Annotated in this window: 117 protein-coding genes and 2 tRNA genes (1 of these 119 running past the window's edge); 57 read left to right on the plus strand and 62 right to left on the minus strand. The window is 61.7% G+C overall.

Annotated features, from left to right (window positions below):
- Positions 1 to 398 (minus strand): TFIIB-type zinc ribbon-containing protein (locus NKF25_RS09270; RefSeq protein ID WP_303647137.1); only part of this gene is annotated, 398 nt, incomplete at its 3' end.
- A 266-nt stretch (positions 399 to 664) separates the two neighbouring features.
- Here NKF25_RS09270 and gatC point away from each other — a divergent pair.
- From gatC to NKF25_RS09290, 4 genes are all read left to right on the plus strand, one after another.
- Positions 665 to 943, plus strand: coding sequence for an Asp-tRNA(Asn)/Glu-tRNA(Gln) amidotransferase subunit GatC (gene gatC / locus NKF25_RS09275; protein WP_066143567.1), 279 nt, complete (start codon positions 665 to 667; stop codon positions 941 to 943).
- Positions 940 to 2205 (plus strand): Asp-tRNA(Asn)/Glu-tRNA(Gln) amidotransferase subunit GatA, encoded by a 1266-nt coding sequence (gene gatA, locus NKF25_RS09280; protein WP_253226404.1) that lies wholly within the window; start codon positions 940 to 942, stop codon positions 2203 to 2205. The genes gatC and gatA overlap by 4 nt, the downstream gene beginning before the upstream one ends.
- Before the next feature lie 217 nt (positions 2206 to 2422).
- Positions 2423 to 2740 (plus strand): cupin domain-containing protein, encoded by a 318-nt coding sequence (locus tag NKF25_RS09285; RefSeq protein ID WP_253226405.1) that lies wholly within the window; start codon positions 2423 to 2425, stop codon positions 2738 to 2740.
- An 86-nt stretch (positions 2741 to 2826) separates the two neighbouring features.
- Positions 2827 to 3492 carry a bacterio-opsin activator domain-containing protein gene (locus NKF25_RS09290; protein ID WP_253226406.1) on the plus strand — a complete coding sequence of 222 codons (666 nt, stop codon included), beginning with the start codon at positions 2827 to 2829 and terminating at the stop codon, positions 3490 to 3492.
- Positions 3493 to 3498: 6 nt separating this feature from the next.
- Here NKF25_RS09290 and NKF25_RS09295 read toward each other — a convergent pair whose 3' ends face one another.
- Positions 3499 to 3849 (minus strand): MarR family transcriptional regulator, encoded by a 351-nt coding sequence (locus tag NKF25_RS09295; protein ID WP_253226407.1) that lies wholly within the window; start codon positions 3847 to 3849, stop codon positions 3499 to 3501.
- A 25-nt stretch (positions 3850 to 3874) separates the two neighbouring features.
- On the minus strand, positions 3875 to 4576 hold the full coding sequence (locus tag NKF25_RS09300) for an NRDE family protein (protein ID WP_253226408.1): 702 nt from the start codon (positions 4574 to 4576) through the stop codon (positions 3875 to 3877).
- Positions 4577 to 4667: 91 nt separating this feature from the next.
- On the opposite strand from NKF25_RS09300, the gene NKF25_RS09305 reads away from it, so the two are divergent.
- Entirely contained in the window at positions 4668 to 5279 is a 612-nt protein-coding gene (locus NKF25_RS09305; RefSeq protein WP_253226409.1) for a CHRD domain-containing protein, read from the plus strand.
- A 9-nt stretch (positions 5280 to 5288) separates the two neighbouring features.
- Here NKF25_RS09305 and menE read toward each other — a convergent pair whose 3' ends face one another.
- The 7 genes from menE to cyoE all read right to left on the minus strand — a co-directional run bounded on the left by menE (position 5289) and on the right by cyoE (position 13149).
- Complete coding sequence (gene menE / locus NKF25_RS09310) at positions 5289 to 6782, minus strand: o-succinylbenzoate--CoA ligase (RefSeq protein ID WP_253226791.1); 1494 nt, start codon at positions 6780 to 6782, stop codon at positions 5289 to 5291.
- A 101-nt stretch (positions 6783 to 6883) separates the two neighbouring features.
- Positions 6884 to 7906, minus strand: a complete 1023-nt coding sequence (locus tag NKF25_RS09315; protein ID WP_253226410.1) for an o-succinylbenzoate synthase — start codon at positions 7904 to 7906, stop codon at positions 6884 to 6886.
- Positions 7903 to 8844: a 1,4-dihydroxy-2-naphthoate polyprenyltransferase gene (locus NKF25_RS09320; protein ID WP_253226411.1), complete on the minus strand. Its 942-nt coding sequence runs from the start codon at positions 8842 to 8844 to the stop codon at positions 7903 to 7905. The genes NKF25_RS09315 and NKF25_RS09320 overlap by 4 nt, the downstream gene beginning before the upstream one ends.
- A 302-nt stretch (positions 8845 to 9146) precedes the next feature.
- Positions 9147 to 9908 carry an ABC transporter permease gene (locus tag NKF25_RS09325; protein WP_253226412.1) on the minus strand — a complete coding sequence of 254 codons (762 nt, stop codon included), beginning with the start codon at positions 9906 to 9908 and terminating at the stop codon, positions 9147 to 9149.
- The gene (locus NKF25_RS09330) at positions 9905 to 10843 is read right to left on the minus strand and encodes an ABC transporter ATP-binding protein (RefSeq protein ID WP_253226413.1); all 939 of its coding nucleotides are present in this window, start codon (positions 10841 to 10843) and stop codon (positions 9905 to 9907) included. Before NKF25_RS09330 ends, NKF25_RS09325 begins: the two co-directional genes overlap by 4 nt.
- Before the next feature lie 240 nt (positions 10844 to 11083).
- Positions 11084 to 11767: a hypothetical protein gene (locus NKF25_RS09335; protein ID WP_253226414.1), complete on the minus strand. Its 684-nt coding sequence runs from the start codon at positions 11765 to 11767 to the stop codon at positions 11084 to 11086.
- On the minus strand, positions 11764 to 13149 hold the full coding sequence (cyoE, locus tag NKF25_RS09340; protein WP_253226792.1) for a heme o synthase: 1386 nt from the start codon (positions 13147 to 13149) through the stop codon (positions 11764 to 11766). Before cyoE ends, NKF25_RS09335 begins: the two co-directional genes overlap by 4 nt.
- Positions 13150 to 13257: 108 nt before the next feature.
- Here cyoE and coxB point away from each other — a divergent pair, with 108 nt between their 5' ends.
- The 3 genes from coxB (at position 13258) to NKF25_RS09355 (ending at position 15522) form a co-directional block, all read left to right on the plus strand.
- On the plus strand, positions 13258 to 14094 hold the full coding sequence (gene coxB, locus NKF25_RS09345) for a cytochrome c oxidase subunit II (protein WP_253226415.1): 837 nt from the start codon (positions 13258 to 13260) through the stop codon (positions 14092 to 14094).
- Positions 14095 to 14222: 128 nt separating this feature from the next.
- Complete coding sequence (locus NKF25_RS09350) at positions 14223 to 15080, plus strand: heme-copper oxidase subunit III (protein WP_253226416.1); 858 nt, start codon at positions 14223 to 14225, stop codon at positions 15078 to 15080.
- A 160-nt stretch (positions 15081 to 15240) separates the two neighbouring features.
- Positions 15241 to 15522: a DNA-directed RNA polymerase subunit L gene (locus tag NKF25_RS09355; protein WP_253226417.1), complete on the plus strand. Its 282-nt coding sequence runs from the start codon at positions 15241 to 15243 to the stop codon at positions 15520 to 15522.
- 57 nt (positions 15523 to 15579) lie between these two features.
- Here the strand turns inward: NKF25_RS09355 and hisF are convergent, their stop codons facing one another.
- Entirely contained in the window at positions 15580 to 16395 is an 816-nt protein-coding gene (gene hisF, locus NKF25_RS09360; RefSeq protein ID WP_253226418.1) for an imidazole glycerol phosphate synthase subunit HisF, read from the minus strand.
- 169 nt (positions 16396 to 16564) lie between these two features.
- Here hisF and NKF25_RS09365 point away from each other — a divergent pair, with 169 nt between their 5' ends.
- On the plus strand, positions 16565 to 17602 hold the full coding sequence (locus NKF25_RS09365) for a TRC40/GET3/ArsA family transport-energizing ATPase (RefSeq protein ID WP_253226419.1): 1038 nt from the start codon (positions 16565 to 16567) through the stop codon (positions 17600 to 17602).
- Positions 17603 to 18238: 636 nt separating this feature from the next.
- Here the strand turns inward: NKF25_RS09365 and NKF25_RS09370 are convergent.
- Genes NKF25_RS09370 through NKF25_RS09380 form a run of 3 tightly spaced genes read right to left on the minus strand, consistent with a single transcriptional unit; the run spans position 18239 to position 20834 of the window.
- Positions 18239 to 19090, minus strand: coding sequence for an SDR family oxidoreductase (locus NKF25_RS09370; RefSeq protein ID WP_253226420.1), 852 nt, complete (start codon positions 19088 to 19090; stop codon positions 18239 to 18241).
- A 24-nt stretch (positions 19091 to 19114) separates the two neighbouring features.
- Positions 19115 to 19930, minus strand: a complete 816-nt coding sequence (locus NKF25_RS09375; RefSeq protein WP_253226793.1) for an endonuclease V — start codon at positions 19928 to 19930, stop codon at positions 19115 to 19117.
- A 4-nt stretch (positions 19931 to 19934) separates the two neighbouring features.
- Positions 19935 to 20834, minus strand: a complete 900-nt coding sequence (locus tag NKF25_RS09380; RefSeq protein WP_253226421.1) for a rhomboid family intramembrane serine protease — start codon at positions 20832 to 20834, stop codon at positions 19935 to 19937.
- A gap of 305 nt (positions 20835 to 21139) precedes the next feature.
- Here NKF25_RS09380 and NKF25_RS09385 point away from each other — a divergent pair, with 305 nt between their 5' ends.
- Genes NKF25_RS09385 through NKF25_RS09395 form a run of 3 tightly spaced genes read left to right on the plus strand, consistent with a single transcriptional unit; the run spans position 21140 to position 23756 of the window.
- The gene (locus NKF25_RS09385; protein WP_066143621.1) at positions 21140 to 21577 is read left to right on the plus strand and encodes a DUF5788 family protein; all 438 of its coding nucleotides are present in this window, start codon (positions 21140 to 21142) and stop codon (positions 21575 to 21577) included.
- Positions 21574 to 23319 carry a DNA polymerase/3'-5' exonuclease PolX gene (gene polX / locus NKF25_RS09390; RefSeq protein WP_253226422.1) on the plus strand — a complete coding sequence of 582 codons (1746 nt, stop codon included), beginning with the start codon at positions 21574 to 21576 and terminating at the stop codon, positions 23317 to 23319. Before NKF25_RS09385 ends, polX begins: the two co-directional genes overlap by 4 nt.
- Positions 23316 to 23756 (plus strand): Mut7-C RNAse domain-containing protein, encoded by a 441-nt coding sequence (locus NKF25_RS09395; RefSeq protein WP_253226794.1) that lies wholly within the window; start codon positions 23316 to 23318, stop codon positions 23754 to 23756. The genes polX and NKF25_RS09395 overlap by 4 nt, the downstream gene beginning before the upstream one ends.
- Here the strand turns inward: NKF25_RS09395 and NKF25_RS09400 are convergent.
- Positions 23753 to 24577 (minus strand): hypothetical protein, encoded by an 825-nt coding sequence (locus NKF25_RS09400; RefSeq protein WP_253226423.1) that lies wholly within the window; start codon positions 24575 to 24577, stop codon positions 23753 to 23755. The two genes, NKF25_RS09395 and NKF25_RS09400, sit on opposite strands and share 4 nt — an antisense overlap.
- 528 nt (positions 24578 to 25105) lie before the next feature.
- Between NKF25_RS09400 and NKF25_RS09405 the strand changes: the two genes are divergently transcribed.
- The 3 genes from NKF25_RS09405 to NKF25_RS09415 all read left to right on the plus strand — a co-directional run bounded on the left by NKF25_RS09405 (position 25106) and on the right by NKF25_RS09415 (position 27079).
- A complete protein-coding gene (locus NKF25_RS09405; RefSeq protein WP_253226424.1) occupies positions 25106 to 25396 on the plus strand; it encodes a DUF5789 family protein in 291 nt (96 codons plus the stop codon).
- A complete protein-coding gene (locus tag NKF25_RS24455) occupies positions 25393 to 26079 on the plus strand; it encodes a CPBP family glutamic-type intramembrane protease (RefSeq protein ID WP_253226425.1) in 687 nt (228 codons plus the stop codon). The genes NKF25_RS09405 and NKF25_RS24455 overlap by 4 nt, the downstream gene beginning before the upstream one ends.
- A 76-nt stretch (positions 26080 to 26155) precedes the next feature.
- Positions 26156 to 27079, plus strand: coding sequence for a DMT family transporter (locus NKF25_RS09415; RefSeq protein WP_253226426.1), 924 nt, complete (start codon positions 26156 to 26158; stop codon positions 27077 to 27079).
- Positions 27080 to 27121: 42 nt separating this feature from the next.
- Here the strand turns inward: NKF25_RS09415 and queC are convergent, their stop codons facing one another.
- The 3 genes from queC to NKF25_RS09430 are packed head-to-tail and all read right to left on the minus strand — an operon-like array spanning position 27122 to position 29098.
- Positions 27122 to 27850, minus strand: a complete 729-nt coding sequence (queC, locus tag NKF25_RS09420) for a 7-cyano-7-deazaguanine synthase QueC (protein ID WP_253226427.1) — start codon at positions 27848 to 27850, stop codon at positions 27122 to 27124.
- Positions 27851 to 27875: 25 nt separating this feature from the next.
- Entirely contained in the window at positions 27876 to 28658 is a 783-nt protein-coding gene (locus NKF25_RS09425; RefSeq protein WP_253226428.1) for a 7-carboxy-7-deazaguanine synthase QueE, read from the minus strand.
- A 2-nt stretch (positions 28659 to 28660) separates the two neighbouring features.
- Positions 28661 to 29098: a 6-pyruvoyl tetrahydropterin synthase family protein gene (locus NKF25_RS09430; RefSeq protein WP_253226429.1), complete on the minus strand. Its 438-nt coding sequence runs from the start codon at positions 29096 to 29098 to the stop codon at positions 28661 to 28663.
- 161 nt (positions 29099 to 29259) lie between these two features.
- Between NKF25_RS09430 and NKF25_RS09435 the strand changes: the two genes are divergently transcribed.
- A complete protein-coding gene (locus tag NKF25_RS09435) occupies positions 29260 to 29493 on the plus strand; it encodes a hypothetical protein (RefSeq protein ID WP_253226430.1) in 234 nt (77 codons plus the stop codon).
- A 757-nt stretch (positions 29494 to 30250) separates the two neighbouring features.
- Here NKF25_RS09435 and NKF25_RS09440 read toward each other — a convergent pair.
- The 5 genes from NKF25_RS09440 to NKF25_RS09460 form a co-directional block, all read right to left on the minus strand.
- Positions 30251 to 30598 carry a hypothetical protein gene (locus tag NKF25_RS09440; protein WP_253226431.1) on the minus strand — a complete coding sequence of 116 codons (348 nt, stop codon included), beginning with the start codon at positions 30596 to 30598 and terminating at the stop codon, positions 30251 to 30253.
- Between the two features lie 323 nt (positions 30599 to 30921).
- Complete coding sequence (locus tag NKF25_RS09445; RefSeq protein WP_253226432.1) at positions 30922 to 31182, minus strand: hypothetical protein; 261 nt, start codon at positions 31180 to 31182, stop codon at positions 30922 to 30924.
- A 513-nt stretch (positions 31183 to 31695) separates the two neighbouring features.
- Positions 31696 to 31770: transfer RNA gene (locus NKF25_RS09450), tRNA-Glu, on the minus strand.
- A gap of 133 nt (positions 31771 to 31903) precedes the next feature.
- On the minus strand, positions 31904 to 33091 hold the full coding sequence (locus NKF25_RS09455) for a hypothetical protein (RefSeq protein WP_253226433.1): 1188 nt from the start codon (positions 33089 to 33091) through the stop codon (positions 31904 to 31906).
- A 50-nt stretch (positions 33092 to 33141) separates the two neighbouring features.
- Entirely contained in the window at positions 33142 to 34293 is a 1152-nt protein-coding gene (locus NKF25_RS09460) for an amidohydrolase family protein (protein WP_253226434.1), read from the minus strand.
- Positions 34294 to 34404: 111 nt separating this feature from the next.
- Between NKF25_RS09460 and NKF25_RS09465 the strand changes: the two genes are divergently transcribed.
- Positions 34405 to 35142, plus strand: a complete 738-nt coding sequence (locus NKF25_RS09465) for an SDR family oxidoreductase (protein WP_253226435.1) — start codon at positions 34405 to 34407, stop codon at positions 35140 to 35142.
- On the opposite strand, the gene NKF25_RS09470 is transcribed toward NKF25_RS09465, so the two are convergent.
- From NKF25_RS09470 to NKF25_RS09485, 4 genes are all read right to left on the minus strand, one after another.
- Complete coding sequence (locus tag NKF25_RS09470; protein WP_253226436.1) at positions 35143 to 36126, minus strand: FAD-binding oxidoreductase; 984 nt, start codon at positions 36124 to 36126, stop codon at positions 35143 to 35145.
- Positions 36127 to 36270: 144 nt separating this feature from the next.
- Positions 36271 to 39291 carry an FAD-binding and (Fe-S)-binding domain-containing protein gene (locus tag NKF25_RS09475; protein WP_253226437.1) on the minus strand — a complete coding sequence of 1007 codons (3021 nt, stop codon included), beginning with the start codon at positions 39289 to 39291 and terminating at the stop codon, positions 36271 to 36273.
- 1023 nt (positions 39292 to 40314) lie between these two features.
- Positions 40315 to 41493, minus strand: a complete 1179-nt coding sequence (locus tag NKF25_RS09480) for a Xaa-Pro peptidase family protein (RefSeq protein WP_253226438.1) — start codon at positions 41491 to 41493, stop codon at positions 40315 to 40317.
- A 333-nt stretch (positions 41494 to 41826) separates the two neighbouring features.
- Positions 41827 to 41900 (minus strand) — tRNA-Tyr (locus tag NKF25_RS09485).
- A gap of 128 nt (positions 41901 to 42028) precedes the next feature.
- Between NKF25_RS09485 and NKF25_RS09490 the strand changes: the two genes are divergently transcribed.
- From NKF25_RS09490 to ftsZ, 3 genes are all read left to right on the plus strand, one after another.
- Positions 42029 to 42562 (plus strand): zinc ribbon domain-containing protein, encoded by a 534-nt coding sequence (locus NKF25_RS09490; protein ID WP_253226439.1) that lies wholly within the window; start codon positions 42029 to 42031, stop codon positions 42560 to 42562.
- Between the two features lie 182 nt (positions 42563 to 42744).
- Positions 42745 to 42924 carry a ribbon-helix-helix domain-containing protein gene (locus NKF25_RS09495; protein ID WP_066143663.1) on the plus strand — a complete coding sequence of 60 codons (180 nt, stop codon included), beginning with the start codon at positions 42745 to 42747 and terminating at the stop codon, positions 42922 to 42924.
- Positions 42925 to 42927: 3 nt separating this feature from the next.
- Complete coding sequence (gene ftsZ / locus NKF25_RS09500) at positions 42928 to 44115, plus strand: cell division protein FtsZ (RefSeq protein WP_253226440.1); 1188 nt, start codon at positions 42928 to 42930, stop codon at positions 44113 to 44115.
- A 36-nt stretch (positions 44116 to 44151) separates the two neighbouring features.
- On the opposite strand, the gene NKF25_RS09505 is transcribed toward ftsZ, so the two are convergent.
- The gene (locus NKF25_RS09505; protein ID WP_253226441.1) at positions 44152 to 45333 is read right to left on the minus strand and encodes a PQQ-binding-like beta-propeller repeat protein; all 1182 of its coding nucleotides are present in this window, start codon (positions 45331 to 45333) and stop codon (positions 44152 to 44154) included.
- A 263-nt stretch (positions 45334 to 45596) separates the two neighbouring features.
- Positions 45597 to 46565, minus strand: a complete 969-nt coding sequence (locus NKF25_RS09510; RefSeq protein ID WP_253226442.1) for a TIGR00269 family protein — start codon at positions 46563 to 46565, stop codon at positions 45597 to 45599.
- Between the two features lie 381 nt (positions 46566 to 46946).
- Here NKF25_RS09510 and NKF25_RS09515 point away from each other — a divergent pair, with 381 nt between their 5' ends.
- The 5 genes from NKF25_RS09515 to NKF25_RS09535 all read left to right on the plus strand — a co-directional run bounded on the left by NKF25_RS09515 (position 46947) and on the right by NKF25_RS09535 (position 50825).
- Complete coding sequence (locus NKF25_RS09515; protein WP_253226443.1) at positions 46947 to 47735, plus strand: hypothetical protein; 789 nt, start codon at positions 46947 to 46949, stop codon at positions 47733 to 47735.
- A gap of 215 nt (positions 47736 to 47950) precedes the next feature.
- Positions 47951 to 48529, plus strand: a complete 579-nt coding sequence (locus tag NKF25_RS09520; RefSeq protein ID WP_253226444.1) for a hypothetical protein — start codon at positions 47951 to 47953, stop codon at positions 48527 to 48529.
- A 26-nt stretch (positions 48530 to 48555) separates the two neighbouring features.
- Positions 48556 to 49242: a Rieske (2Fe-2S) protein gene (locus NKF25_RS09525; RefSeq protein WP_253226445.1), complete on the plus strand. Its 687-nt coding sequence runs from the start codon at positions 48556 to 48558 to the stop codon at positions 49240 to 49242.
- A gap of 86 nt (positions 49243 to 49328) precedes the next feature.
- Positions 49329 to 50636: a cytochrome bc complex cytochrome b subunit gene (locus NKF25_RS09530; protein WP_253226446.1), complete on the plus strand. Its 1308-nt coding sequence runs from the start codon at positions 49329 to 49331 to the stop codon at positions 50634 to 50636.
- 3 nt (positions 50637 to 50639) lie between these two features.
- The gene (locus NKF25_RS09535) at positions 50640 to 50825 is read left to right on the plus strand and encodes a hypothetical protein (RefSeq protein WP_253226447.1); all 186 of its coding nucleotides are present in this window, start codon (positions 50640 to 50642) and stop codon (positions 50823 to 50825) included.
- Between the two features lie 4 nt (positions 50826 to 50829).
- Here NKF25_RS09535 and NKF25_RS09540 read toward each other — a convergent pair whose 3' ends face one another.
- A complete protein-coding gene (locus NKF25_RS09540) occupies positions 50830 to 51123 on the minus strand; it encodes a hypothetical protein (protein WP_253226448.1) in 294 nt (97 codons plus the stop codon).
- Between the two features lie 95 nt (positions 51124 to 51218).
- Here NKF25_RS09540 and NKF25_RS09545 point away from each other — a divergent pair, with 95 nt between their 5' ends.
- From NKF25_RS09545 to NKF25_RS09555, 3 genes are all read left to right on the plus strand, one after another.
- Positions 51219 to 51473: a glutaredoxin family protein gene (locus tag NKF25_RS09545; RefSeq protein ID WP_253226449.1), complete on the plus strand. Its 255-nt coding sequence runs from the start codon at positions 51219 to 51221 to the stop codon at positions 51471 to 51473.
- A gap of 125 nt (positions 51474 to 51598) precedes the next feature.
- Complete coding sequence (locus NKF25_RS09550; RefSeq protein ID WP_253226450.1) at positions 51599 to 52231, plus strand: plastocyanin/azurin family copper-binding protein; 633 nt, start codon at positions 51599 to 51601, stop codon at positions 52229 to 52231.
- A 152-nt stretch (positions 52232 to 52383) separates the two neighbouring features.
- Complete coding sequence (locus NKF25_RS09555; protein ID WP_253226451.1) at positions 52384 to 54486, plus strand: PQQ-binding-like beta-propeller repeat protein; 2103 nt, start codon at positions 52384 to 52386, stop codon at positions 54484 to 54486.
- Positions 54487 to 54494: 8 nt separating this feature from the next.
- On the opposite strand, the gene NKF25_RS09560 is transcribed toward NKF25_RS09555, so the two are convergent.
- A complete protein-coding gene (locus NKF25_RS09560; RefSeq protein WP_253226452.1) occupies positions 54495 to 55640 on the minus strand; it encodes a rhodanese-like domain-containing protein in 1146 nt (381 codons plus the stop codon).
- 147 nt (positions 55641 to 55787) lie between these two features.
- On the opposite strand from NKF25_RS09560, the gene NKF25_RS09565 reads away from it, so the two are divergent.
- The gene (locus tag NKF25_RS09565; protein WP_253226453.1) at positions 55788 to 56435 is read left to right on the plus strand and encodes a hypothetical protein; all 648 of its coding nucleotides are present in this window, start codon (positions 55788 to 55790) and stop codon (positions 56433 to 56435) included.
- Between the two features lie 132 nt (positions 56436 to 56567).
- Here the strand turns inward: NKF25_RS09565 and NKF25_RS09570 are convergent, their stop codons facing one another.
- A complete protein-coding gene (locus NKF25_RS09570) occupies positions 56568 to 57659 on the minus strand; it encodes an aminopeptidase (protein ID WP_253226454.1) in 1092 nt (363 codons plus the stop codon).
- A gap of 51 nt (positions 57660 to 57710) precedes the next feature.
- On the minus strand, positions 57711 to 58502 hold the full coding sequence (locus NKF25_RS09575) for a class I SAM-dependent methyltransferase (RefSeq protein ID WP_253226455.1): 792 nt from the start codon (positions 58500 to 58502) through the stop codon (positions 57711 to 57713).
- 192 nt (positions 58503 to 58694) lie between these two features.
- Here NKF25_RS09575 and NKF25_RS09580 point away from each other — a divergent pair, with 192 nt between their 5' ends.
- Together NKF25_RS09580 and NKF25_RS09585 are read left to right on the plus strand one after the other, a co-directional pair.
- Complete coding sequence (locus NKF25_RS09580) at positions 58695 to 59321, plus strand: AzlC family ABC transporter permease (protein ID WP_253226456.1); 627 nt, start codon at positions 58695 to 58697, stop codon at positions 59319 to 59321.
- Positions 59322 to 59666 (plus strand): AzlD domain-containing protein, encoded by a 345-nt coding sequence (locus NKF25_RS09585; RefSeq protein WP_253226457.1) that lies wholly within the window; start codon positions 59322 to 59324, stop codon positions 59664 to 59666.
- A gap of 737 nt (positions 59667 to 60403) precedes the next feature.
- Here the strand turns inward: NKF25_RS09585 and NKF25_RS09590 are convergent.
- Complete coding sequence (locus tag NKF25_RS09590; RefSeq protein ID WP_066143715.1) at positions 60404 to 61273, minus strand: deoxyribonuclease IV; 870 nt, start codon at positions 61271 to 61273, stop codon at positions 60404 to 60406.
- 198 nt (positions 61274 to 61471) lie between these two features.
- Between NKF25_RS09590 and NKF25_RS09595 the strand changes: the two genes are divergently transcribed.
- Positions 61472 to 61921 carry a redoxin domain-containing protein gene (locus NKF25_RS09595; RefSeq protein ID WP_253226458.1) on the plus strand — a complete coding sequence of 150 codons (450 nt, stop codon included), beginning with the start codon at positions 61472 to 61474 and terminating at the stop codon, positions 61919 to 61921.
- 345 nt (positions 61922 to 62266) lie between these two features.
- Here the strand turns inward: NKF25_RS09595 and NKF25_RS09600 are convergent, their stop codons facing one another.
- On the minus strand, positions 62267 to 63076 hold the full coding sequence (locus NKF25_RS09600; RefSeq protein ID WP_253226459.1) for a biotin/lipoate A/B protein ligase family protein: 810 nt from the start codon (positions 63074 to 63076) through the stop codon (positions 62267 to 62269).
- An 81-nt stretch (positions 63077 to 63157) separates the two neighbouring features.
- Positions 63158 to 63532 carry a hypothetical protein gene (locus tag NKF25_RS09605; protein WP_253226460.1) on the minus strand — a complete coding sequence of 125 codons (375 nt, stop codon included), beginning with the start codon at positions 63530 to 63532 and terminating at the stop codon, positions 63158 to 63160.
- 220 nt (positions 63533 to 63752) lie between these two features.
- Between NKF25_RS09605 and NKF25_RS09610 the strand changes: the two genes are divergently transcribed.
- Positions 63753 to 65039 carry a TIGR00341 family protein gene (locus NKF25_RS09610; protein WP_253226461.1) on the plus strand — a complete coding sequence of 429 codons (1287 nt, stop codon included), beginning with the start codon at positions 63753 to 63755 and terminating at the stop codon, positions 65037 to 65039.
- A 69-nt stretch (positions 65040 to 65108) separates the two neighbouring features.
- Entirely contained in the window at positions 65109 to 65519 is a 411-nt protein-coding gene (locus NKF25_RS09615) for a VOC family protein (RefSeq protein ID WP_253226462.1), read from the plus strand.
- Positions 65520 to 65523: 4 nt separating this feature from the next.
- Here the strand turns inward: NKF25_RS09615 and NKF25_RS09620 are convergent, their stop codons facing one another.
- The gene (locus tag NKF25_RS09620; protein ID WP_253226463.1) at positions 65524 to 65874 is read right to left on the minus strand and encodes a DsrE family protein; all 351 of its coding nucleotides are present in this window, start codon (positions 65872 to 65874) and stop codon (positions 65524 to 65526) included.
- A 122-nt stretch (positions 65875 to 65996) separates the two neighbouring features.
- Here NKF25_RS09620 and NKF25_RS09625 point away from each other — a divergent pair, with 122 nt between their 5' ends.
- Positions 65997 to 66332 carry a cupin domain-containing protein gene (locus tag NKF25_RS09625; RefSeq protein WP_253226464.1) on the plus strand — a complete coding sequence of 112 codons (336 nt, stop codon included), beginning with the start codon at positions 65997 to 65999 and terminating at the stop codon, positions 66330 to 66332.
- Between the two features lie 28 nt (positions 66333 to 66360).
- Here the strand turns inward: NKF25_RS09625 and NKF25_RS09630 are convergent, their stop codons facing one another.
- Both NKF25_RS09630 and NKF25_RS09635 read right to left on the minus strand, forming a co-directional pair.
- The gene (locus NKF25_RS09630; protein ID WP_253226465.1) at positions 66361 to 67500 is read right to left on the minus strand and encodes an aminotransferase class I/II-fold pyridoxal phosphate-dependent enzyme; all 1140 of its coding nucleotides are present in this window, start codon (positions 67498 to 67500) and stop codon (positions 66361 to 66363) included.
- Entirely contained in the window at positions 67497 to 67985 is a 489-nt protein-coding gene (locus tag NKF25_RS09635; protein WP_253226466.1) for an Lrp/AsnC family transcriptional regulator, read from the minus strand. Before NKF25_RS09635 ends, NKF25_RS09630 begins: the two co-directional genes overlap by 4 nt.
- Positions 67986 to 68115: 130 nt before the next feature.
- Here NKF25_RS09635 and NKF25_RS09640 point away from each other — a divergent pair, with 130 nt between their 5' ends.
- Positions 68116 to 68595, plus strand: coding sequence for a GNAT family N-acetyltransferase (locus NKF25_RS09640; RefSeq protein ID WP_253226467.1), 480 nt, complete (start codon positions 68116 to 68118; stop codon positions 68593 to 68595).
- Positions 68596 to 68684: 89 nt separating this feature from the next.
- Positions 68685 to 69914 carry an ABC transporter substrate-binding protein gene (locus NKF25_RS09645; RefSeq protein WP_253226468.1) on the plus strand — a complete coding sequence of 410 codons (1230 nt, stop codon included), beginning with the start codon at positions 68685 to 68687 and terminating at the stop codon, positions 69912 to 69914.
- Here NKF25_RS09645 and NKF25_RS09650 read toward each other — a convergent pair whose 3' ends face one another.
- The gene (locus NKF25_RS09650; RefSeq protein WP_253226469.1) at positions 69915 to 70715 is read right to left on the minus strand and encodes an ATP-grasp domain-containing protein; all 801 of its coding nucleotides are present in this window, start codon (positions 70713 to 70715) and stop codon (positions 69915 to 69917) included.
- Between the two features lie 312 nt (positions 70716 to 71027).
- On the opposite strand from NKF25_RS09650, the gene NKF25_RS09655 reads away from it, so the two are divergent.
- Together NKF25_RS09655 and NKF25_RS09660 are read left to right on the plus strand one after the other, a co-directional pair.
- Positions 71028 to 72497: a sodium-dependent transporter gene (locus NKF25_RS09655; protein WP_253226470.1), complete on the plus strand. Its 1470-nt coding sequence runs from the start codon at positions 71028 to 71030 to the stop codon at positions 72495 to 72497.
- Position 72498: 1 nt separating this feature from the next.
- On the plus strand, positions 72499 to 72816 hold the full coding sequence (locus NKF25_RS09660) for a hypothetical protein (RefSeq protein WP_253226471.1): 318 nt from the start codon (positions 72499 to 72501) through the stop codon (positions 72814 to 72816).
- 36 nt (positions 72817 to 72852) lie between these two features.
- On the opposite strand, the gene NKF25_RS09665 is transcribed toward NKF25_RS09660, so the two are convergent.
- Positions 72853 to 74058 (minus strand): cytochrome P450, encoded by a 1206-nt coding sequence (locus tag NKF25_RS09665; protein WP_253226472.1) that lies wholly within the window; start codon positions 74056 to 74058, stop codon positions 72853 to 72855.
- A gap of 196 nt (positions 74059 to 74254) precedes the next feature.
- Here NKF25_RS09665 and NKF25_RS09670 point away from each other — a divergent pair, with 196 nt between their 5' ends.
- On the plus strand, positions 74255 to 75958 hold the full coding sequence (locus NKF25_RS09670; protein WP_253226473.1) for an MFS transporter: 1704 nt from the start codon (positions 74255 to 74257) through the stop codon (positions 75956 to 75958).
- A 104-nt stretch (positions 75959 to 76062) separates the two neighbouring features.
- Here NKF25_RS09670 and NKF25_RS09675 read toward each other — a convergent pair whose 3' ends face one another.
- The gene (locus NKF25_RS09675; RefSeq protein ID WP_253226474.1) at positions 76063 to 76722 is read right to left on the minus strand and encodes a DUF308 domain-containing protein; all 660 of its coding nucleotides are present in this window, start codon (positions 76720 to 76722) and stop codon (positions 76063 to 76065) included.
- A 91-nt stretch (positions 76723 to 76813) separates the two neighbouring features.
- Positions 76814 to 77080 carry a DUF202 domain-containing protein gene (locus NKF25_RS09680; RefSeq protein WP_253226475.1) on the minus strand — a complete coding sequence of 89 codons (267 nt, stop codon included), beginning with the start codon at positions 77078 to 77080 and terminating at the stop codon, positions 76814 to 76816.
- Positions 77081 to 77224: 144 nt separating this feature from the next.
- Here NKF25_RS09680 and NKF25_RS09685 point away from each other — a divergent pair, with 144 nt between their 5' ends.
- The gene (locus NKF25_RS09685) at positions 77225 to 77638 is read left to right on the plus strand and encodes a DUF5518 domain-containing protein (protein WP_253226476.1); all 414 of its coding nucleotides are present in this window, start codon (positions 77225 to 77227) and stop codon (positions 77636 to 77638) included.
- Positions 77639 to 77811: 173 nt separating this feature from the next.
- Here the strand turns inward: NKF25_RS09685 and NKF25_RS09690 are convergent, their stop codons facing one another.
- From NKF25_RS09690 to NKF25_RS09705, 4 genes are read right to left on the minus strand one after another with little or no spacing between them, the layout of a single operon-like run.
- Positions 77812 to 78939 carry an ABC transporter ATP-binding protein gene (locus tag NKF25_RS09690; RefSeq protein WP_253226477.1) on the minus strand — a complete coding sequence of 376 codons (1128 nt, stop codon included), beginning with the start codon at positions 78937 to 78939 and terminating at the stop codon, positions 77812 to 77814.
- Positions 78940 to 78945: 6 nt separating this feature from the next.
- Entirely contained in the window at positions 78946 to 79818 is an 873-nt protein-coding gene (locus tag NKF25_RS09695) for a carbohydrate ABC transporter permease (protein WP_253226478.1), read from the minus strand.
- A complete protein-coding gene (locus NKF25_RS09700; protein ID WP_253226479.1) occupies positions 79815 to 80714 on the minus strand; it encodes a sugar ABC transporter permease in 900 nt (299 codons plus the stop codon). Before NKF25_RS09700 ends, NKF25_RS09695 begins: the two co-directional genes overlap by 4 nt.
- 19 nt (positions 80715 to 80733) lie before the next feature.
- On the minus strand, positions 80734 to 82065 hold the full coding sequence (locus NKF25_RS09705) for an extracellular solute-binding protein (protein ID WP_253226480.1): 1332 nt from the start codon (positions 82063 to 82065) through the stop codon (positions 80734 to 80736).
- Positions 82066 to 82484: 419 nt separating this feature from the next.
- Between NKF25_RS09705 and NKF25_RS09710 the strand changes: the two genes are divergently transcribed.
- On the plus strand, positions 82485 to 83402 hold the full coding sequence (locus NKF25_RS09710; protein WP_253226481.1) for a serine/threonine-protein kinase RIO2: 918 nt from the start codon (positions 82485 to 82487) through the stop codon (positions 83400 to 83402).
- Here the strand turns inward: NKF25_RS09710 and NKF25_RS09715 are convergent.
- The 3 genes from NKF25_RS09715 to NKF25_RS09725 form a co-directional block, all read right to left on the minus strand.
- Entirely contained in the window at positions 83385 to 83537 is a 153-nt protein-coding gene (locus NKF25_RS09715) for a DUF1328 domain-containing protein (RefSeq protein ID WP_082837798.1), read from the minus strand. The two genes, NKF25_RS09710 and NKF25_RS09715, sit on opposite strands and share 18 nt — an antisense overlap.
- 351 nt (positions 83538 to 83888) lie before the next feature.
- The gene (locus tag NKF25_RS09720; RefSeq protein ID WP_253226482.1) at positions 83889 to 85988 is read right to left on the minus strand and encodes a hypothetical protein; all 2100 of its coding nucleotides are present in this window, start codon (positions 85986 to 85988) and stop codon (positions 83889 to 83891) included.
- A gap of 20 nt (positions 85989 to 86008) precedes the next feature.
- Positions 86009 to 86710: a hypothetical protein gene (locus NKF25_RS09725; protein WP_253226483.1), complete on the minus strand. Its 702-nt coding sequence runs from the start codon at positions 86708 to 86710 to the stop codon at positions 86009 to 86011.
- 209 nt (positions 86711 to 86919) lie between these two features.
- Here NKF25_RS09725 and NKF25_RS09730 point away from each other — a divergent pair, with 209 nt between their 5' ends.
- The 4 genes from NKF25_RS09730 to NKF25_RS09745 all read left to right on the plus strand — a co-directional run bounded on the left by NKF25_RS09730 (position 86920) and on the right by NKF25_RS09745 (position 90718).
- Positions 86920 to 87510: a 50S ribosomal protein L15e gene (locus tag NKF25_RS09730; protein WP_066143802.1), complete on the plus strand. Its 591-nt coding sequence runs from the start codon at positions 86920 to 86922 to the stop codon at positions 87508 to 87510.
- A gap of 143 nt (positions 87511 to 87653) precedes the next feature.
- A complete protein-coding gene (locus tag NKF25_RS09735; RefSeq protein ID WP_253226484.1) occupies positions 87654 to 88292 on the plus strand; it encodes a TMEM175 family protein in 639 nt (212 codons plus the stop codon).
- A gap of 212 nt (positions 88293 to 88504) precedes the next feature.
- Positions 88505 to 89398, plus strand: a complete 894-nt coding sequence (locus NKF25_RS09740; protein ID WP_253226485.1) for an SAM-dependent methyltransferase — start codon at positions 88505 to 88507, stop codon at positions 89396 to 89398.
- Positions 89399 to 89503: 105 nt separating this feature from the next.
- The gene (locus NKF25_RS09745; RefSeq protein WP_253226486.1) at positions 89504 to 90718 is read left to right on the plus strand and encodes an alpha/beta fold hydrolase; all 1215 of its coding nucleotides are present in this window, start codon (positions 89504 to 89506) and stop codon (positions 90716 to 90718) included.
- 35 nt (positions 90719 to 90753) lie between these two features.
- Here the strand turns inward: NKF25_RS09745 and NKF25_RS09750 are convergent, their stop codons facing one another.
- Both NKF25_RS09750 and NKF25_RS09755 read right to left on the minus strand, forming a co-directional pair.
- A complete protein-coding gene (locus tag NKF25_RS09750) occupies positions 90754 to 91650 on the minus strand; it encodes an ABC transporter ATP-binding protein (protein WP_253226487.1) in 897 nt (298 codons plus the stop codon).
- Positions 91650 to 92510, minus strand: a complete 861-nt coding sequence (locus NKF25_RS09755) for an ABC transporter permease (protein WP_253226488.1) — start codon at positions 92508 to 92510, stop codon at positions 91650 to 91652. The genes NKF25_RS09750 and NKF25_RS09755 overlap by 1 nt, the downstream gene beginning before the upstream one ends.
- A 172-nt stretch (positions 92511 to 92682) precedes the next feature.
- Here NKF25_RS09755 and NKF25_RS09760 point away from each other — a divergent pair, with 172 nt between their 5' ends.
- Both NKF25_RS09760 and NKF25_RS09765 read left to right on the plus strand, forming a co-directional pair.
- A complete protein-coding gene (locus NKF25_RS09760; RefSeq protein ID WP_253226489.1) occupies positions 92683 to 93312 on the plus strand; it encodes a helix-turn-helix domain-containing protein in 630 nt (209 codons plus the stop codon).
- A 92-nt stretch (positions 93313 to 93404) separates the two neighbouring features.
- On the plus strand, positions 93405 to 94433 hold the full coding sequence (locus NKF25_RS09765) for a hypothetical protein (protein ID WP_253226490.1): 1029 nt from the start codon (positions 93405 to 93407) through the stop codon (positions 94431 to 94433).
- A 40-nt stretch (positions 94434 to 94473) separates the two neighbouring features.
- Here the strand turns inward: NKF25_RS09765 and NKF25_RS09770 are convergent, their stop codons facing one another.
- Together NKF25_RS09770 and NKF25_RS09775 are read right to left on the minus strand one after the other, a co-directional pair.
- Complete coding sequence (locus NKF25_RS09770) at positions 94474 to 95490, minus strand: NADP-dependent oxidoreductase (protein ID WP_253226491.1); 1017 nt, start codon at positions 95488 to 95490, stop codon at positions 94474 to 94476.
- A 152-nt stretch (positions 95491 to 95642) separates the two neighbouring features.
- The gene (locus NKF25_RS09775) at positions 95643 to 96455 is read right to left on the minus strand and encodes a CPBP family intramembrane glutamic endopeptidase (RefSeq protein WP_253226492.1); all 813 of its coding nucleotides are present in this window, start codon (positions 96453 to 96455) and stop codon (positions 95643 to 95645) included.
- Between the two features lie 168 nt (positions 96456 to 96623).
- Between NKF25_RS09775 and moeB the strand changes: the two genes are divergently transcribed.
- The 4 genes from moeB (at position 96624) to NKF25_RS09795 (ending at position 99610) form a co-directional block, all read left to right on the plus strand.
- Positions 96624 to 97442 (plus strand): molybdopterin-synthase adenylyltransferase MoeB, encoded by an 819-nt coding sequence (moeB, locus tag NKF25_RS09780; protein WP_253226493.1) that lies wholly within the window; start codon positions 96624 to 96626, stop codon positions 97440 to 97442.
- A gap of 109 nt (positions 97443 to 97551) precedes the next feature.
- Positions 97552 to 98121: a DoxX family protein gene (locus tag NKF25_RS09785; RefSeq protein ID WP_253226494.1), complete on the plus strand. Its 570-nt coding sequence runs from the start codon at positions 97552 to 97554 to the stop codon at positions 98119 to 98121.
- Positions 98122 to 98188: 67 nt separating this feature from the next.
- Positions 98189 to 98371 (plus strand): hypothetical protein, encoded by a 183-nt coding sequence (locus NKF25_RS09790; RefSeq protein ID WP_253226495.1) that lies wholly within the window; start codon positions 98189 to 98191, stop codon positions 98369 to 98371.
- A gap of 75 nt (positions 98372 to 98446) precedes the next feature.
- Positions 98447 to 99610, plus strand: coding sequence for a VIT1/CCC1 family protein (locus tag NKF25_RS09795; RefSeq protein WP_253226496.1), 1164 nt, complete (start codon positions 98447 to 98449; stop codon positions 99608 to 99610).
- On the opposite strand, the gene NKF25_RS09800 is transcribed toward NKF25_RS09795, so the two are convergent.
- From NKF25_RS09800 to NKF25_RS09810, 3 genes are read right to left on the minus strand one after another with little or no spacing between them, the layout of a single operon-like run.
- Positions 99585 to 100781, minus strand: coding sequence for an NAD(P)/FAD-dependent oxidoreductase (locus NKF25_RS09800; RefSeq protein ID WP_253226497.1), 1197 nt, complete (start codon positions 100779 to 100781; stop codon positions 99585 to 99587). The genes NKF25_RS09795 and NKF25_RS09800 overlap by 26 nt on opposite strands.
- A 33-nt stretch (positions 100782 to 100814) precedes the next feature.
- On the minus strand, positions 100815 to 101327 hold the full coding sequence (locus NKF25_RS09805) for a winged helix-turn-helix transcriptional regulator (RefSeq protein ID WP_253226498.1): 513 nt from the start codon (positions 101325 to 101327) through the stop codon (positions 100815 to 100817).
- Entirely contained in the window at positions 101320 to 101652 is a 333-nt protein-coding gene (locus NKF25_RS09810; protein WP_253226499.1) for a hypothetical protein, read from the minus strand. Before NKF25_RS09810 ends, NKF25_RS09805 begins: the two co-directional genes overlap by 8 nt.
- Before the next feature lie 109 nt (positions 101653 to 101761).
- Between NKF25_RS09810 and NKF25_RS09815 the strand changes: the two genes are divergently transcribed.
- Positions 101762 to 102397, plus strand: a complete 636-nt coding sequence (locus tag NKF25_RS09815; RefSeq protein ID WP_253226500.1) for a DsbA family oxidoreductase — start codon at positions 101762 to 101764, stop codon at positions 102395 to 102397.
- A 64-nt stretch (positions 102398 to 102461) separates the two neighbouring features.
- Complete coding sequence (locus NKF25_RS09820) at positions 102462 to 103181, plus strand: hypothetical protein (RefSeq protein WP_253226501.1); 720 nt, start codon at positions 102462 to 102464, stop codon at positions 103179 to 103181.
- Between the two features lie 25 nt (positions 103182 to 103206).
- Here the strand turns inward: NKF25_RS09820 and NKF25_RS09825 are convergent, their stop codons facing one another.
- On the minus strand, positions 103207 to 103737 hold the full coding sequence (locus tag NKF25_RS09825) for a 2'-5' RNA ligase family protein (RefSeq protein ID WP_253226502.1): 531 nt from the start codon (positions 103735 to 103737) through the stop codon (positions 103207 to 103209).
- Positions 103738 to 103924: 187 nt separating this feature from the next.
- Complete coding sequence (locus NKF25_RS09830; RefSeq protein ID WP_253226503.1) at positions 103925 to 105781, minus strand: glycoside hydrolase family 15 protein; 1857 nt, start codon at positions 105779 to 105781, stop codon at positions 103925 to 103927.
- Between the two features lie 134 nt (positions 105782 to 105915).
- Between NKF25_RS09830 and NKF25_RS09835 the strand changes: the two genes are divergently transcribed.
- Positions 105916 to 106440: a DUF6735 family protein gene (locus NKF25_RS09835; RefSeq protein WP_253226504.1), complete on the plus strand. Its 525-nt coding sequence runs from the start codon at positions 105916 to 105918 to the stop codon at positions 106438 to 106440.
- A gap of 41 nt (positions 106441 to 106481) precedes the next feature.
- Positions 106482 to 107216 carry an endonuclease NucS gene (gene nucS, locus NKF25_RS09840; RefSeq protein ID WP_253226795.1) on the plus strand — a complete coding sequence of 245 codons (735 nt, stop codon included), beginning with the start codon at positions 106482 to 106484 and terminating at the stop codon, positions 107214 to 107216.
- 3 nt (positions 107217 to 107219) lie between these two features.
- Here the strand turns inward: nucS and mutS are convergent, their stop codons facing one another.
- From mutS to NKF25_RS09855, 3 genes are all read right to left on the minus strand, one after another.
- Positions 107220 to 109832 carry a DNA mismatch repair protein MutS gene (mutS, locus tag NKF25_RS09845; RefSeq protein ID WP_253226505.1) on the minus strand — a complete coding sequence of 871 codons (2613 nt, stop codon included), beginning with the start codon at positions 109830 to 109832 and terminating at the stop codon, positions 107220 to 107222.
- Between the two features lie 57 nt (positions 109833 to 109889).
- Positions 109890 to 110231, minus strand: a complete 342-nt coding sequence (locus tag NKF25_RS09850; RefSeq protein ID WP_253226506.1) for an antibiotic biosynthesis monooxygenase — start codon at positions 110229 to 110231, stop codon at positions 109890 to 109892.
- A 71-nt stretch (positions 110232 to 110302) separates the two neighbouring features.
- Positions 110303 to 110884: a TetR/AcrR family transcriptional regulator gene (locus NKF25_RS09855; protein ID WP_253226507.1), complete on the minus strand. Its 582-nt coding sequence runs from the start codon at positions 110882 to 110884 to the stop codon at positions 110303 to 110305.
- Between the two features lie 119 nt (positions 110885 to 111003).
- Here NKF25_RS09855 and NKF25_RS09860 point away from each other — a divergent pair, with 119 nt between their 5' ends.
- Positions 111004 to 111335 carry the 5' portion of a guanosine monophosphate reductase gene (locus NKF25_RS09860; protein WP_253226508.1) on the plus strand. It continues 739 nt past the right edge of the window, so the window shows 332 of its 1071 coding nt (coding positions 1–332); the start codon lies at positions 111004 to 111006; its stop codon lies off the right edge, out of view.

The raw sequence follows: 111335 nt of genomic DNA on the forward strand, positions 1-111335 counted from the left end.
TCCTTGCTGTCGCGGGTGCGGAAGCGCTCGTTCCACTTGCGGAGGCGCTGCATCTTCTCGCGCTGGCGGGAACCGAGCGAGTTGCCGTAGGCGTCCCGGTCGCGCCAGTCGATGTTGGTCGAGAGTCCCTTGTCGTGCATCATGTTCGTCGTCGGTGCGCCGACGCGGGATTTCTGCTCGCGCTCGCTCGCGTCGAAGGCGCGCCACTCCGGCCCGCGGTCCACGGCGTCTTCCTCGACGACGAGACCGCAATCGTCACACACCCGCTCACCGCGCTCCTCGTCGGTGACGAGCGGGCCACCACACTCGGGACATCGTTGTTGCTCGTCGGCTCGCGTTTTGGTTTGCTCACCGGTGGTTTCGGTTTCGTCGGTCGGTCGGGTACGTGTATCAGTCATGGCGTACTATCAGGAGAGGGAGAGGGTCGATGGTGCACTACGAGAGTGAGAGAATCGATAGACATATCTTATAGGACCTACACCGTCTTAACTCCAGTGGCAAAAACACCCATTTTCCCGGTGCGTAAACTGGTGTTTTATCGGATATGGCACGGGAAGAATGCAGTATTCGATTTTCTCGCACGACTCCGCTGATGGCCTTCTTTATCAGCCATTCGGCAGTGAGTATCGAAACCCTTACCGCTCGTCCGAGGGTTCATGAACACATGAGCGACACGCCTCCCGGACCGGACGAGGTTCGGTACGTCGCACGGTTGGCCCGCGTCGGGGTTTCCGACGAGGAAGCCGAGCGATTTGCCGAACAGTTCGCGGATATTCTGGGTTACTTCGAAACGCTGGACGAGGTACCCGAGGTCGAACGCGAGGACGACCTCGTCAACGTCATGCGCGAGGACGAGGTACGGACCAGCCTCGACCAGGCCGATGCGCTGGAAAACGCACCGGAGACCGAAGACGGCTACTTCAAAGGACCCAACGTCTCATGAGCGATATATTCATCACCGAGGAAACTATCGACGGTGCGGACGACGGCCCGCTCGCCGGAAAAACCGTCGCCGTCAAGGACAACATAAGTACGAAAGGAATCCGGACGACCTGCGGGTCGGCCATGCTGGAGGAGTACGTCCCGCCCTACGACGCGACCGTCGTCACGCGGTTGAAGGACGCCGGGGCTACCATCGTCGGCAAGGCCAACATGGACGAGTTCGGGATGGGAACCACGACCGAAACGTCGGCCTTCGGCCCGACGGAAAACCCGGTCGCGGAGGGTCACGTCGCAGGTGGTTCCTCCGGTGGAAGCGCGGCCGCCGTCGCGGCCGGTGAGGCCGACCTCTCGCTCGGGACGGACACGGGTGGCTCGATCCGTTGTCCCGCCGCGTTCTGTGGCGTGGTCGGCATCAAACCCACCTACGGACTCGTCTCGCGGTACGGACTCGTCGCCTACGCGAATAGCTTGGAGCAGGTCGGTCCAATCGCACCGACGGTCGAGGAGGCCGCTTCCCTGCTCGACGTCATCGCCGGGCCGGACGACCACGACGCGACGACCCGCGAGGAAGGCGCGGACGCCGACTACGCGAGCGCCGCGGACGGCGACGTGGACGGCCTCGACATCGGCGTCCCGACCGAACTCGTGGAGGGTGCGGACGAGGGCGTCGTTTCCCGCTTCTGGGACGCCATGGACGAACTCGAATCGCAGGGCGCGACGGTCCACGAAGTGTCCCTCCCGTCGATCGAACACGCCGTCGAAGCCTACTACGTCATCGCCATGTCCGAAGCCTCCTCGAACCTCGCCCGGTACGACGGGGTTCGGTACGGCGAGTCCGGCGGCTACGACGGCAACTGGAACGAAACCTTCGCCGAGACGCGCGAGGAGTCGTTCGGCGACGAGGTGAAACGACGCATCCTGCTCGGCACCTACGCCCTCTCGGCCGGGTATCACGACAAGTACTACAAGAAGGCACAGGACGCCCGCTCGTGGCTCAAGGGTGATTTCGACGACGCCTTCGAGGACGTGGACGTGCTCGCCAGTCCGACGATGCCGACGCCGCCGTTCGAACTCGGCGAGAGTCTGGACGACCCGCTCCAGATGTACCTCGCGGACGCGAACACCGTCCCCGTCAACCTCGCCAACCTTCCCGCGATCTCCGTCCCGGCGGGCGAAACCGACGGGCTTCCCGTCGGCGTACAGTTCATCGGGCCGAAGTTCGGCGAGAAGCGCGTCGTCCGGGTCGGAAGCGCGCTGGAGTAAACGAACCGTTTCGGGTTTTTTCGGGGGACAGTCACGCCGGTTCGGAAGACGATAATCGAGGAGAGATTTCGTTTATAAATCGGTTGATACGTGTCCAGTTTTACCGGGCCATCAGTTGTACCGCTATCGAACCACACTGTTTGACGGTAGAATAAAACGGATGATAAACTAGGAATCATATTATATTATAAACGACATATTATTCGATGCGATTCCGATGATAGTCAAAGCAGAAGACGCGGATACGAACGAATTTCAGGGCGTGCAGTTCGACGTGCTCGCGGTCGGCGACGAATCGATGGTGACGAAGATGCACTTCGAAGAGGGCAACGACGTTCCGCCGCACAGCCACGAAAGCGAACAGAGCGGATACGTGATGTCGGGGACGTATCGGCTCCACATCGGAGACGACGAGGAAACGATAGAGAGCGGAGACAGTTATTCGATACCGGGTGGCGTCGAGCACAGCTACGAGATAATCGATTCCGGGGAAATCATCGACGTCTTCTCGCCACCGCGAGAGAAGTATCTGTGAGGATGTAACGACAGTAGTCGAGGGTGGAACGGACGACGTGAAACCTCTGCCAACGCTTATTTCTTTCCGGCAGTTCGATTGTCCGTATGGTAGGTACCGTCGTCGAAGTCGAGATTCCAGCCGACGAATTTGCGCTCTGGGAAACGTTGATGGAGCACGAAAACATCGAATTCGAGATCGAGCGCGTCGTTGCACACGAGAGCAAAAGGGTGATGCCGTTCGTCTGGGCGAGCGGCGGGGAGGGAGACATGGAATCGATCTTGGAGGAGGACACGAGCGTCGAGAACCTGCAGTTGCTCGCGGACCTGGACGAAGAACAGTTGTACCAGATGGAGTGGACCGACCGCATCCAGACGCTCATTCACATCCTCGTGGACGAGGAGGCAACCGTCCTCTCCGCGTCCGGGAACAGCAACCACTGGCATCTCCGTATTCTCTTTCCGGACCGGGACGCGTTGTCGGACACCTACGACTACTGCCGTGAAAACGACCTCACGCTCGACATTCGGAACATCTACGAGTTAGAACAGGGTCGGAAGGGACGGTTCGGCCTCACCGACGAACAACAGGACACGCTCACGCTCGCGTTCGAACGTGGCTACTACGACATTCCACGGGAGGCGTCGGCCGAAAACCTCGCCGGCGACCTCGACGTGTCACACCAAGCCATCTCCGAGCGACTGCGGCGTGGTCACCGCAGCCTCGTGAAAAACACGCTCATAATCGGACGAAACGCCGACGAACCGCAGTAGAATCGATTATTCCTCGTACGCGAGGTTCATGATCCACTGCGAGAAGGCGTCACTCTCGGGATCGATCTCTTCCTCCCCGATGAACGGCGAGAGCATGTCGCCCGCCATCAACAGCGAGAAATCGAGGTCCTTCGCGGCGGGCGTGATGAAGTAGGTGTTGTGCCCTTCGTAGACGGTCTCCTGTCGCTGAACGAACCCCTGTCGCTCCAACGACTCCACGATTCGACTACCCTTGCGCGACGAGACATCGAGGTTTTTCCAGAAGTCGCTCTGATGGATGCCGCCCGTCTCGCGGACGAGTTCGAGGCCGTTGTACTCGTCCTCGGTGAGGTCCTCCTCGGACGTTGCCGTGCTCATGTTCAATACAGGGAGGGGCGGGCGTTTAAATGTGACCTTCCACGTTATCGTAGGGGGTTTCACAAGGGGGGCCGTCGGCGAACTCGTAACTCCCGGTACCGTCCTCGAACACGGTCACGATGGACGACGAGCGGGTTCCGTATCCGTCGCCGTGGACACAGACGCCGATGTCGTGATTTCGGAGGATGTCCTTCGCCGATGCTCGCCATTCGGGGAGCGACGGCGGGTCGTCCACGGTCACGTCGACGTGCGGCAGAATCCGTTCGGATTTCGAGGCGTTCGCGTCGAAGCCACGGTTGACGACGACGTGGACGCCGGGATCGAATCGCGTCGTTTCGAGCGTGCCGTCCCACTCCAGGAGGGTCGCCTCGTTAGCGTCCGCGAGCAGGAGGTTGAATCCGGCGTATCGGTGTTCGTCGAGTTCACCGGTGACGAACTCGCGGGCGGATGCGGCCGACTCGTGGGCCAGCGCGTCGCGTACCAGCAGGCCACGGGAGCGCTCGCCCTCCAGTTCGACCCAGCGGTTCGTCACGCCGACGAACAACCCCGAATCGTTGTACCCGATCCACGTGCCGCCCGCCTCCTCGTCCTGCGGGGCGACGACCGTCGGATCCCGGTCGAGCACCCTTGGCAGGCGGGAAGGCCGACCGAACGCTTCGTCACGGTTCGCGGCCGCGACGACGGGTGCGTCCTCGAAAACCTGCCACGCGACGATGAGTGTACACACGTGGAGAGGTTAGTCTCGATTCGATAAAAGGCTTCGTCGGCCCCGCCGTTTATGCGAATCCTCGTCGTGACTACCCTGGGGAGTTTCGAACATGACACACAGACGCGATGTACTGAAGACCGGCGCGACGCTGGGGGTCGGGATGGGAGCGCTCGGAACCGGCGTCGGGTCCGCACAGATGAGCGGCAGTCCGTCGTTCAGCACGGGCGAGATAACGGGCGAAAATCAACCGAAGAACGTCAAAACGGACGCCAACGGGGTAGCAATGTTCACCCAGGCCGGGGAGAACGTCCGGTACGTCCTGCTCGTCTCCAAACTGGAGGACGTCACGGAAGCACACATCCACATGGGCCGGAAGGGACAGAGCGGGGCCGTCGTCGTCTGGCTGTATCCGAGTCCGAAAGCGACCAACGGACAGCAGTTCTCCGGCGAGTTCAACGGCGTGCTCGCGTCGGGAACGTTCGATTCGAGCGACCTCGTTGGGCCACTGAAGAACGAACCGCTAACACAGCTAGCGAGCGTCATCGAGACCGGGGAGGCGTACGTCAACGTCCACACGAAGCAGTATCCCGAGGGGGAAATTCGGGGTCAGATTTCGCCAGTTTCGAACGCCGAAGCGAAATTCAAGGAAAACCTCGACGTGAGCACGGGCAACGGGTTGGGAATCCAGCGCTCCGTGAGTCTGCAGATACAACAATCGTAAAATCGCCGATCACCGGAACCGCTCGCGAACCGCCTCGCGGTCGATGGTTCCGGAGGTCGTCCTGGGGAGTTCGACGGCGGTGTCGAGAAGCCGCGGGTGTTTGTACCCGGCGAGGCGACCATCGCAGAACTCGCGCACCGAGTCCAGCGTCACGGACGTCTCGGCGGCGGGCACGACCAGCGCCGCGATTCGCTCGCCCCACTCGTCATCCTCGACGCCGACGACCGCGACTTCCGACACGTCGGGGTGGTCGCGGAGTACGTCCACGACTTCGCCGGGATGGACGTTCTCGCCGCCGGTGACGATGCGGTCGGCGCGGCGGTTCAACACCCAGAGACGGCCACCCTCGTCGCGGTAGCCGACATCACCCGTCCGAAGGCCGTGCTCGCCGAACGCCTCGTCAGTCGCGTCGGGATTGCCGTAGTAGCCAGCCATCACGGTCGGTCCGGAGACGACGAGTTCGCCGGGTTCCCCGGTCGGTGCGAGCGTCCCGTCGTCGCGGACGACGGAGACGTCCGTGAACACGAGTGGTCGACCGACCGTTCCGAGGTGTGAAACCGCTTCGTCGGGGGTCGCGGTGGCGATCTGTGAGGCGGTTTCGGTCATGCCGTAGGTCGGACAGACCGGCACGTCGCGCTCCGAACACTCCGCGATGAGGTCGTCGCGGGCGGGTGCCCCGCCGAGGAGGACGAAACGAAGCGAGTCCGAGAGGTTTCCCTCGTCCAGCAACCGCCGGAGCATCGTCGGAACGAGCGAAACCCCGGTCGCCCTGTACGTCCGGAGGAACGAACGGGTGTCCTCGGTGTCGAAGCCTTCCTGCACGACGACCGTCGTTCCGTACAGCGCGGAGCGCAGGAGCGGTGCGAGGCCGCCCATGTGGTACGTCGAGAGACAGAGGTGCCAGCGGTCGCCCGGGAGGACGCCGAGGCGGAACGCCGAGGCGGTCGCGCTGGCGTACAGGTTACCCATCGTGAGCGTGACGGCTTTCGGGTTGCCGGTGGTCCCCGACGTGAACAGGAGGACCTGCGGGTCCGCACGCGACCACTCCGCACGTTCGAACTCCGCCCCCTCACACGCCGAAAGCGTGGTGTCCGTCGATACATCGACGGACACCACGGGGACGTTTCGAGTGGTTTCACCATCCATCCCCTCCGCAGCGATTTCGTGAGCCACCGTTTCGGTGTCGGCCTCGCAGACGAGGACTGATAGATCCGTCACCGCGACCTGTCGGCGGAGTTCCGGGGTGGCCAGACGGACGTTCAGTCCGACGAGCACACAGCCCAACCGCATCGCGGCGTGGACGAGCAGCACGCCCTCCATCCGGGTCTCCATCAGCATGCCGAGGTGATCCCCTTTCCCGAGTCCCAATCCGGCCAGCTTTTCGGCAATCCGCTCGACCGCCGAATCGAGTTCCGCGTACGTCCACTCGGTGCCGTCCGCCGCTTCGACGATGGCGGTTCGGTCGGGCGACACGTCCGCCCGATGCGAGAGCCAATCGTTCATCGGCGGTTCGTTCATCGGTCGCTCGTTTACTCCCCGTTCGTTCATCCCTCGCTCGTTCGCTTCTCGCTTGTTCATTCCTCGGTCGTTTACTCCTCGTTCGTTCATGACTCACCCCACGTATCCGCCACGCCGTTTCCGGGTTCCTGCGGAACGCTGACCGACCCGTCCACGAGTCGCGTCCGGTCGGGACCCAGATCCCGACCCAGCAGCGTCCCGGTCGCCACCCCGCAGGCGAGACGGTCGGGAATCGCGGCCGCCGCGTGAATCGCCGCCGTCCGGGCGACGACGCCGTCGATGGTGGTCGTGACGACCGGCGTGACGCCCTCCTCTCGGGCGCGTTTCGCTACCTCCACGACCCGGTCCGGCCCGCCGATCACCATCGGTTTGCAGATCAACACGTCGGCGGCACCCGTGTCGAGGACCGCCTCGGCCGACATTTCTGCGATGGACTCGTCCACGGCGACGCCGACCGACCGGCCGCGCAGGTTGGCGAGACCGTCGATGTCGTCGGCCGGAAGCGGTTGTTCGACGTAGGCGATTCGAAGCGAGTCGAACTTGTGAAACGCTTCGCGTGCCTCCGCGCGTGACCACCCGCCGTTCGCATCGACGCGGAGTTCGACGTCCGATCCGACCGCATCCCGAACCGCCCGGAGGCGGGACACGTCGTCCGTAAGCGAACGTGCGCCGACTTTCACCTTCACGGACTCGAACCCGGAATCGACCGCGTCCGTCACCGCCGCCACGGTCTCGGTACGCGAACAGTCGCCGACGGTGGCGTTGGCCGGAACCGACTCGACGTGGTCCGGCCCGCCGAGAAACCGATACAGCGGTTGGTCCTCCCGCTTCGCCCGCAGGTCCGCCAGCGCGAGCGCGAAGCCGTGTCTGGCCGCCGGTGTCGATTCGAGGGACGACAGTGCGCTTTCGGGGTCATCGACGTGCGCGATGGCCGCGCGACACGCCGGAAGGGATTCGGTCCACCCCGGAAGGGGCGTCGCCTCGCCGATGCCGACGTAGTCGCCGTCATCGATGCGGATGAGGATGCCTTTTCGGTGCTCGATGGGGCCGTGTGCCGTGTCGAGCGGCGACTCCAGCGGAAGCGAGAACTCGTGCGTTTCGACGATCATACCGTCATACCGATGGCGAAACAGACCGCGTGGGCGGCCAGCAGTTTTCCGGTCTGTTCGAGCGCGGGATTGAGTGCCTCGCCCGACGTCTTCGTGAGCATCGTCCGGGTGATCATCGCGGCGTACGGAACCGTGATGAGCGGCAGGAGGACGGCGAGACCGAACGCCGACGTGGTCGCGAAGTAGATGGGGACGAGGTAGGAAAGGGCGAGCATACCGATGAACTCGCCGCGACTCGCACGGTAGCCGATGAGCACCGCCAGCGTCTTTTTGCCCGCTTTCCTGTCGTTCTCCAAATCACGGACGTTGTTGACGACGAGGATGTTCGTCGAGATGGCCGCGACCGGGAGGCTCGCCAGGAACGCGGTCATCGTGACGGTTCCCCCCGGAATTCCGAGCGGGAACGGCGTGGCGACGAGGCTCGCGGCCTGCACGTAGAACGTCCCCATCACGGCGATGACGCCGAAGAAGACGAAGACGAACAGGTCGCCCAGTCCGTGTGAGCCGAGCGGAAACGGCCCGCCAGCGTAGGCGATGCCGCTGATGACGCTCGCGAGGCCGATGACGAGGATCGGTAATCCCCCGACATAGACGAGGTAGACCCCGACGACGATGGCGAGCAGGAAGGTGCCGTACATCGCCCGTTTGACCTCGTTCGGCGCGATGAGCCCCGACTGTGTCACGCGGGTGAATCCCGTCCGTTCGTCGGTATCGACGCCCTTCACGGCGTCGTAGTAGTCGTTGGCGAAGTTCGTCCCGATCTGGATCAGCGCCGCGCCGATGAAAGCCGCGAGCGCCGGAAGCGGCGCGAACTGCTTCTCGTGAAGCGCGAGCCCGATGCCCACGATGACGGGCGCGGCGGCCGCCGGAAGGGTGTGTGGCCGCGCCGCCATCAGCCACGCCTGCTTCCGAGAGACGTCTGTGGCCGTATCGTTCATTATCGAGATAGTTCCGGCGAGAGGTGTATAGCATCTACGGTTTCACAGGACCCTTACCGGATTTTCTCTCCGGAGAAACGGATTCGACGGCGTGACTGGGGGATTTCGTTTAAGTGCTTCTCGTCACAAGATGGAGATATGGACGGAAGACGGCTCGTTCTGCAGGAGTAGATCGACTCGTTTCGAGTGACGACGCTCGTCACGAATTGGGGTTGATTGTAGTTCTCGTGTGATGTTTCGCGCCGATGAGAGGCTTCGAAAGCCCCTGTCCGGTCACGACGAACGTGGGGCGAGAGCGCCGATCAGTCCGTCTCCGGAATCGCGTAGGACCCGGCGAGGAAGAACAACACGGCGAGGGCGGCGAGGACGACCAAGTCACCGCCGACGGCCCCGTGGGAGTACGTCAGGGTTCGGACGCCGCGTGCGAAGTAGGTCAGCGGCGAGATGTTCATGATGGGACGGAACCACGACGGCAGGAGGTCCGGCGTGACGAACGTGTCCGAGAGGAACAACAACGGCAGGGCGATGGCGTTGCTGGCGGCGATGACGCCGTCCGAGGACCCGGCGTAACTCCCCAGCAGCGAACCGAGACCGCAGAACAGCGCGACCGCCAGCGCGATGAAGACCGCGACGGCGGGCAACGTGGCGAGGGAGACGCCCGTGCTCGTCACGAGGGTCATTAGCACGAGGATGATGACGCCCGCGAGGCCGATGATGACGACGTTGACGAGGGTGTGTGCGAGCAGCCATTCGGCTCTGGTGAGCGGCGTGGTCGCCAACTTCTCGAAGCGGTTCGACTCGCGGTGCCGGGAGACCGAACTCCCGACGCGCGAGAGGGGCGTGAACAGCACGACGACGGCGAGGTAGCCCGGCAGGTAGTACGCCGGGGGTTTCGAGAACAGGCCGCCCGAGCCACCCGAACCCGGATTCGTCTGCACCAGCACCGCGAAGATGAGGATGAGGATGACCGGGAAGAAGAACGTGAAGAACACGGCGGTGCGACGGCGGAGGAACGACCGCCACGCCGCACCGGCCTCCGACCGGACGCGACCGAACGACGTCATTGGTCACCTCCGACGATGGCGGCCTCACCGGCACGACGCGTGGTTTCCGGCCCGAGCGGTGCGCCTGTCAGTCTGAGGTACACGTCCTCCAAGTCCGGTTCGGTCCACGTCAGGGCCTCGTACTCGACACCGCGGCTGTTCAAGTCCGTGACGACCTCCCCGATGTCGGCGGGGGTGACACCGTCGAACACCAGTCCGGATTCGGTCTCCTCGACGGTGTATCCCATCTCGACGGAGGACCGCGGGGTCGCGGTTTCCACGACGAGTCGGCTCTCGCCGCCGTACTCGCCGATGAGCGAGTCGGGCGTTCCGACGGCGACGATTTCGCCGTCCGCGAGGAGTCCGACCCGGTCGGCCAGTTGTTCCGCTTCGGCCATGTAGTGGGTCGTCAGAAAGACCGTCGTTCCGCCGTCCGCGAGGTCCTCGACGAGTCCCCAGAGCGCGCGGCGTCCGGCCGGGTCGATTCCGGTCGTTGGCTCGTCCAGAAAGAGGATGTCGGGGTCGTTGACCAGCGTCGCGGCCACACAGACCCGGCGTTGCTGTCCCCCGGAGAGGTTCTCGTACCACGTGTCACCCGTGTCGGTGAGACCGACGTCGGCGAGGGCATCGTCGGGGTCACGGGCACCGTCGTACAGGCCCGCGTAGTACGCGACGAGTTCGCGGGCCGAAAGCCGGGCCGGAGGGTCGAACGACTGCGGAAGCAGTCCCACCCGTGACTTGTCCACGTTACCGGGTGGTGCACCGAGGATGGAAACGCTCCCGCCGTCGGGAGTCATCGTCCCGGTCAATGACCGGATGAGTGTTGTCTTGCCCGCCCCGTTCGGCCCGATGAGCGCGAACACTTCGCCCGCGCCGACCGAGAGGGAGACACCGTTCAGTGCGACGGTGTCGCCGTATTCCTTCCGAACGTTCTCGGCGACGAGTGCGTCGGACATGCCCGGAACTTCTCGCCGTTGCTAAGTAAGGAGTTCGATTCGACCACCAAGCGGTCCGTCGACCGACATCACATCGAAAGCGGAACTGACTGAGCCAAGATAGTTTTGCCCGAATAATTATTCAGCATCGTCCACGTTCAGCCCATCGATCCGACCGATACCCGCTCCATCGACCACCCCAGTTCTCTCTCCATCGCCCGCCGCAGTCGCTCGATTCGTTTTTCGACGGCGGGTGGGATGCTATGAACTTTGTCGTCCCCACCGAATCGTCGGCCGCCAGTACAGCAACAGGACGGTGACGACGAACACGACCGTCGAGATGTCGTAGGAACCGGACGAAACCGTCGCGGCGAGTCCCGATCCCGCGCCAGCGACCCCCGTGATGAGCGACGCGACGATGGGCCACGAACAACTCACGCAGGAGAACAGACCGAGGAGCCCAGAAACCGCGGACCCCGCCGCGTCGAGGACGGTGGCGTAGACGAGATACGCGAGCGAGAGGTAGCCGATCAGTTTGAACGGCAGAATCTCGACGCGAAACACGCTGTTGTGATACAGCAGTGCGGGTCCCCATCCCGGCGGGAGCCACGAGATTCGAAACCCGTTCGCCAGCGAACCGGGGAGCGCACCGGTGCGGCCGAACAGGCCGCCGAAGTACGCGACGACGACGAAATACCCGATACCGATGGCGAGCGCGACCCACCGGTCGCGCTCGTTCGTTCGAACCGGGTTCGTCTTCCACACCGCGTACAGCCCGACGTTTATCCAGATGAAGGGGTAGAGCAGGTAACGGAAGCCATAGCCGTGGGACAGTCCCTTGACGGCGAGAAAGGCCAGCAGCGCGAACAACTCCGCGTTCAGCACGACCGCTCCCAACAGCAGCGATTCGTGGGACGGCCGATAGCGTGTGAATGCGGTGCTCATAGTACGAGTGAATCGACGACGATGGCGAGCAACAGCGCCCCGAGGTAGGCGTTCGACGCGTGGAACGAGCGGAACGCCGCCTTGTCGTCGCGTTCGCGGTGGAGTTGAACGACCGCGACCAGGAAGACCACCCCGAACACGATGGTCGTGAGCGCGTACAACCAACCGAGGGTCGTCACCGTGGCGAGGACCCCCGACGCGAGCAGCGTCGCACCCAACCACAGCAGGATGTGTTTTCGGGTTTCGGCCTCGCCGCGAACCACGGGCATCATCGGGAATCCACCGCGCGCATAGTCGTCCTTGTACGCCAGCGCGAGGTTGTAGAAGTGGGCGGGCGTCCACAGGAAGATGACGCCGGCCAGCACCAGCGCAGGCAGACCGACATCGTCGGAGACGGCGGCCCAGCCGATGAGCGCCGGAAGTGACCCGGCTAACCCGCCGATGACGGTGTTCTGCACCGTGTTCGGCTTCAGGATGAGCGTGTAGATCACGCTGTAGAACACGATGGCGAACAGGCCGAAGATGGCGACGAGCAGGTTCACCGAGAGGAAGACGGCCAGTGACGCGGCGGCCAGTAGGAAGCCGAAGGCGATGGCGTTCCGAAGCGGAATCTGTGCCGTCGCGGCGGGACGGTCAGCGGTGCGGTTCATCCGCTTGTCCACGTCGCGTTCGAGGACGTGGTTGAACGTCCCGCTCGCGCCGATGGAGAGGACACCACCGGTGAGCGTGGCGACGATGGTACTCACCTGCAACGTATCGGATCCGGCCGCGAGCGCCATCCCCGCCGAGGCGACGAGACAGAGCAACCACATCAAACGCGGTTTCATCAGGCGGAAGTAGGCGTACGCGGTCGCCGTGATGCCGACGAGGTCGCCGGTTTCGGTCGGTTCGTCGATGGGTTCCGGGTCGGTGAACGTCATACCGACCGCCCCGTCCGACTCTTCGGGTTCGAGCGTCCACGCGAGCGCGAGGACGACACCGGTGAAGATCGCCATGCCGACGACGAGGTGGATGTCGGCGAACGAGGTCGTCGTCGCGGAGGTGGCCGCATACGCGCCGAGGACGACCTGTATCGGGTAGAGTATCGCGGCGAATCCGATTCCCGCTTTCACGCGCGGTCTGGAGTTACGACGGAACGCCAGCACGGTCGTGGCGAACAACAGCAGGCCGACGACGAGCGCGACCACGCGATGGGTCCACGCGATGATGAGTTTCGGATCGTGGAACGGAACGATCCAATGGCCGTTGCAGGCGGGCCACGTCGGGCACGCGGAGACGGCGTTGACGAGCGAGGTCGTCGCACCGACGACGACCAGGAGATAGACGCCGACAACGGTCGCTGTCAGTGCACGTTCGAACCGTCCGGATGAGGAATCCTGCAATGGCACCGTTGTCTGACGAATTGTATCCCCGCGTACTTAGACCATCCGACTTTCGACGGCAGTGAAGTCAGCACATATTTATGGATCACTTCCGAAGGCTAGGCCAATATGGATTCCAAGCGGATGGGACTCATCGCGGCCCTCGGCGCGATGTTCCTCGCGGTCGCTGTCGACCCTGTAGCGGCCTACAATTCGACGACAGACTCCCTGATTCGGACGCTCAACAGCCAGTTGTTGTACGCGGCGATCCCCATCTCGATCCTCGTCGAGGGGATTCTCTTCTACACCGTCTGGAAGTTCCGCAACAACGACGACCCGAAACCGACGAAGGAGAACCGACGGCTCGAAATCACGTGGACGGTCGCAACCGCAATCGTCCTCCTCTTCGTCGGTGTCGCATCCTACGGTGTCATGGCGAACCAGTACGTCACGGTGACGCCGAAGGACACGATGAACAAGGAACCGAACGCGGTCACCGTCGACGTCATCGGTCAGCGTTACTTCTGGACCTACAACTACCCCGAGCACAACATCACGGGGTCGACGGACCTCTACATCCCGAAGGACAGACCGGTGTACTTCAACGTCACGTCGACCGACTGGATACACTCGTTCCACGTTCCCAAACTCGGATTGAAACAGGACGCGATACCGGGCGAGAACAACACCATCAAGACGAAAGTCACGAAGGAAGGCACGTATCAGGTGTACTGTGCTGAGTACTGTGGCTCCGGTCACTCGGTCATGCTGAGCAAGGTGCACGTCGTCTCGAACGCCAAGTACGAAAAGTGGCTGAAACAGCAGGAGAAGAAGAACTCCGGCGGAAGTTCGAGCGGCAACGGCGGGAACAACAGTTCGAGCAGCGGCGGTAACAACAGTACTGCGGGTGGCAACAACAGTTCGAGCGGTAACAGTACTGCAGGCGGCAACAACTCGTCGGCGTAATACCGATTTTTTCCGTTTCGATGATGATTCCGTAGTGATGACTCAGGCATACTGAAACCATCGCCGACAGTTCGTCCGACGAGCGCCTTTGGGTGCATTTTTAGTAGTCGGGCCGCAACCGTCTCTGTATGACGGTAACGGACGATTCGACAGAGGAGCACGGCCATCACCTCCCGGCCGTCGAAGACTGGCCGAAAGGCTTCGGCGAGGCGTCGTGGTGGCCGATCATCACGGTACTCGGCGCATCAGGGTTCTACGTCGGTGCCGCACTGTACATTCTGGGACACGGCGGGGACACCATGGTCGGGCCGAACGTCGGCCCCATCGTGTTCATCTGTGCCGCCGCGGTCTTCCTCAGCGGACTGTACGGGTGGGTGTATCACGCCTTCGTCAAGCACTTCTGGAGCAAGGAGTCATCCGGCTCGCCGAAGCTACGCTTCGGGATGATAATGTTCCTCTGCACCGAAATCGCGACGTTCGGTGCCGGGTTCGTCTACTACTTCTTCATCCGGGTCGGGACGTGGCCCCCGTCGATCGGAGAGGTTCCCGACGTCGTCAGTTCGATCGTGTTCATCAACACGATACTGCTACTGGCCAGCAGTGTCACGATTCACTGGGCGCACATCCAACTCAGAAAGAACAACAGGAGTGGATTCATCGCCGGTCTCGCAACGACGCTCGTGCTGGGTGTCATATTCCTTGGCGGGCAGGTGTACGAGTACTACGACTTCATCATCGAAAAGGGATTCACCTTCACCGGTGGCGTGTTCAACAGCGCGTTCTTCGGTCTGACCGGACTGCACGGGCTGCACGTGACGATGGGTGCGGTGCTCCTGGGCATCGTGTTGGTTCGTTCGCTGTACGGGCAGTACTCCGCGGATCGTCACGTCTCCGTGACGACCGTCTCGATGTACTGGCACTTCGTGGACGCGGTGTGGATCTTCCTCGTCGTCGTGATCTACTTCGGTTCGCAGATCGACTTCTGACCGCGAACTCGTTTTCCCGTTTTCCCCGCTCCCGAGCGCTCGCTGTCGAGCAGGTGCTCTCCAAGCGCCAGTTCGAACGCTCCCACCTCGATGCGGCGATCCGTGAACACGGAAACACGCGTTCGCAAGATTGAAACGCGAGAATGGAGAATTCAGTGGTATGGAACTGCGGGTTATCGAGAAGAGCGATACGGAACTCCGGATCGAAATCGGGGGCGAGGACCACACCTTCATGAACGTGTTGAAGGGTGCACTCCTCGAAACCGAGGGCGTCGCGGCGGCGACCTACGACCTGAACCCCGAGCAGTCGGGTGGACAGACTGACCCCCTCCTCACCGTCAAAACCGAGGACGGGGTCGATCCCATCGACGCCTTGGAGGCGGGTGCACAGAACGTCAAAGACAAAACGGGCGCGTTCCACGAAGCGTTCACGAGCGCCTGAGTTTTCGGGTTCGTATTTCGTTTCGGTCTTCGTGATGCACGACGAGTGACCGGAAAGTCACATCCGAACCGGCACGTCACGGTCCGCGAGGTACTCCTTTACCTCCCGAATCGAGTACTCGCCGAAGTGGAAGATGGACGCCGCGAGCGCCGCATCCGCGTTCGCGTCGGTGAACACCTCGTACGCGTCCTCCGGGCCGCCACACCCCGACGAAGCGATGACGGGCGTCGAAACCGAATCGCAGACGGCCTTCGTCAGCGGCACGTCGTAGCCGTCCTTCGTCCCGTCCGCGTCGATGGAGTTGACGAACAACTCGCCCGCGCCGCGCGACTCGGCTTCCTTCGCCCATTCGACCACGTCGATACCGGTCCCCTCGCGGCCGCCCTTGACCGTGCACTCGAACCAGCAGGACTCGCCGTCCACCTGTTCGTAGTGTTCACCCTCCTCGTCGAACCGCCTGCGGGCGTCGACGCTGATGACGATACACTGACTGCCGAACGCCGTCGCCCCCTCCGTCACGAGTTCCGGGCGCTCCAGCGCGGCGGTGTTGATGGACACCTTGTCCGCTCCGGCGCGCAGCGTCTCCTTGATGTCCTCGCGGGTTCGGATGCCGCCGCCGACGGTCAGCGGGATGAACACCTCGTCGGCGACAGAGGAGACCACGTTCAACATCGTCTCGCGGCCGTCCGCGCTGGCCGTGATGTCGAGGAAGACGAACTCGTCCGCGCCCGCCTCGTTGTACTGGCGCGCCATCTCGACGGGGTCGCCCGTGTACTGTAAGTCCTCGAAGTTGACGCCGGTGTACACCGCCGGGTTCCCGTCGTCGTCCAAGTCCACGTCGATACACGGGATGATCCGCTTGGTGAGAGTCATTGGGAGTGGGTTGGGAACCGGACGGCAAAAGGAGACGGGTTACGGGAAAGGTTGCGAATAGGGTGGTGAGAAAACAGAGTGTCGAGTGGAGTGGATTCCAACTACATTCGCTTCGCCTTCGTGATGCGGACAACAGAAGGTACGTAAACTTCGGCCCGATAGCACCGGTATGGCCGAAATCGACGTGGAACCCGTCGAGCAAATCGACGAGGACGTCGTCCCCGCGGGGATCGATGCACCTGAGTACGTGCTGTACGGCGGCAAAGGCGGCGTCGGAAAGACGACGATGGCCGCCGCGACGGCGCTGGCGAGCGCGCGCGATGGGACGCGAACGCTCGTCGTCTCGACCGACCCGGCACACTCCCTGTCGGACACGTTCGAGTACGACATTCCGGCGGAAGCGACGCGCATTCGGGAGGATATTCCCCTCTACGCGGCGAAGATCGATCCGGACGCCGCGCTGGAGGAACAGGCCGGAATGATGGGCGAAGGGAGTCCGCTCGGCGGCATGCTCGGCGACGAGGAGGATGGCCCGATGGCGTCGCTCCTCGGCGGGGCGATGCCCGGCGCGGACGAGGCCGCCGCGATGCAGAAGCTAATCGAGTTTCTGGACGACGAGCGGTTCGACCGCGTCGTCGTGGACACCGCGCCGACGGGCCACACCCTCCGGTTGCTGGAACTGCCCGAACTGATGGACACGATGGTGGGCCGGATGATGAGCCTGCGCCAGCGATTGAGCGGGATGATGGACGGCGTGAAGGACGTGTTCGGCGGCGGTGCGGACCCCGAGGAAGGAATGGAGAATCTCGACGTGCTCAAGGAACGAATTCAGGAACTCCGGACGACGCTGCGGGACCCGTCGCGGACCGACTTCCGCGTCGTCATGATTCCCGAGGAGATGAGCGTCTTCGAATCCAAGCGCCTGCTCGCGCGACTGGAGGAGTTCGGAATCCCGGTCGGAACCGTCGTCGTCAACCGCGTGATGGAGAACCTCACGGACGTGACCGATTCGGTCGATTCGGATCGGTTCGCCACCCCGAACCTCGACGACTGTGAGTTCTGCCAACAGCGCTGGGAGGTCCAACAGGGCGCGCTTCGGGAAGCACAGGACGTGTTCCGCGGGCACACCATCAAACGCGTCCCGCTGTTCGCCGACGAGGTTCGCGGCGAGGAGATGTTGCGCGTCGTCGCCGCCTGTTTGGACTGATTCGACGGGAACGCCAACATTTTACTGAGAACATAACTACCGCGACGACGACGTAGAAAGCCCCCGCTTGCTACGAGGTGTCTGTATTTTGAGACTGCAAGTACCGAGCCGCATGAATTACCGCATCCGCCCCGCAACCGCCCACACGCCTCCCCAGCCGATTCGCTCCGACGCTCCTTCCGTCGCGCGCCGTGCGGTTGAACCGTATCGTGCAGCCTATCCAACCGAGTGGCGCGCGGGCCAGCAGGCCCGAGGATAGCGGTCATCCGAGGGTCTGATTGGCTATCGCGCAAGGGATGACTGAGCGACTAAAAGGAGCGAAGGAATCGGCTGGGGAGGATTGTGGTGCGGGGCGGTGCGGTGGTGTGGGTGGGTTGAAAGGGGCCGCCCGCTCGCGTGTATCGTGGGCGTCTCGGCGACCTCTCTTGGTGAAGACGAGCGAAGCGAGTCGAACCAAGATGTCGGTCGAGCGGCCGCGAGCGGGCGGGGGCTTTCGAGGCGGTCTACGTCCCAGCAACTGCACTCGTAAAACAATCGAAAACAGCACAACGAAGCGAGCGGGGACTTTCGAGGTAATTATCTCCGGAACTGCAATCACAAAAGAATCAAACACGCCCACTCGTCGCGCTTCCCGAATCAGTCGAAGAACTTCTTGACCCAGTCATTGGTCGAGAGGTCGGAGAACGTCCCGTACAGTTTGTCGAGCCACGCGGCGGGAAGGATGCGCGCGTACTCGGTTATCCGCGCCATCGTCCCGACCTGATAGCGGGCGTTCGGGTGCTGAACGTTCGCCGCGTCGAGGATGGTGTCGGCGACTTCCTTGGGGTGGACCGCGCCGGGCATGCCGCCGTCGATGGCCTGCCGGTCGCCGTACATCTTGTAGAAACTTTCGTATCCACCGGAGCGCTCGACGCCTTCGACCTCGTCGCTCGCGCGGTCGTAGAACTCGGTGTCGACCGGGCCGGGTTCGACCAACACGACGTCCACGTCGTACTCGGAGACTTCGCCGCGAAGGGAGTCCGAGATACCTTCCAGCGCGAACTTCGACCCGCTGTAGATTCCCATGCCGGGCACCGCCACGCGGCCGACCGCGCTGGAGACGTTGATGATGGTCCCTTTTCCGCGCTCGCGCATGTGCTCCAATGCGGCGCGGGCCAGTCGAAGCGGCCCGTAGACGTTCACGTCGAACTGCGCGTGAACCTGTTCGATCGGCACGTCCTCGACGGGACCGGGCTGAGCGTAGCCCGCGTTGTTGACGAGGCAGTCGAGGTGGCCGTGCTCGTCGATGATCCTCCCGATGACGCGCTCCACATCCTCGTCCTCGGTGACGTCGAGCGTCGAAATGGTACAGCCCTTCTCCCCGAGCGTCTCGATATCGGCGGGGTTTCGAGCGGTCGCATACACTTCCCAGCCGTCCGCGAGAAACGAGAGCGCAGCCTCCCGACCGATTCCCGACGAACAGCCAGTTATCAGCACAGTCTCAGCCATGGGGTTTCCTTCGGACGGGGGTGGCTAAGTATCAACGGTTTCCTTCACGTCATCAGCGTAGGCATCCGCCCGCCGCGTCGGTTCGGGAAGTTTGTAACCCGCACAGAGCTGCCAGACCAAATCCGCGGTCGTCTCGGCGCTCACGCGATGGCCCGAACTAACGTACAACGGGTTGATGTGGCGCTTCTCGGGGTTCGGATACTGACGCGACTGGAGCGCGTACCCGATGACCGTTCCGTCGGGCGCGCTGACCCGCGAGTTCGCAACGACCGGCACGCGCTCGCCTGCGTCCATGTGCCCCTGCGGCGGGTCGCGCAACTCGCCACAGAGCAGGTTCTTGGCGACGCCGACGGTCGGCAGGTCCAGCATCACGCCGATGTGCGTGGCGATTCCGGCCTGCCGGAAGTGAATCCGTCCGCTTCCGTCCACCACGGCGAGGTCGGGCGAGACGGTCAACTTCTCGAAGGCGCGCAAAATTGCGGTTCCCTCCCGGAACGACAGCAGTCCGGGGATGTACGGAATCTCCGTCTCGACGGCGGCGTGGACGCGCTCCACGACCTCCCCGTCCCGCGACGCGACGAGCGCGCTCACGGCGAGGTCGTCGATGAAGGCTTGGTCCACGCCGACGACGATGGGGGAGTCATTGGTTGCGGGCGTCTCGTCACCGGTCGGCAAGTGCGTCTGCTCCTCGTCGGTCGCTTCCGCACGAACGCTCTCCGCGTCGAAGTCGAACGCGTCCTCGAAAATAGCCGTCTCCGCCACCTCGTACTGGAGCGCTTCCATCTCCTCGCGCGAGAGCGACGCGTCCGGAACGAATTCGGGGTGGGCGAGGTCGGTCATTTCATCAGAACCGGCGGCGGCCTCCGCCACCCATCCCGCCACGTCCACCGCCCCCGCCGATATCGAGTTCGGAGGGACCACCCGTACCGCGATTTTTCAACCAAGCGCCGTACAGCAGGCCGATTCCCAGCCCGGTCAGGTGGGCCAGTTGGGCGACGCCGTTCGCGCCTGGTCCGGCGGAGACGCTCACGAATCCGGAGTAGATGGCGAAGCCGATGGTCGCCACCCAGAGCGGCACCGGGAGGATGAAGTAGATGTAAATCTTCATGTTCGGGTTCAGAACCGTGAGGACCCCCATGACGGCCATGATAGCGCCGCTCGCGCCGAGAACTGCGGCGTTTCCGCCCATCAATCCGACGACGCCGACCTGTGCCAGTCCGGCGAGGATACCGCTCCCGAGGAACAACGCGGTGAACTTCTTGCTCCCGATGTACCGCTCCAGCACCTGTCCGAAGAAGTACAGCACGATACCGTTGAAGAGGATGTGGAAGAAACTGTATGGGTCGTGTGCGAAGATGGACGTGACCCACGTCCAGACGCGGGCGATGTGATTCGTCTGGAGGACGAACAGTTTGTCGAACAGCGCCACATCCCCCATCACGTTGAGGACGACGATTTCCGCGATAAACGTCCCAACCATCAGCGCGAGGAACACGAACGTCATATTCCCGCGGAAGTAGCTCAGCGGGCCGCCAGTGCGGGCGGCGGCGCTGAATCGACCGCCGCTGTTGTTCGCACTGTCATCGAAGCCACTGTCGAACACTCCCTCCGGGTCGTTCCACTTGTCCAACCCCGGACAGGAGTGATTCTCCGGGAGTCGGTGCTCGGCACAGAACGTCCCGCCGCACATCCGGCACTGGTACGGCATATTCTCGTTCTGCCCACACACGTCGCATTGCGCCATTGTTCCATGGTTTGAACCGACCGGTCAAATGGGTTTGGGTGCGTGGCGGACGTGGAAAATAGGGGACAAAATCGAGCGCCGAGAAACCGTCGAACGAGTCGGATTTCCGCGCACAGTAGACAGGGAAATTGTAGAACTGTCGGATGGTTGTCACCGGCCGAAGCCGGATTCCAGAAGCCACAGCAGTTGGTCGGTCAGCGTGTCCGGGTCGTCGTGGTCGTCGGCCGACCCCGAAAGTTCGGTCGGGTGATGTCCCGAGTACAGAGGGCAGGAAGCTTTTGACTGCTGGCCGAGGAGTATGGGATGTGAAGGAGTACGAACGAAAAGGACTGCTGGAGCGGGTCGAACGTGAAAGCGCGACCCTGGGCGCGTCGATTCCCGAGTCGATTTCGGTGCAGGGAGAGGAGATCGACCTCCGCGAGTTCGTCTTCGAAATCAAACGTCGGGAAACGATCCCGGAGGGCGAACGCGACCGCGTGGAGCGGGCGAAACGGAACCTGCGCCGCGAGCGCCTCCAGCGCAAGGAACGGCTGGAAGAAGCGGACATCACCAAGGAGGAGGGCGAACAGTTGGTCGAAAGCATCATCGGCATCGACCGCGCGCTGAACGCGCTCGAAAACCTCGGGCCGACGAATCTGGAAGCCGAAGGGAGTGCCAAGGAGGCCGCCGACCAGAAACGGTGGATGTCGTTCCTCCAGCAGGCGCTCGGCAACGAAAGCAGCGGGAAACGATCACGATTATGAGCCGAAACGAGGAAGTCGCGGCGTTGTTCGAGGAGTACGCCGACTTGGTCGAAGCGCAAGACGTCCAGTACAAACCGCAGGCCTACCGTCGGGCGGCGGACAATATCCGCGACTACCCGGAGGACATCGCGGAGTTGGCCGAGCAGGGACCCGACGCAGTCGGGGAAATCCCGCAGGTCGGCGACTCGATTGCGAGCAAAGTCATCGAATACTTCGAGACCGGCGAAATCGAGGAACTGGAGGAGGAACGCGCGAACCTCCCCGTCGAGATGGTCGAACTGACGCGCGTCGAGGGCGTCGGCCCGAAGACGGTCGGCAGCCTCTACGAGGAACTCGGTATTCGAACGCTGGACGACCTGGAGGAAGCGGCCCGCGAGGGGAAGATCCAGGAGATCAAGGGCTACGGTCCCAAGACGGAGGAGAACATCCTCGACGGTATCGAGTTCGCTCGGACGGTACGGGGGCGGGAACTGCTCGGCGACGCTCGGCCGGTCGGGGACCAAGTGCTCGCCTTCTTCGACGGGATTCCGTCCGTCGGGCGGCACGAACTCGCCGGGTCGCTTCGGCGCTGGCGCGAGACCATCGGAGATATCGACGTGCTCGCAGAGAGCGAGGAAGACGAGAAGGAGGCGGTCATCGAAGCGTTCACAGATTGGGAGCGGGCGACGGAGGTCATCGAGTCGGGGACCGACAAGGCCGCTATCCGCGTCTCGGACATGCGCATCGACCTCCGCGTCGTCGTCCCCGAGGAGTTCGGCAGCGCGCTCCAGTACTTCACCGGAAGCAAGAACCACAACATCACCCTGCGGAACTACGCCATCGAACAGGGGTACAAGGTGAACGAGTACGGCGTGTTCGACGTGAGTGATGTCGAGAACCCCGACGCAGGCCAGCGCGTCGGCGAGAAGGTCGCGAGCGAGACGGAAGCCAGCATGTACGAGGCGCTCGGCCTGCCGCTCATCGCACCGGAGATGCGCGAGGACAACGGAGAAATCGACGCCGCGTTGAACGACGACCTCCCCGACCTCATCGAGGAGGGCGACGTGCGCGGCGACCTCCACCTGCACACGAACTGGTCGGACGGGAACAACACCATCGCGGAGATGATCGAGGGTGCGGCCGAGTTCGGCCACGACTACATCGTCATCTCCGACCACGCGACGGGGTCCGGGATGGTCGGCGGCGTCGGATTGGACGACGAGGAACTCGAAGAACAGATAGCCGAGGTACGTGCGGCCGCCGAGGACGCCCCCATCGACGTGTTCACCGGCGTCGAGGCGAACATCGATCCGGACGGCGGAATCAGCGTCGGTGACGACGTGCTCGCCGAACTGGACATCGTCGTCGCCTCGCCGCACAGCAGCCTGGACGGTGACGCCACCGACCGGCTGATTCGGGCGATCGAACATCCGAGCGTCGATATTCTCGGCCACCCGAGCGGCCGACTCATCAATCGACGACCGGGCCACGATTTCGACGTGCGCGAAGTGGCGAGCGCCGCCGCGGACAACGGCGTCGCACTGGAAATCAACAGCAACACGCACCGTCTCGACCTCTGGGGTGCGGCGGTGCAGGTCGCGGTCGAGGAGGGCGCGACCATCGCCATCGACACCGACGCTCACAGCCCCGGTGAGTACGGGAACATCAGGTACGGGATTCACACCGCGCGGCGCGGTTGGGCCGAGGCGCGCGACGTGCTCAACACCCGCGACGCCGCGGGCGTCCGCGAGTTCCTGCACTGATGGACCGCCTCTTTCTCGACGTGATGTTGGGAAAGCTCGCGACGTATCTACGGATGTGTGGCTACGACGCCGCGTACGCGCTGGACAGGGGTGTCGAGGACGACGACGTGATTCTCGAACTGGCCGAATCGGAGGACAGGACGCTCCTCACGCGGGACGTGGAACTCGCGGGGCGTTCCGAGGACGCGATTTGCATCGAGTCGCTCGACGTGGAGGACCAATTGGAAGAACTGCGGGAGCACGGATTTTCACTCTCGCTCTCCGAACCCGCTCGTTGTTCGGACTGTAACGGGCGACTGGTTCGAGAGCGTGAGGGAAAGGAGATACCGGAACACGTCCCCGACGGAAAGAGGGTATGGCGGTGTCGGGACTGTGGAAAGCTATTCTGGAAGGGAAGCCACTGGGAGTCGGTCGAAGAAACGCTATCGAAACTCTAGCGGTTGGACTGCCAGCGGTCGCAGGCGTCCATGTCGGTCATTCGCCGGTCGTGGAGTCCGCAGTACGGTGTCATCCCGGTGTCAGTACGGACGTAATCGAAGTGGACGCAGTTGCCGCAGTACGCGTCCGTCGGGCCCACCGGGGACGAAGCGGACGGCCGGTCGGTATCCATCGGCGAGGTAATGTCGTCGCTCGCCGCGCCGCCGTCACTAACGGGGGCGGTGGGGGTCGCTTTCGCGCTGGGCGATTCCATGCCGGTCGGGTCGTCGCCGAAGACGCCGATGCCGCCAAACCCGCGCGGTTTCTCGACTTCGACGATTTTCGTCTCGCCCTTTCGCGTGACTTCCATCGTGACGGTCCCGCCGGGGTCGTTCCGCGTCTTGAAGTTGACGACGGCAGTGAACAGACACCAAAACGTCGTCATGAGGCCGACGAAGTAGACGGCGACGACGGGCAGCGTGAGGTGTTGGCCGTGTCCGGCCCAGTGATGCGGGTAGGCGTACCAGAACATGGCGACGCCGAGAACCGTGATGCTGGACCCGATGGCCGCCGCCGCGCGCACGCGGTCGCTCGTCGCCGGGAGGACGACGAACACACCGACGAAAACGGCGGGGACGCCCAGTCCGGCGGAGATACCCGCGAACTTCCGTGCGCCGTACATGTCCAACCCGACGGCCGAGAACAGGTTCGTCGTCGCCGCGAGGATTCCCACGACGACGAGCAACGACCCGACGAGAAACAGGCCGACGCCGAGATAGAGACGCCGGGGGCGCTTTTTCACGCCGCCGTGCCCTTCGTACGTTTCCCCGAGGCTTGTCATGTGTCTGCCATTGGAGTCCTCCTACTAAACTACTACGTCAGACAGCCATCAGAATTATTATACATAGATTCGATAGTGCGTCGGAAATCGGATACTGAGACGACTATCTCTCTTTCTACTTTACCGACTGTTCTACGACCTCCCGGAAACGACTACGATCTGATTGGTCCAGAAGACGATGAGTCTCGAGCGACCGAAGGGAGCGGTAGGCTGGTGACGCAACCGCCCAGAAATCTCGCATTGACACAACCGCCAGAGTCAGCAACCGACACAGCCGCCAATCGCCAGAAATTCCATCGAAAGACCGCAGGTCTTTCGAGCCATCAAAATCGCACCACGATTTTGAGACTCCGGAAAATCGAAGATTTTCCGGGCCGACGACCGACCACCGGGAGGGAGGAGTGCTTTTGGTCCAGCTTTTACAGGGAAGCGACGGCGGTTTCGTGTCGTTTACGAAACCGCCGTCAACTTCCCGTCGTAAAAGGTGGGTTCGAAAAGCATAATCCGCGCCCTCGCAAACCCCACGGTATGGCCGACGATAACGAAGACGAGGGACCCGCCGTCGAACTCGGCGACGGTGAACCCGTCGATGGCGCACCTATCGCGCGAATCTCTTCGCGGCTGTTCTGGCCCATTCAGAAGAGCGAAATCGCGCGCCGGGAAGGAAGCGAGACGATTCGAACGCCGGACGGACCACAGCAACTCGACGCCATTCTGGAGGAAGTCGAGATGACGTACTTCCAGACCGAACAGGCGTTTACCGGCGCAGTTCGCGACGTTATCGGCACGGGTCCGGTCCCGACCGCCGACGATTCGTGAACTTCTCCCGAAACGTCGAGGACGGGTCGTTCGGCCTCTCGTGGGTACAGTTAACGTTCCTCGTCGGCGGGATCATCACGGTTTCGTGGTCGTACCTACCGAGCACGGGAGGCAGCCTGAACCTACGCGTCATCCGCGACACGACGCTGTACATCCTGATTCCCGGCGTACTGGCGATAACGCACGGCCGTCACCTTGGCTATCGGGTGGATCGAAAGGCGATACGCAACACGTTGATTCTCGCGGCGTTCGTGATTCCGATTTACGTCGTCGGGTCGTCGCTGCCGACCATTCGGACGTACTACCCGATGTGGGAGACGAGCGCGGCGCTCGGGAGCTTTCTCCCGCACTCGGTAAAGCAGTTCATCGTCGTGCTCGCGGCTGAGACCTACTACCGCGGGTTTCTCTGCGTCGGCCTGCGAAAGATCGGATACAAGAGCGCCTTCGTGAGTCCGGTGATCTATGCGTTCCATCACCTCGGAAAACCGCCCATCGAAGTCGTGCTGTCGGCACCGACGGACGTGCTGTTCGGCGTGGTGGATTTCAACTGCGATTCGTTGCTTCCGTCCGTCGTGGCCCACGGCGTCGGACTGATGCTTCTTGACTGGTTGGTGCTTCACAAGCCGCTCATTCCGCCCGAGAGGGTCGTCCACTGGCTCTCGTGGATTCCGGTGCACATGTGATGGTGGTCGATTTCCCGCAGTTCGTCGCTTTCCTCGTTCGGAACGTTCAACCGGCCCGCGGCGGAACCCCCACGTAATGTTCGGGATGGTCGAGCGCGTGGAGGACGAGGTGTCCCCGATGGCGGCCCTCGCGGTCGCCATCGTCGCGGTCAGCACGAGCGCCATCCTCATCGAACTCAGTCACGCGCCGAGTATCATCAAGGCGTTTTATCGGTCGCTGTTCACGACGCTCCTTCTCGCGCCGCTCGCGGTCACGCGGTATCGGGACGACCTGCGAACCTTCTCGGGGCGGGATCTGTTCATCGCCGTCGTCACGGGGTGTGCCCTCGCCGCACACTTCATCGCGTGGTTCGCGAGTCTGGACTGGACGACTGTCGCGGCGTCCGTGACGCTGGTCCAATCCCAACCCCTGTTCGTCATGGTCGGCGCGTGGGCGCTGCTCGACGAACGCGTCACCCGACGAACGATGATCGGAATTTTCGTCGCACTGCTCGGGATGGTGGCGATGTCGCTGAGCGGCCTGCTCTCGAACGCCGTCGTCGCCGGGGCGCGGCCGCTGTACGGAAACGGACTCGCGATCGTCGGGGCGATAGCGGCGGCGGGATACGTCCTCGCCGGGCGGTCGCTCCGCCAGCGCGTGTCGCTGATTCCGTACGTGACGGTCGTGTACAGCGTGACCACCGTCGTCCTGTTCGGTGCCGCACTGACCAGCGACGCGACGGTCGCCCTTACGGCCTACCGACCGACGGAGTGGTTCCTCTTTCTCGGGATGGCCGTCGGGCCGGGAATCTTCGGCCACACGATAATCAACTGGGCGCTGAAGTACGTCGAATCGAGCGTCGTGAGCGTCACACTCCTCGGCGAACCCGTGGGGAGCACGATCCTCGCGTTACTCATCCTCGGGCAGACGCCGGGGCTCGCGACCATCATCGGCGGAACCGTCGTGCTCGCCGGGATCTACGTCGCTTCGACCGGGGGAAAAAGCGCGGCGTCCCAGTAGTCAGTACTCGGTAATCAGTACTCGGTACTCGGTAGTCGGTACTCAGTACTCCGGTCGTTCCTCGTACTCGATCGGGTCGCGCACGCCGACGTTTCGGAACGCCTGCAAGCGAAGCGCACACGAGTCACAGGTTCCGCAGGCCGGTTCCTCCGCGCGGTAGCAACTCCACGTCAGTTCGTACGGAACGTCGAGTTCGACGCCGCGCTCCGCGATGTCCGTTTTGCGGAACTCGACGAACGGCGCGACGAGTTCGATGTTCGTCTCGTCCTTCGTGCCGGTGTCCACCACGGCCTGGAACGCCTCGAAGAACTGTGGGCGGCAGTCGGGATACCCCGAAAAGTCCTCGCTGTGTGCGCCGATGAAGACGGCATCGCAGTCGTTCGCTTCCGCACAGGAGACCGCCATCGAGAGCAGGTTCGCGTTCCGGAACGGGACGTAGGTGTCCGGCACTTCGTCGCTCTCCAAATCGGCGTCCTCGACGTCCATCTCGTCGTCGGTCAGGCTCGATCCACCGATCGTGGCGAGGTGGCTCGTCTCGACGTGCAGGAATCCGGCGTCGAGTTCCTCGGCCTGTCGCTTCGCGCAGTCGAACTCCTTCATCTCGGTTCGTTGACCGTAGGACGTGTGCAGGAAGTACGGTTCGTACCCGCGTTCGCGTGCTTCGTAGGCCACGGTCGCGCTGTCCATCCCGCCGGAGGCGAGGATGACGGCGCGTTTTTCGGTCTGTTCGTCCGTCGCAGTCGAGTCGTCCGATGAATCGTTCGATGTCATGAATATCGTGTTTCGTCTTTCGCGTTCAGGTTCCGGGGGCGTCGTTCCACAGGTCCACGTGCAGGCGCGGCGTATATCGATAGCCGTACTCCATCGCCAGTTCGGCGACCCGTTCACGGTTCTCGTCCAACCCGTCGCGGGTCGCTCCCTCGGGCATCAGGAGAACGTCCGTGTCGGCTAGCGGTTCGTCGGCGGCATCACGAACGGCCGAAACCAGGTCCTCTATCTCTTCCAGGTCGGCGTCGTCGGTGACGACGAACTTCAGTTGGGTTTCGTACGCGTCCACGAGCCCCGCGAGCGTCCCGACATCGATCCGTCGTTCCTCGTGTCGTTCCGCCCACTCGCCGTCGCCCTTCGGGTCGTTCTCCGGCGTCGGCGTCGAGGAGGCGAGTTTCGGGCTGACGCTCGCCAGATCGATCGGTGCGTCGGGGAGGAACGTCCCGTTCGTCTCGACGGTCGTGTGATACCCCAGTTCCGAAAGCCGGTTGAGCAGGGTGACGGACTCCCCGTGAACCAGCGGTTCGCCGCCCGTGAGGACGACGTGGTTCGCGTCGTAGGACTCGACCTCCGCGACGATGTCGTCCAGCGTCATCCGGGCGTGTGTCGGTTCCCACGAGGTGTGATACGAATCGCAGAACCAGCACCGAAGGTTACAGCCGCTCGTCCGGACGAACACGCTCGGAACGCCCGCAAGCTTACCCTCGCCCTGCAACGAGTAGAACAACTCGTTGATGGGAAGCGACGGTTCGTCCGAGCCAGTTTCCTCATCGCGTTCGGTTTCTTCCGGACCGGTTGCGTTCACTGGCATGATCAGACCGGTGCACCACAGAGTTCGGACGTCTCGTTCACCTGTACCCCGACTTTGGAGACGTTGTCGGGCAACTCCTCCATGAACCGGCGTTCCAGTTCGAGGCTCATCACCTCGGCGGTCGGCGGGTCCTCGAAGAGGACGACGGCCGCCCCGTCACCGCTCTCCTCGAACGCCTCCACTAGCGGGTCGCCGTCCTCCAGCAGGAACATGTGATCCCATTCCAAGATTATCGACGTGATATCCCCCTTGTCCACGACCCACCCTTCCTCGGTGAGTTCGCCGACCACGGTCACCTCGATTTCGTAGTTGTGGCCGTGCGGTCGGCTACATTTCCCGTCGTGATGCAGCAGTCGATGTCCGGCGCTGATGCGAATCGGACGGTCGCGTCCGATATGCAGCGTTCGTTCCGGGGATGATTCGAGTAGCGAGTCAGTCATATCCGAAGATTATCGAGAGAATACTTAAACGCCACTACTCCGAGCCGTGGTACAAATGGTGACCGTCGATTACCCGCTGCTGAACGATATCGGCGAGGAGGAGTCACCTGTTATTCATCGCAACCGTAATATCTATATTAATTATCTTCATCTCCACCAACATGAAAAGCCCTCTCGAAACGTTGCAGAACTTCGGCGAATTGGAAGACCACGAGAAAGTTCGATTCCTCATCAGGGGAAGCGGGGTGATGATCGTCCTCCTCGGTGTCCTGCTGTTTTTCACGCTCGACGGGATGTTCGTCCCGGCGATTTTCGTCGTGGTCGGTCCCCTCGACGTCACCGTCATCTCGACGTTCATCGCGAACCAACAGAAGAAATCGAACGAGAGCGTCTGAGCGGATTTCGGTAATTTCCGGATGAAGGGTGTCGTCCCGGAGTCATCCTGTCCGAAGGAACGACTGTGAGAAAAATCATTCCACGACGACGCGAATCTTCGTGGGCTCCCGGACCGCCGGCCAGTCTCGCGTCCAATAAAGCAGTCGCCGGTGGTACGCGAGTTCGTTGTTTTCCACTTCTGGACTCACCTGACTCCGGACGTTCACCGACACCGTTCTATCGTGAATATTCAACGAATCGATGAGGATTCGACTCCTGTTGGGGAGTACCACAACGACCACCGTTAGAAACTCGACACCCTGTTTGTCGGCATACTGTTGAAGAATCGGTGAATCACCTGTGACGTGTGATCGAAGTTCCGAGCGCGAGTTCGCTATGAACGCCGCTGTACTGCCCCGAGTAAGCGGGAGCTCCTCTTCGATATCAAAAATCGGGTCACGACTTGGAAGCTCATCGCTCGAATAGCGCGCGGAAAATGCCTCCCGGTCGAGGACATCAGAACACATCGGGATGCTCGCCGCAGTAAGAAGACCTGCACCGAGGAGGAGTTCTCTTCGTCTTATCATTGATTCATCTCTACATTCACACTCTCGCGTTACTCCTCATAAAGTATCTGAACGTCGCCATCTAGGCGACCTCGGTTCGTCGGATTATTCCAGAATTGTCCTTCTTTCCAAAACCCCCACACCCCTCGATTCGACTTCGGAACTTTGTCGGATGTATGTCGGACACGGTTCGACTCCCTCCCGAAGACTATCACGGAATGTAGAAGATGGCATAACGGGGAGGGGACAAACGCGTCCGGGGCGTCCGGCGGTAACCGAACCCATTTGTCCACATTATGATTTGTTCGAGACGATGAACTACCTGCGTGTGTCTTCTCACCTTCGCGCCGCGGCGCGGGTCGCCCTCGACTGCCCCCGCGTCGTCGGCCTCGTCCTCGCCGTCGTCGTCGCCGAAACCGCCCTCCGCCTCGCCCTCGGCGTGACCGAACCGCTTGCAATCGTTCTCTGTCCACCCATCGTCGCCGTCCCGCTTCTCGGGGCGGCGGCCCCGGCGATTCGCGCTGTCGTCTGCGACCCGGAAGTCGCGCCCGACTGGCACCTCGCCGCCCACCTCCGCGCCGTCGGTCCGCGTCTCTTCGTCGCCGCCGTCCTCGGCCATATTGTTGCAGTTGCGCTCGGCGCGGCGCTATTCATCCTCATTGATACGCCGGTCCGCTTCGCCGTCTACGCGCTCGGCGGGTCGGTTCCAAGCGTCATCGTCGTCTTCACGCCACTCGTCGGCGTCGTTCTTGTTGGCGAGGTCGTCGTGACCATCGCTAGCGTCGTGAGCCTCGTTTATACCATCGGGATCCCGCTCGTCGTTTTCCTCCTCGTCGTCGGTGGCCTATTCCTCCTCGCGAGCGTGTTCGTCGCACCGTTCTGCTACGCGGCAGTCGTGGCCCTCGTCGATTGTACGACGACAGGAGTGACGGGAACGGACGACGGACTGTCCAGTTCGCCTCGCATCCCGGTTCGACGTGCGGTCGCCGCCTGCGTAATCGTCCTCGCTCTCGTTGCCGGCGCGAGTGCGGTCTGGGTGACCGAGACGCGGCCGATGCCGAACGCGACGACGCCGCTTCCGAGCGACCCCACGGCGGCGTACGCGACGGCCGTCTCGAACACCGTCGCGTCGAACAATCGCATCGAGTATCACCTCTCCAATGGGAACGGGAACCCATCGGACACCACGCGCGTCCTCGACCGCACGGATCGGCGCTTCCGCACGTCGTACCGAACGAAGAACGAAAACAACACCCGCTACGCCGACGCTGGCGTCGGATACCTCGGCGATCACTCCTTCGCGCTTGGCACCCGGCGTATCGGCCGCCACACTGTGTGGGTGAAGCCGGGCTACTGGACCATCTGCCGGAACTACAATCCAACGGGGTCGTTTGGCATCCCGAAGCCGAACACCGGAACGTGGAAAGTAATCTCACGAGGCAACGGCACCGAGACGCTCGAACTCGACGGTCCCGCGTCGTTCCGGGCGTGCGACTCGTCTGCTCGAATCCCTTCCGTGTGCGCTCTTTCTCGTCACACGGGAAGACAAATCGCGTCGTCCCTGCTCTCGTTCGCTTCGTCGCCGGCGCGAAGCGCCGGCTTCCAGCGGAACCTTCGGTCCCGCTCGGCTCACGCGAGCTTCGTTCCTCAAAAGAGTGCTCCGTCAGGGATTCGAACCCTGGTCCTTGCCGTGAGAGGGCAAGATGATTGGCCGGACTACACCAACGGAGCGTGTGTACTCAATCGTAATCGCACGGACTGTTTAACAGTTGCGTTTCGGAAGCGCCGTGGCGCGGTATGACACATTCTGAAGCGGGAACACGCATCGCTCTCGATACAGTTCGCACCGAAAAATCGATGGTCCTCAACGGTCGAGCGGCGACCCGGCGGCGTCCGGTTCGTGCCCGTCGAGGCTGATGATGTTCTCACGACCGACGCGGAGCTTACTGATATCGCCCTCTTCCTCCATCTCCGAGAGGAGCATGCTGACCTTGGATTTCGACCAGCCGGTCTCGTCCACGATGTTGACCTGCTTCATCCGGCCGCCGTTCTCGCGGAGGAGTTTCTTCACCCGTGCCTCGTCGGTCAGCAGTTCCTCGTCGCTGACTGCGGGTTCGGCAGGCGGAGTGTTCGACTCGCGAGCGACCGTGCCGCCGCCAGCACCACCACCGCCACCACCAGGTGTACTTCGACCGGACGATAGGGAGCCGAGGCTTCCCTGCCGCCACATGAACACCGCGACCAGTCCGATGAGGACCAGGACGGCGGCGATGAACAACATCATCGGTGACCGTGAATCGGAACCTTGGTTCCCACCGCCGGGTGGAACGCTGCTGTTGTTCGTGGTCGTCGTGGTCATCGTGCTGCTCGACTGGGGTGGTGAGGAGAACTTCACCATCGGATGCTGGTCGGTGAACTCCCGCGGACCGGTCCAGGACACGGAACTGCTTTCCGCTAACGTGTCTCCGGACATGTTCACTCCCTTCGTCGGGCGAACTTTCTCGAAGGTCATCCCGTCCGCGTGGTTGATGACGAGCGTCTGGTCTTTCCCGAGATAGAGGCCGCCCTTGAACACGTCGCCGATGTTCGTGACGTTGCCGCTACCGTACGCGAACGAGGACCACGTAAACGACATCTCGACGACGCCTCGGGTCGTATCTCCGTCGATCCCTTCCTGATTGATGTAGGCGTTCTTCGAGAAGTTGCTGGCGGCCATCTTCCGTTTCGTTCGGTTGTTCGCCGTCCTCGTGAGGTTGACGGCGTTTTCCCTGAAGCTCTTGTACATCTCGGTGTCAGAAGAGTTGAACCGGTTTGAAAATTCCTTGAACTGTTCGCGTTCCTGTTTGTTATTCAACGTTTTCTCGTAGCGAAATGTCCAGAGAGCGTCGGCACTGTTCTTATAGACGAAAATATGAAATTCGACATCATCGAACTCCTGGGAAGTGGTAATCTTTTGCGGAGTCGTCGGAGCATTGCTCTGTGCTGTCCCGGAAGCGGGAATCAGCGCGACGAGCAGCACCGTGATGAGGCCGACAGCCAGGAGCCGTCTCATGTACCTTATCGTCCATGGCCGGATATAAAAGACCTTGTGACGTGAGGACGTCACCGAACTATGCTACCATTGCTCATGATTTTTGCCGGGGATTGCCACGTTCGTTCGTCCTCACGGGGGTCGGAATCGAGGATGACGAGGTCCGCACGATAACCCTCCTCGACCAGTCCGACGTCCGACAACCCGAGGAGGTCGGCCGCGTTGACAGTCGCCGCCTCCAGCGCCGCTTCGGGTGACATCCCGTACTCGACCATCAGTTCGAGTTCCTCGGGAATATCGGCGTGGAAGTTGAACGGCGTTCCGGCGTCGGTTCCCATCGCGATGGGGACCTCGGCGTCCATCGCATACTCGAAGGCGTCCGCGACCGAGTCGATGGCGTCTTCGGCCTTCTCGACCGCGTATTCGGGGATACCCGCTTCCGTCCCGTGTTCGACGATACCGGCGGACGCCTTCGCGGTCGGCACCCAGTACGTTCCCCGCTCGGCCATCATCTTCGCCGCTTCGCGGTCCATGAACGTCCCGTGTTCGATGCTCGAAATTCCGGCACGAACCGCGTTCTTGATGCCTTCCGTCCCGTGTGCGTGGGCCGCCGTCGGCACGTGTTTCGCGGCGGCCGTCTCCACCAGCGTCGTCAACTCGGCTTCGTCCAGTTCGGGAGAACCGGTGATCGCACCGTCGGTCAGAACGCCGCCGGTCGCCATGCACTTGACGACGTCCGCACCGCGCTTGAGTTGCTCGCGGACCGCCTTTTTCACCTCCGCTTCACCGTCCGCCTCGCGCCCGTGCCAGTGGCCGTGTCCGCCGGTCATGACGACGTTTTGGCCGCAGGCGACGATTCGGGGTCCCTCGATGAGTCCGGCGTCGATCGCGTCCGCGGCGTCGAGCGCGAGCGTCGTCGGCGAACCGAGGTCGCGAACCGTCGTCACACCCGCACGAAGGGCGTCGCGGAGGTTCGATACCGCACGATAGGAGAGCATCATGTCGCTGTCGCCGAACACCGACGTGACGTCCGGCCGACCGTCCATCGACGAGTGGATGTGTGCATCGATGAGGCCCGGGGCGACGAACTTCCCGCTCACGTCGAGTTCCTCGTCGGCATCCGATACGTCCCCCACCGAGACTATCTCGCCGTCCTCGATGGCGACATCCGCCTCCCTGATCCCGTTTGCATCTACGACATCCGCACCGCGAAGTACGAGCATGAGCGGTGTGAGACGCGGTGACGAGATAACCGTCAGGGTCCCGGCAGGGTGGGTGGAAGTTCTCAGTTCGTTGGGGAAAGAGCGAATTCGTTCGACGTGAAACGGAGGAGTATGACGGAGACGACAACGACGAGAACGGCGCTGATAACCGGTGCGAGTTCAGGAATCGGGCAGGCGACGGCTCACGCCCTCGCCAGCGACGGAATGAACGTCGCGCTCGCGGCGAGGCGCGAGTCGGAACTGGCCGACATCGCGGAAGGAGTAGAATCCGAGTACGGCGTCGAGACGACGGTCTGCCCGACCGACGTGCGCGACGAGGAAGCCGTCGCGTCGATGGTCGAGGGGACGGTTTCGGCCTTCGGCGGTCTCGACGTGCTCGTGAACAACGCCGGACTGGCACGGGGCCAGCAGGTCGAGAATCTCTCGACCGAGGAGTTTCGAACCATGCAGGACACGAACGTGGATGGCGTCTTCTTCGCCACACGGGCCGCACTCCCGTACCTCCGCGAGTCGTCCGGCAACCTGATCTTCGTCGGGAGTTTCGCGGGGCGGTTCCCCCGACCGTTCAATCCGGTCTACGCCGCGACGAAGTGGTGGGTGCGCGGGTTCGCACACAGCCTCGAAGGACAAGTCGGCGAGGACGGTGTGGCCGTTACGGTGGTCAATCCCTCGGAAGTCCGGACGGAGTTCGGGTCCGAAGAGGGCGAGTCGTTCGAAGAACGGTTCGAACCCGGCAGCGTCACCGAACCGGAAGAGATAGCCGACGCTATCGCGTTCGCGGCGGGAATGAGAAATTCGACCGTCAGCGAAATCGACGTCTACCGCCGGGACAAGTTCTCGAACTTCTGACTATCCGTACCCTTCGTACTGGAGATGGTCCTCGGGGACTCCGAGGTCCTTCGCCGCGCTGGCGAGCATCGACACCATCGCGTTGACGCCGCAGGCGTACACTTCGAGGTTGTCGGGATCGATTTCGGCGTCGATGTCATTGGCCGGTTCGGTCACGTACTCCGCGAGGTCCTCCGAGAGGTTCTCCTCTGCGCCATCGACGAGGTACTTGACGAGCGTCTGCTGGACGTAGTCGGTTTCGCCGTCCCAGTCCGTGAGGTACTCCTCGCGCGAACAGGTCGGGATGAAGTGGAAGTTCTCGTGTTCCTCGTCCAGTCGCCGGAACTCCTCGAAGTGCGCCAAGTCGTCCTTCCACGACGCGCCGAGGAACAACCAGAGGTCCCGTTGTTCGCCCTCGTACTCGTCGCGCCCCTCCTCGAACGTGTACTGTATCATGCTCCGAAGCGGCGCGACGCCGGTTCCGGTGGCGAGGAAGGCCATGTCCCGACCGGACGGCTCTTCGAGGACGAAATCACCGTTCGGGCCGCGAATCGTCACCGTCTCGCCTTCCTCGATGTCCTCGAACAGTTTCGACGTGAGATGCCCGTGCGGGACCCGCCGAATACAGAGCTCGATACCGTCGTCGTTCGGCGAACTGGCGATGGAATAGACGCGGGGCGTATGTTCGTATCGCATCGTGGTGTACTGGCCGGGGACGAAATCGAACTCCTCGTCCATCTCGATGCGAAGGCTCATCAACGACGGGTAGGGTCGCTGATACCGGTCCTTCAGCGACGAGAGCTCCGTCAGCAAGTTCTCGTGCTGGTGCTCGTCCTCCTCCAACGTCGAAATCATCTCGTCCCAGTCCGGGTCGCCCGATTCGACCTCGTCCGCCCAGTCGTCGTGTCCGTCCACCCGAAGCAACTCGGCGGTCCGCTCGACGACACGGTCGGTGCGGTCCTCGTCGAGGTGATTCCGTTCGGCTATCGTCGCCGAGTCCGTCACCAGCGGAAGCTCCTCGGCTCGTCTGTGTTGTGAATGCTGTGATGGTATCTCCATAGCCGCGCTGGTTACGAAGATGTGTGCGAGCGACAAAACGCTTCTCGCTATTTCCCGACCCGCTAATCCTATCCGACGATTTTCCGGACGTTAGTCGAGCGCGTCGGCGACCTTCTGGATCGGGTGTGGCGGTTCCTCACCCTGCCAGTCGCCGAGTTGTGTCCGACAGGACGCGCCCGGCGCGACGACCTCGTTTCCGTCGCTCTCCTCGACCTGTTCGAACAGGATCGATCCGACCGCCTTGCTCATCGAGTAGTGTTCGGCTTCGTAGCCGAAACTGCCCGCCATGCCACAGCAACCGCTGTCGAGCGCGTCGACTTCGTAGCCCGCGTTGCGGAGGACGGCCACGGCGTGGCCGTCCTTCTTCGTCGCCTTCTGATGGCAGTGGCCGTGGTAGGTCAACGACCCGTCGCCCGACGCCGGGAGGTCGAACTCGAACGCGTCGAGGTACTCGCAGACGCCGTAGGAGTTCGCGGCGAGTCGCTCGGCCTCTGTTCGGAGGCCACCGGCCTCGGGGTCGGCGGAACGGGGTTCGGTGTACTGGCCGCTCGACGATCCGGATTCCTCGGTTGCCGGTAGCAGGTCGAGGTAGTCCGACTGGAACATCACCGCGTCGGACGGTTCGACCACGACCACGTCCCAACCGTCGCGCACGAACGGACTGAGTGCCTCGACGTTCGTCTCGGCCTGCTTCCGCGCCGTATCGAGCATGCCTTTCGAATGGGCCGGTCTGCCGCTCCCGGCGACGTCGGACGGAATTCGGACGTGGACGCCCGCCGCTTCGAGCACCCGAACCGCCGCCTTCCCGGCCTCCGGGTGGTTGTAGTTCGTGTAGGTGTCCGGGAAGAGCAGGACGCGGCGGGTAGCGTCGTCCTCCGAGACGCGCGTCCCCCGCTCGGCGAACCAGTCTTCGAGCGTCTCGCGGTGGAACGTCGGGAGGGTTCGGTCGCTGGCGATACCGAACAGTTCCTCGGCGACGAACCGAGCGCCCGGCAGTTCCGTCGCCCAGTTCGAGAGCGGCGCGAACGCGCTTCCCAGCGCCGAGAGCCGACCGATGTTGCCGAAGAGACGGTCCCGAACGCTCGTCCCGTGTCGCTGGTGGTACTCGTGTTCGACTTCGGCTTTCAGCTTCGCCATGTCCACGCCGGACGGACAGTCACGGGCACAGCCCTTACAGCCGATACAGAGGTCCATCACCTCGTGCATGAACTCCACGTCGAACTGCTCCTCGTCGGAAAGGGAACCGCTCATCGCCTGCCTGAGCATGTTCGCCCGTCCACGGGTGCTCGTGATCTCCTCGTCGGCCGCCCGGTAGGTCGGGCACATCACACCGCCGGTGACCTCCTGCCCACCGCGACAACCGCCACAGCCGTGACAGAGTTCGACCATCCCCTCGAAGCCGTTCTCGTTCTCCCAGTCGAGCACTGGGTCGAACCCGGCGTCGAACTCGTAGCTGGAGTCGAATCGCAGGTTTTCAGTCATGTCCACGTCGCCACAGACCTGCCCGGGGTTGAGCAACCAGTCCGGGTCGAAGGCGGATTTCAGGTCGCGGAAGACGCCCCAGACGTGGTCGCCGTACAGTTTCCGGTTCCACTGCGTGCGGGCGCGGCCGTCGCCGTGTTCGCCCGAGACGCTGCCGCCGTACTCGACCACGAGGTCGGTGACGGCGTCCGCGATGGATTCCATCTGATTCACCCCGGCCGGACTCTTCGTGTTGACGAGCGGCCGGATGTGCAGACAACCCGGCCCGGCGTGGGCGTAGATGCTGGCGAACGTGTCGTTGTCCTCCAGCACCTGTTGGAAGTCGGCGACGTATTCGGGCAGGTTCTCCGGCGGAACGGCCGCGTCCTCGATGAACGAGATGTGCTTCGCGTCCGTCGTGCGCGAGAGCAGGATCGGCAGGCCGGACTTCCGTAGTTTCCAGAAGCGGGCGCGTTCCTTCTCTTCGTGTGCCTCCAGCAGGGAGAACGCACGTTCCCCTTCGCGGGCCTCCCGCAGCGCCGCGACTTTCTCCCGGCCGTCCTCGTCGTCGGTCGCGTAGAACTCCACGAGCAGGACCGAGTCGGTTCCCTCCGGCAACATCTCCACCACGTCGTGGAACTCTTCGGTGTCGCTGGCGAGATCGATGAGCACGTCGTCCAGCACTTCGACGGCCGCCGGGCCGTGGTCGAGGATCGGCGACACGTCCTCCATGGCGTCGTTCAGGCTGTCGTAGGTCAACAGCGCCATCGCCTTCGTCTCGGGCACGGGTTCGAGACTCACCGTCGCCTCCGTCACGATGGCCAGCGTCCCCTCGCTTCCGGCGAGCAAGCGCGCGAGGTTGACGTGTCCCTCCTCGGCTTCCTCCGCCAGCCTGTCGAGGTTGTATCCCGACACGTTACGTTTGAGTTGCGGGAACACCTCCTCGATGGCGTCCGATTCCTCCTCCACAATTCGGAGCACCTCGGCGTAGATCTGGCCTTCGAGGGAATCCGCTTTCGCACCCTCTCGAAGCTCCTCCAGCGTCACGTCGCCGAAGCGCGTCACGGTGCCGTCGGCGAGGACGACCTCACACTCCTCGATATAGGCGTCCGTCTTCCCGTACTTCAGCGAGTGGGCACCCGTCGAGTTGTTGCCGATCGCACCGCCGATTGCGCTCTTGTCCCGCCACGCCGGGTCGGGCGCGAACTTCAAGTCGTACTCGGCGAGTTCCGCGTTCAACTCCCCGAGGATGGTGCCGGGTTGTGCGCGGGCGGTCCGTTCCTCCACGTCGAACTCCAGCAGGTCGCCCATGTGCCGGGTGAAGTCCAGCACGACGGCCTCGTTGACCGACTGTCCGGCGAGGCTCGTGCCGCCGCCGCGCGGGAGGACCGGGATTTCGCGTTCGGCGCAGTACTCCATCACCGCCGCCACGTCGTCCGTCGACGTCGGGAAGACGACGCCGATGGGTGTCACCTCGTAGGCGCTCGCGTCCGTGGCGTACAACTGCCGGGAGTACTCGTCGAACCGAACCTCCCCGTCCACCAGTTTCACGAGGTCAGAGACCAATCCATTGCGCGCGGTAGAATCCGAATGATAATCGTAATTCGCGTGTTCGTCGCGGGCCGGGTCTCCCGCGTCACGTGTTGCCATAGTAGGCCGTATGGAAGGGGGACCGAAAAGTCATGTGGGCCACGGCAACGACGGCGGGGAACACGGCGAAGACGGAAGAGGGTCAAATTTGGTTTCGAGAGTGCGGCTTCGGTTACAGAGAAGCAGACTGCCTCGAAAGCCCCACCCGCTCACTACGAGAAGTCTCTGCACCTACTTCGACTGAAACTACTGAGAAGACTACCTCGAAAGCCCCCGCCCGCTCGCGGTCCTCCGGAAGACGTTCCGGCTCACATTCGTTCGCGGGCTGCGACTTCCGTGGTCACCCTCACTGCATTCACGTGACGCTCGACCGACATCTCTCCGTCGGCACTTCGTGCCTTGGCAAGAGCAAAGCTCTTGCCTGCTCTCGTGCGCTCCTCTGTCGCTCACGAGAACTCCTCCGAGAGGGGTCACTGAGACGACCATGTAAACGCGAGCGCGCGGCCCCTTTCAACCCGCCGTCGGAGACAAGCTCCGACGAGCTCCCGTTCGCTTCACTCACGGGAACACCCAGACCACCGCAACAGCCCCACTTCCGCACCGCGCCACACCCACCCCAGCCGACTGCGTTTCTCGTTCGCGTTGCTCACTGCGATACTCATCCCTCGCACGAGCCTTCCGAGGCGGTTCGACCATCGCTCGGTCGAACCGCCTCTCCAGCGCGCGCCACTTGGTTGAATAGGTTGCGAGATACGAAACCAACAACACGGCGCGCGAAGGCGCACAGCAGTGCGTCCGCGCGAGGGACGACGAGCGTTCGCGCTTGCTTTAGTCGCCTGCACGGGCTACTATTTTGGTCGGGCGGTGTCGCCGTGAGTGAAGCGAGGGGCGGCTCGGGAGAGCTTCGCTCTCCCGTGCTGAGAGACCAAAATATCCCGTGCAGCGACCGCGAACGGTCGGGGGCTTTCTGGGACTTCTTCGGAACGACGGTTGTAGAAAGACCAGAGCAGGAGTCGTCTCGGGGCAAATTCAGTCAGAACCAGGATCCGTCAATGTCACGCACTCGTCGTCGCCCTCATCGTGCTAGCGGATGATGTTGGATTCCAGATCACGCGGGAAGTAGGTCAGCATCTCCGTCCCGTTCTCGGTAATGGCAACCGTGTCCGAATGCCGATAGCCGTACGTGTCGGTGTACAGGCCGGGTTCGATGGTGTAAACGTGACCGGGTTCCATCTCGGCGTCGTCCGCCTCGACGTGGTCGGTCCACCCGTGGTCGATATACGGCGGTTCGTGACCGCCCATGCCGATGTTGTGGCCGACGTGGTGGCGCGCGAGGTCGGAGACGCCCTGCTCCTCGAAGTAGTCGGACACCTGCTCGTCCACGGACGCCAGCGGGACGCCGGGGCCGAGGGCGTCGATGGCGATGGTCTGGGCTTCGAGCATCAACTCGAAGTAGTGGACCTGCTCGTCGTTCGGTTCGCCGACGAACATCGTGCGCTCCAGTTCGGAGTGGTAGCCATCGACGTTGGCCGCGGCACCCGTGATGAGCACGTCCCCCTCCTCGATTCGGCGGTTGGCGGTGTGGCCGTGGGGCAGGGCGGTCTGTGGACCGGTGATGTAGCCCGCGTGGGCCGGGCCGCTCCCGCGTGTGCGTGCGACGTACGTGTCCCCGAGTGTGTCGAGCATGGCGCGGGAGGCGTCCGTGGACGCGCGCTGGCTGACGGTCGCGGGATGAGCGCCCGGTTCGGTGTAGTCCGCGAGGTACTGGTGGGCGAGATTACCCCACTTCGCCGATTCCCGGATCAGGTCGATTTCGGCGTCCGACTTCGCCCAGCGCATGCGGTCCACCCACGCCTGTGACTCGACTTCGACGTGTTGTGAGAGTGCGGGACCGCTGTAACCCATCACACCCGGCGCGCCGTCGGCGTCCGCCACGACGGATTCGGCTCCGAGTTCCGACAACATCTCGGCGGCCACCTCGATCGGTTTCCCACCGGGATAGTCGAAGTAGTGGTGGACCGCGTCGATATGGGGATTGGGCTGGACACGCTCGACTTCGAGGCGCGGCACCGTGATCTCCACGCGGTCGTCGGTGACCGCGAGGACGACCGGGCGCTCGGTCTGGATGTGGTCGAAGCCGGTGAGGTATTCGATGCTCGTCGCGCCGAACCAGACGCCAGCATCTGCACCACGGTCGCGTATTCGTTCGCGCACGTCCGAGAGACGCGCTTCGAACTCGGAATCGGGAAGCCGTGTCGACATGCGATGTCGTTCACAGGAACGGCCTAAAAGCGTTGACGTGCCGGAAACCGAGGAAAATCCGAAAGGAGCCGTTTCCAGTCGGTTAGTGGCTACTTAACTCGATTTCGAGTGAGAATTTTTCACTATCCAGTAGGCGTGAGTATGTCGAACGACGCCGCTCTGCCCGGTCGAATTTTGAGAGAAGTCCACCCTCACCGATTTTGTAAAACAAATCCGCCCTCCCCGATTTGAACAGCACGAGACGTTCCTGCTCGCTACGCTCGCGGGCATGCGACTCGTTGGCCCAAATCGATCGGTTGGACGTTCCACTGTTTACGTTGTTCGCAGGAAAAGTCCGCCCTCCCCGATTTGAACGGGGGACAAGTCGATCTACAGTCGACTGCTCTACCAATCTGAGCTAAGGGCGGGCACGCACTTTCACCTATCCGCGTTGCGGACTTAAGAATTATTATTCGGCTTGGCGCGTCCGACGGACGGAAGGTTCAAGTATGATAGACACAGTGTATCCGGAAACGGATCTATACGAGTGATCGAGATGAGTAAAATTACATTTCGCGCGGACGACGACCTCGTCAAGCAGATCGAATCGCTCGACGCTTCGAAGAGCGAAGTGATGCGCGAGGCGCTCCGCGAGTATCTCGACGGTTCCGGAAGCGAGGGCGAGGAGCCGACGCTCGATGCAGTAGTCGCCGACCGCGTGGACGAACTCGTCGACCAGCGACTCGCCACGGACAGAACACCTCGTGGCGACGGACGGGACATCAACGTCAACGTCACGCTCGAAGGCGCGGGCGCGGGAACGGCAAGCGCGCACCAGGAAGAAGAATCGTCGACGGTCAAGACGGAAGAACACGTCCGTTCGACGCCCACCGACGCGGCCCACGCCGAAAACACGTGCCAGCAATGTGGCGAATCGCTGGACACGAACCACGTATACTGCCCGAACTGTGGCGAGAAAGCCACACATCGCGTGTTCTGTGACTGCGGTGACGAGCTGCGCTCCGATTGGGCGTTCTGCCCCGGTTGTGGCCGACGAACGCCATCCGCGGACGTTTTAGACTCGTCGTAAAACGATTGTTTTACAAACGCCGTTAATTATATATGCCGTGGCTATGTGGATACTTCTACGTAAGACGATTGTCTTACGCCATCTGAATACGGTCGAAGCCGGGTGTCTCGACCGCTAAAACGGCGTAAGACGGACGAAACAAAACCACCGCGTGTCGTCTTACCAAACAAGGGGAACCAACTATGGAGCGCGTGACACTACGAATCCCAAAGCAACAAATCGAAGAAGTCGAACAGATGGTCGAAACCGGCGAATTCCCGAACCGCAGTGAAGCGATTCGGGCAGCAGTGCGGGATATGCTCAACGAGCATGAGAACGCCGGGACCGAGACCACGAACAAGCGCACGTGGGCCAAGGTATAATCGATGCAGGATATCGTTCAAGAAGCGCTGGAAAACGCCGAAAGCGAGCAGCGTGAGATGGAAGCAGTGGACACGGGCGACGAGTTCGGCGACCCACGAATCGTCATCGTCGGCTGTGGTGGTGCGGGCAACAACACCATCAACCGACTGTATAACATCGGCGTCGATGGCGCTGACACGGTTGCCATCAACACCGACAAACAGCACTTGAAGATGATCGAAGCCGACACGAAAATCCTCGTCGGCAAATCCCTCACGTCCGGTCTCGGCGCGGGTGGCGACCCTTCGATGGGCGAGCGTGCGACCGAGATGGCACAGGGAACGGTCAAGGAAGTGCTCGGTGACGCCGACCTCGTCTTCGTGACCGCAGGTATGGGTGGCGGCACCGGTACTGGCGCCGCGCCAGTCGTCGCAAAGATCGCCAAAGAACAGGGCGCAATCGTCGTGGGGATGGTCTCCACGCCGTTCAACGTCGAGCGTGCCCGCACGGTGAAAGCCGAGGAAGGGCTGGAGAAGCTCCGCAACGAAGCGGACTCCATCATCGTCCTCGACAACAACCGACTGCTCGATTACGTCCCGAACCTCCCGATCGGCAAGGCGTTCTCGGTCATGGACCAGATCATCGCCGAAACCGTCAAGGGGATTTCGGAGACGATCACACAGCCGTCGCTCATCAACCTCGACTACGCGGACATGTCCACCATCATGAATCAGGGTGGCGTCGCCGTGATGCTCGTCGGTGAGACACAGGACAAGAACAAGAGCGACGAAGTGGTGCGCGACGCGATGAACCACCCGCTCCTCGACGTGGACTACCGCGGCGCGTCCGGCGGTCTCGTCCACATCACGGGCGGTCCCGACCTGACGCTCAAAGAGGCGGAGGGCATCGCGGCCAACATCACCGAACGGCTCGAAGCGGACGCCAACGTCATCTGGGGCGCTCGCATTCAGGAGAACTACAAGAACAAGGTTCGTGTCATGGCCATCATGACCGGCGTCCAGAGCGCACAGGTGCTCGGCCCGACGACACAGAAACAGGCCGACCGCTCCCGACAGAAGATGCGCGACGTCGACGCACAGTCGTACGACAGCGGTAACGAACAGTCCGAAGGGCGCAAAACGTTCGGCGCTCAGAGCGACGGCGGCCGGAGCGAATTGGAGAAGAACAACGGCCTCGACGTTATCCGATAACTGCTTCGCCTCATTTATTCTCGTTTTCTTCTGTTCTCAGTGCAACGCCAGCAAGTGGTACGATTCTTCCCCCGTCTGCGCGACGACGTACAACACGCCGTCATCGAGCACGGGACCGGGACCCACACGACCATGGAACGATTTCTCGAACCTGAGTGCGGGGCCGCCCGAGAGAGGCCCCGTCGATGGCGTCGGGTCGAAAGCGAACAGTTTGTCGCCGCCGACGAAGAGCGTATCACGACCGAGAACGGGCGCAGTGTAGCGCCAGTTACCCGTATCGCGTTTCCAGAGTTGGTCGCCGGATTCGAGGTCGATGGCACGTAATCCGCCAGTTCCCGACGCGTAGAGATGTTTCCCGACTGCGAGTCCGCCGTTCGCCCACCCGGTCTCGACATGCCAATCGACGTTCAACCGTGGCGTGCGCTCGGTTCGGATTCCGTACGTCTTACTATCGAGACAGTTGACGTAGATGCCGTCCGTATCGGCCGTTGGCGGTGCCTGTGGTTTCGAAGGCAGTTTCCACTCCGCGTACCCGGTTCCGTCTCTGTCGAGCGAGTACAGTTTCCCGGCCTCGGTCGTGACCGTCAAGCCCGTCATACTGCACAGTGGCGACCCGAGAATGGTACCGAACAGGCGACGGGACCACGCGATATCACCCGTCTTCGCATCTACTCGGTAGACGGTTTCACCGACCGGGACGTAGAGATGTTCACCGCCAGCGGTCGCCGGTGACAGAACCACTCCGCGGGCGTCGAACGTCCGTTTCCATTTCGCCTCCCCGGTTTTCGCGTCGAGTGCGAGAAGACGGTCACTGTCTCCCACATACACCGTTCCGTCCCGGACGAGTGGCGTCGAATACGGTTCGATTTTCTTCGTCCACAGTTCGCTGCCGTCTCGAACGTCGTACACGTCGAGTCGGTCCGGAATCGAAAGGAAGAGCCGACCGTTCGAAACGATCGGTTCGTCGTACATCGACTGCGGCACTTCGACACGCCACCGCTCGGAGACACCATCGACGGGGGCCTTTCCGTCGCTGATGCTTCGGGTATTACTGGCATTACAGCCGAAACTCGACCACTCGCCGTTCGCTCCGTAAATGTGTCTCGTGGGGTCTGGTTGTTCGTCCACACCCGCTTTCGGCGGGTCGTCGGCTTTCGTCATACATCCGGTAAACATCGTGGTTACACCGAGGGCAAGAAACGTCCGTCGGGAGGGCATATCCTCCGTGTTGATCGATGACATAATAAGTTTTCTCTGGCGTCACGACGGATCGAAACTGAATATCGTCGGTCGCCTCTCGATCGTCAACTTCCACCGCATCCAATGACAATAGGTTGGTATGAGATCCCGTAACATCGTTCACCGACGGTCACCGAAGCGTGTACGACACACGGGAGACGGAGTGAAAACATGGAACTGAGAACCGGACTCGCCCCGTGTCAACCACCCCGTTTGGGAAGGGAGGTCGAGATGAGGTCGAATTACGCCGCGTGAATCGCATCCACGAGTGCACATTTCCGACAGACGTCCCGCGTCGTGGCCGCACCACAGCGTTCACACTCGTTGAGTTCGCGCTTTCCTTCACCCGCACCGAACTCGTCCGCCGCGAGTTTGGCGAGTTCCTCGTAGCCAGCCATGATGGAATGGCGCGTCCCCGGGTGATTCTCCTCAAGTGAGAGCATCAATTTCTGAATCTCGCCGCGGTACGCCTCGCTGGAGTGGGGACATTCGGTGATGTGTGCCGGGAGGTTTTCGAGGTGTGCGTACAGGGCGACTTCCTTTTCCGGCACGTCACGCAGCGGTTTCGCTCGGGGGACGAACTCGTCCTGTTCGCTTCGCTCGTCGAACCCCGCCAGACTCGCGTCGAAATGCTTTGCGACCTGTGCGACGTCCCCTTCGAGGAAGTTCATCAGTGCGGTTTCGGCTTCGTCGTCGAGGTTGTGCCCGGTGAGGAGTTTGTCCGCACCGTACTCCTCGGCGTACTTCGAGAGCAGGTCGCGGCGGAAGACGCCACAGTACGCACAGGCGGCCATGCTTTCCGGGTCCTTTTGAACCACGTCGTCCATCCGGAGGTCGAACTCCTCCTCGTAGGAGACGACCTCGTGGCGGATGTCGAGGTCGTCGGTGAGTTCGAGACAGGCATCCAAGCTCTTGTCCCGATATCCCTCGATCCCCTCGTGAATCGTCAGCGCCAGGAGTTCGATCCGCGGGTCCTCGGTGAACGTGTCGTGGAGAATCTTCGTGAGGACGACGCTGTCCTTGCCACCCGACAATCCGATGAGCCACACTTGGGGGTCGTCCGGTGTCGCCGAAGCGGGCAAGAGGTCGTCGTCACGGATGCGTCGGCGGAGTCGTTTCTCGACCGACCGACAGAAGTGGTCGTCACAGAGGTGAAGCCCCGAATACGCGGCGTGCATCACCGCCTCTCGGTCGCACTTATCGCAGTCCATTACGTGTCGCTTTCGTCGCGGGCCGTTTCACGGTTTCGCTCCGGTATAAATCGAATACTGCGATAGTAAATCGGCTTGTTCGTCGTCGATCTACGACGAAATCGGAGAGGTGGACGCTACTCGCCGCCCAAAGGCAAGTTCCCCCAGTGATCATCCACCACGCCGTTTTCAGTGGTATCAATGCGGAATTAAGTAGTGAGGTACCAATTTATTTCTAGCGAATAAATATAAATTTATATTCTGTATAGCTGTATCTGGGTCAAAATACCGATGACGGATACCAACCGTACTGACCGACGATCGAGTTTCAATCGACGTTCGTACCTGAAGGCGGTCGGAGCGACGGGCGCTCTGTCGTTCGGAAGTGGAGTGGCCGGCGCCATGTCGTCACCGACGGACTATGTGTACGTCCCGCACGGGAAGAGAGTGCGGACGGAGAAGGTAGTCGCGCACGAGGACACGAATCGAATGGTGTCTCCGGCCGACGTTGCAACGATGCAATCGAAGCCGGAAGTGACGTCACAGCAAAATCCCGAAGTTCCCGACGTTCACGAGTGGCTCGCGTACACGCTCGGAACGTACGACTCCAACGATGGAAACGGGTTCAAGCGATACCAGGGATACCTCGTCGTTCCCACATCGCCGCCCACCTCGGGCGACGTCGACTTCCTCTTCCCGGCGTTCGAGGACGCCGATTACACGACCATCGTGCAACCGGTCCTTCAGTGGGACTGGGGTTCCTACACCGACCAGTGGACGTACTCGGCGTGGTGGGGTCCGGACAGCAGCGGCGCGTACCACCACGGACCGGTCAAGGCGGCCGACCCCGGAGATACACTGTACGGTTACATGAACGTCGACAGTTCGAGCGGCGGTCAGTGGTACATCGAGATGCAGAACATGGACAAAGGCACCTCGTCCAGCGTTTACTCGGACTACCTCACGCTCGACTTCACGCACGCGTTCACAACACTGGAAGTCGCAGCCTACAACTGGGGGCGCTGTGACCAGCTTCCGGGATACACGACGTTCTACAACCAGGCCTTCGAGAACTTCGCGGGACAGAGCGTGGGCGTCAATTGGAGCGGGATCGTCAACTCGAACGCGCAGTGTGACGTCAATGCGACGGCGAGTTCGTCGAGCGAGACGACGATCCACACACCGAACTGATCTGCGAAGGATACAGTTCGAACTGCGAACGTATTTTTGTGGTCCAAAGACATCTGGGACAAGTATTTTTCGATACGATTCCAGCTCCATGGCAAAACAGGCAAGTAAATGCGACCAATACGCTTAGATAACGTCACAGAACCGGCACTGAGAAGGGGCTCGAATGGCACCGTTCCGGTACGTGTCACTCGATAGCCGTTTGCTGATAGTAAACCATGAAAATTGAACGCGAAACAATAATCATCCTGCTGCTAATAGCCCTGGTGCTTGCACCGGTTTGGTATTTCTCGCTCGCAGCTGGCGAGGAGAAATCCCCGGTCGTCCTTAGCAGCAACAAGGGAAGTATTGCACCAAACGAAACGTTCCTGCCGACACCAGTAGAGGTCGGCGAGTTCGCTGCCGGTGTGGTCTCTTGGGCCGCACTGTTCGTCCTCGTCGGGATGTTATATTACACGAATCAATTCATCCGAGTTATCGGTCGGTCGAGCGGTTCGATAGCGACGGATGGGGGAATAAATCTCAACCTCCCATCGTACTTGACCAGCGATGGCCGATGGATAGCGGACTTCTGGCCCGCGGAGTATAGCACTCCCGGCATCATCGGGATAGCACTCACGGCGTGGTCCACGGTCGTGTTTGCCGCTCTCTTCGGACTGGAAACGTTCGGCTATGCGCGGACACAGTTCCTCGGCATCTACGCTGGTATGATGTTTCTCTCGATCGGCGCGATGACTGCTATCTACACGACGTGGTTCATTCCGGATATGGTCGTGGTCGAGGACCGCAGTCACTGAATGGAACAAAACAGGAAATCTGAACAATGACCAACGACGATTCCAACAAACCAACGGATGGATCGAACGAAGAAAACGAGGTGCCCGACGAGCGGAAAGGAAAGCTCGTCGAGCGAGAGGAGGGCGGATACGAATACCAACCTCCGGAAATGTCCCGACGAGCCGTTGCGACGTGGCTCGCAGGTATCGGTGGTGCTGCCGCAGTCGGCAGCATCGCCGTGAGCGCCGTCGCAGCGCTGTCGGATGCCGGTGTCGGTGCTTCGCGTGAGAACGTCTACGTAAAGGGAACCCACCTCGTGGACGAAAACGGCAAACGAATCGGCATCGATACCCTCAAGGAAGGATCCGGGGACGAAAAAGTCGTACTTCCGGAAGCCGAGAAGGGTAAGCCGCTCGAAACGGGTGACGCACCGACCCTACTGGTCCGGTTCTCCGAGTCGAAGTACAAAAAACCGACCAATATCGACGGAACGGTCAAGGGATACGTCGCGTATTCCATGGTCTGTACCCACGAGGGATGTCTCGTCTCGCAACGGGAAGGGGACGGTTTCAAATGTCCGTGCCACAACAGCGTGTACGACCCGCTCAAGGGTGCGGAAGTCACTGGCGGTCCCGCACCGCGAGCGCTACCACAACTTCCGCTCGGAGTCAGTAAAGACGGAAAGCTACTCGTCGCCACCGGGCCGTTCGACGGCCCAATCGGACCACAGTAACGGAGAAAGCAATGTTAGATCCATGGAAAAAACGAGACCGGAAATCGGCTAACGATCAATACGCGGGTAGTCGCGTCTACACCTGGTTGGACGACCGACTCGACCTGCAGGACGGCATGTTGGGTAAGGCCTTCCCCGAGGACAAGTACGGGTCGTTCCTCCTCGGAGAGGTCGCGTTGTTTTCGTTCGTTCTCCTCTCGCTGACCGGGACGTTCCTCGGACTTCTGTACGCGCCCGTGGCAACTAAGGGAATGGAGTACTCGGGACAGGTACAGTCCTATACCGGAAAAACCCTCCCCGGTGCGTTCGCATCCGTCCTCCGAATCAGCTACGACATCCGTCTCGGGATGTACTTCCGGATGATGCACCACTGGGCCGCGTACCTGTTCATCGCGGCCATCGCGCTCCACATGTTCCGGGTCTTCTTCAGCGGCGTCTACCGCAACCCGCGCGAACTGAACTGGATGGTCGGTAGCGTCCTGCTCCTGTTGGCGTTGGGTGAAGGGTTCCTCGGTTACTCGCTCCCGTACGACAACTTCAGCAAGACGGCGACTTCGATCGGGTTCGAAATCACTAACACTATACCGGTCATCGGTGGACAGTTAGTGAAGTTGCTCTTCGGTGGGGGCTTCCCCAGCAACGCGGACGTCGTGTTACCGCGGATATTCTTCCTCCACGTGTTCCTGCTTCCGGCGGCCATCGCCGCGCTCATCGCGGTGCACATGGGACTGCTGATCCGCCAGAAGCACACGGAACAACGTAGCGCGAGGGACGAAGTCGACGAGATCGAGGACAAGGACGACAAGAGCATCGTCGCCGGCGTCCCGCTCGTTCCGAATCAGGCCGCGATGACGGTGATCGTCTTCTCGTTCACCACGGCGGTCATCTCGTTCATGGCGGCATTGTTCCCCATCCAGCGGATCGCCATCACCGGTCCGGCGGACCCGCTCTCCACCCCGCCCGGTGTGGTTCCGGCGTGGTTCCTGATGTGGGTGTACGGTATCCTCAAGGTCGTCCCGAGCGGCTTGGGGTCGCTCGGCCGGTTCCTCGGCGGGGTCATCATCCCGACTATCGTCATCGGCGTCCTGGTGATCTGGCCGTTCATCGACCGGAGCGATGAACCCATCACCTTCGCAGTGAACCCACTCGACCGTCCGGCACCGACAGCGGTCGGCGTCGCGGCGATCACCTTCATCAACCTGACGTCGCTGGCCGGGATGAACTCGCAGATCGCGGAGACGTTCGATACCACGATCGGCGCGCTCGGAACGCCGCTCCTCGTCCTCGTCGTCGTGGTGCCGATCCTGTACGGACTCATCGTCTACTTCATGCTCCGTCGCCGACTGGAGCGAAAGGGTAAGACGACGGCAGCACAGATACAGCCCGGAGATTAACCGATGGCAGTCGCTCTCCCACCACGGCAGTATCGCGTGGTCGATTGGGGGTCGAAACTGGTCGGTATCATCGCCCTCGCGGCGGGGTTAGAACATCTCTTCGGGTCGCTCTCGATACCGGTTGCGGTACTGGGTCTCATCATCGGCATTGCAACCGTCTTCATCGACGTCGACGGAACCGACGCGTAACTATTCAGCTGTTTTCGGAAACGGACAACACTTGTCGAATACGAACGCCCACGAGCCACAGCACACAGCAGCCGAGAATGAGGATACCGACGATTCCGGTGAGGCTCGACACGAAGAACAACTGTGCGCTGAGGATCGCTTTCCCGGTGTATTCGATAGCGACGCCCGATGCCGCGATGAGAAACGAGACTCCCCAAAGCGCGATACCGGCGATAGCTATCGCCGCGATTCGTGGATGGACGAACCGATCCAGAAACGAGTCCGGATTCGATTCCGCGGAGTCGTCATCAGCAGACATTTGCAGTCGACTACGAATGGAATCGATAACACGATTGCGGTCGTGCGATGAACGGAAACGAGTAAATGCCCCCAGTCCAAGGGTTTTACTGAGAGATGGGTCGAGAACGGACGGTCACCGTCTACACGCGCGAGGGATGTCATCTCTGCGGGGATGCCATCGAAACTGTTCGCCGCGTCTCCGACTCGGTGAACCACGACGTCAGCCTCGACATCGTTGACGTGGATACGGACCCGGAACTACAGGAGCGCTACGGCGAACGTGTTCCGTACGTTCTGGTCGACGGTCGTCCACGGTTCAAATACCGTGTCGACGAGGACGAGTTCAGAGACCACCTAACAGGAGAGTAATACAAATGGTTGAACCGATGTCGGAAAGTACAGTACCCCGGACCACAAAGACCGAACCAACTAGCTAGATTGAGGGAAATTCGATGCATAGGAGATCATTTCTGACAGGAGTAGCGGCCACCACGGTGGGTAGTACTGCTATCGTTAGCGGTCAGAAGGGCGGTGGAAAAACACACACCGTCAAGATGGCCAACAAAGCAGGAGAGTACGTTTTCGACCCAATCGGCTTGTACGTCGAGCCGGGAGATACGGTGAAATGGGTCATCGACAGTGGCAAGCACTCGACGACATCCTACAGCAAAGGGAACCCGAGCGCCAACAACACGCTCATCCCGAAAGGGGCGAAGTCGTGGGACAGCGGCACGATCGGTAGTGGTAAGTCCTTCTCGTACACGTTCGAGAAGAAGGGGACCTACGACTACTACTGTATCCCGCACAAGACGCTCGGGATGGTCGGTCGAATCGTCTGTGGAGAACCGGGCGGACCGGCGGAAAAATCGGAAATCCCCGACAAGCCGGGCAGCGGAGTGATACCGCCGTCGGACGAAATCGTGAAGGAGAAATCCCTCTCGTACCCGTACATCCCGAACACGGGTCACGGCGGGCCACCGGCCCTCTTCTGGGGTGGGTTTAGCATCTTCTCCCTGACGAGCGTGTATCTGTTTTCGGTCTACGACCGAAAAACGGGGCGGTACGACCAGGCTTCGAACGCGGAAACCATCCTCAACGACGAGCACGACCGACCAGCGAACGACTGATCCGATTCGAGGATTCCGTTCGCGGTAAATGATCCTTATTTGATAGAACCAGTCATAGACGCCTGCAACTGTTGTTCAGAAGGCCACAGCGGTCAGTTACAGGTGATTTAATTGCTGAATAATAATCTTAGTGGTACTCCTATATTCTTTTCATGGTCGACCCCTCCGACGAGACACGACGGACTTTTCTCAAACTGACCGGTGCTGCTATCGGGACGACAGGATTTGTGGGGATTGCAGCGTCCGACACGGCAACGACCACGAATCATGCGTGGTCGTCGTTCCAAAACGATACGGGGAACACGGGGAGTAGTTCCGATGGGAATGATCCCGGTCCAGGAGCATGGGTCGATTGGAGCGAACAGGTGAGTGATCGGGGTCTCTATTCCCCGACCGTAGTTGACGGAATCGCCTACGTTTCCGATTCGTCCGGAGGAATAACGGCGTTCGACGTCGACTCGCGGAACGCGTGCTGGACGACGCATATCCGAGGACTGGACTACGCACCGACCGTCGTCGGGGATATCGTTTACGTGGCCGGAACCGACCTCGTCGCCCTCTCCGCCGAGGACGGGAGCGAACGGTGGCGGTTCGAAATCGGCATCATCGAGTCGTCCCCCGTGACCGTTGCCGATGGCATCGCCTTCTTCAAGACCAGCGACGTGAACGGGCAGGGTGCCTGCTGGGCGATCGATACCGAGACCGGAACGAAACAGTGGCAGGTCCGTCTCCCGTCCGGAAAGGACGGCGAGACACCGAGCGCCGAGAACGTGCCACCGGCAGTCGTCGACGGAACGGCGTACTTCGCCGACAAGAAAACGGTGTATGCCCTCGATGCGACCGACGGACAGCCACAGTGGCAGGCCAGCACCGACGGGATGATCGACCACGCGCCGACCGTCGCAAACGACACCGTCTACGTCTCCGGACGGAAGACGTTCGCACTCTCGACGGAGGACGGAGCGGCACGGTGGACGACGGACCTCGGCGATTCGACGCGACTCAGCCAATCACCCGCAGTCACCGACGACACGGTCGTCGTGACCGACGGCGCTCGGGCACGGATTTGGGCACTCGCTGCCGACGATGGAACCGTACGGTGGACGGTCGGAACTCTCGATGGATCGGCCGGAACCCCATCGATCGCCGACGGAACGACCTACGTCCCCATCACACGGGATAGCGGCGATGGACTCGGCGCGTTCGACCTTCGGAGCGGCGACCAGAAGTGGTGGGTTCCGGTACGTAATCTCGATACCTCGTCGTTGCCGCCCGCTATCGACGACGGGATATACATCGCTGACCGGGAGGGCTTTCTCTACTCCGTCGCGGACCCCGAATGGCTCGACTGGCGAGCGAACGGGATCGGTTCGATGGACGTTGGAGAAAACGTCTACCTTCAGAACGACGCACTGCGCGCGCTCGACACTGAAACCGGAAAGAAACGATGGCGCGAAGAAGGCGATACGCCACCGGTTTCCGCGAACGGTATGGTGTACGAGACGGATTGGTCGGCGGTCGTCGCGTACTCACCGGACGGAACCCAACAGTGGCGTTCCGAATGTGACGGCGGAGTCACGACCGTTCCGGCCGTCACCGATGACCGCGTCGTCGTTGGCGGCGACGGATGGGTGACCGCGTTCGACGCAACGACCGGCGTGCACGCATGGACGAGTACCGGCGACTGTGGCGGACTCGGGTCGGTCGATACGGTTGCTACCCACGACAAAACGGCATTTGCACTCGTGAACGGTCGGGTCGTGGCGCTCGATGCCGAGGGAGAGCGGTGGTCCGCCGGGGATGGTGTGCGAGCCGTCGCAGTCGATGATGCGGTGTACACCGGTACCGATTGTAACGAAGTCGTCGCCTACGATTTCGACGGAACCGAACTGTGGCGTGTAACCCTCGAAGACGGAGACACAGTGACGAGTCTCGTCCCGGATGACGGTCTCTACGCCGTGACGAGTGACGTGACGAGCACCGGAACCGATAGTCGCGACTGGCTGGTTTCGCTCGACGACGGGAGTGTTTCGTGGACGTTCCACCCGAAATTCCTCCCGTTCGGGTCGCTCTGTGAACCGGTCGTCGCCGACGAAACGGTGTACGTCGGCGCCAGCGACCGCCGAGTGTACGCGCTCTCGGCGAGCGACGGAGCGGAACGACGACGGTTCGAAACCGGTGACGAAGTCGAGTCCGTCGCGGTGGACGACGAACGCACCTACGCGACGAGCGACGGTACCTACGCGTTTAGATAGCGGGCGTCTTACGGTGCGGAACAGCGGTTCGGCCCCAGTTCGAGTTCCGTCGCCTCGTCTTCGTCTTCGGGTTCGTCCTTGCCACGGTTGATGGCGATGACCGTTTCGTAGTTCGGCGGTTTTTCGGGCACGTCGTCCGAAAGACGGGAAACGAATTCGTCCTCGTCCAACTGGAGTACGTCGAGATTACGGCGGAGGTCACCGACCGTCGACCGAATCGGTTCGCCGGGATTGCCGTGAGCGAACCGTCCGTCTTCGGTGACGGTAACGTGTCCCGGCAGGACGACGACGCTGTCCGGGTCGCTCATCAACACCTTGTGAAGGGAATCGTACTGCATCTTTGCTCCCTCTGCTGCGCCTTCGTCACCGAACTCCAGTTCCGTGCGACCGATGGAGTCCACGAACAGGGTGTCCCCGGTGATGACGGCTTCGTCGTTGACGAGATAGCTGGTGATCTCGGAGGTGTGACCGGGCGTGGGAACGGCCTTGATATCGGCGTTTCCGACGCGAACTACCTCGTTTCTGTCGAGGGCATCGTACTCGTATTCGACGCCGCGTTTGCGGGCGCGTTCGCTGAGGTGGTACGGGACACCGAGTTCGTCGGCGAGCGTGCGCCCGCCGGAGATGTGGTCGGCGTGGACGTGGGTGTCGAACACGTGAGTGATTTCGTATCCACGGTCGTCGGCCGCTTCGCGGAACTCGTCGGTGTGTCGGCTCACGTCGATAGCCGCCGCCTTCCCCTCGCTTCCGACGAGGTAACCGAGACATCCCTTCGCACGTCGCTGTATTTGTACGATTTCTACATCACCGTCCATTTCGATGGGGACGTGATCGTACACCTCACTCCACTCCTCCATGCCGCCGGTGACGACTTTCACGTTTTCGAACCCGCGTGCTTCGAGTTCGTCGACGAAGTGTGCCGACGAGATTCCCTTCGCACAGATGGTGAGGATCTCGTCGTTTCCGTCGAGCATCGATTCGACTTCCGAAGCGCCGTCCTCCGACAGCGACTCGTCGGGACCGAACGGGAAGTTCCGTGCCCCAGTGATATGCCACGATTCGAAGCTTTCCTCCGGTCGTGTGTCGATGAGGGCGAAGTCCTCGTCAGCATCCTGCCTGTCCGCCAACTCCGCGGTGGATATCGATTCGACCATGTTCGACGGTTGAACCTCCTCGGGGAAATGTCGTTTGGCCTTGTGCCGACAATACAATATTAGTTCGACGGCCGATTGTATCCTATCCTATCGGCTTCATCGTTCGTTCCATCGGACTTATCCACGGCACTCCCCAACCGAACACCGATGGAGCGAAGCGCGGCGATAGAGCGCGTCGAGGAAATCGTCGAGATGGTCGAGAACGATACCATGCCCGTTCCCGTGCGGGAGATTTGGGTCTACGGGGATATCGCCCTCGGTCTCGACCCCATCGACCGACTGGACGTGTACGTAACGAAGGACATTCTGCTACGAGGCGACGATGCCGACCGGGAGGATGAGTTCGTCGAATCACACGGCGTGAAGGGTGTCGGGAAGACGGTCCGTGCGTCGTGGGCAGACGAGCATCCCGATCTGATTCGGGCGAGCGAGAACGGCTACACCGCGCCCGAGAAGTGTCTCGCGGCCCATCTGCTTCCCGAGAACGATCCCGTCCACCTCGAAGTCTGCAATTCGGGATTCGAGGACAACGTCACCCAACGCTTACGTGGGGCGATGGCACGGGACGCCTACGAGCAAATCCTCGATCCACGCGGGGTCTGTCTCTGGGTCGATGGGCAACGAAGCGAAGAAGCGTTCCGGAAGTTGCGAGCGGGGGAGTTCGCGTTCCCGACGCTCCCGGCCGCGTTGGAGATGCTCGGCATGGATGAAGAGGAGACGAAGAAAGCCGCACAAGCCGTCGAATCCTATCGCCGTCGGCAGGACGGAACGACGGTTCGCGGCGATGTCGTCTAATACAGGTACGAACAGGCGGCACGCAGGTTCTCACGCGAGGGAGCGCCACACACCCGCCTCGACCACTCGCGCGATACGGATTTCAGGTCACGCCGGTCTTGGTCCCGGCATCGTATATGAACCCTCGCAGCATTATCCCTCGAACCCGTCCTCGAATCGGAAGACGCCGTTTCGCTGAACGACTTCGCCATCCACTTCGATGTACGAGTCTTCGCTCATATCGACGATCATGTCGAAGTGCGTTGCGCTCTCGTTGAGCGGTTGTCCCTCGGGAACCGTCTCGCCGATGGCTTGCCCGATGGCGAGGTGAATCGTGTCGCCCATCTTCTCGTCGAAGAGCATGTTGTAGGTGAACTGGTCGATATCGCGGTTCATCCCGATACCGAGTTCGCCGAGTCGGCGCGCGCCCTCGTCGGTGTCGAGGGTCCCTTCGAGGACCTCTTCGTTCTTGTCGGCGCTGAAATCGACGACTTCGCCGTTTTCGAAGCGGAGCCACGCACCTTCGATTTCCCGTCCCTGTCGGACGAGGGGTTTGTCGAACAGTACTTCGCCCTCGACCGAGTCGGGAATCGGCGCGGTGAACACCTCGCCGCCGGGGAGGTTCTTCTCGGCGAAGTCGTTGATGGTTTTCATACCCTTCACCGACATCGTGAGGTCGGTCGTCTCGCCGGAGACGATGCGTACTTCGTCGGCAGGGTCGATGATTTCGACCATCTGCTCCTGGAACTCGCGCTGTTCGTCCCAATCCTTGTTTATCGCGTTGTACACGAACGCCTCGTAGGCTTCCGTACTCATCTCGGCCAACTGGGCTTCCCCAGGCGCGGGGAACTGCGTGCCGACCCAGCGTTTGCCCATTCGTTCCTGTTGGATGGGCGCGTTGGCGCGGGCCTTGGCGGCGGATTTCTCCGCCGGGACGTCGCTGGTCTCCGCCGTGTTCTCCGCTCCTTTGATGATGATGACGGCGTCCGTCTCCTCTATCGCCGCCAACGTGTGGTCGAGTAGACCGAAATCGTCCACGTCGCAGGAACGGAGGAACGCCCGGTCCGCCCGTTTGCTTCGCATCGATAGCGACGGTTTCGCGCCACGCTCCCCGAGTTTTTCGTACAGCGCGACGACGAGGTCCTCGGCGACCGTCGGTGCCATTACCTCGACGGTGTCACCTTCCTCGATACTCACGGAATGATCGACGATGACTTCCGCATGCTCCCGAATTCGTGGGTCCATACGATGGGATGAACCGTCAACCAGAAAACTGTTTCAATGTAAACAGGCGGTTCAGACACGGGCGGTCGTCACGTAGAAAGGAACGACTTCCGCACGCCGGTATTCCTCCGCTCCCATCTGTCTGATGGTCTCTCTCCCCATCTCCCGCCAGTCGGCGCGCAGGTCGTCGTACTCGTCGGTCGAAAGCGGCCCGACCAGCGTGTCCCGTCGGTCCGTCAGCGCGCTCGCGGTCGCCTTCCGCTTTGCCGCTTCGATGTCGCGTTCCGAGTACGGCGGTTCGACCGTCTTCGCGTGGTGATACGGGTGGGTCGAAGGGTCGTGGAGACCGGCCGTTCGGAACAGTTCGCGTGTCCCCTCCCCGCCGAGGGTGATGTCGGTGGCCGTTCCCGCGACGTACGCCTCGCGAGCAGTTCGGGACAGGGAACGCTCCTCCGGAACCGTCGATTCGACGGAAACGGCGGCGTTGTCGGGTTCTATCGCCGCCACGAGGTCCGAGGAGACGCGGGCGAATTCGCGGACCGCACGAACCGGTTCGGGGAGGTTGATGAGCAACGCCTGGCAGACCACGAGGTCGAAGCTGTCGTCGGGAAACGGCAACCGGTAGGCGTCGCCCGCGACGCAGGGAACGAACTCCCGTGCGACCGAGAGGAGGCGCGGGTCGGCGTCCGTCCCGAAGACGTCGCCAGGTGTCTCGTCCGCGAGGACGCGGGCCAGTTCGCCGGTCCCACAGCCGACGTCCAGCACCCGTTCCCGGGAGTCGAGTTCGAGACCGGCGAGCGCGTCGCGGGACTCCCACATCCCTTCCCGTGTTCGACGGAGATAGTCGGCGGAGAACTCGCGCATGTGTTGTGGTGGATTTTCGTGGGCGGCGTCAAAAACGGGATGGTTCGTTGGCGGGTTGCCGAACGGCAGTGGGAACGAATCACACAAGAGATTCACCGCGATACCAACGTTGATACCACCCCCATCACCTACGAGTAACCAGTGTCAACCCGTGATGATTTTCTCTCCGGTGTTCGCGTTTCCTTACCGATCATGCTCGGGATCATCCCGTTCGGGATGGTCACGGGTGTCGCAGCGGTCGGTGTCGGTATTCCGGCGATTCACGCGATCGCGATGTCGGTCATCATCTTCGCCGGGGCGTCACAACTCGCGGCGACGGAACTCATCGGTCGGGACGCGCCCATCGCCGTCATCGTCCTGACCGTCCTCGTCGTCAACCTGCGGATGATGATGTACAGCGCCTCGATCGCGCCGTACTTCGAGCGCGAATCGGCGCGCTGGAAGGCGGCGCTCGCCTATCCACTGACCGACCAGGCCTACGCCGTCTCCCTGCTGAAGTTCCGGAACGACGAGCACACCAGCAGACGATGGTACTACCTCGGCGTCGCGCTGTCGCTGTGGACCGTGTGGCAGATTTCGACGGTCGCCGGTATCCTGCTCGGCGCGAGCATTCCCGAGGGATGGCATCTGGAGTTCGCCGTCCCGCTGGTGTTTCTCGCAGTGTTGGTTCCGGCCGTCACCGACCGGCCGACGCTGGTGGCCGCCATCGTCGGCGGCATCGCCGCAATCGCGGCCAACGGCCTCCCGTTCGATCTCGGACTCGTCGTCGGCGCGCTCGTCGGTATCGGTGCCGGACTGCTGACCGAGGAGGTGGCCTGAATGGCGACGACGGGGTTGGGTGATGCGAGCCTCTGGCTCATCATCCTCGTCGGCGGTCTCGGAACGTACCTGATCCGCGTGTCGTTCATCGCTCTGTTCGGCCGACTGGACGACGTGCCCGACGGCGTCGAGCGCGCGCTCCGCTTGGTCCCCGCCGCCGTCCTCTCGGCGCTCGTCCTGCCCAAGTTCGTCTACATGGACGGATCGCTCGCGCTCTCGCCGGACAACCTGCGCCTGTTCGCGGGTGCACTGGCCGTCGCCGTCGCGTGGTACACCGAAGACATCCTCGCCACCATCGTCGCCGGGATGGGCGCGCTGTGGCTCCTGAGCTACGTATTTGGGTGAATGGAAAACGTGAGTAACCCCTCATCCCGACCGCGAAAAATCTAGAGAATTTATCGGCAAGATACTATCGTTGACTGAAAAACACTGAATAGTACTGGTAGCGGGCAGTCATCCGAAGCAATAATTTTGGTCATTTTACGGTTACAGTTGCCGAGAAGACGACCTCGAAAGCCCCCGCCTGCTCGCGGTCGCTCGCCGACATCTTTCCTTCACTCGCTACGCTCGTTTCGTCAAGAGTGGTCGGCGAGACGACCACGCAAGCGCGAGCGGGCGACCCCTTTCAGTCCCACCCCGCACCGCGACAGCCACACCCTCCCCAGCCGATTCGCTCCACTCACTTCGCTCGTTCCGCTCATCCCTCGTACGATTCTTCCGAGGCGGTTCGGCCGGGGCGCTGGCCGAACCGCCTCGTCAGCGCGCGCCATCCAGCCGGATGGGGTGGGCGCTACGGGCCAACCGTACGGCGCGCGACGTCCTCGTGAGCACAGCGAACGAGTGGCTTGTCAGAGCTGTGCTCTGACGGTGGGTGAAAGGGGCCGACCGCGAACGGTCGGGGGATTTCTAGGCATTCATCGTAGTCGTTGCAGTCGCGCCAGAACAAGAATCACCTCGGAGCGAACGGGCGAGGGCTTTCGGGGTCTGCTTCTCAGTAACTCCAATCACAAACCCACCAAACACGTCTCGTAACCAGCGACCTACCAAAAATAGACACGCAAGAAAAACGGACTACCCTCCCTTCACTCGTCGCGCAGTTCTTTCACGCGAGCGATGTTCCACGAGAAGCCTTTCCCGTCTTCAGTCGGCGTCTCCAGCACCAGCGGCACGTCCTCCAGTTCGGGGTGGTTGATGATGGCGGACATGCCCTCCTCGCCGATGTAGCCCTCGCCGATGAGGGCGTGTTCGTCCTTGTTGGTGCCACACTCGTGTTTCGAATCGTTGAGGTGGATGCATTTCAGGTGTTCGAGGCCGACGACCTCGTCGAACTCCTCGACCGTTTCCTCGACGCCCTCCTTCGTGGAGAGGTCGTAACCCGCGGCGAAGGCGTGGGCGGTGTCAACACAAACGTCCAAATCCTGCTCCGACTTGTCGAGCACTGCGGCGAGGTGTTCGAAGTCGCCGCCGAGTTTGGTGCCGCTTCCGGCGTCGCTCTCGATGAGGACGGTGACGCCGTCTGGGATGTCGAGTTCGTCCAGCGCGCTGGCGGCGTTGTTCAGGCCGCCTTCGACGCCCGCGCCGGTGTGTGCGCCGAGGTGGACGTTGACGTATTCGATGCCGAGTTCGTCCGCGGCGTCCACTTCGGTCTGCATGCTGGCGATGGATTTCGCCCGGAGGTCGTCCTTCGGCGTGCAGAGGTTGACGAGGTACGACGAGTGGATGACCCACGGGCCGTCGAGTTTCTCGTCGGTTTCGTTCACGAACAGTTCGACCTCCTCGTCGCTGAGGTCCGGGTCCTGCCAGACCTGCGGGGACGTGGTGAAAATCTGTCCGCAGTTGCCGCCGAACGTGACCTGGCGGCAGACGGCGTTCGCGATGTTGCCGTGGGGTGGTTTCGTCTCGTCGCTCGTCACCTTCGAACTGGACATGGAAACGTGTGCGCCGACTCGCATACTCACAGCCTCCCGTTCGGGGGTCAAAGGCACTTCGAAGCGTCGGCGAGGAACCGTACCGAAACCGACATTTCCGCGAACCGAACCGTTAACTCGGTCGGATGGAAGGAATCCGTATGCCCGGATCAGGTGTCCTGTCGGTTGGGGACGACGCACCCGAGTTCAGCGCACCACTCGTGACATCGAACGGGGGGGGTATTGGAGCGCGAGTTATCGTCACTTCTCTCGGACGGGCCGGTGCTCCTCTCGTTTTACCCGAACGACTTCACGCCCGACTGCATCGAGGAGTGGTGTTCGTTCCGCGATTACGACTGGTTCGCGAGCGGCGGCGAGGTACAGGTCGTCGGCGTGAGCAAATCCCGTCCCGCGACACACCGCCGGTTCATCGACTACCTCGGCATCCAGTTCCCGCTGTACATCGACAGCGACCTCGGCGTCGCAAGCAAATACGGCGTGAAGTATCGCGTTTTCAAAACCGTCCACCGGGCGAAGCGCTCGTGCTTCCTCATCGACCAATCCGGCGTCGTCCGGTACGCGTGGGTAAGCGACCACCCCATCGACCCGACGCTGGGACAACCGCCGCTCGGCGAGATTCACGAGGCCATCGTCGATTCGTTCGGGTCGGAACCCGAGACGTTCGGGTTCTGAGCCCGCTGGTTGCCGTTTTCAGGCAGATGTCCGTATACGTGGGCCTCGTTCACGAGATGGCACGTTACGTTTCTGATGCGGACCCATGAATTCATCATCCATTCTTATCAACACTTGGTTATGCCGACTGACGCAGCGGACTCCGAACATGATCGGTCCATTCAGATCCCATTCGAAGCACAAGTTGGGGTTGCACTGGTCTCCCTGGTATACGGTGTGGCAGTCCTCTCCAATACTATCCAAAACCAAATCCCGGCAGTCGTGTGGTTCGCGGCCGCTGCTGGCCTGTTGGGATATGCTGTGCATCAGGTTCGATTTTCCTGAGACATTCGTAGAGAATTCACCTCACGCGGTCGGGTCCTCGTGGCGCTGTGTCCAGGGTTCGCTCTCGAACTTCGCTTTCGCGTGCTCGCGTGCGCGGGCCACCTCGTCGTCCGTCCACTCGCCGTCGGGTGCATCCGCCCAGTCGTGAAGCGCCTCCTCGACGGCGGTCACGGCGTCGGCGCGGTCGATACTGACTTCCTCGTTGATGGTCGTCACGCGCTCGTGGAACTGCGCCGCCGTCGTCTCGGGGTTCGCAAACGTCGAGAGGTGGCGCTTCGCGTCGAGTGCGAACTTCAGGGAGCCATGCTGGATGACGGCGTCCTTGCGCCGATACTGGGCGTTACCGCTGATCTTCCGTCCGTTCGCCACGATATCGTGGGCGGGGTGGAGTTCCCGGAGGTAACACGCGGGTTGGTGGATGACCGGAAGTTTCTCCTCGGTAAACCCCGCGTCGACGCCCATCCGCTCGAACGCGTCGAAAATCGGCTCACAGAGCAGTTCGTAGGTCTCCATCAGGTTTCCCGGCAGTTCGTCGGCGGGCGCGATGATGGAGTAGGAGATGTCGCCGTAGTTGTCGTGATAAATGCCGCCGCCGCCGGTCGGCCGCCGCGTGACGGTGATCCCTTCGTCCTCGCAGAACTCCCAATCGACCGTCTCCGGTTCCTGACGGTAGCCGAGCGACAGGGTGCTCGGGTCCCAACGATACACACGAAGGGTTCGCGGGCCGCCGTTCGCGGCGGTCTCGGCTGCGATTTCGTCAAGTGCCATGTTCAGCGGTCCGTCCCACGATTCTTCTCGAACGAGTCGCCACTCCCTATCCGCCAGCGTCATGCTACGACGTTCGCATGGCTGGACGAAATCGGTTACGGACGACCGGCGGCGAACGGTGCGAAAGTCGGTTCCGACGCGACGCTACTCGCTCACTCCCTGCCACAGCAGGAACAACACGACGATGAGCAGGAGTTGAACCAGTTTGTCCGCGAGTCCGAGCGGATCGTAGACGTTCGGCCATCGCAGACCGAAGTAAGCGGCGAACTGAATGCCCGTGTAGGCGATGCCGACCGGATACAGGACTTCCCGATCGAACCCCAGCCAGAGGAGGACTATCGCCCCGAAAAAGCCGAGTCCGGCGAGGATGAACAACACCCCGATGAAACCCTCGCCGAGGTCCTCTATTCCCTCGTAGATGTGAATCACACCGGTAATCGCCGCCAGCAGGATACCGACGTAATCGAGCGACACCAACGCGGTGGAACGGTCGAACCACGAACGGGTTTCGGTCGCCATACGAGCGTCCCAACCGGGAATCGGTTAGCGATGACGGCCACCGGTTTTCAGCCCGACCAATGGAATCGTTGGTTTACGGTCGGTCGATTCGAAACGGAACGGCATGACCGACCACGGACAGAAGGTCACCGGTTCGTTCGTCAACGGCGTCGCCGTCACGGTGTCGTCGGGGCGTGAGAACTACACAACCAACTAAATATTTCGACATCGTAACAGGTTCATGCGCCTTGTACAGGTGCTCGTTCCGCGCGGTAAGCGAGACGCGGTTCTCGATGCGTTGGACGAGGAGGGGGTGGACTACGCGGTGTTCGACGAAACCGGGCGGACGGAGTTCTCCGCGCTGGTCACGTTTCCGGTACCGCCGAGCGCCGTCGAGCCGATTCTCGAAAAGCTACGCAAAGCGGGGGTAGAGGAGGACGCGTTCACCATCGTTCTGCAACCCGAAACCGTGGTGTCGAAGCGAATCGCCGAACTCAAGCAGCGCTACTCGGGGTTCAACATCGCCCGCGAGGAACTCCGCGAACGGGCGGCCGAGATGGCCCCCGAGAGTTCGACGTTCTTCTCGATGACGTTCATCAGCACCATCATCGCCGCGACCGGCCTGCTCCTCGATTCGTCGGCCGTCATCATCGGCGCGATGGTCATCGCGCCACTGATGGGTCCGGCGATGGCGGCCAGCGTGGGGACGGTCGTGGACGAACCGAAACTGGCGGAGCGGGGCGTCCAGTACCAGATAACCGGCCTGCTGGTCGCCATCGCGAGCGCCGCCCTGTTCGGTTTTCTCGTCCAAGGGACGGTACTCATCCCGCCCGGTCTCGACATCCGGACGGTTCCGGCCATCACGGAGCGGTTCACACCGAACTTCCTCTCACTACTGCTGGCCCTCGGCGCGGGTGCGGCGGGCGTCATCAGCCTCATGCGCGGTGCCGGATCGGTCATCGTCGGCGTGATGATCGCCGTCGCGCTCGTTCCTCCGGCGGCGACGGTCGGTCTCGGCATCGCGTGGCTCGATTTCGGTGTCGCACTGGGCGCGACCGTGAACGTCCTCGTAAACCTGCTGTCGATAAACCTCACCGCGCTGGCGTTGCTGTGGGTGTCGGGCTATCGTCCCGAACGGGTGCGGTCCGTCGGCGAAGCGCGTTCGAGAACCCTCTGGCGGATAGCGATCATCGTCGTCGCCATCGCCGTGCTCTCGCTCGGCTTGGGTCTCGTCACCTACGGGACGAACCGAACCACGGTGTACCAGGAGCAAGCGAACGGGGAAATCAACAAACTGTTCGTCGGACCGAACGCGGAGTACTCGGACTACCAACTCGTGGACACCACGGTGACGTATCGTCCGCTGGATTTCTATCAGGGGAAACCCGCTCACGTTCGCATCGTGACCGATCCGGAAGGGGAACCGCCGAACGACCTCGCACAGCAAATCGACCGCAAAATAACGCAGCGCACGGGACAGAAGACGACCGTCGAGGTCGTCTTCGTCCGATCACAGAAGTCGTCCTAGTCGGTTCGGCGGAATCGGCGTATCCCGATAGTCGGTAGGGATTTCGTGATCGGGACGCGACGTGAGTTCGTGACGGAGACCGCGAAAGCCGGACTGTTACACCACGTCGAACTGTACGCCAGCGATTTCCGCTCGTCGAGATCGTTCTGGGGATGGTTGCTCACCGAACTCGGCTACGACGTGTGTCAGGACTGGGACGGCGGACGGTCGTGGAAACGGGGCGGGACGTACATCGTTCTCGTGCAAGCGGACGAGAAGTTTCGGGACGAACCGTACCACCGCCGTCGGCCGGGGTTGAACCACCTCGCATTTCACGCCGAATCGCGCGACCACGTGGACGAGTTCACCGAGATGTTGCGGGCGCGGGACGTACCGATCCTGTACGAGGACGACCACCCTTACGCGGGCGGCGACGACCACTACGCGGTGTACTTCGAGGACCCCGAACGGATCAAGGTCGAACTCGTCGCGCCGGGGTGATGTACTACGGCGCTTTGATGTAGCCGTAGCCCTCGGCCTGCAATTTGGCGAGTTCGCCGGATCCGGACGGGACCCCCTCCACGCCGGGAAGCAAATCGTCGTCCGTCGCGCCCATACCCCGGAGTGCGTTCCGGCAAGCACGGAGGGCGACGTCCCGATTTTTCATCTCTTCGACCAACTCCGACAGGGCGCTCGTCGCTTCGACGAACATCCGGATACCCGCACCGTTGGCGAGGACGACGACGTCGTCGTCCGGCGCGGAGACGCTTTCGTCCATCACGAGGTTCAGCGTGTTCGCGACGGCTTCCCGCTGGTCGTTCGGGTCGGGGCTAGAAACGTGGACGACGGTCTTCATCATAGGGCGGGCAACGCGGAGGGACATAACCGGAGTACGAATTCGTCGGACCGTTTCGGAGCGGGATGATGCTGCTAACTGTTAACACGGTTGGTGGCTACCTCCCAATGGGGGGAACAGATATGAGCGATTCATCGGCACCGGAGTACAGTCCGTTCGTCACGCCGGAGAGCCCGGGCGAACGAATGGGGTTCGACGGGTGTGACGTCCACGTCGTCCACCACGACCCCGGCACCGAGCGGGAGGAGCATACACACGGCGAAGAACACATCATCTTCATCCGAGCGGGGCGGATGGAGTGGAGCGTGGACGGCGAAGCACGCGAAACCGGACCGGGCGACACCGTCGTCACGCCAACGGACGTGCCGCACGGGTGGAAGGTGCTCGGCGACGAGCCATCACAAGTCGTCTGCGTCACCGCGCCGCCGGAACCCGAGAGCGAACCCGGCGAGCGGTAAAAAGTGCTGTTCGTTCGCGTTTCGCGCGCTATCGCCCGCGAACGAACGTTTCGATTCGATTCATGGCCTCGCGCAGGTCGGCCATGCCGGTCGCGTAGGAGGCGCGGAAGTGGCCCGCGCCACCGTCCCCAAACACGCTTCCGGGGACGACGGCCACGCCCTGTTCCGTGAGGAGTTCCTCGGCGAACGCCTCGTCGTCGCCGCCGCAAGCGGGGAACGCGTAGAACGCGCCACTGGCCTCGAAGCACTCCAGACCCATCTCCTTGAACCGCGAGAGGACGAACCGGCGGCGACGGTTGTACTCGTCGTGCATCTCGACCACGCTGTCCTCGCAACTTCGAAGCGCCTCCAGCGCGGCGTACTGTGCGGTGACGGGGGCTGAAAGCATCGAATACTGGTGAATCCGGTTCATCGCCGTGATGGTTTCTGGCGGGGCAAGCGCGTAGCCCAACCGAAGCCCGGTCATCGCGTAGGCTTTCGAGAACCCGTTGAAGACGACGGTTCGCTCGCGCATGCCGGGGAACGTGGCGATGGAGGTGTGGTCGCCGTCGTAGGTGAGCGCGGCGTAAATCTCGTCCGAGAGGACGAACAGGTCGTGCTCGCGGGCGAACTCCGCGACCTCCGCGAGTTGGTCGCGACTCATCGTCGCCCCGGTCGGGTTGTTCGGATAGCACAGCATCAGCGCCTCGGCGTCGGCCGCCCCGGCACGTTCGAGGTCGTCGTACGTCAGGGCGAACCCGTTCTCCGCCCGCGTCGGGACCGACAGCGGTTCGCCGCCCGCGAAGACGACGCCGGGGACGTAGGAGATGTACGACGGTTGGTGGACCGCCACGGTGTCGCCGGGGTCCACCAGCGCGCGCATTGCCACGTCGATGGCTTCGCTCGCGCCCGCCGTCACCAGAATCTCATCGTCCGGGTCGTACTCGTGATCGTAACGCCGGACGTGGTCGGCGATGGCTCGCCGAAGGTCCCGGCGGCCGCGGTTCGCGGTGTAGGACGTTTTTCCGCGCTCCAGCGCGTCGATGGCGGCGGTTCGGGCGGCCCACGGCGCGGAGAAGTCCGGTTCGCCGACACCCAAGGAGATCACGTCGTCGCGCTCCTCGGCGAGTTCGAAGAACCGACGGATGCCGGACGGCGGAACCTGTTGAACTCGGTCGGCCGGTTTCATGGCGAGATCGAGAGGCGGTCGTCCTCGTCGCGGTCCTCGAACTCGATGCCGCGTTCCTTGTACGTCTCCATCACGAAGTGGGTGACCGTCTGGGTCACCTCCGGGATGGGTGCGATCTGCTCGGAGACGAAGTTCGACACGTCGTGCATCGAATTGCCCTCGACGTCGATCGCGAAGTCGTAATCGCCGCTGACCAGTCTGAGCGAGACGACCTGCGGGAACTTGGCGATTCGGCGGGCAATCTCCTCGTAGCCGGTTTCTCGGTCGAGTTCGACGTTGAGTTCGACCTCCCCTTGGACGTGTTCGTCGTCCACGTTGTGCCAGTCCACGACCGCTTGATAGCCGCGAACGACGCCGTCCGCTTCGAGTTTTTCGATCCCTGATTCGACTTCCGTCTCCGACAGCCCGGTCTGTCGTGCGAGGTCCGTGGGGCTTTCGCGGGCGTTCGACAGCAGCAGTTCGAGCAGTTCCCGTTTCGGTTCCATAGAATCCCGTTCTAGACGCGAGCACAAGTAGTTTGGTCGTGTGTGACAAGTATTGCCATTGTAAGCCGGAGAGACAGTCGTCTCTGCATGATCAAGTCGTTGATGCCAGTGGTCGGGGAACAGAAACTGGATGACGCGGGTTCGAGAAGCGACGCGGGAGGACGCGGATGACATTCTGACGCTTCACGTCGCGGCGATCCGTGCGTTCGGCGCGGACGCGTACGACGAAGAGCAGGTCGCGGCGTGGGCCGAGAAGGCCGATGGAACCGCGGGATATCCCATCGACGAACCGGGTCACTACCTCGTGGTTGCAGAAGCTGACGGGGTTGTCGGATACGGTCATCTCGTCCCGGAAAACGAGGAAGTGCGGGCGGTGTACGTGCATCCGGACGCCGCTCGACGAAGTGTCGGGTCGGCGGTTCTCTCCCATCTGGAGGGGTACGCTCGCGGTGCCGGATTGTCCCGACTCGAACTGTGGTCGTCACGCAACGCTGTCGCGTTCTACGAGCGGACGGGCTACCGTCCCGTGACCGAAGAGGCGATCACGAAGAGGTACGACGGACGCGACGTCGTGCTCCCGGTGGTCGTGATGGAAAAGCGGTTGGAATAACGGTCCACAAGACTGTTCGGGTTAGCTACGTGACGGGATGTCAGGAAAACCAAAAAGGATAAACAGCGTTTAGGCCTGCCTAAACACGTATGTCTGGAACACCACCGAACCCGTCCCGACGCGACTATCTCCGGGGCGGCGGTGCGCTCGTCGTCGGCGGGTTGCTCGCCGGATGCAGTGACAATGGTTCGAATTCGGCGAATGGACAGACGGATACCTCTGACACCGGAGATACGTCCTCGACCGCCGGGGAAACGACCTCGAACGACGGTGGCCCGTACTCGGTTTCGATGTCGCCGATGGGGAACGTCGAGTTCGACGACGTCCCGGAAAGCGCCTTCGTGATTTTCCCGCAGTACGCCGACATGGCCGTCGCGCTCGGCCACGGCGACGCGGTCAACGCCATCTACGTGCCGGAGATGTCCGGCAAGACGATGAACACGTACTACGACCGACTCGACGGCGTCTCCTTCGAGTGGAAGGACTTGCCGAACGCCTTGGGGAGCAGTCTGAGCGAGGAGCAACTCTACCAACTCGACAGCGACGTGCACTTCGCCGATCCCGCCTACGTCTCCACCCAGAAGAACTGGTCGAAGTCGGACGTCGAAAAAGTCGGGAAGAACGTCGGGCCGTGGTTCGGCAACTTCTACAGCGGAACGAACGGCGAACCGCCGAAAGGGTACCGCGACGGCTACCAGTACTACGGCCTCTGGGACATGTTCGGCAAGGTGGCGGACGTGTTCCAGGAGAAGGAGCGCTACGACGCGATCAAAGGGATTCACGACGACGTGATCTCGACCATTAAAGAGAAGCTCCCGCCTAAAACGGAGCGACCGACGGCCGTCCGCGTCACCTACAGCGACGGGAAGTTCTACACGTATCACCTCAACAAACCCGGCTACTGGCTGGCCGACACCCGCCCGCTCGCGGCGAAGGATGCCTTCGCGGAGAAGGACTGGGGCAGCCTCTGGGGCACCGTCGATTACGAGACGATGCTCGAAGTGGACCCGGACGTCATCCTCCACCTCTGGGGCGTCTCGCCGGGCTACTACGTTCAGGACATGAAGAAGAAGATCCAAAACCACCCCGCCGGAGGGAAGCTCTCGGCCATCGAGAACGACCGCTTCTACGCGTCCGGAATGCGGTATCAGGGGCCGCTCATGAACCTCTTCCAGTTGGAGATGACCGCGAAGCAACTGTACCCGGACCAGTTCGGCGAGTGGCCGGGCTACGAGAAGAAGAAGCCGTACCCCGAGATTCCCGAGGACGAACGGCTGTTCGACCGCACGAAGCTAGCCGACATTGTCACCGGAAAATAGCTACCACCAGGTCGCTTTCACCGACTCGCCTCTTTCCGTCTCCGGTTTCGTCCCGTACAACGCGGCCGAGTGGACCTCGACCGGACTCCACGGCTCGAACTCCCCTTGGCCGCACATGTTCCACCACTTCTCCTCCGCCCGATTCCAGTAGACGCCGTCGAAGTTGAGTTCGGGACAGTACCACGTCCCCGTCGTGTCCATGATGAAATCGACGCCCCACGGCTCCGAGAACGCGTCCGCGATTCGCTCGGCGTACCGGCGCGGGGCCGACAGGTCCACGTCCGCGATTACGGGTTCGAGGTAGTCGTAGGTGTCGTCACAGACGTTCGTCGCCCGCTCGGCGGTCATCGGCGTGTGGCCGAGAACCTCACTGTCTTCCACGAAGAACCGAACCGACGGGTGGCAGTTGTGCTTCGGATGGATGCAGAAGTCGAAGTCGAGCCACTCGCGCACGACCAACCCGTCCCCGTGCGGCCACCCCTGTTCGAGGTTCTGGGTGAGCAACGACTCGACGACGTCGTCGATGACTTCCGGGTCGCGGCGATAGATGAACGACCCGTCGCGCAACCGCACCGTCGCGGCCTTGACCTGCGTCCGGACGAACGCGCGGTCGTACTCGTTTTTCTCCATGAACGCGAGGATATCGTCCGTCTCCCAGTGAATCCCGTCCTCGTCCGTTTCGAGGGCGACGAACGTCGTCTTCGGAACCGGCACGTCCAACTCGCGAAGCCGGGACCAGTAGCTGTCGAACCGACACCGTTCGTCGGCGAAGTTCGTGATGTGGAGTGACGGGGAGGGCATTGAGAACAGTTCAGCCGGGAGTCACATCACTGTATCGCCGGAACACCCCCCGAGACGGGGGAGTTCGGGCGATGACCGTCGAGAACACGGGAGACTCTCGACTCATTTCATATCGTGCCATACGATTTATTGGTGAATTCGACCGCAACCGTTCGCGCTGTCATCGAGAAGCGGGAACCGTATTCTACGGGAGCAACTCGACCACAATCAAATATTCTGAGAGAATATCCGTCATTCTATCGTATTCTGCAAACCATCATGGCGTGACCGTATCAATATAAGGGACTGCCGGACGTTGGCATGGGCGTACCCATGTCAGATGCTAGCGCACGGACAGTACGTGAGCAGTGGGGGAGTCGGTTCGGCTTCCTCATGGCGATGCTCGGGGCGATGGTCGGCGCGGGAAACATATGGCGAATGCCGTTCACGACCGGCGAGAACGGGGGTGGAGCGTTTCTCGTGGCGTACATCATCCTCCTGTTCCTCATCGCCGTCCCCGGCCTGATGGCCGAGACGGTGTTCGGGTCGTACACGGACCGGGGCGTCATCGGGGCGTTCAAATCCGCCTTCGGCGAGGGTCGGGCGGAAGGACTCGGGTTGGTCGTCGTCCTCGTGAACATCGCGTTGATGTCGTACTACGCGCCCATCATCGGGTGGACGCTGTACTACGCGGCGCACTCGCTCCTGTTGACCTTCTCGCAATCGGGATTCCAATCGCAGGCGTTCTGGGACTCGTTTTCCGGATCGCCGATGCTCACCGTCGGGATGGACACGCTCGCGATGGCGGCGACGGCGGGCGTTCTCCTGTTCGGCATCAAGGACGGCATCGAGCGCGTCGTCAAATGGATGATCCCGTTCCTCGTCCTCGCGCTCATCGCGATCGGAATCAAGGGACTCACGCTCCCCGGCGCGATGGACGGACTCGCGTTCGCGTTCACCCCGAAATGGGAGTACCTCAGTAAATCGTCCACCTGGATCGCCGCGCTCGGACAGGCGCTGTTCTCGACCGGTCTGGGTTGGGGGATCGCACTCACCTTCGGAAGTTACCTCAGCAAAAACGACGACGTCCCCCTCGGCGGCGGGGTGTTTACCGCCATCGGCAACACGAGCATCGGACTGCTCGCCATCTTCGCCACCTTCCCAGTGGTGTTCGCGTCTGGTCTCGAACCGAGCGCCGGTCCCCAACTGGCGTTCGTCGCGCTCCCCAAGGTCTTCCTACAGATGGCGGGCGGGCAGGTCTGGGCCATCCTGTTCTTCGTCGGCTTCCTGTTCGCGACGTTCTCGTCCGGACTCGCCATCACGGAAGTCGCGGTGACGACGATTTCCGAGGAGACGAGATTGAGCCGGAAGAGCACCGTGCTCGCCGTCGTCGGGGGCATCTGGCTGCTCAGCCTACCGAGCGCGTACTCCGGGGACTTCCTCAACACGATGGACTTCATGTTCGGGAACTGGGGCCTGCCGCTCGCGACCCTGCTCATCATCCTGACCGTCGGGTGGAAACTCGAAGCCGAACCGATGCGCGTCGTCGCGCTCAACCGCAACTCCGACATTCACGTCGGTCGGTGGTGGGTGCTCGTCATCAAGTACCTCATCCCCATCGTGATGGTGCTGATAATGGTCGACTACGTCTGGATGAATCTCAGCACATCACTCGTCCAGACCGTTGGCGGTGTCGTGCTGATGGCCGTCCTCCTCGTCGGTTCCGTCCTCATCATGGGCGCACTTCGCGGCCGCGGAGGCTCGCGTGAAGCATCGGAAACCGCCGCAGGAGGGGGTGATTGAGATGGTACTCTCAACGAGCACGTGGATCGTCATGTTCGGTGCGATCATCGTCCTCTGGGGAACCGCGGTGTGGGCGCTCGTTCGCTCCCTGCGCGACGAGGACGAGAAACTCGAACTGCTGGACGAACAGGGCGAAATCGACACCTACTCGCCGCGCTCGCTGACCGAACTCCGGGAGTGGATACGGGCGAACCCCGGCGACAAGCACGCGGACGAGGCCCGTGACCGATACAACGAGTGTGTCGAGACGCTCAGACGAATCGACACGACGTTCTACGACTGGGATCGGAGCGAGATAGACTCGCTCGAAAAGCTGTAGTGCGGTAACTGCGGTGCGGCGCGGTAATTCCGCCTTTTATTCCACGCGGCACGGAAGGCTTTCGAGTCCGTACAGAACCTGACTCGGAACCGGTTTTTTCGCCGCATCTGTCGGCTCGATGGTGTCGAACTGCTCCAACAGCGCCTTGAGGGCGACGTCGGCCTCGACGCGAGCGAGCGGTGCGCCCAGACAGTAGTGGATTCCCTTGCCGAACGCGATGTGTCGGTTGGGACTCCGCTCGGGACGGAACTCGGTGGGGTCGTCGAACACGTCGGGGTCGCGGTTCGCCGAGGCGATCCACGCCGAGATCACGTCGCCCTTCTCGATGGATCTACCGCCGACTTCGATGTCGCGGGCGGCGACGCGGCGAAGCGACTGGACGGGCGAGCGGTAGCGAAGAACTTCCTCGATGGCCTTTTTGCGGTCGATCTCGCCGGACCGAACGGCTTCCATGATTCCCTGTTCGTGGAAACACCAAATCGCGTTCGTGATGAGGTTCGTCGTCGTGATGTTACCCGCGATGAGGAGCAGCATGCAGAAGCCGACCTTCTCCTCCCGGTCGAGTTCGTCGCTCGTCGCGGCGAGCGTCACGAGGTCGTCGCCGTCCCCGTCGGATCGTTCGTCCAGCAGGTCGCCGAAATACTCGCCCATCTCCCGACGAGCGCGTTGGCGCTCCTGCTGATTTTTTTCGACCGCCGCTTTCGTCTCCTCGCGCGGACTGGCGACGAGCGCATCCGACCACGCCTTGAACTCGTCCCGGCGGTCGGCGGGGATGCCGAGCAGTTCCGCGATGACCGTCACGGGGAACGGGTACGCGAAATCGCCGACGACGTCGATTCGGTCTTCGTCCGCGATTCCGTCCAAGAACTCGTCGGTTAACGCTTCGAGTCGGGGTTGCAGTTCGCGTATCGTTCCGGGCCTGAATCGCTCGTTCACGAAGCCGCGAAGTCGGTCGTGTTCGGGCGGTTCCGTGTTGATCATCGTCCGGTTGAACCCTTGCTGGTCGTCGTCGAACGGCGACTCCGTGGCGTCGCGTACGTTGGACGTGAACGTCTCGTAATCGGAGAGAACGTGGTCGACGTCCTCGTACCGGAACACGTCCCACATGTTCCGGTCGTCGTCGTACCGGACGGGCGATTCGAGACGCATCTTCTCGTACCAGTCGAACGGTGCCACTTGTCGTTCCCTGTCGCGCAGCGCTTTCGGAGGGCGGAGGACCGCCGCGGGTTGATCGGACGCCATTGATTGAACGATCATTCAGTCAGTTGTAGGCTTTTTGGTGGTGACGAGTGGTCCGGAAAAAGGGACCGTGGAGTGGTTTTTCGACAAATCAACAGTCATTCAGCCGTCATAGAATAAATTTGTTAACATTATTTAATACCGTGAGTGTTGTACGCCCGTTCGGGGGGATTACTAATGGACACGAGTGACCGGAAACGTGAGCGACGGCAGTTCGGAATCGCTCACCTCGGAGGGGTCGATGGCGACTGAAACCACGGAAACGGGGACGGAGGCGGAAGGTGAAACCGGGTCGTTCCTCGACACGTGGGGGACGCTCGTCGTCGTGACCATCGTCATGTTCGTCGTCAGCCTCGACGGGGCGATGATTCCCGTGGCCATCGAACCGATCAGCACCGACCTGCGGACGGGTGCGAGCGGCGTACAGGCCGCGCTTGCCATCTACTCGGTGGTGGATGCACCGCTGTTGCTGACCGGCGCTGCACTCGGCGTCCTCTACGGGAACAAACGGATCTTCAGGTACGGAATCGTGCTCTTCTCGATCGGGACGCTCATCGGTGCGTTGAGCCCGTCTCTCGGGATATTCATCGTCGGTTGGTCGGTCATCAAGGCGTTCGCCGACACCATGGTGACACCCATCTCGCTCGCGTTGCTTCTCGCCACCTACGACGGGAAACGGCGGGCGACCGCGTTCGGCGTGTGGGGTGCGGTCACCGCGTCGGCACAGGCCGTGGGACCGTTGCTGATGGGATTTCTGGCCACGGTCGCGACGTGGCGGTTGGCCATCGGCCTCGAAAGCGTCGGCCTGCTCGCGGCGTTCCTGCTGTTGTTTACGGTTCGTGAGACCGAGACGCAGGAGGAGGCCGTGTTCGACTGGGGTGGAACCGTCCTCTCGTTTCTCAGCGTCGGGGCCATCATCGTCGGCTTCCTGTTGGCGGGGCAGTACGGGTGGGTGACGCCGATTCGCCCGTTCGTGGTCGGTGGCGTGACGATCGCGCCGTTCGGGCTTTCCATCGTCCCGTTCGTCTTCGGGTTCGGGCTGACGGTGCTGTGGGGTCTCGTCGAGTGGGAGCGACGACGGTTGTCCCGGGGGGAAGCCGCGCTGTTCCGCCCGAAACTGTTCACGAACCGCGTGTACGTGACGGGGCTTTCGATTTACGCCATCTACAGCATCGTCACGACCGGGTTCGGTTTCGTCCTGCCGACGTTTCTGGCGATGGCCGTCGGGTTCGACCCGTTGACCATCGGCATCGCGTTCCTGCCGTTCGCCGTCGCCGCGATTCTCGTCTCGCTGGGGTCCGGAACGGTGGAGAAGTACCTCTCACCGAAGCGCATGATTCAGGTCAGCGTCGTCCTGTTCGTCGTGGGACTGCTCCTGCTCGGAACCGTGCTGTCACCGACCGTGTCGGTCGTATCGATGGTGGCACCGTTGGCCGTATTCGGGGCGGGTGCCGGTCTCATGCGAGCGCCTGTCTCGAACGTGTCGCTGTCCGCGGCGGGCAACGAGAAGGGTGGTGAAGCATCCGGGATCCTCGAAACCGGGAAGGAGTTCGGACGGGGGTTCGGTAACGCCGTCGTCGGGAGCATATTCCTGGCGAGTCTGTACGGCGGCATCGTGGATCAGGTCCTGAACTCCACGGGCATCAAGGTGTCACAAACCGAGCGAAGCCGACTCATCGTGTCGCTCGAAGATGCGGCTCAAAACTTCAATTCGCCGGGGAACAGCGCCGCCGCCGGGGGGCTTCCGAAAGCGGTGCAAGGGTTGTTGAATCGAATCGTCGAGACCGCGGCCGTCGATGCGGTACAGATCGCGCTGGTTCTCGTCGTCGGGTTCGTCCTCCTGCAGTTGATACTCTCCGGGTTCCTGCCGAACACGCGTCGCTCGGAGGAAGACGAAGAGTGAAGGGATGTATCGACTGTGTGTCTTTTGACGAATTCGCGGTCGAAAGCAGGGACAGGGATTGAAGACGGCGATAACGGTCGAAAACGGTACCGGAGGTCGGTCGATCAGTGACGCGCGGTGCCGGGGGACGGCACCGGCGTTCGTTCGCGCGCCGCCCTCCGTCGTCCCATCGCGACGATGGCGAAGGAGACGCCACTAACGAAGAGGTTGACGCCGAAAACGACGCTCAACGGTTCGAGCGACCCGACGGGAGGGACGAGCAGGACGACGACAGCGGCCAGCAATGCGACGACGCCGCTGAGAACGACCCACACCCAACCCGTCTCCGGGCGAGTTTGAACCCCAATTCCGATTTCGAGGAGTCCATCGAGCAGGAAGAATCCGAACAACAGGGCCGTCAGCGAGGCGACCCCCGCCAGCGGGTTGACGAGGAGCACGAGTCCGAAAACCGTGTAGACGACGGCGAGCAGAACCGCTCCTCGACTGCCCGACCACTCCCTCGCGCCGAATCCCGACGCGGTGAGCACTGTCCCGCCGAGCAGCAGGAGAACGCCGAACAGCGACGAGATGGCGACCGGCGTGGCGAACGAAACGAGAAGCGGGATGCCCCCCAGTCCGGCGCGTATCCGTGCCGCACCGACGACCGCGACGATACTCAACAGGATCAGTAACACCCCGACGCCCAGAAGCAGACGCCACCGACTCTCGGCGGAACTCGCTGGTCGGTCTTGCGATGGCTCTTGATTTCGGATTTCGACACCCATTGTTCCCCCTCCATCCGGCCGTACGCCGGGCAGCGGCATAAACGAGTAGTCCCGTAGATGAACTCGTCGGCCGGTGACGAACGAGAGAGACTCAACGACTGGTGACGAACAAGTAGAGACCGCCGAGGACGAACAGGACGCCGACGACGAGAAAGGTGATTCCGACGTAGTCGATCAGCCGTCCGGCGAACAGGCGGATGAGGGCGATACCGAAGATGAACGAGGCGAAGCCGGTTCTGACGTACGAGAGTATCGTCCGAGTCCACGCAAGTCGCGTTCGTTCATCCGCGACGCCGCTCTTGGGACCCTCGTCAGTCGAGTCGATCGAGTCGGTTGCATCGGTTGCGTCGGTCGGCATGAACCCGAACACGACTCGGCCGAGCAAATCACTGTTCCCGGGGCGGTCGTTACGACATCCTCATCGGTTCGTTACCGTATTACGGGTACTGTCACGCCGGAGAGGGGCGATTCGGCTATATCTTCAGCTAGCCTACACCAATCCATGGCAACGAATTGGAGAGCGGTGATACTCGGGTTCATCGTCATGGTCATCATCGGCACGTTCGGCGGGGTTGTCATACCAGTCGTCGGGACCATCGGTGGCGGGGTTATCGGGGGATTCATCGCGGGCTACATGGCGGGGGAGGGAATCGGAAACGGAACGTGGAACGGACTGCTGGCCGGTGCGTTCGGCGGTATCGTCGGCGCGATACTGCTCGCGGTCGGTGGCGCGCTCATCGGGAGCGTCGCGGGACCCGTCGGAAGCGTGCTCGCCGGGACCGGCGTCCTGCTCACCGGCATCGTCGTCGCGCTCCTGTTCGCCATTCCGAGCGGAATCGCGGGTGCACTCGGCGGGTGGCTAAAGGGCTCTCGGCAGAAACGGGGCGTCAAACCGGCCGAACCCGCGACACGCTGACTCGGCTCCCGAATGTCGCTTTTTCGACCACCGGCACGGACTCGCCCGGTTACGGGACCGGGACGACGACACGTCATTCTTCGACATCGGATACGGCGACCCGGCTAGATTGAACAACGTCTCGTCGGCGTCCTCCGGTTACGCACCCCTGCTACAGCCGGGTACGACACAGTTTACGGGTGAAGGGTCGGGGGTCGCTCGTGAGCACCCGACGACGAGTGATAGATCGCTGTTCCGGTGTCGGAATGGAATAGGTGGAGGCGTTCGGGGTCGGCGGTGAGACCGACCGTTTCACCGACTGTTACCTCCCGACGCGGATCCGCTTTGACCGAGAGTTCGTTCCCGCCGACGGTCCCGCGGAGCAACAGCGACTCCCCGAGCGGTTCCGTAACGTTCACCGAGAGGTCGATGGTTCCCACCCCCTCACCGACCGTGAGGTCTTCGGGGCGGATACCGACCTGCGCGTGGTCGATCTCGGAGCCGATGTTCCCGTTCGCTCGGGGAAGTCGGATGCGGAAGCCGTCGCCTTCGGCAAACCGGCGTCCGTCGTCCTCCGAGATGCGAGCGGGAAGGACGTTCATCGATGGACTGCCGACGAACTCCGCGACGAACCGGTTGACGGGATAATCGTAGAGCGTCTGTGGCTCGTCGACCTGTTGGATTTGACCGTCGTTCATGACCGCGACGCGGTCGCCGAGCGTCATCGCCTCCGTCTGGTCGTGGGTGACGTAGATGGTGGTACGTTCGAGTTCGGCGTGGAGTTCGGCGAGTTCCGCCCGCATCTCGACGCGAAGTTTGGCGTCGAGGTTCGACAGGGGTTCGTCCATGAGCAGGATTTCGGGGTCTCGAACGAGCGTGCGACCGATGGCGACTCGCTGTCGCTCACCACCGGAGAGTTCGCCCGGCTTCCGGTCAAGCAGGTCGGTGATGTCGAGGGTGTTGGCCGCGTCGGCGACCGCTCGCTCGATTTCGTCGTCCGTGTACGATCCCGACGAATTCATCCCGAAGGTCATGTTACGCTCCGCGGTCATGTGCGGGTAGAGCGCGTAGTTCTGGAATACCATCGCCACGTTCCGATCCTTGGGGGGAATTCCGTTGATCACGTCGTCGCCGAACCGAATCGCTCCGTCGGATATCGTTTCGAGTCCGGCGAGCATGCGGAGTGTCGTGGACTTTCCACACCCGCTCGGCCCGACGACGACGAGGAACTCGCCGTCGTTCACTTCGAGGTCGATGCCGTTGACTGCCGTTACGTCGTCGTCGTACCGTTTGACGACGTCATTTAGTGAGATGGTTGTCATTATTGATCACTTTTGTTGAAGACCGAACGTCTGGAGGAGCGGTCGGTGCAGGACGAGGAGGACCAAGAGCGGTGGAATGAGCGCGATTACGGCACCCGCCATAATGAGACCCCATTGGGTCTGTCCCGCGGCGCTGGCCGACTGCAGGAGTTTGACGCCGACCTGCGCGACCTGCTTTCGCTGCGTGCTCATGATGGTGAGTGGCCAGAGGTACTGATTCCAGGCGTAGATGAACTCGATGACCGCCACCCCGGCGATCATGCCCTTCGACATCGGCACGAGGACGCGAAACAGGAAGGTGAGCGGTCCGATCCCATCGAGGCGGGCGGTTTCGACCAGTGAATCCGGGATGGACCGGAAGTGCTGCCGAAGCAGGAAGACGGTCGTCGCACTGGCGAGGTACGGCGCGGTCAACGCGAGCAACGAATCGGACCACCCGATGTTCGCCACGAACTGGAATAACGAAAGGATACGCACCGGGACCGGGAGCATCAGCGTGAACAGGATGAACATGAACACCAACCGCTTGAACCGAAACCGGTAGTAGACGATGGCCAGCGCTGCGAACAGCGAGATAGTCACCTTGCCCACGACGATGACGAGGGACATGACGAGCGAGTTGAGCAGATACCGACCCATCCCGTACTCGGTCATGGCGGCGACGTAGTTGTGGACGGCCTGCCCACCGGGGGCGAGGTTCGACGTCTGGTATATTTGGTTCGTCGTCTGTGTGCTCATCAGGAGCGCGAGCAACAGGGGCAGCGCCATGACGAGCGTCGAAGAGACGAGCGCGACGTGCACGAGGAGGTTGTCCGGAAGCACGTCCTGCCACGACTGCCGTCGTACTCGCCCGTCCGTGGCGAGCGAGTCCGTACTCATGAGCTACCTCCATACTGGACGTAGCGATCGGAGAGTCGCAACTGGGCGTAGGTCAGCACGCCGACGATGGCGAACAGGATGACCGACTCGGCGGACGCGAGTCCGGGGTTCGAGAACTCGAAAGCGTCGCGGTAGAGTTTGAAGATGAGGAAGTTAGTCGCTCCGTTCGGGCCGCCGTGGGTCATCAGGTCCACCAGCGAGAACGTGCTGAAGAAGGCATAGATGGTGTCCATGACGACGAGGAACAGAAGCGTTGGCGAGATAAGCGGGACGTAGACGCGGGTGACGAGTTGGAACCGTCCAACACCGTCGAGGCGCGCGGCCTCGTTGAGCGTCTCCGGAACGTTGTTCAACGCGGCCAGGATGAAGATGATGTTGTAGCCGAGTTGCTTCCAGATGGCCGCGATTGCGACGACTATCAGCGCGAGCGAGCCGTTCGTGAACCAATCGAGAGAGATGCCGAACAGGTCGTCGAGAAAGTACGTGATGACGCCCAACGAGGGGTGTAACAGGAAGAGCAGAACGGTCCCTGCAACCGCTGGCGGAAGCGCGTACGGCCAGATGGCCGCCACGAGATACGCCGCCTGTCCGGTCGTCACCTCGTAGAGGAGCGTCGAGACGAACAACGAAATAGAGAGGGTCCCGACCACGACGACGACGGCGAAGAGGGCCGTCATCTCCATGCTGTGTCGATACTCGGGCGAGGTGAGGAGGGTGACGAAGTTACCCAATCCGACGAACGTCTTGTGAATACCCAGCACACCGGTGTTGTAGAGACTCAGACGGATCGTGTCGATCGACGGATAGTACAGAAACGCGACGAGGACGACGATCGTCGGCAGCAACAACAAGAAGGCCTGCCAGGTGCTCGAATACGTGGATTCCTTGGTGGACATAGAATACTGAGTTCGAGAGTTACTTCCCGTTCGAGCGGGCCAGTTCCGATTCGACGTCCTTCTTCGCACTGGCGAGTGCGCTATCGACGCCGGTACCCTGGATCATACTCACGTAGCTCTTCTCGACGATCGTTCGGGTTTTTGCGAACGGTGCCATCTGTGCACCACGGGTCGCCGTCGTGTCCTTCGTGGCCTGAAGCTGGTTGAACGCGGTTTTGAAGTTGGGATTTTGGTCGAACCAACCGTTGTCTTGGAGTTGGCTGACGGCTTCCTTTCGAACCGGGAAGTAACCGGTGTTCTTGTGCCATCGAACCTGCTGTTCGGGCTTCGTGAGCCACACGAGGAAGTCCGCCGCCGCCTTCTGTTTGGCGTCCGAGAGGCCCTTCGGGACCCAGAGCGAACCACCGCCGATGACGACGCCCTTTCGCTTCCCCTTCGGGACGGGCAAGTAGCCGGTTCCCATCTCGAACCCGTTCTCTTTCGCGCCCGCCGTGGTGGAGGAGATACCCGAAGTGGAGGTGATGAGCATCCCGACTTTTCCAGCGATGAACGCCTGTTTCGCGGCGCTCCATGCCTCGATACCGGGATTGAGGTATGCACCCTGATCGTACAAGTCGGTCCACCAGTTGAAGATGCGCTTTGCCGCGTCGCTTTCGAGATAGATTTCGGTCGGATTACCCGCACGGCCGTTCTTCTCGTCGACGAGTAGTTGGTTTTGCTCCGCCATCCACTGCTCGACGAACCAGCTGTGGTTCGGCCACGTGATTCCCTTTTTCGTCGCACCCGAGTCCATCAACTTCGCGGAGGCATCCGTGATCCCTTGGAAGGTTCTCGGGGGATTCTCGGGGTCGAGACCGGCCTTCTCGAAGGCGTCTTTGTTGTAGTACAGCACCGGATTCGAGGAGTTGAACGGCATCGAATTGAGCGTGTCGCCGATACGGTAGTAATTGAGAACCGGGTTCAGAAAGTTGTCGTAGTCGATATTATCCGACGGAATGATGTCTTGGACGGAGACGAACGCATCACTGGTTCGTGCCAGTCCGGTCCCGATGTCGAAGATCTGTGCGACCGCCGGGGGTTTTTTCGCTTTGACCGCCGAGAGGGTCGAATTCAGCGTCTCGCGGTAGCTTCCCTTCGAGGTCACCTCGACGGAGACATCCTCGTGGTCGGATTCGAAATCCGATCCCATCTGTTTCAACAGCTTCGCGGTATCGCCACCCATCGCGTGCCAGAACTTGATGGTGGTCGTGGAGCTTCCACCGGTCAATTGACCGGCACAACCGGCGAGTGTCACTGCACCGGTCGCAGCGCTCGTGGCGAGAAACGTTCGACGAGTGGAATCGTTCGTCATTACCTGTCGATTCGAACAACCGTACTTAAGGCGTTGTAATAGCTCTATGTGGAGAGTACATAATCATACGTAGTCGTCTATTTCGATAGGATGCATGGGATAGTCACGGTTCCGTTCTCGAACATCTCGAGAAAAACGGAGCGTCGAACCGTCCGAACCAGCGACCTGCCGATCGATCATCCGACATTTTTCGAGACGTGATACAACGACCCGGTGAGACTGAAGAACGTCCGTCCAGCGCGCTCCCGGCTTCGAACGGCGCGTTCCCATGTGTCCGCCACGTCCCGCGAACGTTCCGTCCAACGTCGTGTTGCAGACGGTGTACTGTTCGACGGGCAACTTACAGGTTGTTTTCGACCGACCGTTCCCGTCGAGCCGTGGCGCAACGCCCTTACGCGCCGGACGAGTAGGCGAACGCGATGGTTCGGAACGTCGCACCCGAGATGGCGGAGTTGGAGCCGGAGGATTTCTATCTCCTCTCCGGCGTCGAGCAGGGGATGCGCTTCAGCGAATGGGTGCAAAAGGAGAAGATTCCAAACTTTTCACGGCTGACCGCAGAGGAGGTCGAGTACCGAATCGACCGCTGTCTCGACCGCGAACTGCTCCAGCGCAAGACCATTCAGTACGAGGGCTACACCCTGACGTTCGAGGGATACGACGCGCTCGCGCTCCGGACGTTTTCCGAACGCGAGACGATTCAGGGCGTCGGCTCGCCGCTCGGCGTCGGGAAGGAAAGCGACGTGTACGAGGTACAGTCGTTCCGGCCGCTCGCGTTGAAGTACCACCGCGAGGGGTACACGAACTTCCGCGAGGTGATGAAGGAGCGCGATTACACCTCCGACAACGAGCACGTCTCGTGGCTCTACACGGCCCGGAAGGCCGCCGAGCGGGAGTACGGCATCCTCGAAACGCTGTACCCCGACGTGAGCGTCCCGCGCCCCATCGACCACAACCGCCACGCGATCATCATGGAGAAGATCGACGGCGTCGAACTCGCGCGCTCGAAGTTCGAGGACGCGCAGGTCGTCCCCGTACTGGACCTCGTGCTCCGTGAAGTGAGCGACGCCTACCAAGCAGGCTACGTGCACGCGGATATGAGCGAGTACAACGTGTTCGTCAACAGCGAGGGAATCACCATCTTCGACTGGCCCCAGGGCATCCCGACCGACCACCAGAACGCGGCGGAGTTCCTCGAACGCGACGTTCGGAACGTGGTCGGGTTCTTCGAGCGGAAGTACCCGCGGCTAGTCAGTGACGTGGACGTATCGGCGGTCGCGGACGCCATCCAAAAAAACGAGTTCGAATCGGTTCGCGCGTACTCAGAAGACGTACGATAGCACCGCCAGTACGAGGAACACGATTACCAGCCACTTGGCGATATTCATCGACATACCAGCGATACCACCCGCGCCGAGCACGGCAGCGATGATGGCGAGAATGACGAACGCAACCGCGAGTGCCAGAAGCGCCATCAGTGGCTCACCCCGCTGACGTATCTGTGTGCAAGATACATGGGTATCCATTGGACAGCTAATTATATGGTATGTTGGGCTGAATTAGCAAGGTAGGGATGTTATTTGTGGCCGAAATCGGATTTTATCACAGGAGATGAGGTTTCCAATAATTATTTTCTTGTTAAAATAGATTGAATAAATTGATAATATGTGGGAAATATTGTGTGTATATGGCACGACAAGATGTCGCCAAATACCTCGAACAGCACCCACGAATGATCGGCGTTTTGTTCATGATGACGTTGTTGATGATGCAGACTGTGCCTGTGTTGGCTAATGGCGAAGCGGCTAAACATGGTCCGTAAAACGTCATCCAATATAGTTTGAAACCCCCCAACGAATCTGTCCATCAACTAGAACTGGACCTGATTGTATATCCAGATATTTTCTCAGTAAAGAGTCGTTAACGTTCTCAAAAGAGACATTATTTGGAATAAGATTCCGTGAGCGAGTTCCGAGAACATTAACACTGATCGTTGATCCAAGCTGACACAACATATTTGGGTATGATTCCACCGAAACCCGGTAGATATTCTCGTCCATTGTGGTGATCGATGCCAAGCTAGCTACTCCTCCGCCCGGTTGTACCAACAAACGACTTCCATTCCCTAATGTGATATATCTATATCCAGAGACACTTTCCCGGCGAGCGATCGATAACGCAGTTCGTAGGGAAAACCCTGCGTTGAGTAAACCGGCAAACGTCTGACCGACCCGAGTAGCCGTGGTATTTGGAACATCTGACAATGTCACCACTCCACCAATACTTCCCTTTTCGATCAGAGACATCCCTTGCTCATATGACGAGCAAGCGTTCAAAAAGAACGCATTGATGGCGACATTATCGAGGTTCTGCACATCCAAATGGCCATCAACACAGAGAAAGCCACCTTCATCTACGTGACCGATGTAGTGGAACAAATCAGTAGGTGTTTCAAAAATTTCACGGAGTTCAGACACGGTGCAATCATAATCAATTGTTACATCATATTCGACTAGCTTTCGAAAGTCGTACAGATCATCGACAATTTCACCAGACATGTTAGTATCATTACAAACAACCCGGATACTGATATTAGATTTAGTCGGAGCAGAGTAGTCAAATCTACGTTTGAGCGACTGAACCGTTAGTTTGTTCGCTCCTAAAGGAAACCCATCTCCGACCCACGCTTGTTCGATTGTCTCTACAGGGTCTGGATGGACGATTTTCTCCGTGCTCGTTTGATCTCCTGTTCCCCTTAGAAATTCCGTATTGGCAGACGGTTCTCGTTTAGAGAATCCCGCTCGGTAGAAATCACCAAGCATCTGTGGCTGTGAAATCGTCTGCTCTACAGATCGAACCGGTGCACAACGAATCTGAGAGAGATCGTACGCGAGAAATGGGAGCGCCGCTGCATGCTCGCTGATCGGCATCACATCGGTAGTGAGCGGCCATGTCGGAACATACTCGGAAATAGTGTCGTACGAAACCGAAAGATACGCCTCCAGTTGTTCAGGAAGTGAGCGCTCGTACATTTCTGCTAAATCGAAATTGAGCAGTGGCTCCACTTGATTCCGCTCGTAAAGGTCTGATTTGACGATTCCTTCAGTGTTGACGACACAATCGAGAAAGACTACTTGACGGAGAAGACGATGAAGTGTTTCCTCGTAGGTACAGTCGGACAGCAAAGAATATTCGAAATCACCGGCCACCAACTGCGGCGTTCCGGTAGTTGGAACGACTTCTGCACCAAGGTAGTACGCAAGTGATGCGGCCGGAAACACCTTTTTGTGTGTCAATGGGAGTTCGAGCTGCACATCCGTATCCGGCCGCTGAATGGAATCCGGAACGTGGAATTCGTTGCCAAGTTCTAGAAGCGGCGGATGCCCTCGAAGTGTCGGATGAGCACGGTCAGGGGTCGTCATCTTGAGCGCGGACCCGAACGTCGAGAGTGCACGCATCGTGTCTTGAACTGATCCAGTTACGGTAACGGTCCCTTGTGGCGACTCGTGGAACGACCGTGCACCGACCTTGACAACCGTCGTTTCGTCGAACGAGAGACGAATCGAATTCTTTCCTTTTCTGATCGTAACCGGAGAGGAGATAGACAAGTAGACGACTATTGACAGACCATTGATTTGCAAGTACCGCGGCCTCCCATCAAGTGAAAGCTCCGTATCACTGTTGGGCGTGAAATCTTGCTCGAACTCACCATTCCCAGAATACACAGTAACGCTCGCCAACACCGGTGAGACTATTTCGTCCGTCTCGATGGTCACCGCCGAGTCGATAGGATAGTAAAACGAGTCAGTGTCCGCTGGCGTCGGTTCGACCGGGCGCGGCGTGCGCAGTTCGAACCGAACTTTCTCGATTGGGTCGTAAATCTCGATGCCGGGGTCTCCCAGCAATGGGGTGAACTGTGGTTCCACGGTTGTTGAGTGAACTGCGGTCAGAGGTCTACCCACGCGGTCGTCGTGCCGAGTTCCGGGACGTGCCAGCGGTGGTCAGGGTCGTCGCCGTTCTGCTGGCGGAGTTCGATACGGGCGTCGAACAGCGGCGACAGTTTCGCGACGAGGTCGGCGTCGTCCGGCATGGGGAGGTGGTAGTGGGCCATCCCGCGAACGCCCTTGGTGACGGCACCGACGGAGCGCAGAAATCGCTTGACTGCCGGGAGACGATGCTCGTCCACGAGGTAGTTCAGCGAATCGACACAGAGCCGCAATTCCGCGGGGGAGACACCACCGGCGTCGTCGTCGTAGAACCCAATTGCGGTCACGATCTCCTCGCGGAGTTCGTGCAGTCCGTTGTGGCCGTCGAGCGGCGGGAGTTCGTCACCGAAACTCGACGCGGCCTCTGGCATGGCGCGGCGTCGGTTGCCACGGTCGATGAGCCACACTGAGGAATCGTCGTACGAGACGGTCTTCGGGAAATGTTCGTCCGCGGTCGCGATGCCAGCGTCGGTGAGCGCGAGGACTCGCTTCCGGTCGTTCATATCGTCGCCGAAGAGGGTTCGTGACGCCCGGTTGGTCACGCATTGAGATACTTCACCCGTGACGAGGAGGTTACTGCCGCTCTGCCGAAGCGCTTCGAGGTGTTCTCGAAACGCATACACGTCCTCCTTGTCCCGGAATAACGGCAGATCTCCTTTCATCTTACATAGTTTTCCACGTAATTTGATAAAACTGCTCTGGTTGCGACCGACGAGACGAAGCCCTTAAACCCGCCAACCGGGAACAATCGATAACTCGCTGGAAGACGGGCACCAGTGGGCACCTGCGACCGCAGGACGGAATGTGGCGTGGCCGGTTCGATGTCGAATCGTCGTCACGCTGAACCACTCAACGCCCGTGGTGATAGACCATGGCAAAAAGTTTCTACTCCCACATTCGAGACGCGTGGAAGGACCCGGACGACGGCAAGCTCGCCGAACTCCAGTGGCAACGAAAACAGGACTGGCGCAAACAGGGTGCCATCGAGCGAGTCGACCGCCCGACCCGCCTCGACCGCGCCCGCTCGCTCGGCTACAAGGCCAAGCAGGGCATCGTCGTCGCACGCGCAAGTGTCCGCAAGGGTGGCGCGCGCAAACAGCGCCACAAGGCCGGACGCCGTTCCAAGCGCCAGGGTGTCAACCGCCTCGGTCGGCGGAAGAACATCCAGCGCATTGCAGAGGAGCGAGTCAGCAAGAAGTACCCGAACCTCCGCGTCCTCAACTCCTACTGGGTCGGCGAGGACGGAAGCCAGAAGTGGCACGAAGTGATCCTCGTGGATCCCGAGCACCCCGCCATCCAGAACGACAAGGACCTGAACTGGATCTGTGACGACTCCCACCGTGGCCGTGCCCACCGGGGTCTCACGAGTGCAGGACAGCGCAACCGCGGTCTCCAACAGCGCGGTAAGGGTACCGAACACACCCGACCGAGCAACAACAGCGGCAAAGGCCGCGGCAAGTAACGCGTTCGACGTTTCCACACACCTTTTCGATTTTTCACCGACCGAAGAGCACCTGCCATCCTGTTCCGCGAGGACCCTTAGGGACGGCTTACCGCCGAAACCATCTCAAGGACTATCATGTCGGCAGTCGTCCGTCGTACGCAATGGGGGATTCGGAGGGAGAATCGGATTTGGAAGAGGAGACTGAGTTGCAGAAGCGGACGGAAGGGATGGCCCGGCTCATGGGATTCAGCGACGGCGTCTTCGCCATCGCCATCACACTGTTGATACTGAACATCGAGGTGCCGAAATCGACCGAGGCGACGGCAGTAGCGGTGAGCCAACTGTTGAACGAGTGGCCGGACATTTTGAGCTACGTCATCAGCTTTCTCGTCATCGGGAACTACTGGATCGTCCATCACGACATCTTCGAGGACGTCGAAAGTTACGACAGGAAACTCCTCTGGCTGAACATCATCTATCTCATGTTCATCGCGTTCATCCCCTTCTCCACCTCGTTGATCGGCGATTTTTCGGGAGGTGTTCCCGTCATCGTTTACGCCGGAACCATCACGCTGACGAGCATCGCCCTCACCGTCCTCTGGCGATACGCGTGGACGTCGGACCTGCTCGATACGACTATCGACAGAGACAAAGTGCGCGAAGTGACGTACGACATCCTCACCCCCGCCTCCGTCTTCGCTGGGTCGATGCTGATAGCGCTCGTAAACGCACAGTGGGCGATGTACTCGTGGTTCCTCCTCTTTTTCGCCGATTCGATTCGGGAGCGATTGATCGGGTAGAAACGCGGATTTCGAGCGCCTCACAGAGGTTGGGTTGGCGTTCGCTGATGACGACGAGAGGGAGGATAAATCAGATATCGCGATATCAAATCGTCATGAACGAACTCGTAGGCGGCGTTCCCGGACTGATCGAACGGCTTTCGTCCGCGGACCACCCGCAACCGGACCGGTATCTGTACCATTCATAGTGCACGGCTCGGTTGTAACGGGAAATGAAGGACGGTCAACCGAGCAAGACGGCCCAGTACGTCGCCGCCAATGTCGTCTTTTCCAGCGTGCATCCGGTGTTGGAGGGAGTACTGCCGCTGGATGCCGGGAGGGAAACGTCCCGCTATTTCCGCAGCCTCGATACTTGGACGGGGACCGGTGCTCGGCTGTTTCATCGGCTGCCGAAGTTCGTCCTCAGACGGCTCATCGCCCGGATTCCACCGGGAGTAATCGCCCAGACGGTCCTTCGAAAGCGGTGGATCCAAGACGCGGTTCGGGCGAACCTCTCCGACTGTTCTCAGGTAGTCGTCCTCGGTGCCGGGCTTGATACGCTCGCCCCGCGTCTTCGACGGGAGTACCCGGACGTCCGATTTTGGGAGATAGACCACCCGGCGACGCAGGGAGTAAAGCGGCGCGTCGTCGAACAGGGGTCGAACCTCACCCTTTGCTCGGAGGATTTCACCGAACGAGCGCCGATGAGTTCCCTGGACGCCGACACGGATTACGATCCGGACGAGCCCACGGTGGTCGTCACGGAAGGGTTGTTGATGTATCTCTCAGAAGCGGAAGTGAGGGAGTTGTTCGATGCCGTCCGTGAGCACACCGGCGAGGGAAGTCACTTGGTCGGGACGGCGATCAATCCGAACGCGATGGCCGACGGACCCGACTGGCTGGAGAGCGCGAACTCCAGCCGGAGCCCGACGTTCCTCGATCGACTCGGTGAGCCGTGGCACTGGGTGGTCGAGTCCGGCAAACTTTCGGACGAACTCGACGATCACGGCTTCGAACTCACCGCACTCAGCCAGATGCGCCATCTCCGAGCACAGTACCTTCCCGACCGGCCGAACCTGTCGGTGTATCCCATCGAGTACTGTTTCGAAGCCACGCACGAGGAGTGAATCGAGAGGGACTATTCGGTCGTTACAGGCCATCCATTCCCTCAGTATCGCCCGCAACGTTATGCGCCCGTGCGTCCTGTTATACCGAGTGGTTCGGGGGGAGCTATGAAAATCGAATTCGACGACTCCATGTTCGAGGAATGGACCGAACGAGCGCTGTTGCACGCCGTGTACGGCGGCGCTGATTTCGGCGAGTGTCTGACGACCGCCGAACGAATCACCGACGGGGACCGGACGAGTTGGTACGACGAATGGACCGAAACCGCCGACCGCGTCGCCGCTATCGCCCGAGAAAGTGAGGACGGTGGCCACGCGGTCAGCGCGCGGGAGGCGTATCTCCGAGCCTCCAACTACTATCGAACGGCCTACCCGTTTCTGTACGGCGCGCCCACCGACGAGCGACTCGTCGAAGCGTTCGAGAAGGAAACGGACGCGTTTCGAAGCGCCGCCGCGCTGTTCGACCCGCCAGTCGAACCGGTCGAAATCCCGTACGAGGGAACGACGCTTCCCGGCTACTTCTACCGCGTCGATGACTCCGACAACCCTCGGCCGACCGTCATCGCCACCAACGGATACGATTCGACGATTCAGGAGATGCACTTCGCCCACGCCGTCGCGGCCGTCCGTCGAGGGTACAACTGTCTTACCTTCGATGGACCCGGACAGGGAGGGCCGCTCATCGAGGAGGGGCTCACCATGCGCCCGGATTGGGAACAGGTGGTCACACCCGTCGTCGATTACGCGGTTGCCCGTCCGGAAGTCGATTCGGAGCGAATCGCACTCACCGGTTGGAGTTTCGGCGGGTATCTCGCCCCGCGAGCGGCCGCGAGCGAGCATCGGCTGGCGGCGTGTATCGCCGACCCGGGGCTGTGGGACCTGCTCGAAATGATGAAGGGGATGGCCGTCGGCGTCGGGGTACCGCAGGACGTGGCCGACCGACTGCCCGACGTCGATTCGGACGAGTTGGAGCCGATGTTCGACGCCATCGAGGCGTCGCCGGAACTCACGTGGACCATCGAGCAGCGCGGTCTGTGGGTACACGGGGTCGATTCCGTTATGGACTACCTTCGAGCGACGGCGGAGTACACGCTCGAAGACCGCGTCGACCGAATCGAATGTCCAACCCTCGTTACCCAAGCTGAAAACGATCAGCTGTCAGCCGCCGCTGGAGAACTGTACGACGCCCTCAACTGCCCGAAGGAACTGCAACGGTTCACGGCCGCCGAAGGTGCTGGCGACCACTGTGAAATGCACGGGCGCAAACTCTATCACCAACGCACGTTCGACTGGCTTGACAGCGTCGTGGGACACAAAGGGTGATTGCGAACGGTGAGATCAGGAAGACGGAAAATTTTCTACTGGCGTTGGGGGACTGCTTCGGCATGTTTAACCGCCGATTCGTCGATGTGCGCGTAGTAGTTGAACAGGTCCGTCCACGACGGTTCGGCGATGGAAACGTCGTCAGGCAGCGTCGCTTCGTCCATCTCGCCGTCGATGAAGCCGCGTCGCCCCTCGTGGCTCTGGAACATCTGATCTTCGACGACGTATTCGCGGAGTGATTCGGCCACCGTGCGCGTTCGCGCGAGAGCGACGCGTGGCACCGTTTCCAGGAGGTCTTCGGGGGAACCAGTCGCCGCTATTTTACCATCCCGGACGAACGCGATTCGGTCGGCGATTTGGATGTCGGCCGGCGTGTGACTCGACAGAACAATCGTGTGCCCGTCGCGCCGCCGTTCCTCGATGAGTGCGTGAACGAGGTCGATGGCTGAGAGGTCGAGTTCCGCCGTCGGTTCGTCGAGGAGATACAACGGAACGTCCACACCAAACGTGATGGCGAGTTCTAGTTTGCGAACCATCCCACCCGAGTAGTCGTTGACCGGGTCGTCGAGACTGTCCGCGATGTCGAATCGCTCGGCGATTTTCTCCCAGTCGTCGGTGCCGTGCGGGTGAAGGTCCGCGTAGAACTCACCGTTCGATCGCCCCGAGAGCTCCGAGAACAGGAGCCCACCCTGAAGCATAAAACTCATGTTCGAGCGGGTGTCGTCCGCGGACGATCCGAAAACTGAAATCGACCCACTCGTCGGGTGGAGACCGTCGGCGAGACACGAAAGCAGGATGGTTTTTCCGGACCCGTTTTCGCCCATCAGGAGCGTCACCTCACCGGCGGGAATATCGAGGTCGATGCCGTCGAGCACGGTAGCCCCGTCGAACGACTTCTTCAGGTCCCGAACCGAAATGGCGGCTTCGGTCATCACTCACCGACCTCCCCGGCGTAGATGAAGCGACCAACGAGCACCGTGGCAACCGCCGCGCCGATAACGGTGTACAGGACGAGCAGTCCCACGTATTCGATACCCTTTGGAAGCGGCGTCGAGGACATTCTCGCCGCGTCGCCGACGAGATACGCCATCTGGAAGCGTGCGGCGAGCGAGTTCGGGACGTAGTTGACGATACCCTGGAGGTTCGATGGTAGCAACGAGACGCTCATCCCATTGAATCCGGTAATGAAGAACACGATAATCATCACAAAGCTCGAAATCTGCGGGACGCTGTCGCCCGTGAGGAGGATTGCGATGAGCGTTGCGACCGCCATCGCCACTAGACAGAACGAGAATAAGGTAGTGAGGATGACGAGCACCGAAACGGGACCGAACGCGTCGAACCGAGCGCCGTCGAGTGCGGCGATGACGAGAATGACTGCGTCGGTAAAGACGGCGCCGACGAAACATCCCAGAAACCGCCCGACGAAGTCCGCGGAGGGCGAAATCGGGAGCGAACGGAGCTTGCGATAGCGTTTGGTCGAAATATCCTCGCTCAACTGCCGTGCGAAACCGATCAGCGCAACCGAGAACGCGCCGAATATCCCGAATGCGATAGCCATGACAGCTTTTCCGACAGCGAGCGACCCGGGACCCGTATCGGTAAGGAACATCCGTGATTCGAGCAGATAGAGGATCACCGGAAAGCCGAGCGCGAACAGCAACGTGCGTCGGTTCTGTAGCTGACTTCGTATCGTGAGTTTGGCGAACGTGAGCGTCTGCTTCCCCCACGGAACGGCGGTCGGTCCACCCGATGGGGGCACGGCAGGGGAACTGGAATTCACCGACGCCATCAGCGACACGCTCCTGACCGTACCGGGAACGAACGACTAGCAGGGAGGATATCGAATCGAGAAATCAAATCCGAGTTCATCGTAGGTAGCTACTAAGAGAACGAGCAAATACCTTTTTCCGATATCTCCCCACCTTCATAAGTGGTATGCGTGTCCCATTCCGAGGTCGGGTATGCCGACCGTGCACACGAAAGTGGAGCCTCAAATCGGAGCCGTCGCCTGCCTCTCACGGGACCATCCGAACACGACGTTTCGAATGCTGGGCAATCATCCGGTCGATGACGGGACCGTTTTCGTCCTCCTCGAAGCGCCGGACCTGCCAGGGGAGGACGTAACCACGTACTTCGAAGGCGACGACGACGTCATCGAGTACGAGATAATCCACGACGCCGAAACGGCGGTCTTCGTCAGGATCAGAATCCCATTGCCAGCCCCCCACCGTGCAGGAATCTCGTCCGGAAGCGTCCCCCACGCGGCGCTAACCGTCCGCAACGGCTGGATACACGGGGAGATGACCACCTCGATGGAGCGCATACAGGAGTTCGTCTCGGCGCTTCGGGAGGCGGACGTTCGGTACGAAGTCGCCTCGCTTACCCAGTCCGACGAGACAGGGGCCATCCTGACCGAGCGCCAGCAAACCGTGGTCGAGACGGCGGTCGAACACGGTTACTACGAGACGCCACGGAGTTGCACGCTGGACGACCTCGCGGATGTGCTCGACGTGCATCGCTCGACCGCAGGGGACGTGTTGAACCGCGCCGAGGGGAGAATCATCACGTCGTTCGTCCGCGACTCCTCGTGAGAAATTTTGGGTCCGGTAGACGGTCTCGATGGAGTTCTTGACGTGACCGAGGGCAGACACTTTAAGTTGTAAGCAAGAAGACCCAGTATCGAATGAATCCGTCCTCCCGTCGGACGTTCCTCGCGACAGTCGGTGTGAGCGCGCTCGCTGGCTGTAGCGCGCTCCGAGGAAGCAGTTCCGACGACGCGCCACCCGACTATCTCTCCGGACACGTCGTTTCGCTCGCTGATGGTGTCGAACTGCCGGATGTCAGCGGATTGGACGAGCAGGACGACCCGGCCGACGCCGACATCGCCCTCTTCCCGGCGAAAGAAGTGAGCGAAGACGATGCTGCCCGAGCACTGGCTATCGGAACGCCAGTCGCCTTCGTCGGAGACGGCGCTCCGTTGCAGTCACAGCGGACCTGCACAGCGACGGGAAAGCGGTACGGAATCCCCGGTGACGGGTGGGGAAGTGGCGAACTCATCTCGGCCATCGTTCCCGCGGACGGGAGACTCGACACCCAACGGTTCATGAACATCGAACTCCCCGACGATGTACCGTGGGCGGTCAACGAGATACTGACCGGCCATCCCCCTGATTCCGACGTTTCGGTAAACGGCATTTCACACGCCGATTCGGCAACCGAGTTGGGAAGGACACGGATCAGAGGACGAACTCAGGTCGGCGCGTTCGACCGCTGGAAGCGTGCTACCGCCGTTCTCGATGGCTCGCCGCCGCACGCCATCGTGGACACCGTGGCGACCATCGAGTCGGGAAGGGAAGTCGCAGGACACAACATCGAAGCGGGCTACCACGCCGACCGAGTCAAAGTCGTGTCCGAATTCGACGAGGAACTCGAATCGACGGTACCGGACACAGGGGAAACCGATTCGCTCACCATCAGCGAGACAGAGCGACCGAAAAGGGGGTCGGTAACGCACAGTTTCGAGCCGAGGACCGACGACGCCCGGAAGTCGTTCACCGTCGCCACCCGGTCACGGATCCACCTCGATTCGTTCTCGTACCCCTTCGACATCCACCAGAACGTCCGTTTCAACTGGCGCAAACCGGGACTGCTCCACGACGAAACGTGGACACAGCACACGCCCGGGCGGTCGCTGTGGGACCGGGGAAAATAGATCGTCGAAAATAGACCGTCCAAAACGGCGTGACCGTCCCTTATTCCTCTCGCTCGCCGACCTTCACCAACTGCTTGCCGATGTTCTCGCCCTCGAAGAGGCCGAGGAAAGCGTCGGGGGCGTTCTCCAAGCCCTCGGTGACCGTCTCGCGGTACTCGATCTTGCCCTCGGAAATCCACTGACCGAGTTGTTTCGCACCTTCCGCAAAGCGCGGCGCGAAGTCGCCGACGAGGAGGCCCTCGACGGTCGCACGTGTCTCGATGAGTTTGCCGAGTTTGCGCGGGCCGGTCGGCATGGAGGTGGCGTTGTACAGCGCGATCTGGCCGCAGACGGCGACGCGTGCATCGACGTTGAGTCGGGCGAAGACGGAATCCGTGATCTCGCCGCCGACGTTGTCGAAGTAGCGGTCCACACCTTCGGGTGCGGCCTCGTCCAGCGCTTCGCCGTAGTCGTCCACGTCCTTGTAGTTGATTCCCACGTCGAAGCCGAGGTCGTCTTCGAGGAAGGAGACCTTCTCGTCGGATCCGGCAAAACCGACGACCTTCGCGCCGGAGAGTTTGGAGATTTGGCCGACGACGGAACCGACCGCTCCGGCCGCACCCGTCACGACGACCGTATCGCCCGCTCTGGGTTGGAGCACTTCTCTGGTCCCGAAGTAACCCGTCAGACCGGGCATGCCGAGGACGCCGAGCGAAGTGGAGATGGGTGCGAGGTCGGGATTGACCTGCTGGAGTTCCGGCCCGAGGGCGGTGACGTAGTCGGCCCATTCGAGGTTGCCGGTGACGATGTCGCCCTCTTCGAACTCCGTGCCGTTGGATTCGACGACTTCGCCGACGACGCCGCCCTCCAGTGGCTCGCCGACTTCCCACGGTTCGGCGTAGGACTCCCCGGCGTCCATCCGGCCGCGCATGTAGGGGTCCACGGAGAGATACAGCGTCCGGACGAGCGCCTCGCCGGGGCCGGGTTCCGGTACGTCCTCTTCGACCAGTTCGAACGTGTCATCGTCGGGCGTTCCCGTCGGTCGCTGCGACAGCAGGAATTTTCGATTAGTCGCCATACAGGAGAATACAAGATACACGGATAAGGGGCCTGTGGCGGAAGCCGCCCTTGCCGGTATGAGAGTGGTGCTCAAAATCAAATACGGCTCGGCGTTTCATACGGGTGACTAAACACTGATGATCGAGCGTATGGAGGTGTGAAACGACGGTTTTACAGGGAGAGGAGGAGCGAGACGACCATAACGACGACGCCGAACGAGATGTGGCCGACCATCGCCGATTCGAGGCTCTCGCCCCAGTAGAGCCACCCCAAGCCGACGCCGATGACCGCATTGGTGAGAACGATCTGCACGAGAAGGGCGGGGGCCACCGACGAGAACGCGACCATCGCGAGGAGATGACCCAGACCGAACACGAGCGCCGAAATGCCGATCGCCGTCCACATGACGCGGGACGACGGCCGTTTTCCGCCCGCGAGCTTCCAGCAGCCCCACACGACGAGCGTCATGAACCCGTATCGAAGGAACAGTTCCTCCGTGATCCCGCCATAGAGAAACCGGTTGGAAACGGTTTCCAGGACCGAGAAGACGGTCGGATCACCCATCGGTCTCACGACGAGGGGCGAGAGACCGGGTACGAGGACCGTGAACAGTCCGTCGAGGGCAATGGCGATGACGGCGACACCGACGCCGACGCCGATGGCAGCGGGGAGTTCCTCGCCGAACAGAACCGGCGGTTGGGTTCTCCCAACGATTCGGTAGAGAACGTGCGATTTGAGCCTCGTGCGCGGCGCGAGAGCCGTCCCGACGAGGCAGGAGAGCGCGAGCAGCAGGAGGGGCTGGGTGACGATGAGGAGGAACAGAGCAGGGGTCGATGCTCCCGCGAACTGTGGGAGGGAACGCAGTGACCCGAGCAACGACACGCCGACGACGACGACGCCGGGCAGTCCGAGTACGAACATCGTCACGACCCCTTTGACGAACGAACTCTGCCGCGCCCGTTCCGCTGTCGAGGGGGTTTGCATACCGGCCGCCGCGCACCCGAGTGGCAAAAAAGATTCGAGTGACGACGGACGGACTCGGTAGGCTGAGATATCGAATATCAGTCATCCGTGGCCGAAAAGGGATGCCCGATGCGGGTTCGTGATTCCGTCGAACCACGGATTTATAGCTCGATGCGACTACGTGGAACCATGAGCGGCCTCTCGCTTGACGCGACACAACTCGACCGCTACTCCCGGCACATCATCATGGACGAGGTTGGGTCGAAGGGACAGCAGGCGCTCCTCGACGCACGGGTTCTGGTGATCGGTGCTGGTGGTCTCGGCGCACCGGCCATCGAATATCTCGCGGCGGCCGGTGTCGGCACCATTGGCATCGCGGACGACGACACCGTGGAACGGAGCAACCTCCAGCGACAGGTGATCCACGGGGACGACGACGTCGGTCGGCCGAAAGTCGAGAGCGCGGCCGACTTCGTGCGCGGTCTGAACCCCGACATCGCCATCGAAACGCACGAGGTTCGCGTCGACCCCGACAACGCCCCCGCGCTCATCGCGGAGTACGACTTCGTCGTGGACGCCAGCGACAACTTCCGGACGCGCTACCTCGTCAACGACGTGTGCACCCTCACGGACACCCCGTTCTCCCACGGCGCGATTTACAAGTTCGAGGGACAGGTGACGACGTTCACGACAGACGGGCCGTGTTATCGCTGTCTCTTCCCGGAATCCCCCCCGGAAGACGCGGTCGCCGACTGTGCGACGACGGGTGTCCTCGGCGTCCTCCCCGGAACGGTCGGCTGTATTCAGGCGACCGAGACGGTGAAAGCCATCACGGGTACCGGCGAACTCCTCGACGGCCGGATGCTGTTTTACGACGCGATGGACATGAGTTTCGAGGAGGTCGAGTTCCGACGAAACCCTGATTGCCCGGTTTGCGGCGACGACCCCATCGACTCCATCGACGAGGTCGAGTACACCGAATCGTCGTGTGCAGTGCGGGCGAGCTGACAGCACGTATCAAATTGCTAAACGCCGCCATACGCGGCTCTCATGCCACGAGAACCGCAATATTACTTTATATCCTTAGCGGTCGTTTCTATATTCGTAGGTGACTGCAATGGCAACTAAACAACTGAACACCGGAGTAAACACGTTCGAGAGCAAAATCGGTGGCGTAACCGTTCACGGCCAGGCACACAGTCTGAGCGCGTGGTTCGTGTTGGCGCTCCGTCTCATGATGGGAGCAGCGTTCCTCGCCGCTGGCTGGGCGAAACTCACGGCGGCGGAGTCGTTCAGCGCGGCGGGGTACCTGACGAACGCGGTTCCGAAGGCCAGCCCCATGCTCGGCGTGTTCCACTGGATGGGCACCACGCCGTGGTTCGTGGACTTCGTGAACGTCGCCGTCCCGTGGGGTGAACTGTTCATCGGTCTCGCCCTCATCGTCGGCGCGTTCGTCCGCCTCGCGGCGTTCTTCGGCGCGTTCATGATGCTGATGTTCTACTTCGGCAACTGGACCGTCGAACACGGAATCATCAACGGCGACTTCGCGTACATGCTCGTCTTCCTCGCCGTCGCGGCGTTCGGGGCGGGCCACATCCTCGGACTGGACGCACGCATCGAGCGCTACGAAGTGGACGGCAAACCGCTGGTCGAGAAGTACCCCGCCCTCCAGTACATCCTCGGCTGAGCTATTTTTCTTGGACTCAGATTTCGTACACGAAATAAATACAACCGAGGCGACACAAGGGTGGCGTATGGAACACAGCTTATCTCCGTACGAAGTGGTCCTCTTCGTAGGAATTCTCGCGGCAGTTGTCGTGAGCGGCAACCTCCTCCTCGGAATCGTAGCCGCCGTCTTGCTTCGTATTCTGAGCGTCCTGCTCGATATCCGAAACTCCCTTTCGACGCTCTCGGAACGGGAAGTCCTCGAAAGCTGATTTTCCGCACCTGTCGGTTCTCGCCTTCCCGATTTTCACGGCACTGTTTTCCCGAATGGCGATGATACAACAACTATGGAATCAGGGGACGAAGACTCGGACGACGCAGACCCGGGCAACGTGGACCTGGACGACGTCGAACGCTGGCGTGCCAACTGGCAGGACGAGGTGGACGGGGCGGCGCTGTACCGGGCGATGGCCGAGGGGGAATCGAACCCCGAACTCGCCGAACTGTACGAGAATTTGGCGAAGACGGAAGGAGAGCACGCGGATTTCTGGGCGGCGAAGCTGGACGAAGCGGGCAAGCCCGTCGGTCTGCCCGCACCGAGTCGCCGCGCACGGACCCTCTCGTGGTTGGCGCGGCGGTTCGGCGCGAACGTCGTCCTCCCGGCGGTTCGCGGGAGCGAAATCGGCGGGGGCGTAGAGTATCACTTACAACCCGACGCGGATCCATCGCTCGCGGAGGACGAACGCTCGCACGCCCGTCTCCTCGCGAACCTGGATACGTCGGGTGGCGTGGAGGGCGGAACCTTGGCGCGACTCGAAGGCAGACATCGGGCGACCAGCGGGAACGCACTGCGCGCCGCCGTGCTCGGCGCGAACGACGGACTCGTCTCGAACTTGAGTCTGGTGATGGGCGTCGCCGGAGCGGCGCTGTCGGCGAACTCGATCCTCATCACGGGGCTCGCGGGGCTGCTGGCGGGTGCCGGGTCGATGGCGATGGGCGAGTGGCTCTCGGTGACGAGTTCGCGCGAACTGTACCAGCGCCAGATTTCGGTCGAGGCGGACGAACTCGCGGAAGTACCGGAGGAGGAGGAAGCCGAGCTCGCGCTGATCTATCGGGCGAAAGGGCTGTCGCAGGAACAGGCGGACGAACTCGCCGCACAGATCATCGCCGACCGCGAGACGGCGCTCGACACGCTCGCACGGGAGGAACTCGGCATCGACCCCGAAGGACTCGGCGGGTCCGCGTGGGAGGCCGCGGGGTCGTCGTTCGTCCTGTTCGCGCTCGGTGCAATCGTTCCGGTCGCACCGTTCGCCCTCTTCACCGGACTCACGGCAGTCGGAGCCAGCCTGCTCGCCAGCGCGGTTGCGCTGTTCGCCATCGGGGCAGGGATCACGCTCCTGACCGGCCGAAGTATCTGGCACTCGGGCGGGCGACAGGTGCTCATCGGGCTCGCGGCGGCCCTCCTGACCTTCGGCGTGGGGCGGCTCATCGGGGTGACGATCGCGGGGTGAGCGGACGAAACGCGTCGTCGTACTCCCACTCGTCGCGAAGCGCTCGCCACACCGACCGCCGTGCGGCGGGAATCGACAGCAACCGAGCCGCCAGCGACGGATGCGAGAGCAGGCGGGCCAGCGCCCGCGACGGGTGTCGGTCGATGTCTTCGATGTCGATACCCGAAGCGGCCGAGAGCAGGTCGGCCAGTAGGTCGGGTCGTCCTTCGGCCAACACGGTCGTGGCGAGCGACGCGAGCAGGTATTCGGCCCGCATTCCGCGGTGGAGTCGGTCGGGATACTCGGCCAGTTCCCCTTCGGCGACACACTCCGCGAGCAGGGTGGCCGAGTGGATCGCCTGCGAGATTCCCTTTCCGGTGAAGCGGTTCGCGATTCCGGCGGCGTCACCGACGCGGACCACGTTCGCTCGGGGGTGAATCCGTTCCGGGTCGAGACTCGGCCCGCGCGGGATGATCGCGACGTTCGTTTCGTCTCGCGTGGGTTTCGGCCAGCCGTTTCGGTCACAGGCGTCGTGAAGCGCCGCAAAGTAGTCGTCCGGCACGTCGCGTTCGTGCCACCCGACGCCGACGTTGGCCCGCGTTTCGGTCTTCGGAAACAGCCATCCGTAGCCGAGGTACCCCTCGAAGACGATGCGCGAACGGGGATACACGGCCGAGAAATCGCCCGTCACGTCGGCGTTGAGCGCGACCATCCGTCCCGAATACTCGTCGGTCGTGCCGTCGGCTTTGCTCGCGAGTGAGGGCTGACCCGTGGCGTCCACCACCAAGTAGTACTCGTCCGCCAACTCACGAAATTCCGCCTTGCTGACGCCGTGATTCGCTCTCAGTTCGACGCCGTGGTCTTCCACCCACTCCGCCCACCGACGCTCGACCGTATTTCGGTCGGTGATGTAGGCATCACGGGCGGAAAACCGACCGCCACCGACGGTTTCAGTTCCGCTACGAACCGCGACCTCGAACGAGGGAACGCGATTCAGAAAGCCGTTTTCGGCCGTCTTCTCAAGCGGGATTTTCGACGCCGCGGTCATCGCCTCGCCGCAATTGACCCGTTTTTCGTCGTAGCACTGGCGCTCGAAGAGGGTCACGTCGTGGCCGAGGCGTCGGAAGGCGGTGGCGGCCGCGAGGCCGCCGACCGCACCGCCGACGACGGCGATATCGCGCCGGTATCGCATACCGTGGCGAATACGACGACCGGGAGCAAAAACCTACTCGACGAGCAAACCGTCCACGAGTCGGGTGAATCGGTCCACCATCCGCTCGGGAACCGACGGCGTGACGGCCGTCAACAGGCGGGCCGTCTCCTCCGGGCGGGTCGGCGCGAGCGTCACGCGATTTCGAACGTCGTGGCGCTTCTCGACGAGGTCCTGTTCTTCGAGGTGGGACACGTGCCATTCGAGCGTGCTGCGCGCGATTCCGAGGTCGTCGGCGAGCGTCGCGGGACGGGCAGTACCCCGCTCCAGCAACGTGACGAGCACGTCACGGGCCGTTTCCCGGCGGAGCAGTGCGAGCGCCGCTCGCTCCCACTCGTCGTACTCCGGTTCGTAATAGTGGGTCTTCCCGTAGAGCTGTTCGCTGACGAGTCTGTCGTCGGTCAGCAACCCCCGAAGGTGGTACTGGACCTGTCCGGGGGCGATGTCGGCCTTCCGGACGAGGTCGTTGAAGTGAATTCCCGGACGGGATTCGACGCATCGGCGTATCCGCGTTCGTGTTTCAGTCATCGTATTTCCTTTTTTCCACAGTTCTGGCGTAGTACACCGCTCCGATGAGCAGGAGCATCATCACGATGTCCAACCCGTGTTCGAACAGGTGATGAGCGTTCGCGGTGAGATAGTTCGCCATCGTCAGTCCACCGACGAGTTCGCGGCCTGCGAGGGCCGCGAACGCGAGCGCGATCAGCAGATACGGAAGCGAACGTCGTTGGCGAAATGCCGCGAGCGCCAGCAGAAAGATGGCCGCCGACCCGAGTCCCGCGACTGCGAGCACGACGTGGAGCGCGACGCTCCCCCCTTGGGTAACGACGTGAAGCGGGTACAGCGGCACCATCTGGCGTCGAGTTCGTTCCCGAGACACCTGAGGGATTCGATTCACGGACGAAGGGGCAACCGCTTCCGGGGCCATCCGCTTTTAACGGTTCACCGCACAACGTACGGCCATGAGCGAAGCACACGCGAGCGAGGAACTCGTCGTCTACTCCGATTACGTCTGTCCGTTCTGCTATCTGGGCCGACGATCGCTGGAGCGGTATCGGGAGACGCGGGAGGAACCGCTCCCGTTCGACTGGCATCCGTTCGACCTCCGAAGCGGGAAGCGAAATCCCGACGGAACCATCGACACGGCCGCGGACGACGGGAAGGGCGACGAGTACTACGAACAGGCGCGGGAGAACGTGCGACGGTTGCAGGAGAAATACGGGGTCGAGATGGCACAGGAGATAGCGGCCGACGTCGATTCGCTCCCCGCGCAGGTCGCCTCCTACTACGTCAAAACCGAGCACCCCGACCGATGGCTCGACTTCGACGAAGCCATCTTCGCCGCACTCTGGCAGGACGGTCTCGACATCGGGGATACGACCGTTCTCACCGATCTCGCCACGGATGTCGGACTCGATGGCGACGAGATTCGGGACGCGATCGGCGACGACGAACTCCGCGCGGAACTCGACGAACTGTTCACGGACGCACAGCAGCAGGGCATCACGGGCGTTCCGACGTTCATCTACGACGGATACGTGGCCCGCGGCGCGGTTCCGCCGGAGCAACTGGAACGACTCGTTGACGGCGTCGAATAAATCAACCACCTCACGTCGCGATTACAGCAGTTTTACCTGTCCCGCCCGGCCTCGTGAACGGTAGATGGCAGGACGGTTCGCACTCGACATCGAGACGGTGAGTCCGACGCTCGAACGGTACGAGACACCGCCGGAGTTCGACGATCCAAGATATTTCGAGCTACTCGCGGTCGCCCTCGGTCACGAATCACCGGACGGCGACCGTGAAGCGGCGGTGCTGTTTCGGGAGGGAGAAACGCCCGCCAGCGAACTGGATCTGGTGGCGCGAACGCTCGACTGGTTCGCCAGACGGGACGGAACCGAAGTGGTCACCTACGGCGGGGAGACGTTCGACGTGCCGCAGTTGGTGGGACGGGCGAAGGCCGCGGAATCGGCGGACGCGGGGAGAGCAGAAACGGGGGTCGTCGAGCGGTTGCGTTCCCTGCTCGAATCCGAACTGACGCACGTCGACCTGCGCCGTCCGGCGTGGGACGCCTTCGGCGACTACACGCGACTGGAAGACGCCTGTCGAAACGTCGATGTGGACCCCGACGACACGTACTGGCAGGAGTACGACCACGGGGTAGACCTCGACGAACTGCGACCCGAGAAGTTCCGGGGCTTCGGGAAGGTCATCAACAAGGACGTCCCGGTGTTCGGCGAGCGGTACCTCGCGCTCGCGGAGGTCGGCGCGACGGAGACCCTGACGTTCCGCTCGCTTCACGAACTGCTGGATCACTACAGTCGGGAGGACGTGCTCCATCTGTTCGACCTCGCCGACGCCCGTCCGTTTCGGGACGTGTGATTCTATCTGCGGCCGTTCGCTGTCCTCAAAGATCGACGGACGCCACTATCTCGTGTTCTTCCCCCGCGGCCGGTGGCCGAGTAATCGTGATATCGTCCACCGTGAATTCCCACTCGAAGTCGTACTCCAGCAGGAACCCGACGACGTCACGAGTTCGCTCGTCGTCGAGACCGAGTGCAAAGCCCACGTGTGGGAACCATCTCTGTGGTTCGTAAAACGGCACCGGTGCGGTTCCCAACCCCTCCACCGCCCGAACGATGTCGGCGTGGAGTGCCGTGATCTGGGGGGATTTCGCGACCGGGAGCCAGACGTGATTCCCGGGAAAGATGCCGATACCGTCCGTATGAACCGATAACGGGGAATATTCCTCCGCGGCCTCCGCAACGGCGGCTTCGACGGTTGCGATATCGACCTCGTCGTCCAGGGCGTACAGGGTAAAGTGCGGAAACGGGTTGGGATACCGGTCGATTCCGAATTCGGCTATCAACTCGTCCCAAATCGATTCGACGGTGCTGAAATACAGGTCAGGGAGCGTTGGTCCGATTATTGTAGTCACGATTCGTACTTTTCAGATAGCGATAAGAATATTCCCACGATAGTCCGAGCGACAACTCACGCACCGACCATCGCTTGCACCAATGGGAGGTTCCGTCCCCTCGTTTCCCGTTCGACCTCGAACGTTCCGCCTACCGAGGCGTATAGGATAGTGGGACAACGCGACGGAAGCCCTCGACTGAGCGTCGTTATCCGCCTTCCATCCCGACCGTCTTCGGGTGGGGTTCGTTTTCGTCCTCGGCCATGCCGAGGTACAGCGCGGAGTTGACCAGTCCGACGTGGCTGAACGCCTGTGGGTAGTTGCCCAACTGCTGACCCGTCTCGGGGTCGATTTCCTCCGCGAGCAGACCGAGCGGACTCGCGTACGAGCAGACCGACTCGAACACCTCACGGGCCTCCTCGACGCGTCCCGACTGGGCCAACGCGGACACCAACCAGAACGAACAGATGACGAACGCACCCTCATCACCCGGGAGGCCGTCCTCGGCGTCGTAGCGCTTCACGAGACCGTCGGTTTCGAGGCGGTCGCGGATGGCGTCGATGGTGTTCTGTACTTTCTCGTCGTCGAACGGGAGGAACCCGACGACGGGAATCAGCAACGCCGTCGCGTCGAGCGCGTCCGTGTCGTAGGCTTGGGTGAAGCTCCCGACCTCGTCGTCGTAGCCGTGTTCGAGCACGTCGCCACGGATCATATCACGCGTCTCCTGCCACTTCTCGGTAGGCGCGTCGAATCCCCACTCGTCGGCGATTCGCAGGCCGCGGTCGAGCGCGACCCAACACATCACCTTGGAGTGGACGAACTGGTCCGGGCCGCCACGAACCTCCCAGATTCCGGCGTCCGGTTTGTCCCACACGTCACAGACGTGCTCGACGATACGGCGAATCGCCTCCCAGTCGTCCGGGTCGAAATCACCGCCGTCCGAGGTTTCGAATATCGCCAGGAGGAGTTCGCCGAAGACGTCGAGTTGTCGCTGGTCCTTGGCCCCGTTACCGACGCGAACCGGCGTCGAACCGCGATACCCCGCGAGATAATCGAGCGTCTTCTCCGATAGGTCTGGGTCGCCGTGAAGTCCGTACAGTGGCTGTATTTTGGTCGGATGCTCGGACTGACTGAGGCCGAGGAACCAATCGAAGTACGCTTCGGCCTCGTCGGTGTGTCCGAGGTTGGCCAGCGCCTGAATCGTGAACGCCGCATCACGGATCCAGTTGTAGCGATAATCCCAGTTTCGGACGCCGCCGACGTTCTCCGGAAGCGAGGTCGTCGGCGCGGCACAAATCGCCCCCGTCTTGCGGTGGGTGAGCAGTTTGAGTACCAATCCGGACCGGACGGCGAGGTCGTGGGAGTCCTCGCCGAACACACAGCCATCCGGGCAGTCGTGTGCCCAGTCGCGCCAGAACTCGGACGTTCGGTTCAGTTCCGCTTCACAGTCCTCGGTGTTCGCAATGCTCTTCTCGTTGAACGCCAGGACGAACCACGTCGATTCGTCCTCGCCGACGGACCAGACCGCGCTACCGCTTCCACCATCCACTTCGACATCGATTCCCCCGCTGAGGAACGCGAAGTGGTCGTCGTCGTGGCCGGGAAGATCCCCATCGTCGCCATCGTCGTCCCCGCTCGTGATTCGAATACCGTCGTCCTCGGGCGTCAGATTCGTCTCACCGTGCGCGTAGTCGAGTTGGGGGCTGAACGTCAGTTCGAGTTCGACATCGCCCTCGATGCCTTCGACCTTCCGGTACACCGCCCGCTCCATACCGTCGTTACGGACGGGCATGAAGTCCGTGACCCGAACACGGCCGGATTCGGTCTCGAACGTCGTCCGTAACACGTTCGTCGAATCGAGATACGACTGCTCCGACTCGAACGCGAGCATGGGCTGTATTCGCCAGTGCCCGCCCTTCTGTGCGTCGAGTATGCTGGCGAACACGCTCGGGGATTCGACGTGCGGCATGGGAAGCCACTCGATACCTCCTTCGTCGTTGACCAGCGCACAGGTTTCCAGATTTCCAATAATTCCGTACCGCTCGATAGGAAAATATCCCGTCATGGGTGCCTCCCTGCGGAAAACCGCTTCATATCTATAACTCTACGTAGAAGGGAATTGAACCTTTGGGCAGGGAAACATCGATTCGACCGGGAGACGACTAGATTTTTATTCGATGACGGGAGCACACCAGCCCAGTGGGACACCGAGCACTCGTCGCCTACGAGCGACCGGACGGCCGCTACGACCGAGGATACGCACAGTGGGGCGCAACGGACCTCTCGCTACGGCATCGAATCACCGCTGAAACGCCGTTCGCAGGCGGTGGACGAAACGGACGCGCGAACGGAAGGGATGAGCGATGGACGCCAGCCATCGATCCGACGCCGCAAGCGACCGCGCTGACGTTCGAGGACGCCGTTCGGTTCGACTATCGAGCCATCGAGGCGTTCTTCGTCGTTTCGCTTTCGTGGCGCGTCATCGCCTACCTCCCGCTGTGGTTCGGCACCACCATCGACGCGAAATCCGAAGCGGGCGCGCTCATCGAAGTTCACGGCGAAGCCGACGCGAGGGACGCTCGCCGGTGGTTTCGCGCGACCCGAGCCGTCGTCCGGGACATGGTTGGAGGGGACGTGCTCGACGCCGACGACGCCATCGACTACCTCGATTCGCGCGTCACCGAATGGGCGGGTGACCGCCGGGAGGTGGTTTTCACGCGTTGATGGCAATCGGTTTTTATCCGCCTACCGTCTACCATCCGCCAGTGACGCAGACGAACGAGGAGAACGCACCCGATACGCTCCTGACACCGACGCACGAAGCGGCGCTGGCCCGCATCGAAGCGGCCATCGGGAACGGGGACCTCCTCACCCTGTTCGGCCGCTGTACCGTGGAGTACGACGGTCGCGCCGAGAGCTATCTCGGCCCCGGCGACCGCCTCGTCGTGCTCAAACCCGACGGGACGACGCTGGTCCACACCGAGGAAGGACAGAAACCCGTCAACTGGCAACCGCCGGGCGGAACCGTCTCCGCCGAACTCGCGGATGGCCACCTCCGCGTCGGCAGTCGCAGGGACAGCCCCTCCGAATCGTTGGACGTTCACTTCGAGGAGCTCAGGCAGGTTTCGTCGTTCGACGTTACCGACGCCAAGGAGCTATCGCTCGCCGGAACCGAGGAGGACCTCCGCCAGCGGATTCTGGACGACCCGAACCTCGTGGAGAAAGGGTTCACCCCACTGGCGACCGAGCGCCAGACTGCGGCGGGAGCCATCGACATCTACGGCAAGGACGCGGACGGAATCACGATGGTGGTCGAACTCAAGCGCAAGCGCGTCGGTCCGGACGCGGTCGGCCAACTCCGACGCTACGTGGACGCACTCCATCGAGACCTCCACGCCGGAGCGGAGGTTCGCGGCGTGCTGGTCGCTCCCTCGGTCACCGAACGTGCCCGTAGCATGCTCGCCGAGAGCGGACTCGAATTCGTCTCGTTGGCACCCTGAAAATCAGTCCAACTGCGATTTCAGCCTGTCGAGTAGTTGCAACGCTTCGAGCGGCGTCGTCGCCGCGACGTTGGTTCGTCGGAGTTCGTCCACTACGTCGTTCGAGTCGGACGGCATGGAATCGGCGGCGTTCGTTTCCTCCATCGTCGGGTCTTCCATCCCGCCGTTCCCCTCCGCCAGTAGCTCCTTCGACCGCTGGATGACCGACTCCGGCACGCCCGCGAGTCCGGCGACTTCGACACCATACGAAGCCATCGTCGCGCCCTCAGAGATGTGGTGTTCGAAGACCACCTCGCCGTCGCGTTCCGTGGCAGCAAAGTGGAGGTTGATGGCGTTCGGCAGGTCGTCGGCGACGTAGGTCAGGTCGTGGTGATGCGTGGCGAACAGCGTCTTCGCCCCGATTTCGTCGTGGACGTGCTCGGTCACCGAGCGGGCGATGGCGAAGCCGTCAGTCGTGCTGGTTCCGCGGCCGACTTCGTCCAGTAGAATCAGCGAGCGATCGGTGGCGTTCTGCAGGATGTCCGCGAGTTCGGTCATCTCGACCATGAACGTCGAGCGGCCGCCCGCGATGTCGTCGCTCGCGCCGACGCGGGTGAACACGCGGTCCACCAGTTCGAGTCGTGCCTCGTCGGCGGGAACGAAGCTCCCGACCTGTGCGAGAATCGTGATGAGCGCGACCTGCCGCATGTAGGTGGATTTTCCGGCCATATTCGGGCCGGTGATGACCGCCAGCGTGTCGCCCTCGAAGCGGGTGTCGTTCGGCACGAACGAGGACTGGGTTCGCTCCACGACGGGGTGGCGACCGTTTCGGATCTCGATGCCGTCCGAAACGATTTCGGGGCGCGAGTAGCCGTGTTTGGCTGCGACCTCCGCCAACCCGACGAGCACGTCGAGTTCGGCCAGCGTCTCGGCGAGCGACTGCACCCGCTCGGACTCCTCGGCGACGGCGTCGCGCACCTCGCGGAAGAGGTCGTACTCCAACTCGTCGGCACGCCCTTCGGCGCGGATGATTTCGTCCTCGCGTTCCTTCAGTTCCGGCGTGTAGAAGCGCTCGGAGTTCTTCAGGGTCTGTCGTCGGGTGTAGTCGTCGGGCACCTTGTCGAGGTTCGGGTCCGTGACTTCGATGTAGTAGCCGTGAACCTGATTGTAGCCGACCTTCAGGGAGCCGATACCCGTTCGCTCGCGTTCGCTCGCTTCGAGGTCGTCGATCCACGCCTTTCCGGAGCGTTCGGTCTCGCGGAGGTCGTCCAGTTCGTCGTCGTAGCCCGACTTGATGACGCCGCCCTCCGTGATTTCGATGGGCGGTTCCTCGGGAATAGCGCGGTCGATTCGGTCGCGCACGTCGGCCATCTCGTCCAGATTCCCGTGGAGGGTACGGAGCTTCGCGGATTCGACGCCCTCCATCGCTGCCGCGATGTCGGGCACCACGTCGAGCGTGGCCTTCAGCGAGCGAAGGTCACGGGCGTTTGCCCGGCCGCGCGAGACGCGGGAGATGAGCCGTTCGATGTCGTAGACGTTCCGGAGGAGTTCGTGGACTTCCTCGCGCGCCTGCACCGTCGTGGTCCACTCCTCGACCGCGTCGAGTCGGTCCTCGATTCGGTCGCGTTCCAGCAAGGGTCGCCGGAGCCAGTCGGTGAGCTTTCGGCTGCCGAGCGCACACGCGGTCTCGTCCAGCACGCCGACGAGCGTGGCTTCGTCCTGTCCGTGAACGGCACGGGGAGAGAACAGTTCGAGGCTCGTGAGTGCAACCGCGTCGAGGAGCATGTACGACCGCGGGTCGTAGCGCGTGAGGTGGTTGAGGTAGTCGAGACGGGACGATCCGTCGTCCGCGTCATCGCCCATTCCCTCGCCGCCGCGGACGTACTCGGCGTACGAGAGCAGCGCGCCGCAGGCGCGAATTTCGGCGTCGGTGGCGAGGAGTCGCTCCGGCGGGCCGAAGTAGTCCGCCACGAGGTCCGTCGCACCGTCGATGTCGAACGTGGCCTCCTCGTAGGTCGTGACCATGCAGTCGGCGTCGAAGACGTCGGATTCGGTAGTTTCGTCCGCGATCGAGGGGGCGACGATTGCCTCCGTCGGGGCGAATCGCTCCACCTCGCTTCGGACCTCGCTCTCGGTTTCGACGGTCGTCGCGTAGAAGTCACCCGTCGAGACGTCGAGGATGGCGAGCCCATAGCCTTCGTCGCGGGAGAGACAGGCGACGAAGTTGTTGTCGTCGCCGTGGAGCAGTTCGTCCTCAGTCAGCGTTCCGGGCGTGACGACGCGGGTGACGGCGCGTTCGACCACGCCGGAGGCGTCCGCCGGGTCCTGTACTTGGTCCGCGACCGCCACGCGATACCCCGCGTCGAGGAGCGCTTCGATGTACGATTCGGCGTTGTCGATGGGAATCCCGGCCATCGGGTACGTCCCCGTGTTGTCCTCGCGTTGCGTGAGCGTGATTTCGAGGATTCTGGAACACTGCTCGGCCGCCTCGCAGAACGTCTCGTAGAAGTCGCCGACCTGAAACAGTACCATCGAATCGTCGTACTGCCGACACAACTCGAAGTACTGACGCATCATCGGCGTCAACTCGTCGCTGTGTTCGGCCATCTTCTCGGGTGCCCCCAGCGCCGCGTCCATGCGAGAAACCCAGTGCCCGCGCGGCAATAAGCTGCCGGAATCTCGGCAAATCCTGGGCTATCGCTCGTCTACGAACGCCACGTCGTACAGGTGGTAGTCCGCCGTAGCGAGTTCGAGCGCCCCGTCCATGTGTTCGCGCACGTCGGGGCGCTCGAAGATGGCTTCGTAGTCGGCTTCGCTCTCCCACTGGGCGTAGTTGACGACGCGTTCGCCGTCCCGACTCCGGTGGAGGTTCGCCGAGACGAAACCGGGGAGGTGGCGCATGGTTTTCTCTGTTGCGTCCGCGAGGAGTTCCACCAGTTCATCCTGCTTTTCGGGTGCCACGGTGAACACGTTGATGAGCGTCGTCAGGTCCGTCGTTTCGTCGATGGTCGTCATGTCGCCGTCCGCTACGCTCACCGTATATTTAAATATTGGCCACATGGCCAACAGCGCGTTCGACGGAGTTCGAGTATCGGTACGGCCTCGAATCACTCGTTCGGCAGGAGGAGGACGGCGACCGCGTCCAGCGTCCGGTCGAGCATGTCGTCGGTGCCGAGCACGTAGTCGGTGGTTCGCGCGTTGTCGATGGCGGTGAGGACGAGGATGGCGGTCCGTTCCGGATCCCGTGGCGGCAACGTGCCGTTCGCTACCGCGTCCGCGATCGCCGTTTCGAGCGCGCTCCGAATTCCTCGGACGTTCGCCTCCAACCGCGTCGCGAACTCGGGATTGTGCGGGGCCTGTGCTCGGAGTTCGAACAGGACACGGTGATACTCCGGTCGCTCTTCCGGCCCGTAGGCGATCCAGTCGATGAGCGCATCGAGGCGCTCTCGGGGCGATGCGTCGTCGTCGATCGTACCCTCGAACTCGTCGAGGAGGGAGTCGAGAAACGCCGAGAGCAGATCGTCTTTCGACTCGTAGTAATAGTGGATGAGGGACCGACTCCCGTCGAACTCCGCGGCGATGCTTCGGAGCGTGAGATCGGCGTACCCGTCCTTGGCCAGTGCACGATACGTGGCATCCATCAGGCTCTCGTACGTGTCGCATGGCGGCGTCCTGTCCGTCGCTGGCATCGGAGTCGAGTTCTCGTTCCGTCGGAAATACCCTTCCGGTCGGTGTCGTCCATCGTCCGTCGTTCGCGTCGTTGCAGAGGAGTTAAGTGGAGTCGGCGATTCGGAGGTGAAGGTTACCGATGAACGTTCGGACAGGTCTTTCGTATGGTGACGTACTGCTGGTGCCGCAACGCTCCCCGGTCGATAGCCGGAGCGACGTCTCGCTGACGACGAATCTCACTGCGAACCTCGAACTCGACACGCCGCTGTTGAGCGCGCCGATGGATACCGTCACCGAGACGGACGCTGCGATCGCACTCTCGGAGATGGGCGGCTTCGGCACGATTCACCGGTTTTTGAGCATCGAGGAACAGGCCGAGCAGGTTCGGGCCGTGAAGGACGCGGGCGGCCTCGTCGGTGCCGCCGTCGGCATCAACGAGGAATTCCTCGACAGGACGGAAGCGACGCTGGA

This window comes from Haladaptatus sp. AB643, from assembly GCF_024136975.1.
In the GTDB taxonomy this organism is placed as follows: domain Archaea; phylum Halobacteriota; class Halobacteria; order Halobacteriales; family Haladaptataceae; genus Haladaptatus.

What these genes read in the sequence shown, in the direction of transcription:
- gatC (WP_066143567.1), top strand. Translation starts at nt 665, where the DNA reads ATGAGCGACACGCCTCCCGGACCGGACGAGGTTCGGTACGTCGCACGG.
- gatA (WP_253226404.1), top strand. Translation starts at nt 940, where the DNA reads ATGAGCGATATATTCATCACCGAGGAAACTATCGACGGTGCGGACGAC.
- NKF25_RS09285 (WP_253226405.1), top strand. Translation starts at nt 2,423, where the DNA reads ATGATAGTCAAAGCAGAAGACGCGGATACGAACGAATTTCAGGGCGTG.
- NKF25_RS09290 (WP_253226406.1), top strand. Translation starts at nt 2,827, where the DNA reads ATGGTAGGTACCGTCGTCGAAGTCGAGATTCCAGCCGACGAATTTGCG.
- NKF25_RS09295 (WP_253226407.1), bottom strand. Translation starts at nt 3,849, where the DNA reads ATGAGCACGGCAACGTCCGAGGAGGACCTCACCGAGGACGAGTACAAC.
- NKF25_RS09305 (WP_253226409.1), top strand. Translation starts at nt 4,668, where the DNA reads ATGACACACAGACGCGATGTACTGAAGACCGGCGCGACGCTGGGGGTC.
- menE (WP_253226791.1), bottom strand. Translation starts at nt 6,782, where the DNA reads ATGAACGATTGGCTCTCGCATCGGGCGGACGTGTCGCCCGACCGAACC.
- NKF25_RS09315 (WP_253226410.1), bottom strand. Translation starts at nt 7,906, where the DNA reads ATGATCGTCGAAACGCACGAGTTCTCGCTTCCGCTGGAGTCGCCGCTC.
- NKF25_RS09320 (WP_253226411.1), bottom strand. Translation starts at nt 8,844, where the DNA reads ATGAACGATACGGCCACAGACGTCTCTCGGAAGCAGGCGTGGCTGATG.
- NKF25_RS09325 (WP_253226412.1), bottom strand. Translation starts at nt 9,908, where the DNA reads ATGACGTCGTTCGGTCGCGTCCGGTCGGAGGCCGGTGCGGCGTGGCGG.
- NKF25_RS09330 (WP_253226413.1), bottom strand. Translation starts at nt 10,843, where the DNA reads ATGTCCGACGCACTCGTCGCCGAGAACGTTCGGAAGGAATACGGCGAC.
- NKF25_RS09335 (WP_253226414.1), bottom strand. Translation starts at nt 11,767, where the DNA reads ATGAGCACCGCATTCACACGCTATCGGCCGTCCCACGAATCGCTGCTG.
- coxB (WP_253226415.1), top strand. Translation starts at nt 13,258, where the DNA reads ATGGATTCCAAGCGGATGGGACTCATCGCGGCCCTCGGCGCGATGTTC.
- NKF25_RS09350 (WP_253226416.1), top strand. Translation starts at nt 14,223, where the DNA reads ATGACGGTAACGGACGATTCGACAGAGGAGCACGGCCATCACCTCCCG.
- NKF25_RS09355 (WP_253226417.1), top strand. Translation starts at nt 15,241, where the DNA reads ATGGAACTGCGGGTTATCGAGAAGAGCGATACGGAACTCCGGATCGAA.
- hisF (WP_253226418.1), bottom strand. Translation starts at nt 16,395, where the DNA reads ATGACTCTCACCAAGCGGATCATCCCGTGTATCGACGTGGACTTGGAC.
- NKF25_RS09365 (WP_253226419.1), top strand. Translation starts at nt 16,565, where the DNA reads ATGGCCGAAATCGACGTGGAACCCGTCGAGCAAATCGACGAGGACGTC.
- NKF25_RS09370 (WP_253226420.1), bottom strand. Translation starts at nt 19,090, where the DNA reads ATGGCTGAGACTGTGCTGATAACTGGCTGTTCGTCGGGAATCGGTCGG.
- NKF25_RS09375 (WP_253226793.1), bottom strand. Translation starts at nt 19,930, where the DNA reads ATGACCGACCTCGCCCACCCCGAATTCGTTCCGGACGCGTCGCTCTCG.
- NKF25_RS09380 (WP_253226421.1), bottom strand. Translation starts at nt 20,834, where the DNA reads ATGGCGCAATGCGACGTGTGTGGGCAGAACGAGAATATGCCGTACCAG.
- polX (WP_253226422.1), top strand. Translation starts at nt 21,574, where the DNA reads ATGAGCCGAAACGAGGAAGTCGCGGCGTTGTTCGAGGAGTACGCCGAC.
- NKF25_RS09400 (WP_253226423.1), bottom strand. Translation starts at nt 24,577, where the DNA reads ATGACAAGCCTCGGGGAAACGTACGAAGGGCACGGCGGCGTGAAAAAG.
- NKF25_RS09405 (WP_253226424.1), top strand. Translation starts at nt 25,106, where the DNA reads ATGGCCGACGATAACGAAGACGAGGGACCCGCCGTCGAACTCGGCGAC.
- NKF25_RS09415 (WP_253226426.1), top strand. Translation starts at nt 26,156, where the DNA reads ATGTTCGGGATGGTCGAGCGCGTGGAGGACGAGGTGTCCCCGATGGCG.
- queC (WP_253226427.1), bottom strand. Translation starts at nt 27,850, where the DNA reads ATGACATCGAACGATTCATCGGACGACTCGACTGCGACGGACGAACAG.
- NKF25_RS09425 (WP_253226428.1), bottom strand. Translation starts at nt 28,658, where the DNA reads ATGCCAGTGAACGCAACCGGTCCGGAAGAAACCGAACGCGATGAGGAA.
- NKF25_RS09430 (WP_253226429.1), bottom strand. Translation starts at nt 29,098, where the DNA reads ATGACTGACTCGCTACTCGAATCATCCCCGGAACGAACGCTGCATATC.
- NKF25_RS09435 (WP_253226430.1), top strand. Translation starts at nt 29,260, where the DNA reads ATGAAAAGCCCTCTCGAAACGTTGCAGAACTTCGGCGAATTGGAAGAC.
- NKF25_RS09445 (WP_253226432.1), bottom strand. Translation starts at nt 31,182, where the DNA reads ATGCGATTGTTCGACGCGACGGTGTTCGAGACGGCCGTCGCGTACGCC.
- NKF25_RS09455 (WP_253226433.1), bottom strand. Translation starts at nt 33,091, where the DNA reads ATGAGACGGCTCCTGGCTGTCGGCCTCATCACGGTGCTGCTCGTCGCG.
- NKF25_RS09460 (WP_253226434.1), bottom strand. Translation starts at nt 34,293, where the DNA reads ATGCTCGTACTTCGCGGTGCGGATGTCGTAGATGCAAACGGGATCAGG.
- NKF25_RS09465 (WP_253226435.1), top strand. Translation starts at nt 34,405, where the DNA reads ATGACGGAGACGACAACGACGAGAACGGCGCTGATAACCGGTGCGAGT.
- NKF25_RS09475 (WP_253226437.1), bottom strand. Translation starts at nt 39,291, where the DNA reads ATGGCAACACGTGACGCGGGAGACCCGGCCCGCGACGAACACGCGAAT.
- NKF25_RS09480 (WP_253226438.1), bottom strand. Translation starts at nt 41,493, where the DNA reads ATGTCGACACGGCTTCCCGATTCCGAGTTCGAAGCGCGTCTCTCGGAC.
- NKF25_RS09490 (WP_253226439.1), top strand. Translation starts at nt 42,029, where the DNA reads ATGAGTAAAATTACATTTCGCGCGGACGACGACCTCGTCAAGCAGATC.
- NKF25_RS09495 (WP_066143663.1), top strand. Translation starts at nt 42,745, where the DNA reads ATGGAGCGCGTGACACTACGAATCCCAAAGCAACAAATCGAAGAAGTC.
- ftsZ (WP_253226440.1), top strand. Translation starts at nt 42,928, where the DNA reads ATGCAGGATATCGTTCAAGAAGCGCTGGAAAACGCCGAAAGCGAGCAG.
- NKF25_RS09505 (WP_253226441.1), bottom strand. Translation starts at nt 45,333, where the DNA reads ATGCCCTCCCGACGGACGTTTCTTGCCCTCGGTGTAACCACGATGTTT.
- NKF25_RS09510 (WP_253226442.1), bottom strand. Translation starts at nt 46,565, where the DNA reads ATGGACTGCGATAAGTGCGACCGAGAGGCGGTGATGCACGCCGCGTAT.
- NKF25_RS09515 (WP_253226443.1), top strand. Translation starts at nt 46,947, where the DNA reads ATGTCGTCACCGACGGACTATGTGTACGTCCCGCACGGGAAGAGAGTG.
- NKF25_RS09520 (WP_253226444.1), top strand. Translation starts at nt 47,951, where the DNA reads ATGAAAATTGAACGCGAAACAATAATCATCCTGCTGCTAATAGCCCTG.
- NKF25_RS09525 (WP_253226445.1), top strand. Translation starts at nt 48,556, where the DNA reads ATGACCAACGACGATTCCAACAAACCAACGGATGGATCGAACGAAGAA.
- NKF25_RS09535 (WP_253226447.1), top strand. Translation starts at nt 50,640, where the DNA reads ATGGCAGTCGCTCTCCCACCACGGCAGTATCGCGTGGTCGATTGGGGG.
- NKF25_RS09540 (WP_253226448.1), bottom strand. Translation starts at nt 51,123, where the DNA reads ATGTCTGCTGATGACGACTCCGCGGAATCGAATCCGGACTCGTTTCTG.
- NKF25_RS09545 (WP_253226449.1), top strand. Translation starts at nt 51,219, where the DNA reads ATGGGTCGAGAACGGACGGTCACCGTCTACACGCGCGAGGGATGTCAT.
- NKF25_RS09555 (WP_253226451.1), top strand. Translation starts at nt 52,384, where the DNA reads ATGGTCGACCCCTCCGACGAGACACGACGGACTTTTCTCAAACTGACC.
- NKF25_RS09560 (WP_253226452.1), bottom strand. Translation starts at nt 55,640, where the DNA reads ATGGTCGAATCGATATCCACCGCGGAGTTGGCGGACAGGCAGGATGCT.
- NKF25_RS09565 (WP_253226453.1), top strand. Translation starts at nt 55,788, where the DNA reads ATGGAGCGAAGCGCGGCGATAGAGCGCGTCGAGGAAATCGTCGAGATG.
- NKF25_RS09570 (WP_253226454.1), bottom strand. Translation starts at nt 57,659, where the DNA reads ATGGACCCACGAATTCGGGAGCATGCGGAAGTCATCGTCGATCATTCC.
- NKF25_RS09575 (WP_253226455.1), bottom strand. Translation starts at nt 58,502, where the DNA reads ATGCGCGAGTTCTCCGCCGACTATCTCCGTCGAACACGGGAAGGGATG.
- NKF25_RS09580 (WP_253226456.1), top strand. Translation starts at nt 58,695, where the DNA reads ATGCTCGGGATCATCCCGTTCGGGATGGTCACGGGTGTCGCAGCGGTC.
- NKF25_RS09585 (WP_253226457.1), top strand. Translation starts at nt 59,322, where the DNA reads ATGGCGACGACGGGGTTGGGTGATGCGAGCCTCTGGCTCATCATCCTC.
- NKF25_RS09590 (WP_066143715.1), bottom strand. Translation starts at nt 61,273, where the DNA reads ATGCGAGTCGGCGCACACGTTTCCATGTCCAGTTCGAAGGTGACGAGC.
- NKF25_RS09600 (WP_253226459.1), bottom strand. Translation starts at nt 63,076, where the DNA reads ATGACGCTGGCGGATAGGGAGTGGCGACTCGTTCGAGAAGAATCGTGG.
- NKF25_RS09605 (WP_253226460.1), bottom strand. Translation starts at nt 63,532, where the DNA reads ATGGCGACCGAAACCCGTTCGTGGTTCGACCGTTCCACCGCGTTGGTG.
- NKF25_RS09610 (WP_253226461.1), top strand. Translation starts at nt 63,753, where the DNA reads ATGCGCCTTGTACAGGTGCTCGTTCCGCGCGGTAAGCGAGACGCGGTT.
- NKF25_RS09620 (WP_253226463.1), bottom strand. Translation starts at nt 65,874, where the DNA reads ATGAAGACCGTCGTCCACGTTTCTAGCCCCGACCCGAACGACCAGCGG.
- NKF25_RS09625 (WP_253226464.1), top strand. Translation starts at nt 65,997, where the DNA reads ATGAGCGATTCATCGGCACCGGAGTACAGTCCGTTCGTCACGCCGGAG.
- NKF25_RS09630 (WP_253226465.1), bottom strand. Translation starts at nt 67,500, where the DNA reads ATGAAACCGGCCGACCGAGTTCAACAGGTTCCGCCGTCCGGCATCCGT.
- NKF25_RS09635 (WP_253226466.1), bottom strand. Translation starts at nt 67,985, where the DNA reads ATGGAACCGAAACGGGAACTGCTCGAACTGCTGCTGTCGAACGCCCGC.
- NKF25_RS09640 (WP_253226467.1), top strand. Translation starts at nt 68,116, where the DNA reads ATGACGCGGGTTCGAGAAGCGACGCGGGAGGACGCGGATGACATTCTG.
- NKF25_RS09645 (WP_253226468.1), top strand. Translation starts at nt 68,685, where the DNA reads ATGTCTGGAACACCACCGAACCCGTCCCGACGCGACTATCTCCGGGGC.
- NKF25_RS09650 (WP_253226469.1), bottom strand. Translation starts at nt 70,715, where the DNA reads ATGCCCTCCCCGTCACTCCACATCACGAACTTCGCCGACGAACGGTGT.
- NKF25_RS09655 (WP_253226470.1), top strand. Translation starts at nt 71,028, where the DNA reads ATGTCAGATGCTAGCGCACGGACAGTACGTGAGCAGTGGGGGAGTCGG.
- NKF25_RS09660 (WP_253226471.1), top strand. Translation starts at nt 72,499, where the DNA reads ATGGTACTCTCAACGAGCACGTGGATCGTCATGTTCGGTGCGATCATC.
- NKF25_RS09665 (WP_253226472.1), bottom strand. Translation starts at nt 74,058, where the DNA reads ATGGCGTCCGATCAACCCGCGGCGGTCCTCCGCCCTCCGAAAGCGCTG.
- NKF25_RS09675 (WP_253226474.1), bottom strand. Translation starts at nt 76,722, where the DNA reads ATGGGTGTCGAAATCCGAAATCAAGAGCCATCGCAAGACCGACCAGCG.
- NKF25_RS09680 (WP_253226475.1), bottom strand. Translation starts at nt 77,080, where the DNA reads ATGCCGACCGACGCAACCGATGCAACCGACTCGATCGACTCGACTGAC.
- NKF25_RS09685 (WP_253226476.1), top strand. Translation starts at nt 77,225, where the DNA reads ATGGCAACGAATTGGAGAGCGGTGATACTCGGGTTCATCGTCATGGTC.
- NKF25_RS09690 (WP_253226477.1), bottom strand. Translation starts at nt 78,939, where the DNA reads ATGACAACCATCTCACTAAATGACGTCGTCAAACGGTACGACGACGAC.
- NKF25_RS09695 (WP_253226478.1), bottom strand. Translation starts at nt 79,818, where the DNA reads ATGAGTACGGACTCGCTCGCCACGGACGGGCGAGTACGACGGCAGTCG.
- NKF25_RS09700 (WP_253226479.1), bottom strand. Translation starts at nt 80,714, where the DNA reads ATGTCCACCAAGGAATCCACGTATTCGAGCACCTGGCAGGCCTTCTTG.
- NKF25_RS09705 (WP_253226480.1), bottom strand. Translation starts at nt 82,065, where the DNA reads ATGACGAACGATTCCACTCGTCGAACGTTTCTCGCCACGAGCGCTGCG.
- NKF25_RS09710 (WP_253226481.1), top strand. Translation starts at nt 82,485, where the DNA reads ATGGTTCGGAACGTCGCACCCGAGATGGCGGAGTTGGAGCCGGAGGAT.
- NKF25_RS09715 (WP_082837798.1), bottom strand. Translation starts at nt 83,537, where the DNA reads ATGGCGCTTCTGGCACTCGCGGTTGCGTTCGTCATTCTCGCCATCATC.
- NKF25_RS09725 (WP_253226483.1), bottom strand. Translation starts at nt 86,710, where the DNA reads ATGAAAGGAGATCTGCCGTTATTCCGGGACAAGGAGGACGTGTATGCG.
- NKF25_RS09730 (WP_066143802.1), top strand. Translation starts at nt 86,920, where the DNA reads ATGGCAAAAAGTTTCTACTCCCACATTCGAGACGCGTGGAAGGACCCG.
- NKF25_RS09735 (WP_253226484.1), top strand. Translation starts at nt 87,654, where the DNA reads ATGGGGGATTCGGAGGGAGAATCGGATTTGGAAGAGGAGACTGAGTTG.
- NKF25_RS09740 (WP_253226485.1), top strand. Translation starts at nt 88,505, where the DNA reads ATGAAGGACGGTCAACCGAGCAAGACGGCCCAGTACGTCGCCGCCAAT.
- NKF25_RS09745 (WP_253226486.1), top strand. Translation starts at nt 89,504, where the DNA reads ATGAAAATCGAATTCGACGACTCCATGTTCGAGGAATGGACCGAACGA.
- NKF25_RS09750 (WP_253226487.1), bottom strand. Translation starts at nt 91,650, where the DNA reads ATGACCGAAGCCGCCATTTCGGTTCGGGACCTGAAGAAGTCGTTCGAC.
- NKF25_RS09755 (WP_253226488.1), bottom strand. Translation starts at nt 92,510, where the DNA reads ATGGCGTCGGTGAATTCCAGTTCCCCTGCCGTGCCCCCATCGGGTGGA.
- NKF25_RS09760 (WP_253226489.1), top strand. Translation starts at nt 92,683, where the DNA reads ATGCCGACCGTGCACACGAAAGTGGAGCCTCAAATCGGAGCCGTCGCC.
- NKF25_RS09765 (WP_253226490.1), top strand. Translation starts at nt 93,405, where the DNA reads ATGAATCCGTCCTCCCGTCGGACGTTCCTCGCGACAGTCGGTGTGAGC.
- NKF25_RS09770 (WP_253226491.1), bottom strand. Translation starts at nt 95,490, where the DNA reads ATGGCGACTAATCGAAAATTCCTGCTGTCGCAGCGACCGACGGGAACG.
- NKF25_RS09775 (WP_253226492.1), bottom strand. Translation starts at nt 96,455, where the DNA reads ATGCAAACCCCCTCGACAGCGGAACGGGCGCGGCAGAGTTCGTTCGTC.
- moeB (WP_253226493.1), top strand. Translation starts at nt 96,624, where the DNA reads ATGAGCGGCCTCTCGCTTGACGCGACACAACTCGACCGCTACTCCCGG.
- NKF25_RS09785 (WP_253226494.1), top strand. Translation starts at nt 97,552, where the DNA reads ATGGCAACTAAACAACTGAACACCGGAGTAAACACGTTCGAGAGCAAA.
- NKF25_RS09790 (WP_253226495.1), top strand. Translation starts at nt 98,189, where the DNA reads ATGGAACACAGCTTATCTCCGTACGAAGTGGTCCTCTTCGTAGGAATT.
- NKF25_RS09795 (WP_253226496.1), top strand. Translation starts at nt 98,447, where the DNA reads ATGGAATCAGGGGACGAAGACTCGGACGACGCAGACCCGGGCAACGTG.
- NKF25_RS09800 (WP_253226497.1), bottom strand. Translation starts at nt 100,781, where the DNA reads ATGCGATACCGGCGCGATATCGCCGTCGTCGGCGGTGCGGTCGGCGGC.
- NKF25_RS09805 (WP_253226498.1), bottom strand. Translation starts at nt 101,327, where the DNA reads ATGACTGAAACACGAACGCGGATACGCCGATGCGTCGAATCCCGTCCG.
- NKF25_RS09810 (WP_253226499.1), bottom strand. Translation starts at nt 101,652, where the DNA reads ATGGTGCCGCTGTACCCGCTTCACGTCGTTACCCAAGGGGGGAGCGTC.
- NKF25_RS09815 (WP_253226500.1), top strand. Translation starts at nt 101,762, where the DNA reads ATGAGCGAAGCACACGCGAGCGAGGAACTCGTCGTCTACTCCGATTAC.
- NKF25_RS09820 (WP_253226501.1), top strand. Translation starts at nt 102,462, where the DNA reads ATGGCAGGACGGTTCGCACTCGACATCGAGACGGTGAGTCCGACGCTC.
- NKF25_RS09830 (WP_253226503.1), bottom strand. Translation starts at nt 105,781, where the DNA reads ATGACGGGATATTTTCCTATCGAGCGGTACGGAATTATTGGAAATCTG.
- mutS (WP_253226505.1), bottom strand. Translation starts at nt 109,832, where the DNA reads ATGGACGCGGCGCTGGGGGCACCCGAGAAGATGGCCGAACACAGCGAC.
- NKF25_RS09855 (WP_253226507.1), bottom strand. Translation starts at nt 110,884, where the DNA reads ATGCCAGCGACGGACAGGACGCCGCCATGCGACACGTACGAGAGCCTG.